This is a genomic window from Microvirga lotononidis (genome assembly GCF_034627025.1).
GTDB lineage: Bacteria > Pseudomonadota > Alphaproteobacteria > Rhizobiales > Beijerinckiaceae > Microvirga > Microvirga lotononidis.
In genome coordinates this window covers 4571277-4685575 of sequence record NZ_CP141048.1, presented here as the reverse complement: position 1 = coordinate 4685575, position 114299 = coordinate 4571277, and the positions used below count along the sequence as shown (strand labels likewise).

The 114299-nt window shown below is 63.9% G+C and carries 100 protein-coding genes and 2 riboswitches (2 of these 102 cut by a window edge); of the genes, 58 read left to right on the top strand and 42 right to left on the bottom strand.

Features of this window, described 5'->3' with window-relative positions; all coding sequences use genetic code 11:
- Nucleotides 1–620, bottom strand: partial view of a PAS domain-containing protein gene (locus U0023_RS22065; RefSeq protein ID WP_009493866.1) — the beginning only. It extends 2824 nt beyond the left edge of the window; only the first 620 of its 3444 coding nucleotides appear in the window; its start codon is at nucleotides 618–620; the stop codon falls past the left edge of the window.
- Nucleotides 621–1040: 420 nt separating this feature from the next.
- On the opposite strand from U0023_RS22065, the gene U0023_RS22060 reads away from it, so the two are divergent.
- A complete protein-coding gene (locus tag U0023_RS22060; protein WP_009493867.1) occupies nucleotides 1041–2798 on the top strand; it encodes an adenylate/guanylate cyclase domain-containing protein in 1758 nt (585 codons plus the stop codon).
- A gap of 93 nt (nucleotides 2799–2891) precedes the next feature.
- A complete protein-coding gene (locus tag U0023_RS22055; protein WP_009493868.1) occupies nucleotides 2892–4595 on the top strand; it encodes a Na/Pi cotransporter family protein in 1704 nt (567 codons plus the stop codon).
- A gap of 67 nt (nucleotides 4596–4662) precedes the next feature.
- Here U0023_RS22055 and U0023_RS22050 read toward each other — a convergent pair whose 3' ends face one another.
- Nucleotides 4663–5358: a CBS domain-containing protein gene (locus U0023_RS22050; protein ID WP_009493870.1), complete on the bottom strand. Its 696-nt coding sequence runs from the start codon at nucleotides 5356–5358 to the stop codon at nucleotides 4663–4665.
- Between the two features lie 515 nt (nucleotides 5359–5873).
- Here U0023_RS22050 and U0023_RS22045 point away from each other — a divergent pair.
- From U0023_RS22045 to U0023_RS22035, 3 genes are read left to right on the top strand one after another with little or no spacing between them, the layout of a single operon-like run.
- Nucleotides 5874–6443 (top strand): DUF1269 domain-containing protein, encoded by a 570-nt coding sequence (locus tag U0023_RS22045; RefSeq protein ID WP_009493871.1) that lies wholly within the window; start codon nucleotides 5874–5876, stop codon nucleotides 6441–6443.
- Nucleotides 6444–6474: 31 nt separating this feature from the next.
- A complete protein-coding gene (locus U0023_RS22040; protein WP_083861510.1) occupies nucleotides 6475–6774 on the top strand; it encodes a YXWGXW repeat-containing protein in 300 nt (99 codons plus the stop codon).
- A gap of 34 nt (nucleotides 6775–6808) precedes the next feature.
- Complete coding sequence (locus tag U0023_RS22035) at nucleotides 6809–7414, top strand: DUF308 domain-containing protein (protein ID WP_009493872.1); 606 nt, start codon at nucleotides 6809–6811, stop codon at nucleotides 7412–7414.
- A gap of 227 nt (nucleotides 7415–7641) precedes the next feature.
- Here the strand turns inward: U0023_RS22035 and U0023_RS22030 are convergent, their stop codons facing one another.
- Complete coding sequence (locus U0023_RS22030; protein WP_009493873.1) at nucleotides 7642–7785, bottom strand: hypothetical protein; 144 nt, start codon at nucleotides 7783–7785, stop codon at nucleotides 7642–7644.
- A 330-nt stretch (nucleotides 7786–8115) separates the two neighbouring features.
- On the opposite strand from U0023_RS22030, the gene U0023_RS22025 reads away from it, so the two are divergent.
- From U0023_RS22025 to U0023_RS22005, 5 genes are all read left to right on the top strand, one after another.
- Nucleotides 8116–8313, top strand: coding sequence for a hypothetical protein (locus U0023_RS22025; RefSeq protein ID WP_009493874.1), 198 nt, complete (start codon nucleotides 8116–8118; stop codon nucleotides 8311–8313).
- Nucleotides 8291–8692 (top strand): response regulator, encoded by a 402-nt coding sequence (locus U0023_RS22020; RefSeq protein ID WP_245273098.1) that lies wholly within the window; start codon nucleotides 8291–8293, stop codon nucleotides 8690–8692. The genes U0023_RS22025 and U0023_RS22020 overlap by 23 nt, the downstream gene beginning before the upstream one ends.
- A 454-nt stretch (nucleotides 8693–9146) precedes the next feature.
- The gene (locus U0023_RS22015; protein WP_322883765.1) at nucleotides 9147–9305 is read left to right on the top strand and encodes a hypothetical protein; all 159 of its coding nucleotides are present in this window, start codon (nucleotides 9147–9149) and stop codon (nucleotides 9303–9305) included.
- Entirely contained in the window at nucleotides 9302–10291 is a 990-nt protein-coding gene (locus tag U0023_RS22010) for a magnesium transporter CorA family protein (RefSeq protein ID WP_322883764.1), read from the top strand. The genes U0023_RS22015 and U0023_RS22010 overlap by 4 nt, the downstream gene beginning before the upstream one ends.
- Nucleotides 10292–10556: 265 nt before the next feature.
- Nucleotides 10557–11039: a nuclear transport factor 2 family protein gene (locus tag U0023_RS22005; protein WP_009493878.1), complete on the top strand. Its 483-nt coding sequence runs from the start codon at nucleotides 10557–10559 to the stop codon at nucleotides 11037–11039.
- 47 nt (nucleotides 11040–11086) lie between these two features.
- On the opposite strand, the gene U0023_RS22000 is transcribed toward U0023_RS22005, so the two are convergent.
- Genes U0023_RS22000 through U0023_RS21990 form a run of 3 tightly spaced genes read right to left on the bottom strand, consistent with a single transcriptional unit; the run spans nucleotide 11087 to nucleotide 14242 of the window.
- Nucleotides 11087–12199, bottom strand: coding sequence for an ABC transporter substrate-binding protein (locus U0023_RS22000; protein ID WP_009493879.1), 1113 nt, complete (start codon nucleotides 12197–12199; stop codon nucleotides 11087–11089).
- Entirely contained in the window at nucleotides 12196–13578 is a 1383-nt protein-coding gene (locus U0023_RS21995; protein WP_009493880.1) for a sensor histidine kinase, read from the bottom strand. Before U0023_RS21995 ends, U0023_RS22000 begins: the two co-directional genes overlap by 4 nt.
- Nucleotides 13565–14242: a response regulator transcription factor gene (locus U0023_RS21990; RefSeq protein ID WP_009493881.1), complete on the bottom strand. Its 678-nt coding sequence runs from the start codon at nucleotides 14240–14242 to the stop codon at nucleotides 13565–13567. The genes U0023_RS21995 and U0023_RS21990 overlap by 14 nt, the downstream gene beginning before the upstream one ends.
- Nucleotides 14243–14555: 313 nt before the next feature.
- Here U0023_RS21990 and U0023_RS21985 point away from each other — a divergent pair, with 313 nt between their 5' ends.
- The 3 genes from U0023_RS21985 (at nucleotide 14556) to U0023_RS21975 (ending at nucleotide 17759) form a co-directional block, all read left to right on the top strand.
- On the top strand, nucleotides 14556–15527 hold the full coding sequence (locus tag U0023_RS21985) for a Bug family tripartite tricarboxylate transporter substrate binding protein (protein ID WP_009493883.1): 972 nt from the start codon (nucleotides 14556–14558) through the stop codon (nucleotides 15525–15527).
- Nucleotides 15528–15775: 248 nt separating this feature from the next.
- Nucleotides 15776–16249: a tripartite tricarboxylate transporter TctB family protein gene (locus tag U0023_RS21980; protein WP_009490858.1), complete on the top strand. Its 474-nt coding sequence runs from the start codon at nucleotides 15776–15778 to the stop codon at nucleotides 16247–16249.
- 10 nt (nucleotides 16250–16259) lie between these two features.
- On the top strand, nucleotides 16260–17759 hold the full coding sequence (locus U0023_RS21975) for a tripartite tricarboxylate transporter permease (protein WP_009493884.1): 1500 nt from the start codon (nucleotides 16260–16262) through the stop codon (nucleotides 17757–17759).
- A gap of 207 nt (nucleotides 17760–17966) precedes the next feature.
- Here U0023_RS21975 and U0023_RS21970 read toward each other — a convergent pair whose 3' ends face one another.
- From U0023_RS21970 to U0023_RS21955, 4 genes are all read right to left on the bottom strand, one after another.
- A complete protein-coding gene (locus tag U0023_RS21970) occupies nucleotides 17967–18887 on the bottom strand; it encodes a Bug family tripartite tricarboxylate transporter substrate binding protein (protein ID WP_083861362.1) in 921 nt (306 codons plus the stop codon).
- A 97-nt stretch (nucleotides 18888–18984) separates the two neighbouring features.
- Nucleotides 18985–21675, bottom strand: coding sequence for an aconitate hydratase AcnA (gene acnA, locus U0023_RS21965; protein WP_052600504.1), 2691 nt, complete (start codon nucleotides 21673–21675; stop codon nucleotides 18985–18987).
- A gap of 233 nt (nucleotides 21676–21908) precedes the next feature.
- Nucleotides 21909–22796, bottom strand: coding sequence for a GntR family transcriptional regulator (locus U0023_RS21960; RefSeq protein WP_009490861.1), 888 nt, complete (start codon nucleotides 22794–22796; stop codon nucleotides 21909–21911).
- 304 nt (nucleotides 22797–23100) lie between these two features.
- Nucleotides 23101–23982, bottom strand: a complete 882-nt coding sequence (locus U0023_RS21955) for a LysR substrate-binding domain-containing protein (RefSeq protein WP_009490862.1) — start codon at nucleotides 23980–23982, stop codon at nucleotides 23101–23103.
- A 142-nt stretch (nucleotides 23983–24124) separates the two neighbouring features.
- On the opposite strand from U0023_RS21955, the gene U0023_RS21950 reads away from it, so the two are divergent.
- The 6 genes from U0023_RS21950 (at nucleotide 24125) to cax (ending at nucleotide 29789) form a co-directional block, all read left to right on the top strand.
- The gene (locus U0023_RS21950; RefSeq protein ID WP_009490863.1) at nucleotides 24125–24658 is read left to right on the top strand and encodes an aminotransferase class III-fold pyridoxal phosphate-dependent enzyme; all 534 of its coding nucleotides are present in this window, start codon (nucleotides 24125–24127) and stop codon (nucleotides 24656–24658) included.
- A gap of 424 nt (nucleotides 24659–25082) precedes the next feature.
- Complete coding sequence (locus tag U0023_RS21945; protein ID WP_009490864.1) at nucleotides 25083–25835, top strand: Crp/Fnr family transcriptional regulator; 753 nt, start codon at nucleotides 25083–25085, stop codon at nucleotides 25833–25835.
- A 50-nt stretch (nucleotides 25836–25885) separates the two neighbouring features.
- A complete protein-coding gene (locus tag U0023_RS21940) occupies nucleotides 25886–26119 on the top strand; it encodes a hypothetical protein (protein WP_195904175.1) in 234 nt (77 codons plus the stop codon).
- Between the two features lie 127 nt (nucleotides 26120–26246).
- Nucleotides 26247–26651, top strand: coding sequence for a cupredoxin domain-containing protein (locus tag U0023_RS21935; protein WP_009490866.1), 405 nt, complete (start codon nucleotides 26247–26249; stop codon nucleotides 26649–26651).
- Nucleotides 26652–27164: 513 nt separating this feature from the next.
- On the top strand, nucleotides 27165–28277 hold the full coding sequence (locus U0023_RS21930) for a TIGR03118 family protein (RefSeq protein WP_009490868.1): 1113 nt from the start codon (nucleotides 27165–27167) through the stop codon (nucleotides 28275–28277).
- A gap of 366 nt (nucleotides 28278–28643) precedes the next feature.
- A complete protein-coding gene (gene cax, locus U0023_RS21925; protein ID WP_210160995.1) occupies nucleotides 28644–29789 on the top strand; it encodes a calcium/proton exchanger in 1146 nt (381 codons plus the stop codon).
- A gap of 179 nt (nucleotides 29790–29968) precedes the next feature.
- Here the strand turns inward: cax and U0023_RS21920 are convergent, their stop codons facing one another.
- The 6 genes from U0023_RS21920 to U0023_RS21895 form a co-directional block, all read right to left on the bottom strand.
- A complete protein-coding gene (locus U0023_RS21920; protein ID WP_009490870.1) occupies nucleotides 29969–31813 on the bottom strand; it encodes a SulP family inorganic anion transporter in 1845 nt (614 codons plus the stop codon).
- Nucleotides 31814–31843: 30 nt separating this feature from the next.
- A complete protein-coding gene (gene ppk2, locus U0023_RS21915) occupies nucleotides 31844–32683 on the bottom strand; it encodes a polyphosphate kinase 2 (protein WP_009490871.1) in 840 nt (279 codons plus the stop codon).
- Between the two features lie 334 nt (nucleotides 32684–33017).
- Nucleotides 33018–33701, bottom strand: coding sequence for a L,D-transpeptidase (locus U0023_RS21910; RefSeq protein ID WP_009490872.1), 684 nt, complete (start codon nucleotides 33699–33701; stop codon nucleotides 33018–33020).
- 396 nt (nucleotides 33702–34097) lie between these two features.
- Nucleotides 34098–34186: riboswitch (glycine riboswitch) on the bottom strand.
- A gap of 112 nt (nucleotides 34187–34298) precedes the next feature.
- Nucleotides 34299–34946 (bottom strand): trimeric intracellular cation channel family protein, encoded by a 648-nt coding sequence (locus U0023_RS21905; RefSeq protein WP_009490873.1) that lies wholly within the window; start codon nucleotides 34944–34946, stop codon nucleotides 34299–34301.
- Nucleotides 34947–34976: 30 nt separating this feature from the next.
- Nucleotides 34977–36614, bottom strand: coding sequence for a peptidoglycan D,D-transpeptidase FtsI family protein (locus U0023_RS21900; RefSeq protein WP_009490874.1), 1638 nt, complete (start codon nucleotides 36612–36614; stop codon nucleotides 34977–34979).
- 18 nt (nucleotides 36615–36632) lie between these two features.
- Entirely contained in the window at nucleotides 36633–39047 is a 2415-nt protein-coding gene (locus U0023_RS21895; protein ID WP_009490875.1) for a penicillin-binding protein 1A, read from the bottom strand.
- A gap of 435 nt (nucleotides 39048–39482) precedes the next feature.
- A riboswitch (glycine riboswitch) is annotated at nucleotides 39483–39571 on the bottom strand.
- A gap of 401 nt (nucleotides 39572–39972) precedes the next feature.
- Here U0023_RS21895 and U0023_RS21890 point away from each other — a divergent pair.
- The 12 genes from U0023_RS21890 (at nucleotide 39973) to U0023_RS21835 (ending at nucleotide 51156) form a co-directional block, all read left to right on the top strand.
- A complete protein-coding gene (locus U0023_RS21890) occupies nucleotides 39973–40950 on the top strand; it encodes a phosphate acetyltransferase (protein WP_009490876.1) in 978 nt (325 codons plus the stop codon).
- A gap of 3 nt (nucleotides 40951–40953) precedes the next feature.
- Nucleotides 40954–42162 carry an acetate/propionate family kinase gene (locus U0023_RS21885; protein ID WP_009490877.1) on the top strand — a complete coding sequence of 403 codons (1209 nt, stop codon included), beginning with the start codon at nucleotides 40954–40956 and terminating at the stop codon, nucleotides 42160–42162.
- A gap of 17 nt (nucleotides 42163–42179) precedes the next feature.
- Nucleotides 42180–42692 (top strand): hypothetical protein, encoded by a 513-nt coding sequence (locus U0023_RS21880; protein WP_009490878.1) that lies wholly within the window; start codon nucleotides 42180–42182, stop codon nucleotides 42690–42692.
- Nucleotides 42693–42727: 35 nt separating this feature from the next.
- Nucleotides 42728–45148: a DUF3141 domain-containing protein gene (locus tag U0023_RS21875; RefSeq protein WP_009490879.1), complete on the top strand. Its 2421-nt coding sequence runs from the start codon at nucleotides 42728–42730 to the stop codon at nucleotides 45146–45148.
- On the top strand, nucleotides 45145–45951 hold the full coding sequence (gene fabI / locus U0023_RS21870) for an enoyl-ACP reductase FabI (protein ID WP_009490880.1): 807 nt from the start codon (nucleotides 45145–45147) through the stop codon (nucleotides 45949–45951). Before U0023_RS21875 ends, fabI begins: the two co-directional genes overlap by 4 nt.
- A gap of 249 nt (nucleotides 45952–46200) precedes the next feature.
- Nucleotides 46201–47301 carry an AI-2E family transporter gene (locus U0023_RS21865; protein WP_009490881.1) on the top strand — a complete coding sequence of 367 codons (1101 nt, stop codon included), beginning with the start codon at nucleotides 46201–46203 and terminating at the stop codon, nucleotides 47299–47301.
- Between the two features lie 10 nt (nucleotides 47302–47311).
- Nucleotides 47312–47959 carry a CoA transferase subunit A gene (locus U0023_RS21860; protein WP_009490882.1) on the top strand — a complete coding sequence of 216 codons (648 nt, stop codon included), beginning with the start codon at nucleotides 47312–47314 and terminating at the stop codon, nucleotides 47957–47959.
- Nucleotides 47960–47963: 4 nt separating this feature from the next.
- Nucleotides 47964–48665: a 3-oxoacid CoA-transferase subunit B gene (locus tag U0023_RS21855; RefSeq protein WP_009490883.1), complete on the top strand. Its 702-nt coding sequence runs from the start codon at nucleotides 47964–47966 to the stop codon at nucleotides 48663–48665.
- A complete protein-coding gene (locus tag U0023_RS21850) occupies nucleotides 48662–49132 on the top strand; it encodes a hypothetical protein (protein ID WP_009490884.1) in 471 nt (156 codons plus the stop codon). The genes U0023_RS21855 and U0023_RS21850 overlap by 4 nt, the downstream gene beginning before the upstream one ends.
- Nucleotides 49125–50360, top strand: a complete 1236-nt coding sequence (locus tag U0023_RS21845) for an HlyD family secretion protein (RefSeq protein WP_009490885.1) — start codon at nucleotides 49125–49127, stop codon at nucleotides 50358–50360. The genes U0023_RS21850 and U0023_RS21845 overlap by 8 nt, the downstream gene beginning before the upstream one ends.
- Nucleotides 50361–50383: 23 nt before the next feature.
- The gene (atpC, locus tag U0023_RS21840; protein WP_009490886.1) at nucleotides 50384–50785 is read left to right on the top strand and encodes an ATP synthase F1 subunit epsilon; all 402 of its coding nucleotides are present in this window, start codon (nucleotides 50384–50386) and stop codon (nucleotides 50783–50785) included.
- 29 nt (nucleotides 50786–50814) lie between these two features.
- A complete protein-coding gene (locus U0023_RS21835) occupies nucleotides 50815–51156 on the top strand; it encodes a phasin family protein (RefSeq protein WP_009490887.1) in 342 nt (113 codons plus the stop codon).
- 62 nt (nucleotides 51157–51218) lie between these two features.
- Here U0023_RS21835 and U0023_RS21830 read toward each other — a convergent pair whose 3' ends face one another.
- Nucleotides 51219–51545, bottom strand: a complete 327-nt coding sequence (locus tag U0023_RS21830) for a DUF1476 domain-containing protein (RefSeq protein WP_009490888.1) — start codon at nucleotides 51543–51545, stop codon at nucleotides 51219–51221.
- Nucleotides 51546–51753: 208 nt separating this feature from the next.
- Between U0023_RS21830 and U0023_RS21825 the strand changes: the two genes are divergently transcribed.
- On the top strand, nucleotides 51754–52080 hold the full coding sequence (locus U0023_RS21825) for an ATPase inhibitor subunit zeta (RefSeq protein WP_009490889.1): 327 nt from the start codon (nucleotides 51754–51756) through the stop codon (nucleotides 52078–52080).
- A 32-nt stretch (nucleotides 52081–52112) separates the two neighbouring features.
- Here the strand turns inward: U0023_RS21825 and U0023_RS21820 are convergent, their stop codons facing one another.
- The 5 genes from U0023_RS21820 to U0023_RS21800 all read right to left on the bottom strand — a co-directional run bounded on the left by U0023_RS21820 (nucleotide 52113) and on the right by U0023_RS21800 (nucleotide 55071).
- Nucleotides 52113–52646: a hypothetical protein gene (locus U0023_RS21820; protein ID WP_009490890.1), complete on the bottom strand. Its 534-nt coding sequence runs from the start codon at nucleotides 52644–52646 to the stop codon at nucleotides 52113–52115.
- 105 nt (nucleotides 52647–52751) lie between these two features.
- Nucleotides 52752–53510 carry a hypothetical protein gene (locus tag U0023_RS21815; protein WP_009490891.1) on the bottom strand — a complete coding sequence of 253 codons (759 nt, stop codon included), beginning with the start codon at nucleotides 53508–53510 and terminating at the stop codon, nucleotides 52752–52754.
- 19 nt (nucleotides 53511–53529) lie between these two features.
- Nucleotides 53530–54039, bottom strand: a complete 510-nt coding sequence (locus U0023_RS21810; protein ID WP_009490892.1) for a hypothetical protein — start codon at nucleotides 54037–54039, stop codon at nucleotides 53530–53532.
- Between the two features lie 121 nt (nucleotides 54040–54160).
- Nucleotides 54161–54748, bottom strand: a complete 588-nt coding sequence (locus U0023_RS21805) for an HdeD family acid-resistance protein (protein ID WP_009490893.1) — start codon at nucleotides 54746–54748, stop codon at nucleotides 54161–54163.
- A gap of 59 nt (nucleotides 54749–54807) precedes the next feature.
- Nucleotides 54808–55071, bottom strand: coding sequence for a hypothetical protein (locus U0023_RS21800; protein WP_009490894.1), 264 nt, complete (start codon nucleotides 55069–55071; stop codon nucleotides 54808–54810).
- Between the two features lie 499 nt (nucleotides 55072–55570).
- Between U0023_RS21800 and U0023_RS21795 the strand changes: the two genes are divergently transcribed.
- Together U0023_RS21795 and U0023_RS21790 are read left to right on the top strand one after the other, a co-directional pair.
- Nucleotides 55571–56131, top strand: coding sequence for a hypothetical protein (locus U0023_RS21795; protein ID WP_009490896.1), 561 nt, complete (start codon nucleotides 55571–55573; stop codon nucleotides 56129–56131).
- Between the two features lie 32 nt (nucleotides 56132–56163).
- The gene (locus U0023_RS21790) at nucleotides 56164–56517 is read left to right on the top strand and encodes a hypothetical protein (protein ID WP_009490897.1); all 354 of its coding nucleotides are present in this window, start codon (nucleotides 56164–56166) and stop codon (nucleotides 56515–56517) included.
- Nucleotides 56518–57243: 726 nt separating this feature from the next.
- Here U0023_RS21790 and U0023_RS21785 read toward each other — a convergent pair.
- Nucleotides 57244–58626, bottom strand: a complete 1383-nt coding sequence (locus U0023_RS21785) for an HTH domain-containing protein (RefSeq protein ID WP_009490898.1) — start codon at nucleotides 58624–58626, stop codon at nucleotides 57244–57246.
- A 341-nt stretch (nucleotides 58627–58967) separates the two neighbouring features.
- Here U0023_RS21785 and U0023_RS21780 point away from each other — a divergent pair, with 341 nt between their 5' ends.
- Both U0023_RS21780 and U0023_RS21775 read left to right on the top strand, forming a co-directional pair.
- Entirely contained in the window at nucleotides 58968–59315 is a 348-nt protein-coding gene (locus U0023_RS21780) for a hypothetical protein (RefSeq protein WP_009490899.1), read from the top strand.
- Between the two features lie 6 nt (nucleotides 59316–59321).
- Nucleotides 59322–59564: a hypothetical protein gene (locus U0023_RS21775; protein WP_009490900.1), complete on the top strand. Its 243-nt coding sequence runs from the start codon at nucleotides 59322–59324 to the stop codon at nucleotides 59562–59564.
- Here U0023_RS21775 and U0023_RS21770 read toward each other — a convergent pair.
- On the bottom strand, nucleotides 59561–61138 hold the full coding sequence (locus U0023_RS21770) for a winged helix-turn-helix domain-containing protein (protein ID WP_009490901.1): 1578 nt from the start codon (nucleotides 61136–61138) through the stop codon (nucleotides 59561–59563). The two genes, U0023_RS21775 and U0023_RS21770, sit on opposite strands and share 4 nt — an antisense overlap.
- 396 nt (nucleotides 61139–61534) lie before the next feature.
- Between U0023_RS21770 and U0023_RS21765 the strand changes: the two genes are divergently transcribed.
- The 4 genes from U0023_RS21765 to U0023_RS21750 all read left to right on the top strand — a co-directional run bounded on the left by U0023_RS21765 (nucleotide 61535) and on the right by U0023_RS21750 (nucleotide 65175).
- Entirely contained in the window at nucleotides 61535–62707 is a 1173-nt protein-coding gene (locus tag U0023_RS21765; RefSeq protein WP_009490902.1) for a patatin-like phospholipase family protein, read from the top strand.
- Nucleotides 62708–62787: 80 nt separating this feature from the next.
- Nucleotides 62788–63573, top strand: a complete 786-nt coding sequence (locus U0023_RS21760; RefSeq protein WP_009490903.1) for an acetoacetate decarboxylase — start codon at nucleotides 62788–62790, stop codon at nucleotides 63571–63573.
- Nucleotides 63557–64072: a response regulator gene (locus tag U0023_RS21755; protein WP_009490904.1), complete on the top strand. Its 516-nt coding sequence runs from the start codon at nucleotides 63557–63559 to the stop codon at nucleotides 64070–64072. Before U0023_RS21760 ends, U0023_RS21755 begins: the two co-directional genes overlap by 17 nt.
- 317 nt (nucleotides 64073–64389) lie before the next feature.
- Nucleotides 64390–65175: a 3-hydroxybutyrate dehydrogenase gene (locus U0023_RS21750; protein WP_009490905.1), complete on the top strand. Its 786-nt coding sequence runs from the start codon at nucleotides 64390–64392 to the stop codon at nucleotides 65173–65175.
- On the opposite strand, the gene U0023_RS21745 is transcribed toward U0023_RS21750, so the two are convergent.
- Nucleotides 65176–65820 carry a TetR/AcrR family transcriptional regulator gene (locus U0023_RS21745; protein WP_009490906.1) on the bottom strand — a complete coding sequence of 215 codons (645 nt, stop codon included), beginning with the start codon at nucleotides 65818–65820 and terminating at the stop codon, nucleotides 65176–65178.
- A gap of 236 nt (nucleotides 65821–66056) precedes the next feature.
- On the opposite strand from U0023_RS21745, the gene U0023_RS21740 reads away from it, so the two are divergent.
- From U0023_RS21740 to U0023_RS21725, 4 genes are all read left to right on the top strand, one after another.
- Nucleotides 66057–67163 carry an efflux RND transporter periplasmic adaptor subunit gene (locus tag U0023_RS21740; RefSeq protein WP_009490907.1) on the top strand — a complete coding sequence of 369 codons (1107 nt, stop codon included), beginning with the start codon at nucleotides 66057–66059 and terminating at the stop codon, nucleotides 67161–67163.
- Nucleotides 67160–68239 carry an efflux RND transporter periplasmic adaptor subunit gene (locus U0023_RS21735; RefSeq protein ID WP_009490908.1) on the top strand — a complete coding sequence of 360 codons (1080 nt, stop codon included), beginning with the start codon at nucleotides 67160–67162 and terminating at the stop codon, nucleotides 68237–68239. The genes U0023_RS21740 and U0023_RS21735 overlap by 4 nt, the downstream gene beginning before the upstream one ends.
- Nucleotides 68236–71343, top strand: coding sequence for an efflux RND transporter permease subunit (locus U0023_RS21730; protein WP_009490909.1), 3108 nt, complete (start codon nucleotides 68236–68238; stop codon nucleotides 71341–71343). The genes U0023_RS21735 and U0023_RS21730 overlap by 4 nt, the downstream gene beginning before the upstream one ends.
- A gap of 297 nt (nucleotides 71344–71640) precedes the next feature.
- Entirely contained in the window at nucleotides 71641–72135 is a 495-nt protein-coding gene (locus U0023_RS21725) for a hypothetical protein (protein ID WP_009490910.1), read from the top strand.
- Between the two features lie 261 nt (nucleotides 72136–72396).
- Here the strand turns inward: U0023_RS21725 and U0023_RS21720 are convergent, their stop codons facing one another.
- On the bottom strand, nucleotides 72397–73368 hold the full coding sequence (locus tag U0023_RS21720) for a zinc-binding dehydrogenase (RefSeq protein WP_009490912.1): 972 nt from the start codon (nucleotides 73366–73368) through the stop codon (nucleotides 72397–72399).
- Between the two features lie 339 nt (nucleotides 73369–73707).
- Between U0023_RS21720 and U0023_RS21715 the strand changes: the two genes are divergently transcribed.
- Nucleotides 73708–74148, top strand: a complete 441-nt coding sequence (locus U0023_RS21715) for a hypothetical protein (protein WP_009490913.1) — start codon at nucleotides 73708–73710, stop codon at nucleotides 74146–74148.
- Between the two features lie 129 nt (nucleotides 74149–74277).
- On the opposite strand, the gene U0023_RS21710 is transcribed toward U0023_RS21715, so the two are convergent.
- Entirely contained in the window at nucleotides 74278–75282 is a 1005-nt protein-coding gene (locus U0023_RS21710) for an AraC family transcriptional regulator (protein WP_009490914.1), read from the bottom strand.
- A gap of 258 nt (nucleotides 75283–75540) precedes the next feature.
- Here U0023_RS21710 and U0023_RS21705 point away from each other — a divergent pair, with 258 nt between their 5' ends.
- The 3 genes from U0023_RS21705 to U0023_RS21695 all read left to right on the top strand — a co-directional run bounded on the left by U0023_RS21705 (nucleotide 75541) and on the right by U0023_RS21695 (nucleotide 76725).
- Nucleotides 75541–75891: a hypothetical protein gene (locus U0023_RS21705; protein WP_154661004.1), complete on the top strand. Its 351-nt coding sequence runs from the start codon at nucleotides 75541–75543 to the stop codon at nucleotides 75889–75891.
- Nucleotides 75892–76056: 165 nt separating this feature from the next.
- Nucleotides 76057–76341 carry a DUF6894 family protein gene (locus U0023_RS21700; RefSeq protein ID WP_154661005.1) on the top strand — a complete coding sequence of 95 codons (285 nt, stop codon included), beginning with the start codon at nucleotides 76057–76059 and terminating at the stop codon, nucleotides 76339–76341.
- Nucleotides 76342–76356: 15 nt separating this feature from the next.
- Nucleotides 76357–76725 (top strand): hypothetical protein, encoded by a 369-nt coding sequence (locus U0023_RS21695; protein WP_009490917.1) that lies wholly within the window; start codon nucleotides 76357–76359, stop codon nucleotides 76723–76725.
- Between the two features lie 459 nt (nucleotides 76726–77184).
- Here the strand turns inward: U0023_RS21695 and U0023_RS21690 are convergent, their stop codons facing one another.
- The 4 genes from U0023_RS21690 to U0023_RS21680 are packed head-to-tail and all read right to left on the bottom strand — an operon-like array spanning nucleotide 77185 to nucleotide 84098.
- On the bottom strand, nucleotides 77185–77703 hold the full coding sequence (locus U0023_RS21690; protein ID WP_009490918.1) for an NADPH-dependent FMN reductase: 519 nt from the start codon (nucleotides 77701–77703) through the stop codon (nucleotides 77185–77187).
- Between the two features lie 10 nt (nucleotides 77704–77713).
- Nucleotides 77714–78169, bottom strand: coding sequence for an ASCH domain-containing protein (locus U0023_RS35580; RefSeq protein WP_154661006.1), 456 nt, complete (start codon nucleotides 78167–78169; stop codon nucleotides 77714–77716).
- The gene (locus U0023_RS21685) at nucleotides 78144–80336 is read right to left on the bottom strand and encodes a GNAT family N-acetyltransferase (protein ID WP_009490919.1); all 2193 of its coding nucleotides are present in this window, start codon (nucleotides 80334–80336) and stop codon (nucleotides 78144–78146) included. The genes U0023_RS35580 and U0023_RS21685 overlap by 26 nt, the downstream gene beginning before the upstream one ends.
- A 54-nt stretch (nucleotides 80337–80390) precedes the next feature.
- Nucleotides 80391–84098: a vitamin B12-dependent ribonucleotide reductase gene (locus U0023_RS21680; RefSeq protein WP_009490920.1), complete on the bottom strand. Its 3708-nt coding sequence runs from the start codon at nucleotides 84096–84098 to the stop codon at nucleotides 80391–80393.
- 1019 nt (nucleotides 84099–85117) lie between these two features.
- On the opposite strand from U0023_RS21680, the gene U0023_RS21675 reads away from it, so the two are divergent.
- Nucleotides 85118–87979, top strand: a complete 2862-nt coding sequence (locus U0023_RS21675) for a calcium-binding protein (protein ID WP_009490921.1) — start codon at nucleotides 85118–85120, stop codon at nucleotides 87977–87979.
- A gap of 224 nt (nucleotides 87980–88203) precedes the next feature.
- On the top strand, nucleotides 88204–88617 hold the full coding sequence (locus U0023_RS21670; protein WP_009490922.1) for an NADH:ubiquinone oxidoreductase subunit NDUFA12: 414 nt from the start codon (nucleotides 88204–88206) through the stop codon (nucleotides 88615–88617).
- Between the two features lie 163 nt (nucleotides 88618–88780).
- Here the strand turns inward: U0023_RS21670 and U0023_RS21665 are convergent, their stop codons facing one another.
- Complete coding sequence (locus tag U0023_RS21665; RefSeq protein ID WP_009490923.1) at nucleotides 88781–89398, bottom strand: hypothetical protein; 618 nt, start codon at nucleotides 89396–89398, stop codon at nucleotides 88781–88783.
- A 229-nt stretch (nucleotides 89399–89627) separates the two neighbouring features.
- Here U0023_RS21665 and U0023_RS21660 point away from each other — a divergent pair, with 229 nt between their 5' ends.
- Together U0023_RS21660 and U0023_RS21655 are read left to right on the top strand one after the other, a co-directional pair.
- Nucleotides 89628–89783, top strand: coding sequence for a DUF1127 domain-containing protein (locus tag U0023_RS21660; RefSeq protein WP_083861347.1), 156 nt, complete (start codon nucleotides 89628–89630; stop codon nucleotides 89781–89783).
- Nucleotides 89784–89959: 176 nt separating this feature from the next.
- Complete coding sequence (locus tag U0023_RS21655; protein WP_009490925.1) at nucleotides 89960–90952, top strand: bile acid:sodium symporter family protein; 993 nt, start codon at nucleotides 89960–89962, stop codon at nucleotides 90950–90952.
- A 49-nt stretch (nucleotides 90953–91001) separates the two neighbouring features.
- Here U0023_RS21655 and U0023_RS21650 read toward each other — a convergent pair whose 3' ends face one another.
- Nucleotides 91002–92000, bottom strand: coding sequence for an SDR family oxidoreductase (locus U0023_RS21650; protein WP_009490926.1), 999 nt, complete (start codon nucleotides 91998–92000; stop codon nucleotides 91002–91004).
- Nucleotides 92001–92236: 236 nt separating this feature from the next.
- On the opposite strand from U0023_RS21650, the gene U0023_RS21645 reads away from it, so the two are divergent.
- Complete coding sequence (locus tag U0023_RS21645) at nucleotides 92237–92851, top strand: DUF2155 domain-containing protein (RefSeq protein ID WP_009490927.1); 615 nt, start codon at nucleotides 92237–92239, stop codon at nucleotides 92849–92851.
- A gap of 106 nt (nucleotides 92852–92957) precedes the next feature.
- On the opposite strand, the gene aat is transcribed toward U0023_RS21645, so the two are convergent.
- The 5 genes from aat to U0023_RS21620 all read right to left on the bottom strand — a co-directional run bounded on the left by aat (nucleotide 92958) and on the right by U0023_RS21620 (nucleotide 97223).
- The gene (gene aat / locus U0023_RS21640; RefSeq protein WP_009490928.1) at nucleotides 92958–93632 is read right to left on the bottom strand and encodes a leucyl/phenylalanyl-tRNA--protein transferase; all 675 of its coding nucleotides are present in this window, start codon (nucleotides 93630–93632) and stop codon (nucleotides 92958–92960) included.
- Nucleotides 93633–93831: 199 nt separating this feature from the next.
- Entirely contained in the window at nucleotides 93832–95193 is a 1362-nt protein-coding gene (gene accC / locus U0023_RS21635) for an acetyl-CoA carboxylase biotin carboxylase subunit (protein WP_009490929.1), read from the bottom strand.
- An 8-nt stretch (nucleotides 95194–95201) separates the two neighbouring features.
- Nucleotides 95202–95681 (bottom strand): acetyl-CoA carboxylase biotin carboxyl carrier protein, encoded by a 480-nt coding sequence (gene accB / locus U0023_RS21630; protein ID WP_009490930.1) that lies wholly within the window; start codon nucleotides 95679–95681, stop codon nucleotides 95202–95204.
- A 26-nt stretch (nucleotides 95682–95707) separates the two neighbouring features.
- Nucleotides 95708–96175 carry a type II 3-dehydroquinate dehydratase gene (gene aroQ, locus U0023_RS21625; RefSeq protein ID WP_009490931.1) on the bottom strand — a complete coding sequence of 156 codons (468 nt, stop codon included), beginning with the start codon at nucleotides 96173–96175 and terminating at the stop codon, nucleotides 95708–95710.
- Between the two features lie 268 nt (nucleotides 96176–96443).
- A complete protein-coding gene (locus U0023_RS21620) occupies nucleotides 96444–97223 on the bottom strand; it encodes a DsbA family protein (RefSeq protein ID WP_009490932.1) in 780 nt (259 codons plus the stop codon).
- 261 nt (nucleotides 97224–97484) lie between these two features.
- Between U0023_RS21620 and U0023_RS21615 the strand changes: the two genes are divergently transcribed.
- Nucleotides 97485–98666, top strand: a complete 1182-nt coding sequence (locus U0023_RS21615; protein ID WP_009490933.1) for a pyridoxal phosphate-dependent aminotransferase — start codon at nucleotides 97485–97487, stop codon at nucleotides 98664–98666.
- Nucleotides 98667–98825: 159 nt separating this feature from the next.
- Here the strand turns inward: U0023_RS21615 and U0023_RS21610 are convergent, their stop codons facing one another.
- On the bottom strand, nucleotides 98826–101537 hold the full coding sequence (locus U0023_RS21610) for an Rne/Rng family ribonuclease (RefSeq protein WP_009490934.1): 2712 nt from the start codon (nucleotides 101535–101537) through the stop codon (nucleotides 98826–98828).
- Nucleotides 101538–102147: 610 nt separating this feature from the next.
- Between U0023_RS21610 and U0023_RS21605 the strand changes: the two genes are divergently transcribed.
- The 3 genes from U0023_RS21605 (at nucleotide 102148) to prfB (ending at nucleotide 107264) form a co-directional block, all read left to right on the top strand.
- Nucleotides 102148–103395, top strand: a complete 1248-nt coding sequence (locus U0023_RS21605; RefSeq protein ID WP_009490935.1) for an N-acetylmuramoyl-L-alanine amidase — start codon at nucleotides 102148–102150, stop codon at nucleotides 103393–103395.
- Nucleotides 103396–103505: 110 nt separating this feature from the next.
- Complete coding sequence (locus U0023_RS21600) at nucleotides 103506–105959, top strand: penicillin-binding protein 1A (protein ID WP_009490936.1); 2454 nt, start codon at nucleotides 103506–103508, stop codon at nucleotides 105957–105959.
- 176 nt (nucleotides 105960–106135) lie between these two features.
- A protein-coding gene (gene prfB, locus U0023_RS21595) for a peptide chain release factor 2 (RefSeq protein ID WP_154661007.1) occupies nucleotides 106136–107264 on the top strand; the annotation gives its coding sequence in 2 pieces (ribosomal slippage) (nucleotides 106136–106204 and nucleotides 106206–107264; 1128 coding nt in all).
- Between the two features lie 145 nt (nucleotides 107265–107409).
- Here the strand turns inward: prfB and U0023_RS21590 are convergent.
- Nucleotides 107410–108783, bottom strand: a complete 1374-nt coding sequence (locus U0023_RS21590; protein WP_009490938.1) for a matrixin family metalloprotease — start codon at nucleotides 108781–108783, stop codon at nucleotides 107410–107412.
- 83 nt (nucleotides 108784–108866) lie between these two features.
- Nucleotides 108867–109337 (bottom strand): thioredoxin-dependent thiol peroxidase, encoded by a 471-nt coding sequence (gene bcp / locus U0023_RS21585; protein WP_009490939.1) that lies wholly within the window; start codon nucleotides 109335–109337, stop codon nucleotides 108867–108869.
- A gap of 158 nt (nucleotides 109338–109495) precedes the next feature.
- Here bcp and U0023_RS21580 point away from each other — a divergent pair, with 158 nt between their 5' ends.
- Nucleotides 109496–112957, top strand: coding sequence for a YhdP family protein (locus U0023_RS21580; RefSeq protein ID WP_009490940.1), 3462 nt, complete (start codon nucleotides 109496–109498; stop codon nucleotides 112955–112957).
- Between the two features lie 231 nt (nucleotides 112958–113188).
- Here the strand turns inward: U0023_RS21580 and tyrS are convergent, their stop codons facing one another.
- Nucleotides 113189–114299, bottom strand: partial view of a tyrosine--tRNA ligase gene (gene tyrS / locus U0023_RS21575; RefSeq protein WP_009490942.1) — the 3' portion only. The gene runs 152 nt beyond the window's last position; only the last 1111 of its 1263 coding nucleotides appear in the window; its start codon lies off the right edge, out of view; the stop codon is at nucleotides 113189–113191.

The window sequence follows — 114299 nt, the reverse complement described above, 5'->3', positions numbered from 1 at the left end:
TAGGTCAGGCTGAAGGGAAGATCCTGAGGATTGGCCGCGAGGCCCGCCTGGGCGGCTTGCAGGACGGCCCTACGGCTGTCGGCGGCGGCGAGCCCGCTCGCCAGCACGCGCAGGGAGCCGAGCCGGCGCTCGCTGATGACGCGATCCGTGTCTTCCGAGACGGCGCAGAACACACCGCCGACGCCGCCGTCGTCGTCCAGCACGGGACTGTAGGAGAAGGTATGATAGGTCTCTTCCGGATAGCCGTGGCGTTCCAGGATCAGCAGAAGGGCGCGGTCGAACGTGGCCTCACCCTGCTCGTAGACCTTGCGTAGCCGGGGCTCGACATCGGGCCAGATCTCGGCCCAGAGCTCGCGTGTGGGCTTGGCTATGCCATCCGGGTGCTTCAGGCCGAGAGTCGGGCGGTAGGCATCGTTGTAGAGGAAGGCGATCTCCGGACCCCAGCCGAGCCACATCTCGAAGCGCGAGGTGAGAAGGATCCGGGTGGCCACCTTCAGGGCCTCGGGCCATTGCTCCGGTGGACCGAGAGGGGTTTGGGTCCAGTCCTTCGCCCGCATCAGCGCCGCCATCTCGCCATTGCCGACGAAGATTTCCGGTGTTCTGGACGTGGGGTGTGACAAGGATCCGGCCTCCAAGTTGCCAAGGCCGGGGTTTATAGGGTTGGGAGAGAGATCGTTCCAGATCAAATTGCAGAGCCCAGCTCGTCGAGTTGTCTATCACTACAACGTTGCAGCGCAGCGCCGCCGCAGCTTCGGCGTGCTCCCTTTGCCCATGATCGGACGGGCTGGTGCGGTAAGACCGTGTCCGCCCCTGACGAAGTCTGTCCCGGGCCCTCCGGCGGCGCACGCAGGACATCTGCTCCGTCAGTCAAGGTGTGATCCGACCTTCCTTTCGACTGCGACCTCTCTCGTGAAGCGTCGCCACATGACCGTCTCAGTGGTATCATCAACCGGCACGGTCGCGGCGTCGGACAGCCGGATCGTCGATGTCGCGTCAATCGCTTGGTCTTCATCCGGCGGATCTCCCGGGGAGAGACAGCCATGGCGACAGCAAGAGCGGAGCGGCGGCTGGCCGCGATCCTGGCCGCTGACGTCGTCGGCTATTCCCGCCTCGTCGAGCACGACGAGGCTGCGACATTGTCGGCCCTGAAGGCTCTGCGCCGCCAGGTGATCGATCCGCTCCTGGCCGAGCATCAGGGCCGTATTGTCAAGCTGATGGGCGATGGTGCGCTCGTGGAGTTCGGCTCGGTCGTCGATGCGGTCGCATGTGCGGTGGCCATCCAGAAGATCGTTGCCGAGAACCAGACCGATGCGCCGACGGAGCGACGCATCGTCTTCCGGATCGGAGTCAATCTCGGTGACGTGATCCACGAGGTGGACGGGGATCTCTACGGCGATGGCGTCAACATCGCGGCCCGCCTCCAGGCCTTGGCGGATCCAGGCGGCATTTGCATTTCCGGCACGGCGTACGATCACCTCCAGGGCAAGCTCGACTGCGAGTACGAGTATCTTGGTGAACGCGCGCTCAAGAACATGGAGCGACCGGTGCGACTGTACCGACCCGTTTGGGACGGTGCGACCGCACGAAGGGCATCGCCCAGGCTCGCACTTCCGGATCGACCATCCATCGCCGTGCTGCCGTTCAATGCCATGAGCACCGATCCGGATCAGGAGTTCTTCAGCGACGGCCTCACCGAGGACATCACCACGGCGCTGTCCAAGCTCAAGGGCTTCTTCGTGATCGCCCGCAACACGATGATCACCTACAAGGGAAAGCCCGTGGACGTGCGCGCCATCGGGCGCGAGCTAGGCATCCGCTATGTTCTCGAGGGGAGCGTCCGCAAGTCCGGCAACCGCGTCAGGGTGACCGCGCAGCTCATCGATACGGCCTCCGAAGCCCATCTCTGGGCCGAAAGGTACGACGGCGCCCTCGGCGACATCTTCGTCATTCAGGACGAAATCACCGCAAGCGTCGTCGGCCGCATCGGGCCGGAACTCCTGGCGGCGGAGCATGCCCGCGAAAGCCGCAAGCCGCATCATAGCCTCGATGCCTGGGAATGTGTCGTGCGGGCGGTGTTCCTGTGCTCCCAGTTGTCGGAGGAGAGCAGCCGAAGGATGCTTCCGCTGCTCGATCGGGCCATCGGACTGGCGCCCGACTATGCCCAGGCGCTCGCAATGAAAGGCTGGATTACGATGTGGCGCGCGTTCCAGGGATGGGAGGACATGGGATACGCCCTGGCACTCGCCGGAGATGTCGTTCAACAGGCCATCGCCGCCGACGACAAGGAACCGTGGGCTTACCTGGCCCAGGCGATGACGGCCTATGCGACGCGTGACGACGCCCTGGCGATGGCGGCGGTCAGCCAGGCTGTCGCGATCAACCCCAATTCGGCCTTCGCACATGGCCAGCTGGGCCTTGCGCATGTCAACGGAGGCCGTGCCGCAGACGCCATTCCCTGCATCGACTATGCCCTCAGACTGAGCCCGCGCGAGGCATTCCTCGGGGACTTTCAGTTCTACTACGCCAAGGCTTACTTCCAGGGCGCAAAGTACGAGCTTGGATTGAGTTATGCGCGGGAGGCGCATCGCTTGCGATCCGGTCACGCCCATCCGCTGATCATCGGCACGGCCTGTGCGGGATTTCTGGGCGACCAAGAGGCCGCCACGGACTTGCTCGGGCGGCTCAAGGCGCTCGTCCCCGACATCTCACAGGACGCGGTCGAAGCAACATCGGCTTTCGTCCGCGCCGAGGATCGGGCGCGCCTGATCGAGGGACTTGCCCGAGCCGGCCTGGATTGACGGGTCGGGGGCGCGTGACGCCAACGTCTAGGTTCGGCTAATGCTAGACCCCGGTGGGCTTCAAGGCCGAAGCGTTGGCGGGACTGGACGTGCATGTCGACAGCAATTGCCATTCTGGGTGGCGTCGGACTGTTCCTGCTTGGCATGACCGTCATGACCGATGGTCTGAAGGCGCTGGCGGGATCCTCTCTGCGCACCGTCCTCGCCAAGGCCGCGGCCACGCCGTTGTCGGGAGCCTTCTGGGGCGCGGTCGTGACGCTGCTCGTCCAGTCGTCGAGTGCGGTGACGATGACGACGATCGGCCTCGTCAGCGCCGGGCTTCTGACCTTTCCGCAGGGTCTCGGCCTCGTGTTCGGCGCCAATGTCGGCACGACGGGGACGGGCTGGCTCGTGGCGCTGATCGGTGTGCGGGTGTCGCTTTCGGCCTACGCGCTGCCCATGATCTTCGTTGGCGCGTTGGCCAAGTTGCTGGGTGGCCGGCGGATTGCGGCGGCGGGGGGCGCGTTCGCGGGCTTCGCGCTGGTGCTGTACGGGCTGACGACCCTCCAGCAAGGCATGGGCGGCCTGGCGGAGAGCCTTCATCCATCCGACCTGCCTGCGACGCTCGGTGCGCCGGGAGTTGGCTGGGGCGCCGGGATGGTCGGTCTCGTCACCCTGATCGTCGTCGGCTTGGCGATGACCGCGGTCATGCAATCTTCGACCGCCGCCATCGCCGTCACCATTTCGGCTTTCTACGCCGGGGCGGTGAGCCTGGAGCAGGGCGCAGCGCTGATCGTCGGCCAGAATATCGGGACGGCGACGAGTTCCGCGCTGGCGGCCATCGGCGCCGGCACGACGGCCAAGCGCCTCGCTCTCGCCTATATCCTCTTCAAGGTGATCGCGGCGCTCATCGCCGTCGTCGTCTTTCCGTTCACGGCGGCGCTGATGAGAAACCTCGCCGCGTCGGTCGACGGGATGACGCTCCTTGCCGCCTACCACACGGCGTACAACGTCGTGGGCGTCGCGGTGCTGCTGCCGGCAACGCGGTGGTTCGCCCGGATCGTGGAGCGGCTTCTGCCCTCGGAGCAGACGGCGCTTGAGCGCGCGCTCGATCCGAGTGTGCTCGCGAGCCCGGTGACCGCCGTCGAGACTGCCCGGCGTGTCGTGGCGGACGTCCTCGCAGTGACTGCCGCCTCGGTGTCCGCTGCGCTCTCGGGCAGGGGCAGCCCCGCGGCACAGGCCGCCGTCGCCACGCTCGAAGAGGTGTGGAATTTCCTGTCCGAATTGAAGGAGCCGCCCGAAACGGAGGCCGAGCGGCTCCGCATGACGAGCACGCTGCATGCCCTCGACCACGCCTCGCGTCTCGCGGAGGTCGTGGCGGACGGCAGGCTTCCAGGGCCGGCGACCGGAGTCCCTCACGACGTTCGCGCCGCCGAATTGTGTGCACAGGCAATTGGCGCGGCACAGGCGGTCGGCCGGTCGATCACTTCGGAAGCCGCCCTCAGCGCGAAGGCCGCTCCCATCGGTTGGAACGTTTCGTCCGAGGTCGCCGCCGCGCTCGCCGAGGCAGAGGGCGCCGCGAGGGAACTCGATGCCCTGCAACGGGACCATCGCGCCGCGACCCTCGCCTTGGTTGCGCCGGGAAAGCTGACCGCCGCGGAGGCCTTTGCGCGGATCGACGCCGTCCGGCGGCTCGACCGGATCGCGCATCATGCCTGGCGTGCGACGGCCCATCTCCTCGGTCGCGGCACGTGTGATGACGATCCGGGCTGGCTGCTCTCAATCAGTGAGGAGCGGAAGCGACAGGAACGAGGATGATCTCTCCCGAGATCGCGGCTTCCGGGACTGAGCAGCATCGGGGCATGCGATGCGGGAGGACGGACCCCTATCCCATCAGAATTCCCGAAGACGGTTCGAACCACCTCAACTGATCCACCACCTCCTTCACCCCGGGCACGTTCTCGGCCGCCACCTTGGCCGCTTCCCGCTCACGTTCGTCCAGGATGGCTCCGGTCAGGGTGACCACTCCATTCTCGACACGAACCCGAATGAACCTGCCGCCCCAGTTCTGCTTGTCCATCTCCTCCAGCACGGCCTTGTGAATCCGGTCGTCGGCGACGACCTCGGGAGAGACGGCCGACAGAGTCCGTGCGAGCGCGCGCAGGACGTCGGAGCGGGCCACGATCCCGACCACCTTGCCATTGTCGATCACCGGCAGCCGCTTGATCCGGTGACGGTCCATGGCCGTGACGATCTCCTCGATCGGCGCATCCCGACGCGTCGTCACGGGATCCGTCGACATCACCTGCTCGACCTTGCGGCCGTGGCTACGTACGTATTCATCGGCCAGTTTGCCGGAACCGATGAGGAACTCCAGCCATGAGGGTCGCTTGCGTTCGGTGCCGAGCTCCCCTCTGCGCAGGAGATCGCCTTCGCTGAGCATTCCGACCAGCGTGCCGTCCCGCATCGTGACCGGAAGGCCGCTGATCCGATCAGCCAGCATGAGCTTCGCGGCTTCGGCGATGGTGGTGGACGGCTCTACGCTGATCACCGGTGCGGTCATGACATCTTCAACAATCACGCGTCCCTCCCGTGGTGAGTGAGGTCGACACCTTCGCGCTCGGGCAGGGCCAAGCCCTCTCTCCGATCGGGCCAGTCTACTCCCGCTCAAGACATCCCGCAGCTCCCTTGTCGGACGACAATGCGACAGGACGCCAGGAGGAGCGTAGGTAATCCAGATAACGACACCGCATCGGACGCACGCAAACCTCGGGTACGGCCGAACGACCGGCTGCTAAGGCATCCGTCCGGTGCTCGATGCTGGCCCGCCCTGTGAGGCGGGCAGTCGGATTTCCGCCATCATGCGGCGGTTAAATTATCGGGAAAGCCTCGGAACATTCGGTGGAGGCCCGCTCGGGGATGGCTCCGCTCTCGCGCCGCGAGCAGGAGCCTGGGACAGACAGTGTCCGGCCGTTCGAGCGCAACGCCAGGGTCTCCCCATCGATCTCGGGGTTTGATGATGGCCCCGCAGCCTGCGGCCGACATCTGCGTAGCTTACCGGCAACGGGTCGCGCTGCTTCCAGAGGAGGTCAATCGATGGCTGAGCTGGTCGTGGTCGGTTTCCATAACCCGACCGATGCGGATCGTGTTCTCACCGAACTGACGCGGCTGCAAAAGGAATACCTGATCGAACTCGAGGATGCCGTCGTCGCGATCCGAAGTCAGGACGGCACGGTCCGCATCAAGCAGAGCGTCAACCTGGTAAGCCTCGGCGCGACGACGGGCGGTCTGCGGGGCGCCCTGTGGGGCAGTCTCATCGGTCTGCTCTTCCTCAATCCGCTCGCCGGCTTCGCCATTGGCGGTGCCGTGGGAGTCGGCTCGGGAGCCTTGTCCGGGAGCATGATCGACTACGGCATCAACGACGGCTTCATCAGGTCGATCGGCGAGACTCTCAAGCCCGAGACTTCGGCTCTGTTCCTGCTGATCCGCAAGTCGCAGCCGGAAAAGGTTCTCGCCGAGCTGGCGGGGTTCAAGGGACATGTGATCCGTTCCTCGCTGTCTCCCGAGCAGGAGGCGAAGCTCCAGGCCGCTCTGACTCGCGCGCACTCGCCGAGCCCGAGCGAGGGCGTCGAGGCTGTGGGCACGATGGCTGCACAACCGACATGATGGCTCAAGCCGTTCTGCAAAGGAAATCGATATGCTGACACGACGGTCCATTCTGAGCTTGTTCGTCGGCGCAACGGTGGCTGCTGCCGTCGGAACCGCGGCATCGACAGCGGTGGATGCCCAGTCCTGGACAGAACCTCGTCCGCCGCGACCAGGCCGTCCGGGAGGACCTCCTCCGCGGCGGCGTCCTCCGCCGCCGCACCCGCGCTTCGAGCGGCGGCCACGGCCGCGCCCGGGCTTCGTCTGGGTGCCGGGACGATGGGTCTGGAGTTCCCGCCGCGGACGCTGGGTCTGGGTGGACGGCCATTGGCGCCGCCGCCGGTTCCGGTAGCAGCACGGGATGCAGCGCTGCTGGAGGGCAGAGCATGAACGTCCACGATGCCGTGCCGGATTCTGCAGCGCCCAGCCTGAGGGAGCCCATGCCGCGGATTCGCCGGCTGTTGAGCGCCGTCATCATCGTGGGCGGGGTGATGGTCCTGGCCGATGCCGCGCTTGAGTCAGGTATCAGCACGACCTTCGTCGGGGCCGTCGTCACCGTCGTGGGTCTCTTCGAGATCATCCATGCCGTGTGGATGCGCGGCTGGGGCGGCCTCGGGTGGCAGACGCTGCTTGGCCTCCTGTATGTGGCCGTCGGCCTTGTCCTCGTCGTCGGAGCCGGTTCAGGCGGCATGATTTCGGCCTCAGGGATTGCAAGGTCTGCCCGGTCGGGCGAACTGCTGCTGACCTACGGGCTTGGGCTGCTGCTCGTCCTGTCCGGGATCGTGCGCGTCCTTTTGGGGTGGAGCCGCTGGCGGGATCGCGGCTGGATGATGATCCTGTCGGGCTCGTTCGGAGTCGTGGCGGGGCTCATCGTGGTGGCCGAGTTCCCGAAGATGGGACTCTGGCTGTTCGGTCTGGTGCTGGGGATCGATCTCATCCTGCACGGTGCGGCTTGGCTGGGTTTCCCGTACCAATGGGGAAGGGGGCCATAATCCGGCAAGCTTGGGGCAAAGAACTGAATTCGGGTCAGGCGCTGCGAGCCGTCGAATGCGGAACCTGTAGCTGTTTCAACTTGTGTGGTTTCAGCTCTCTTCTTGGCTTGGCCGCATGTTCGGCGATGAACCGGATCCACGTCGCCGAAAAGTGCTCTCACGACCCGGCCATGGAAATCCGAAGAACACCGCACGCTAAACCGGTTCTCACTTTTGCGTTCGATGCTTTAGGGCCGCCTACCGATCCACTTCGCGAATTTATCTCCGACGGCGCGAAGACCGAGGCCGAAGAACATGGCGCGGAATAAGAAGGCCAGGAACACAAGGATGGCTGCTCCAAGACCGAAGAGAATGTAGGTGGTATCTCTCATCAGCGGACTCCCTAAGCAGAGCCATAGGACTGCTCGCAGCTGGTCCTACCGGCGTTCTGGTTCTGCCGCTGGACCTGAGCATACCACTGCCCGGTCTCTCCGAAGAGGTCGTGGACGCATTTTGCCTCGAAAACCTTTGTCGTCTGCGGCTTTCGCGAATGTGCGCTCCTTCCCGGCAGGAAGGGAGAAACCGAACTTGGCCATTGCCGGACATGGCAATTCTGCTGCCAAGCTGAAACCCTTTGCGGCGCCAGGGATTCCTTTCCTTAACGTATGTTAGCTCGAACGCTGCAATCCCAGCAGCCTGTAACGAACCCTTGGAGAGAGCCTATGTCCCGCGACGCCTCAGGCGACGTGCGTCTGCCCCATGTCAACGATGTTCCAACTGATGTCGCCACCTTCATGATCGCGCGGGCGATTGCCGAGACCTACAGGGATGTGCTCTACGCACCCGTTCCCGCTCCCCTTATGGCCATCCTGCGGCAGATGGAGATCAGGGAGGCCCATGATGGACGCCCAGCATCCTGAACCGCATGTGGCCCTGATCGTCGAGGACGAGCCGTACGTCCGTGAACTCGCGGCTGCGCTGCTGGAAGAGACCGCACTCGATGTGGTGGAGGTCGAGACCGCAGAGGCTGCCCTGGACTACCTCAAGGAGCAGGGCAGCGAAGTCGCGCTGGTTTTCGCGGATGTCCGGCTGCCCGGTGAGATGGACGGCGTCCACCTCGCCAAGGCTGCCTGCACCCTGTGGCCCACGATCCGCATCGTACTCACCTCGGGAGACCCCAACGCCGCATCCGATGGGTTGCCGGAGGGCGTCACCTTCATTCCCAAGCCTTGGCGTGGTCTCGATGTCCTCGTCCAGGCGGAGAAGGCGGTTCAAGATCCTCTGCCACCCGTGGCATAGGCTCAACGGTGGCTCCCTCCAGCCAGGCAGGGCAGGGGCGTTGAACGCAAGCTCGATGGAAGACTACGACGGGCATCTTCGGCAGGATCAAGGACGCGCTCTTCGGATCCGCGATAAGAGTTGCTGAGACGGACATCGATAGCCTCGAAATGATCGTGACGACCGCCGTCTTCTTGGTGCTGCCCATTACCCTCGCCACGTATTCAGCCATTCTTTGAACGCCGTTCCTGCCTGAGGCCGAGCCGATTGTGCAATTCGGGTCGCGGCCACTCGCGGGTTGCAAAGGTCTCGATCACTTTCACGTCCGATGAATTTGTCCGGCTCTCCCCTGAACATCGTCGAGCGCGTGGCCGTCGACGGTTCCCGAAATATTTTATCTCCTCTCGACGGAATAGTCCGCCTGCCACTTTCGTTCAGCTCTCATGTCCGCGTGCAACCCAGGCAGGAAAGATCCATGGTTCGTGTTCAAAGCGTAGAGGAATCTCAAGGCGTTGCTCCACGCCCATCGGGCGTGGATGAAAGACCGTCCTTCAAGCGCGCCTCGATTCTGTTCGTTGCGTCCTTCGGCTCTTTGATTGGAACAAGCCTTTTGCTGGCCAGCATCGCGCCGTGATCCAGGCCTTTCTCTATAACGCCGACGGGCACGACCAGGAGGTCGAGCTCGACCAGCAATGTCTCGTCGGCCTCGACGAGCGAACGCTCCTGTGGGTGGATGCCGATGGCCGTGATCGCGGCGAGGTGGAGCATCTGGCCCGTCTCTTCGACCTGGATCGCGGCTCCGGCCGCGAACTCCTCAATCCACAGGAGGCTCCCTATCTCGACAATTACGGCGAGTACTTCCAGTTCGACGTCATAGGCCTCTCGCCTGGAGAGAACGGCAATGGCGACCGTGCCTTGACCAAGTGGCTTCCTGTCCACCTGGACTTCCTCGTCGGCCGGCGCTGGATCATCACCGTTCATGACGGTGAATTGCCCTTTCTTCAGGCATTCCGCGACCAAGGCAAAGGCGAAACGGTGATCGGTGCCCTGAGTCCGCCGGCGCTCGCGGCATCCCTGCTGGACTGGCACCTGAGCGCCTATTTCGAGGCCGTCAGCGAACTCGAGGAGTTTCTGGACCGGCTCGACGAAGCGATGCTGGCGCACTCGGCACGCCGCAGCCTGCTCGCCGGCGTGGTGGGAATGCGGCGCAAGGTTTCCCAGCTTCGCCACTTTCTGAACCAGCAGCGCCCCGTTTTCTATGGGCTCTCGCGTCCGGACTTTGCGCAGATCTTCGAGGCCGATGCGGCCGCGCATTACCAGTCGCTCGAACGGCGGTTCGAGCGGGCCGTGGACGCGGTCGACCACGCGCGCGAACTGGTGAATGGCTCATTCGAGCTGTTCACGACCCGCACGGCGGAGGCCACCAACGACCTCGTGCGCCGGCTGACTTTCGTAACGGTGATGCTGGGCGTGATCGGAGCGGTGGCGGGCGTGTTCGGCATGAACTTCGAGACGCCCTACACTCGGACGGGCGTCATCGGCTTCTGGGTTGTGATTGGTGCCTTGTGTGCCTTCATCGGCATTGCGGCCGGCCTGGCCCGTCGCAAAGGCTGGATCTGAAGGGCGGCACGCAGAAAGGTCGCTGACGAGCCAGCATGGGACACAGGTTCATCGGACCGCGAATGGCAGGGGGCTGACCTAATTCGGGCGTCTGCAAGAGCAGAGTCAAGCGGCCGTTTATTCGAACCGCTCTCCGGTGCACTTCGGTCCATTGCGGAGTCCCCACCGCTTCTTTCCCGAAATGGCTTTTGATGGCATGAGCAAGCTGTGACTGCATCAATGATGCCCGTGTCTACCGCTCCCATTTCCCGAAAGGACGATTGTCATGCAAGCCTTGGATCCCCTCGAACACATCGCCGTCAACGATGTGCTCTGCCGATTCTTCCTCGCCTTCGACGAGCGGAATTGGGCCGTCATGGAGACCTGCTTAGCGCGCGAGGTGTTCATCGATTACGCCTCATCGGGTCGCGAGCCGCCGACCACCATGAGCGGTGCCGAGTTCGTCCAGCGCCGGCGCGCTGCGGCGGACACCTTGGCCAAGCATCACAGCTTCTCCAACCTTCTCCTGACGAAAGAGCCAGAGGGCGTGCGGGGACGCTGCAACTACCTGATCCTGAGGTTCGACAGCGACTTCAAAGGGGAGGGGGAGGACTTCTACCATTCGTGCGGAGCGTACGAGTTCCGGTTCGGCCAAGCCGAAGGCGCATGGAAGATCACCAGCATCACGCAGAGAGCGCTGCGGAGCTGGGGCAACCGGCAACTGCATGGCGGCACGCGCAAGGCCGACGGGCAGCATACGAGGACCTGACCGCCGACCCAGCAGGAAATGCCGATAGGTTCGTGGAGGACAACGGCTCACCGTGTCGGCATGTCGACAAGCGAGCGGCTCCAGTCGGCGAAGAACCGTCTGCGCCTCTCGTCGTCCTGAACCGCGAGCAGGGCCGGGCCGATCGCGATCGGCCGGGCGATGCCTGCCCGCACGATTGAGGCTGCGCCCTCGATGCCGGCGGGAGCCTCTCCGGCAAAGCCGAAGAAGAAGGCCTCTCGCTGTGCCACGGCCTGGCCACGGTCGGACAGAAGGTAGTTCACGAAACGGGCTCCGGCGGCGGCATTGCCTGCCTTGATGGGGATCATCGCCCCCCGGCTGAGCACAAGGGTGTAATCCGCGGGCATGACCAGCCCGAGCTTGGCTCCGGCACGAACGCGGGCATAGGCATAGGACGCCAGCATGTTGTAGCCGATGAGGATGCGCCCGGCCTCGATCCCATCGAGGATCTCGCCGGTGCAGCAGCGCACGACCGTTTCGGCGCGTCCCAGGCTTTCGAGAAGCCGGCCATAGGTGGTGGTCGTCTGCTGCGAGTCGTTGAAGGCCAGCAGATAGCCGATGCCCGACTGGCGGATGTCATAGGTGCCGACACGGCCCTGGTAAGTGTCGGGCTTCAACCTCAGAAGATCGGCGAGCTCAAGGTGGGTTTTGGGGACATCCTCGGCGGGGACCCTGTCCTTGTTATAGACGAATACCACCGGCTCGAAGGTAAATCCGAACACCTCGTCCCGCCAGTTGGCCCAGCGTGGAACCATCTGGGTTTCCAGGGAACGGATACTGCCGGCACAGCCGTCATTGGCGAGCTTCACCAGTTGGTCGACGCCCGAGGACAGCAGCACGTCGCCCAAGACACGGCCCTCCTGACAGGCCTTCGATGCGGCAGCGAAGAGATCGTTCGTGACGTACTCCACGAACTCGATCCGGGTGTGGGGGTTCAGGAGCTGGAAGTCGCGGATCAGCGGCTCCATGGCCGGACGGTCGGTCGCGGCGTGGATCGACAGGACCTCCCGCTCGTCCTGCAAGGCGGGGAAGACCGGCGTCGGAACCCCTTGGGCAAGGCAGGTCAAAGGTTGGACAGCGGCCCAAAGCAGACAAAACCACTGCGTGAGGGGCCGACGTGGCGGTCTCTTCCGGCGGCTCATGATTTGGGTCCAATCCAGCTCGGCAGGCTCATGATGACGGTAAAGCCGTTCCCGTCCGCATGACGGAAGGTCAGGCCTCCGCCATGAGCGGCCAGCACGTCCGCGGCGATCGACAACCCGAGCCCGGATCCGCCCGGCGACGGTGCGCCGAACCGCTCCGTTACCTTCGGCCAAAGCTCAGGCGGAATGCCAGGGCCATCATCCTCCACCTCGATATCCACCGTCTGGGCTCCCCGGCGCACGCGAAGCGTGAGCTGCGTTGGGGCGCCGTGGCGAACCGCATTGTCCACCACGTTCTTCACGGCTTCCTTGAGGCTGATGGCATCTCCCTCGATCGTTATCGGAACCGGGGGCAGTTCCAGGGAGGTGAGCACATCGCGGTCCAGGGTTTCCGGCACCGCCTCGCGGATCGCGCGCCGGACGACCTCGACCACATCGAGCCTCTCCAAGGGAACGGCGCCCGCACGATGGTTCACCATGGCATGGCTGAGCAACTGGCCGGCCAGCCGGGACAGTTGGTCGACACGCTCCTGCACGCGGGCGAGGTGTTGCAGTCCCTGGGCCTCCATGGGCTGACGCGACAGGAGCTGAAGCTGCGCCTTCAGAGCCGTCAGGGGCGTGCGGATCTGGTGTGCGGCATCGGCGATGAACTGCTGCATCAGATCCATCCGGTCCTTCAGCCGCATGATGAACTCGTTCGTGGCGGACACGAACGGGCGCAGTTCACGGGGCGTGCTGACGGTGATCAGCGTCACGTCATGGGGGTCCCGGTCCCGAAGCGCCGCTCCTACGCGTCCGATCGGCCTGAGAGCATACCGGATCGCAAAGACGGCACCGCCGAGAGCCAGGCCGCTCATGACGATGATCAGCGCGACCGCACGCAAGGTCAGCTCTCGCGCCAAAGCCGTTCGCGCTTCGGTGGTCTGGGCCACCACCACATCAACCCGTCCTTGGACCGATGGATCGGAGAAGAAGCGGCCGATCTTCGTCACGCGGACATCGACCCCCTTGAACGTCCCGTCCCGGGCTTTCGGCCCGGACATGGCGGGGGCGTCGCTCTCCGGCGTCTCAAGATCGGGGTAGCCCGTCAACGTGCGCCCTCGAGGATCGACGATCTTGTAGAAGATCCGGTCGCGCTCCGAATTCGCCAACAGGTCGAAGACCGACACCGGCAATTCAACGGTCAACGCTCCTCCCTGCACGGTGAGCGCTTCCGCCATCTGGTAGGCGGCGCCAACCAGGAGGCGGTCATAGGCGTTGTTTGCGGCCGCACGGGCATAATACCAGGCTGCCGTCGTCAAGGCGGCTGCTCCCGCCATCAGCACCAGCGAGATGAGGACGATCAGGCGGGTGAACAGGGATGGTTCACGTCGGGCCATAGGGAACCATCTGATAGCCGAACCCTCGGACCGTCACGATCTCGGCTTGTGCGCCATGGAGCTTCTTGCGCAAGCGGCCGATGTAAAGCTCGACGGCGTTGAACGAAGGGGCTTCCTCGTCGAAGCCAAAGACCTGATCCAGCAGATCCTCCTTGCTGAAGACCCGGCCGGGGCGGGAGGCCAGGATCTCGAGCAGGGTCACTTCACGGCGGGTCAGGTGCACCTCGCGCTGGCCGACCCGCACGGCACGGGCCGACCTGTCGATGCAGATGTCGCCGCATTCGAGCAGGTTCGTGGCTTCGCCATGGCGCCGCCGCAGCAGGGCTCGGGCGCGGGCTTCCAGTTCGCGGAAGTCGAAGGGCTTCACCAGGTAGTCATCGGCGCCGATGTCGAGGGCGCCGACCCTGTCCTCGACCTCGGACCGGGCGGTGAGCATCAGGACCGGGGTCGTGCTGCCGACGGCTCGGAGGCGTTGCAGGATCGAGAAACCGCTCCTGCCCGGCAGCATCACGTCCAGGATGATCAGATCATACATGGTGTCATCGAGCGTGCCTGCAGCCGCATCCCCGTCCGTCTCCCAATCGACGACGTGACCGATCCGGGCGAAGTGCTCGACAATCGCCTCTCCGACGTCGCGGGTATCCTCAACCAGAAAGATGCGCATGCCTTCCGTCACCCCGGATGACAGGTGAATGACAGGTTCCGACCCTACGGTACTCCATAAGCTCGGGCCACACCGAACGTAAGACCAATAATGTAACAGGGAGAAACGATGAGGATGCGCATCCTCCTGGCACTTGCACGCGACTCGACCGAGGCTTCTCGGACGGGCATCCCGGCATCCGCCTGTGCGCAGCAGATCCCATTGCCCGGGTCCGGAAGCCGCGCGCTTCGGGCCGTTCCGAACATCATGCCCCTGTAAAGCAACAAGATTTTAGCTCCTCCACACCGGAGAGAGTTCCTATGGGAGACAGGAAATGTCCTTAGATCGCCGCAGTTTCAACAAAGCCCTCCTGGCCGCCGCCTCGGCCAGCCTTCTGCCCGCGTCGCCGACATGGGCGCAGCAGCTCAAGAGCGTCAAGGTCATCGCTCCGGCCGGACCCGGCGGCGGATACGATCAGCTCGCCCGCGCGGTGCAGGAAGTCCTGATGAGCGAAAAGCTCGTCACGAGCGTCCAGGTCCAGAACGTTCCAGGCGCCGGCGGCACCATCGGTCTGGCGCAGGTCATCAACTCCAAGGAGCGCGATCCGTCGCTGATGGTCGCCGGCTTCGGCCTTGTGGGCGCGCCGGTGATCAACAAATCCCCGGTGACCCTTGAGCAGACGCCCCCTATCGCCCGCCTCCAGGGCGAATATCAGCCGCTGTTCGTTGCCGCTGACTCGCCCGTCAAGAGCGTCACGGACCTGGTCAACAGGTTCAAGCAGGACCCAGGCTCTGTCACCTGGGGCGGATTCGCGCACGGCTCCCCTGACCATGTCCTGTGCGGCCTGGTCGTGAAGGCCTCCGGCGGCGACGTCAAGAAGATGAACTACATCCCGGTGGGAACCGGCGGCGAGATGCTGCCCCTGGTCATGAACGGCAAGATCACCGTCGCGACGGGCGGCCTCAACGAGGTCGCAGGCCAGTTCAAGGCGGGCAAGCTGAGACCGATCGGCATTTCGTCTCCGGAACGTCTGCCCGGCATCGATATCCCGACGTTCCGTGAGCAGGGCGTCGACGCCACACTGGTCAACTGGCGTGGCCTGATGGCCCCTCCCAATATCAGTGCCGAGGACAAGCAGGCGCTGGAAGCGGCGGTCGCCAAGCTGGTGCAGAGCCCGTCTTGGAAGAAGCTGCTTCAGGAACGGGAATGGGTCGATCTCTACATGCCCTCCGCGCCCTTCGGTGCCTTCATCAAGGAGGAGCAGGCCCGTATCACAGCGATCCTCAAGGAACTCGGTCTCGGCTAGAAATCGAGTGCGCACCGAACCCATCAGCAGCGTCTGGGGCGGTCGGCTTCGGCAGCGCTCCGGCTCGATGGGAAACGTTAGATACCCGCGGATTGACGCAGCAGGCGAGGGCACTCAGCGCGCCGTCTGCTGCGAAGACCAAATCACCGAAGATCAACTCCGCCGGACCCGGCAGTTGCTTCCTGGGCAGCATGAAGCCCTCTTGAAGCGCCGCGTCCACGACGATGTGTTTGCCTTTGAGACAATCCATGACCACACCCCTCTCTCGGCGTCCTGACGTGGCCGGCCTTGTCATTGCGCTCGTTCTTCTCGGCCTGGCCGGTCTTGTCTGGTGGGACATGACGAAGCTGCAGATCCTGTCGCCCTACGATCTCGGGCCCAAGGTCATGCCGATCGTCGTCGCGGTCGGCCTGACCTTGCTCGCCATCGGCAACGGCATCGGCGCCCTGCGCGGCGACCTGCCGGCGCGCGACAGCCTCGACTGGAAGCCGATCCTGCTCATCCTCGGCGGGCTCGCCTGCCTCATCGCCCTGGTCGCCGTCGGCGGCGGCTTCATGATCGGCACCGCGATCCTGTTCGCCACCACCTCGGCCGCCTTCGGCCGCCGGGCGTTCCTGACCGATCTTTTAATCGGCGCCGTGATCGCGGTCTTCATCTACCTGCTGTTCGGCAAGCTCCTGACCCTGTCCCTGCCGGCCGGGCCGCTCGAGCACCTGTTGTGAGACCCTGACCATGGAAGCCTTCACCTCCCTCGCCGGCGGCCTGGCCGTCGCCATCCAGCCGATGAACCTGCTGTTCGCGCTCATCGGCGTGCTGCTCGGCACCGCCGTCGGCGTGCTGCCCGGCATCGGCCCGGCGCTCACCGTGGCGCTGCTGCTGCCGATCACCTTCAAGCTCGATCCGGCCGGCTCGATCATCATGTTCGCCGGCATCTATTACGGCGGCATGTACGGCGGCTCGACCACCGCCATCCTGATCAACACGCCCGGCGAGAGCGCCTCGATGGCCACCGCCCTCGAGGGCAACCTGATGGCCAAGGCCGGCCGCGGCGGCCCGGCGCTGGCGACCTCGGCCATCGGCTCCTTCGTGGCCGGCACCATCGCGACCCTCGGGCTGACGCTGCTGGCCCCCTATCTCGTCGAGGTTGCCGTCAGCTTCGGGCCGGAGGACTACTTCGCCCTGATGTGCGTGGCCTTCGTGACCGTCTCGGCCACCTTCGGCGACTCGCCGGTGCGCGGCCTGACCAGCCTGTTCATCGGGCTGCTGCTCGGGCTGGTGGGCATCGACATCCTGTCCGGCCAGTCGCGCCTGAGCTTCGGCATTCCCGAGCTCTACGACAACGTCGAGGTCACGACCCTGGCCGTGGGCCTGTTCGCGGTCGGCGAGGCGCTCTACGTCGCCTCGCGCCGGCACATCCACGAGGAGAAGCTCGAGGCGGTGCGCGGCTCGCTGTGGATGACCAAGGAGGACTGGAAGCGCTCGTGGAAGCCGTGGCTGCGCGGCACGCTGTTCGGCTTCCCGATCGGCGCACTGCCGGCCGGCGGCGCGGAGATCCCGACCTTCCTGTCCTACGCGACCGAGAAGCGGCTGACCAAGTACCCGCAGGATTTCGGCCATGGCGCGATCGAGGGCGTGGCCGGGCCGGAGGCGGCCAACAACGCCTCGGCGGCCGGCACGCTCGTGCCGCTGCTGACGCTCGGCCTGCCGACCTCGGCGACGGCGGCGATGATGCTGGCCGGCTTCCAGCAATACGGCCTCAATCCCGGTCCGCTGCTGTTTGCCGAGCAGCCGGCCCTGGTGTGGGGCCTGATCGCCAGCCTGTTCATCGCCAACACCATGCTGCTGGTGCTGAACCTGCCGCTGGTCGGGCTGTGGGTGAAGCTGCTGGCGATCCCGCAGCCGTGGCTGTATGCCGGCATCCTGGTGTTTGCCACCATGGGCACGATCGCGGCCAATCCGTCGCCGGTGGAGCTGATCATGCTGACCGGGTTCGGGGTGCTCGGCTTCCTGATGCGCCGGTTCGACTTCCCGATCGCCCCGGTGGTGGTCGGCCTGATCCTGGGCCCGATCGCGGAAAGCCAGCTGCGCCGGGCGCTCTCGATCAGCCTGGGCGATCCGATGGTGCTGCTGCAGAGCCCGATCTCCGCCACGCTCCTCGGCATCGCCGTCATCGCCCTGATCCTGCCCTTCGTCCTCAAAGGCATGGGCCGCTTCAAAGCCGTCGAGGATTGACCCTCAAGCAACGACACCCAACAAAAATGGCCCGGACAAACCGGGCCTTTTCTAAAGAGGAGCCCGCCTTGCGGGCTTCCAAGAGCATCGTGCGGACCCAGAGGGCCCGTCAGCGAAAAGTAGATTCGGTTTTACGCTCAGAACGATGCTCTCATTAAAGAAGGAAGCATCGGACCCCAAAGTGGATGTCCGATGCTTCAGTTGATTTCAGGACTTCACGAGGCCGACCGATTTCAGGATATCGCCGACCCGGTTCTGCTCCTCCTTGATGAAGGCCTTGAACGGCTCTCCGGCGAGGTAGTAGTCCTCCCAGCCGCGTGCCTTGAGGATCTCGGCCCATTCCTTCGACTTCACGACCTTCTCGATGGTGTCGGTCAGCGTCTTGCGCTGCTCGGCCGTGATGTCGGGGCCGGCCATGACAGCGCGCCAGTTCACGATTTCGACGTCCATGCCCTGCTCCTTGAGGGTCGGGACGTCGACGCCGCTCACGCGCTGGCCGAACGAGATGGCAAGGGCCCGGAGCTTCCCGGCCTTGATCTGGCTCTCGAACTCGCCGTAGCCCGACACGCCCGCCGTGACCTTGCCGCCGAGCATCGCTGCGAGCGCCTCGCCGCCGCCCGAAAAGGCGATGTAGTTCACCTTGGCCGGATCGGAGCCGGAGGCTTTCGTGAACAGGGCCGCCAGCATGTGGTCGGCGCCACCCGCCGAGCCGCCAGCCCAGGTCACTTTGGCGGGATCGGCTTTCACGGCATCGGCCAGTTCCTTGACCGACTTGATCGGCGAGGTGGCGGGCACGACGATCACGAGCGGGTCGCCTGTCAGGCGTGCGACCGGGGTGACCTGATCTAGACTGACCGGCGACTTGTTGGTCAGGATCGCGCCCAGCATGGTGATGCCGTTGACCATGAGCTGGCTCGGATCGCCCTTGGCCGTGTTGACGAACTGAGCGAGCCCGATGGTGCCGCCCGCGCCGGTGACATTGACCACCTGCACGCTCTTGGCCGCTCCGGTCTGCGTCAGCACCTGCTGAAGCGAGCGGGCGGCGGCATCCCAGCCGCCGCCGGGCCCGGCCGGTGCGATGATCTTGAGTTCCTGCTGCGCGAAGGCGGATGACGCGACGAGCGTCATGGCCGCGAAGGCGGTGCCGCGGATCAGTCTGGTCAAGTGGCTCACGAGTTCCTCCCTTAGGGTTGCGTGAGATGGTGAGCGCCGCCCGGAGATTCGGTCAGCGTCCGGTAGTCGGCGATACCGCTCGCCGTATTCTTTCACCGGCTTCGGTGAATTCCGGATCCCGCGTCTCGCGGCTTGTGGCCTCCGCGTTGGTGACGCGATGAAGGATGAGGGGAATGATGCCGCCGCTGCGCAGGATCTCGATTTCGAGTCTGGTCTCGATGGCCGCGACGGCGACGAAGGTCTCATCCTCACCCGAGGCCCGGCGGATCGTGACGGGCACCGGGCAGCGCGGGCTGATCCCCGCGGGATCGGCATCGATCACGATGCTGTCGCCCGGACGGAGATGAAGTTGGGTCGGGTGCCGATCGCCCGGAAGACGCAAAGGCAGGACCCCCATGCCGATCAGGTTCGAGCGATGGATCCGTTCGAAGCTCGACGCCAGAACGGCGCGGGCGCCGAGCAGGGCAACCCCCTTGGCCGCCCAATCGCGGGACGAACCCATGCCGTATCGCTCGCCCGCCACCACCACGACCGAAGCGCCCTCGCTCGCGTATCGCTCGGCTGCACGGAAGAGCGGCAGATGCTCTCCCGAGCCCGCATGGATCGTGAAGCCCGGCGCAATCTGCGCATCGAGCAGATTACGAACATTCTTGTTGGTGAACAGGCCACGGATCATGGCCTCCCAGTTGCCGCGGCGCGACGCGAAGACATTCAGGTCACGGCGGTTCTCACCGCGCTCGACCAAGTACTCGGCGGCCTCGCCGGTCTGCGGGATTTGCCCGGCCGGGGAGATGTGGTCGGTCGTGATGTCATCGCCCAGAACGAGCAGTGGGTGGGCTGCATAGGTGCCGAGCAGCGTGCCCTTGCCGAAGCTCGCGAAGGGCGGCCGACGGATATAGGTCGAGCTTGGATCCCACGGGAACAGGGGCGTCGCGGGGGCATCGAGCATCCTCCACGTCTGGCTGGCTTCCGCCTCATCGTAGGAGGGGCCGTAATCGTCCGCATTCATGGCCAGAGCGAGAGCCGCATCGACCTCGTCGCCGGTCGGCCAGAGATCGGCGAGCCGGATCGCGCGGCCCGATGGAGTAATGCCGATTGGATCGGCGAGGATGTCGCGATTGACGTCGCCTGCGAGCGCGAAGGCCACCACGAGCGGCGGAGAGGCCAGGAAGCCGGCCTCGAGCTGCGGATGCACGCGGCCCGGAAAGTTGCGGTTGCCGGACAGCACGGCCACGGGAAGGATGCCGCGCTCCGCCATGGCCTGCTCGATCATTGCGGGCAGAGGGCCGGAGTTGCCGATGCAGGTGGTGCAGCCATAACCCACGATGCCGAAGCCGACCGCCTCCAGGTCCTCCAGCAGGCCCGCGCGACGCAGGTAACGCTCGGCCGTCGGCGAGCCGGGTGCGAGTGAGGTCTTTACCCATGCCGGCGGGGCGAGGCCGAAGGCGCGCGCCTTTCGGGCGAGGAGGCCCGCCGCGACCAGAAGCCTCGGATCGGACGTGTTGGTGCAGCTCGTGATCGCCGCGATGGCCACGGAGCCGTTGCCGGGCTGTTCGGTGGCTTCAGAGGCGGGACGTGACGCCAGCATCGGCGCAAGGGCCTCGACGGTTCTGCCCGCCGGGATGCGATCCTGCGGACGGCGTGGACCTGCGAGGCTGACCTCGACCTCGCCGAGAGCGATCTCGATTGTATCCGTGAAGCGGGGCGCAGCTTCAGGGTCGAACCAGAGGCCCTGGCGCCTGGCGTATTCCTCGACAAGGCGCACATGCTCCGCGGAGCGGCCCGTTTCCCGAAGATAGCGCAGAGTTTGGTCGTCGATGGGGAAGAAGCCGGAATTGGCGCCGAACTCCGGCGTCATGTTGGCGATGACCGCGCGGTCCCCGGCGGACAGCGTCGAGACGCCCTCGCCGAAGAACTCGACGAAGCGGTCTGCGAGATCGATGCGCCGCAGGCGTTCGGTGACTGTGAGCGCAAGGTCGGTTGCCAGAACGCCTTGGCGCAGGCGCCCGGTCAGACGCACGCCGACGATATCGGGCACGCGGATCATTGCCGGCATGCCGAAGAAGACGCTCTCCGCCTCGAGGCCGCCTACGCCCCAACCGAGCACGCCGATGCCGTTGATCATGGGCGTGTGGCTGTCGGTACCGATCAGGGTGTCGGGAACGACCCAGGACACGCCGTCCTGTTCGACAATGGTCACCACGGTCGCCAGGCGCTCGAGGTTGAGCGTGTGCATGATGCCGGTGCCGGGCGGATGGACGCGGAACTGGTCAAGGGTCCGCGTGGCCCATTTCATGAAGCGGTAACGCTCGGCGTTGCGTCCGTACTCGCGCTCCATGTTGCGGCGCAGGGCATCGGGCGAGCCGAACACGTCGACTCCAAGAGAATGGTCGGTGGACACGTCCACAGGCAGGACGGGATTGAGCCGGCGCGGATCGTAGCCCGCCTCCGCAAGCGAGGCGCGCATGCCCGCGATGTCCACCAGGGCTGGGCCGCAGGTGGTATCGTGCATCATGACGCGGCCGGGCAGGAAGGGGATCTCTTCCTGGCTGCGCCCATTGTCCAGCCAATTCAGGATCGCAGCTTTCGCCCGCGGGGCATCGTCCCCTGCGGTGCGCAGGGCATTCTCAAGCATGATGCGCAGGATGTGCGGCAGCCGGTCGAGGTCGCTGCCCGCCGACGCAGGAAGGTCGACGATGCGGTAGCAGCGTCCGGTGATCGTCATGTCGGCGGTTTGGGTCATGGCTCGCAGGGGCTTGATGGGGAACAGCGGGAGCCGAGCTATCGCCTCGCTCAGCGCACTCGCATGGCACAGGTCACGCATGGCCCGGTCCCTGGGTGTACGCTCTATCCAAACAAATTAAATAATATCATTATAAAATGCAATGTATACTATAGTCATAAAATGCAACGATGACTGGCCGCGAATCTGCCGGTCGCCTGCCATTCCAAATGGCAGGACCTGCCGTCCGGGATTCAGATCAGTTGCGGGCTCTTGATCGCGCTGGCGCCCAGGATGTGGACGCGCAGGAACTCGGCGGCCCTCTGCCGGTCACCGGCCTCAATCAAGTCGAGAATGTGGAGATGCTCTTGCGATTGCAGGGGCAGGCGGCTGCGGTTGACTGTGATCCGGTACTCGATCAGGCGCCGCAGGCGGTTCACGCGCCGGACTGCGTCGACGAAGAACTCGTTCTGCGAGCAACCGACGAGCATCTCGTGGAACTGCGAGTTCGCCTGGAAGAGGTGGGTGCGCGACATCCTCTCGAAGCCGCCGTCCAGGATGGCCTGCTGCTCCTCGCGGGCGGCATGGAACGCCTTCGGGTCGATCCGGAAGGAGGGAAGCAGCAGGGACTGCGACTCGATGGCGGCGCGGAACTGGTAAGCCTGCTCATAACCTGCCCGCGACGTCAGGCCGGCGCGGAATTCCCAGCCGTTACCTGGAAGCCGCTCGATCCAGCCTTCCTCCGCGATCCGGTGGAGGATCTTGAGCAGGCGGCTGCGCGGGATGCCATAGAGCCGCATCAATTCGTTCTCGCTGATACGGTCTGCCAGCTTGCGGGACAGGCGGTCCTCGGCGATCTGGAAATAGACTTCGTCCTCGGGCTCCTGGTCGGATAGGCTAGGCGAGTCCTCCTTGGAAAGTTCGCTGGCGTCCTTGGCCAGAAAATAGCCGCGATAAGGCTCGGATCGGACGATCTTCAACTCTTCCAGCCGCTTCAGGGCCGCGGCGATGGGGGCGCGGGACACCCGAAGCGCATCGGCCAGGGTCTGGGTCGGCAAATGGTGGCCGCGGGCCAGATTGTTCTCGCGGATGTGCTCGATGATGCGGACAGTCATCTGGGGCGAGAGACTGGGCCGGGACATTTTGGAACCTCGATCGGGCATGCTGCTGCGTGCTCCGGAATGTAGCCGCAGAGCGTTCCTTGTACAGCCCTGGCCTTCCGGTGGTTGATGTGCCGCTAAAATGTTACTCGCCTGCATAAAACTCAATATGCGAGTGTAGCGGCGGTAGAGGCTCAGGCCGACCCTCGGGACAGGTCATCCGTCTGCATATTCCGTTCGTGCCGTGCCTTAGGCCGCACCGTATGATAGCCCCCTCCCAGAGGCTCTATAGCAAAGCTTCGACTCGTCCTTGCTTCCATGGGCAAGGCCGGGGGAGCGCGCTCCATCAATTCAACATTGGTCGTCCTGATAAACCGATAGCGGCCAAGATGAATTCCCTGACCGCTCCATGCTGCGCGATATCCGGACGTGTCACAACGTATTCGGCAGCGCTGGCCTCGAGCCCATCAACTTCGATGCCCCGCAAGCGGGGATCTGATCCAACTTCCTGATTGAGAACGATGCCGAGCCCAATTCCGGCCGCGACCGCTTCCTTCATGGCTTCTCGGCTACCGAGGACCAAGCGAGGCCGAATGGTGATGCCGTGCCGGCGCAGTGCGCCTTCGAACAATTCGCGGGTCATTGACCCGATCTCACGCAAGATAAACGGTTCGTATGCAACCTCGGTCACGTCAACGCGAACTCGCTCCCACCAGGGATGCTGGTGGTGAACGAGTACGAGAACTTTCTGTTCGACGAGCCGCTCGCACATGAGGCCGGGTTCCGGCACGCCGAGCGTCACGATCGCTGTATCGACTCGATGCTGGGTGACCAACTCAAGGAGACGTCGCGAGTTGTCGAGGCGGATATCGAGCGTAATCCCTGGATACTGCTGGCTGAAGCGTTCGAGGACTGGCATCGCCACGTAAGGAGCGCATAAGCCGAGCGATAGATGGCCAACGGAAAGATTCCGCCCTTCACCAATGCGCCGATCTAGATCGTCGAGCATGAGGACGACTCGGCGGATATGCGGAAGCAGATCGAGCGCGCCCGGCGTGAGTTCGACTCCGGCCGCACTTCGGTGGAACAATCGGGTTCCGACCGCATCCTCCAGCGATTTGACGTTCTGAGTGACGGCCGACTGTGTAATCCCGAGTGCCTGTGCCGCCGAAGAGAAAGTGCGATGCTGTGCGATGGCATGAAAAGCGCTCAATTGAGAGAAATTCATTCCGGATCGATCGTGAAAATAAGGCGCGCTTCATTCGAGTGTCAAAAATTTTAGCGACACTAATAGCATACCCTGGGGCGGATCGGAATAGAGAGACACGCTGCGCAGGGGTGGAGTTTCGGAAAAGCCCCAGGAGACATCAATGTCTAACACCCTCTGGATCCGGCTCGGCCAAGTCGCGCTCGCAGGTGCCATGATGGTCTCGCTCGCAGCTACTGCATCTGCGGGCGAAGTTGTCATTTACAACGCGCCCGACAGCGTCAACTCTGCGTTGGTCGCGGCCTTCAAGGCTAAGCATCCCAATATCGATGTGAAGTTCGTCTCCGGATCGACCGGTCCGATTGCCGAGCGGGCCATTGCGGAGAAAAGCAAGGGGGAGCGCGTCATCGCACGAGTCGCGGAGATTGGCGCTCGCTTGCCTGTGATTAGGCGAGCTCGCGGCAAAGGCGCTCTCCTGGCGATCGAGTTCGATCCTGCCCGGTGCGGCCGCAAGCCCGGTCCCGATTTCGCACATGAGATTGTGTCCTGCGCTCTGGAGGAAGGTCTCTCGACCACTGCGAAGGATGCGGTCAGCTTCGGATTCTCACCACCATTAACCATATCGGACGAGGAGCTCGACGATGCGCTCGCTCGCGTCGAAGGCATTGCACTCAAGGTGGCGAGCCGGCACACATGAAGTGCCGGCCCTGATCTCGCCAGAGGACCTTCTACCCAGCCCCAGCCGGAAAGTCTCGTCCTTCACATGGATCGTCCCTCCAGTGGGTTTCACAGCACAGGTCGGACACTTATCAGATCCGAGAAGGGCAAAGGATGTTCCTTAGCGGAGTTGTCGCGGTGGGGCATTGCTTGGAACCCCTTTTCAGGGAATTGGGCGGGACAATATAATCCAGGTGAATGCGGTTTTGTTCCATGATCAGGGAAATTGTCTAATTTTTGATAGAATATCTTGGTCGCTCAGAAATAGTTTTATGAATATTAACATGGCTTAAAGTAAGGTGCTTACTTTTGTGATTGTCTGTATTTTATTATTGGCAATGGATCTTGGGCGCTGATGACTGAGAGAGACGTGTGCTCCCGCCTGAAACAGAAGGAGCGCCGTCATGCACGCTGCGTTCGAGAAAGAGTTCCACTACAGTCCGCTGATCCGCAAGCTCGACAGCATTTTCCCATTGTCCGCTGACGAACGCCAAGCTGTCCTCGACCTGCCGATGCAGATCGCGGCTCTCAAGGAGGATCAGGACATCGTGCGCGAAGGCGACCGCCCCGGCCGTTCATTCCAGATCCTGAGCGGTCTGACTTGTACTTACAAGATGACTGGCGACGGCAAGCGCCAGATCGTGGCGTTCGGCATTCCCGGCGACATGCCCGACATACAGTCGCTGCATCTGAAGGTGCTGGACCTCAGCGTGGCAACCCTGACCCCGTGCAGCGTCGGGTTCGTCCCGCATGACGCATTGTGGGATCTCTGCCTGCGCCATCCCCGGCTCTGCGCTGCCTTCTGGCGCGAGTCTCTCGTGGAGGCAGCGGCTTTTCGCGAGTGGGTCCTCAACGTCGGGCGGCGCGAAGCCTACCCCCGCATGGCGCATATCCTGTGTGAGCTGCTGGTGCGCCTGAGGGCGGTGGGACTCGCTGAGGATCATGTCTGCGATCTTCCGATTACTCAGGCGGAGTTCGCCGATGCACTGGGGATCACGACGGTGCATGTCAACCGGGTCCTCCAGCAGATGCGGCGCGAGGGTCTGATCGCGACCAAGGGCAGCCGTGTGGCCGTTCCTGATTGGGAATGGCTGAAGGCAGAAGGAGACTTCGACCCGACCTACCTCCATCTTCAGCATAGCGGAGCGGTTCAATGAGCCTTTCGCTTCAACCCGTGCGAGTGGCAACAGGCTGGGACGAGGAGGGCATGCTGGTCTATGGCGAACAAGAGCGCCTTCTGGCGGTATTGACCCATCTCAGCGCAGATAACGAGGTGGCTCCCGATCACTGGTATCTGGAGGCCGGCTTTGGGCTGGCCAGCGGGAAAGACCATCCGATCTTTGTCGATTTGGATGCTGCCCTCGCTTGGCTCCGCCAGTGCACCTCGCATCAGGCACCTCCAGGTCGCGGACGCCCGAAGGCCTTACATTCCCTAGGCTGACGGAAGCTGCGATGGGACCGAAGCCCACCGAAAGCCGGACAGCCTCGGCTTGAAGGCTATGCGGTCTTCATCGCGATAGACCCGCGGAAGTGCTATTCTATGGGCCTGCCAACAACGGGAGGTCTCCATGAGAACCGCGCTGATCATAGCGACCTTGGCGGTAACCTTCTGCGGGAACGCGTCTGCCGCAACGCGTCTGTCGGTAGGTACCCGGGTTCAGCCGGTCGATATCGTCCTGTCGGACTTTGCGTTCACGCCGCAGAACCTGCGCCTGCACCACGGACAGGTCTATCAGTTGCGCCTCATGAATCGGGGCTCAGGGGCGCACAATCTGGCTGCGCCGGAATTCTTCGCCGCCGCTCAGATCAACCCCGGTGATGGTGCCGCAGTCTCAGGGGGGCGGATCGAGGTCGGCAAGGGGGAAACTCGCACGGTGACACTCACGCCAGTCGCGGCAGGACGCTACGGCATGACCTGTACGCACTTTCTGCACGCCAGCTTCGGGATGACCGGAAGCATCACCGTCGACTGAGTCCGGTTTTATACTGATGAGGCAGCCTGTCCCGCTATCGGACGATGACTGGACGTGAGCCGAGGCGGTCGAACGGCAGAAGTATGTAAAATGAGCTGTCGCCATAAGGCTGGCGCGATCGATCCGTCTGCTGCGCGAGCGCGGGGTGCAATGGACATCGGCGTCGCTTGAGCGCTGCAGGTCTGTGGACCTAATTCTGCTCTAAGTCTCGGCACCTAGGATGGCCGCCCTGACAGGCACCATGCCCGTCCAAAGAAACAGAGGGAGAGATGCATGCGGCATGCTCCAACCCCTATCGTTGTCCCGGCACGATTGCCTTGATGGCTTGCACGGGATCGAGCCCACCAGCGGGTATCCATAAATTTCCGAATGCCGATGTCCAACCTTGGCGTCGGACATTGGTAACCTCGCCTCGCTGGATCCAATTCGCCCACTTCCGGGTAAGGCGGGCTCCAACGACCTCTGGCTTTGGTGTCGGGAGGTGGGGGCTTCTCTCAAGCCATGGAGGCATAGATGAATGCCTATTCCTACGATCCGCTCGGATCGGGTTCTCAATCCGCTCAACGTCCTGGGCAGCAGGAAAATTCCTATACCCAGACAAATCTTGTATCTGACGGTTTCTTGCCTGCTGCGCACACCGATCCGAATTTGATTAATCCATGGGGTGTTGCCAGCAGCGGAACCGGTCCATTCTGGGTTTCCGACAACGGGACCGGGGTCGCCACTGTCTACGATGGCAAGGGATTGCCGATCTCGATCGGTGGTCACCTATCGATTACGATTGCCGCACCTCCCGGGCAAACGGATCCATCTGCACCGACGGGCCAAGTCTTCAATTCCACGCACAAAGGATTCACCATCTCCAGCAACGGGCACACCGCGTCAGCCAATTTCCTGTTCGCGACGGAAGATGGGACCATCTCTGGATGGAACCCAAACGTAGATAGCGCCAGCTCCGTAATTGCCGTCGACAAGTCTGCATCCGGGGCTGTATTCAAGGGCTTGGCGATCGGAACAACCCGTGGCCATACATATCTGTATGCATCGGATTTTCATAATGGAGTCGTTGACGTCTTCAATAACCATTTTCAGCAGGTGAAGCACTTCACCGATGCGAACCTGCCGGATGGTTATGCGCCGTTCAACGTGCAGGCGCTCAACGGTCATTTGTTCGTGACTTTCGCTCTCCAGGATGCGGCCAAGAAGGACGACGTCGCCGGCCCGGGTCATGGTTATGTCGACGAGTTCGATTTCTCCGGACATCTTCTTCACAGGGTCGCCTCGCAGGGACCTCTCGACTCTCCCTGGGGCTTAGCCATCGCTCCTTCCGGGTTCGGAAAGTTCTCCCATGACCTTTTGGTTGGAAACTTCGGAGACGGGAGGATCAATGCCTATGATCCTCACGATTTCCATTTCCTCGGCACCGTGGACGGCCCCAGCGGCAATCAGGTCGTGATCGGCGATCTCTGGGCGCTTGTGCCCGGAAACCGCGGTCCGAACAGTGATCCGCACAGCATCTATTTCACCGCAGGCGTGCAGGACGAAGCGCATGGCCTGTTCGGGACGCTTACGGCTGCTCCCACGCAGACGCATCACCATGCAGGTGGAACGGATTTGCTAGTATGACCGGTCGGGCAAGAGGCTTGTCCCAGAACGTCTGAGTAAGGAGCTCGTCTCGAGCGCCGCAGCGCGGCCCTCAGCCTATACTCGTATTGGCGAAAGGCCGAAAGACTGCCTTGGGCGGTCCTTATCCAGATTTCGGCAACGGCGAGGGGGAGAGGGTGGTCAGACCCTCTCACCCTTCGGTGTGCATTGATCCGTGGCAGGCGTTCCGGGTCCAGTCGTTCCTGTCCTCTGACCATGGCTCCAAGGCCGCCCGAAGTTGGGAATGGCCCAAACAGTCAACGGATTGTCCCGGGCGATCAAGCATCGCACGCAAGTCGCGCTAGGGTTGATCCTTCACTCGACTTTCGCAGGAGCAAGGTTCAGGTGATGAGGGACAAAACTTATCCCGATGCTCACGTTATGGCCGAGGGCACCCTCCTCAAGCGGATCCCATTCCGGCCTTCGCTTTTGTGGCTCCTGGTTCTCGCGCCTATTGTGGTCATTCTCGAGCATCTCGGCAGCGTTCCTGCCGGCGTTATCTTTTTCTGTGCTGCCCTGGCCATTGTGCCATTTGCCAAACTCATCGTGCAGGGAACGGAACAGGTCGCCGCTTATACCGGAGCCACTGTGGGCGGCCTCCTTAACGCCACTTTTGGAAACCTGCCGGAGCTGATCATCGCCATGGCAGCCCTTCGGGCCGGTCTTCTGGAAATGGTGCGAGCTTCCCTCGTCGGTGCGCTCCTCGCCAACTTGCTGGTGGCGCTCGGCTTGTCTTTCCTGCTCGGCGGACTGCGCCATCATGGTCAGGACTACAATCCGAATGCTGTCCGCACCTATTCCTCGACGATGGTCCTGGCGTGGATCAGCCTGGCGCTGCCGAGTGCCTTCCATCGGGCCCTCGAGGACGAACCTCACTTGGGTGTCCATGACACCTTGGATCTTTTCGTCGCGTTAGTGCTGTTGGGATTGTATGCGCTTTTCCTGCTTTACGCCCTGAGAACCCATCCGGAAACATTTGCCGAGTTGAACGCACCGGCGCCGGATGAGGAAACTGAAGAGCATCCCAGTTTTGCCCGGGGCGTCGCGACGTTGCTGATCGCTTCCCTTGGCGCGGCTTGGATGAGCGAGATCCTGGTCGGCGCCGCCGAGCAAGCCGGTCGTGCACTGGGAATGTCGCAGATGTTTATGGGTGTGATCGTGCTTGCGCTCGTCGGCGGCGCGGCGGAGTGTGGCTCGGCGGTCGCCATGGGCCGGGCGAACCGTCCGGATCTCAGCATTGGAATCGCGTTGGGGAGTTGCGTCCAGATCGCCCTGTTCGTGGCCCCGGTCCTTGTCTTGGTCGCGCCGGCCATGGGACAGCCGCAGTTCCGGCTCGTGTTCTCACAGGCCGAGATGTGGATGCTGTTCGGGGCTGTGCTTCTCGGGGCGACCGTAACCACGACAGGCCAATCCACCTGGTTCAGAGGGGCGCAACTGCTCGCGCTCTACCTCATCATCGCCGCCATCCTGTACCTGCTTCCAGCTGCCGTATAGCGGAATACGGATCATGGGGAGCAAGATCCTTGTTGGCGACTGCACCGCATGCTCGAAGTGTGCTGTTTCGCGAATCTTCTGAGGCAACACCACTTAGTAATTTTGCTTTCGACGCATTCATCCCTCGGACGCGTCTATCAATTATTATTGCGCATTCCAGCGCGATTTCGGCGGGATGCTCAAGCCTCGCCATGTTGCCGGTGAAATCGCGAAACGGCGGCGTCGATTGTGGGGGAAAAACGCGTCTCGCCGAACCGATCGAACACGCCGAACCGCCGCAGCTTGTCCTTGACAGGGTCCTTGAGTTCGGCGAACCGGAGTTCGATGCCTTGCGCCAGCAGGGCCTCGTCAAGCTCCGTCAGCGCATCGGCCGCTGTCACATCAACGCTCGTGACGGGAGCGGCTGCGACAACCACACATCGGACTGGTGTGGGGGATTCCGCCACGGCAGCAAGCACGCGCTCGCGGAAAAGCTCCGCATTGGCAAAGAACAATGGCGCATCCCAGCGGAACAGGACCAAACCGGGGATCCGATGCGCTTCCGGATAGCGTGTGATGTCATGGTATCCCTCGACGCCGGCCGGACGCCCCAGGATGGCGGAATAGGGACGCCAACCGTCCCATAGGAACTCGATCACCGCGATCACGATCGCCAGGCCGATTCCAGGAATGGCGCCGAATACCGCAACTCCGGCAAAGCAGGCGATCGAGAGCCAGAACTCCCAGCGCTGGATCTGATAGATCCGTTTGAGGTCGGTTATTTCGAACAACCCTATGGCCGATGCGATGACAACTGCGGCCAAGGCGGCATTCGGCAGGTTCCGCAGAAGGTCAGGGGCCATCAGCAGCAGAAGGGCGATGGCGAGTGCGCCCACGATGCCGGTCAATTGCGTGCGTGCACCGGCGGCTTCAGCCACGGGCGTGCGCGAGCTGCTGCTGCTGATCGGGAAGCCCTGAAAAAAGCCGGTCGCGAGATTGGCCGCACCCAGCCCCACCATTTCCTGGTTGGGGTCCACGGCGGTATGCATCCGCGCGGCGTAGGCGCGCGAAAGCACGCTGGTATCGGCGAACGATACCATGGCCACGGCGCAGCCGCCGATCAGTACGGGAACAAGGTCGTCGAGTCTGATCCAGGGAAACGCGAAACTGGGGAGGCCTTGGGGCAGGGAGCCAAGGATTGATACATTGTGGCGGTCTGCGAGGTCGAACAGGCTGACGAGGAGCACAGCGCCGACAACGGCAACCAGGATACCGGGCACACGCCTGTTGCCCCGCAGCAGCAGGATGGTCGCCAGTGTCCCCAAGCCGATTGCAAGTGCCACCCAATTCGTTCGGCCGTCCAAGATGGCCCCGCCGATCGCCCACAGATCACGCAGCGGCCCTGTGCTTTCGACCGAGAAGCCGAAGAGTTTGGGGAGCTGGCTGATCAGGACGGTCAGTGCGATGCCGTTCATGTAGCCGTAGCGGATTGGCTTCGACAGGAGTTCGGTGACGAAGCCGAGTCGTGCGAGACCCGCGAGGATCAGAACCGTCCCTGATACGAGCGCCATCAGGCCACCCAGGGCAATGGCGCGCTGCGGATCTCCGCCGGACAGGGGGAGCACGATGCCGAGGATGACGGCTGCAAGAGCGGAGTCCGGGCCGAGGACGAGGATGCGGCTAGGGCCAAAGACCGCATAAGCCAACAGCGGGACGATCGTGGCGTAAAGGCCGCAGATGCCCGGGAGGCCGGATGCCACGGCATAGGCGATCCCGACTGGGACGAGCATCGTCGCCAAGACCAACCCGGCGACGATGTCATGTCCGAGCCATGAGGGTTCATACCGAAGAAGAGTTTTCAGTCCGGGCAGCCAGCGCAACCAGCTGGAATCATGGCTGATCCCGCGGACAACCGACACTCCTTCCGGATCGCCGTGGCTTCGAGCCGCATGCCCTTCCGTCGCTCTGCCTCCATGCTCGAACGGAACAGGCGCAGCCTCCTGCCGGCTCGAGGGGAGACGATCTGCTGGGGGAATGCCGACCATGGCCGCGTTCCGGTTTATGCGTCTTGACACTTAGTATCGCGTCGGAACGACGATCTTGGCCGGCAGACCATCCTCGGCGCGCTTTGGCCGCGGCTCGGCCTTCGGGACCTTCGGCAGGTCGAGCTTGATCCGCTTATATGGTATCTGGCTCAGCAGATGGGCAATCAGGTTGAGACGTGCGCGGCGCTTGTCGTCGGATGGCACGACGAACCAGGGAGCATGCGGCGTGTCGGTCGCGCGCAGCATATCCTGGTAGGCCAGCGTGTAATCCCACCAGCGACGCACCGACTCGGTGTCCATCGGACTGAGCTTCCAATGCTTGATCGGATCCTCGATCCGATCGGCGAACCGGCGGCGCTGCTCGTCCTGGCTCACATCGAGGAAGTACTTGAGCAGGATGATGCCGTTCTCGACGATCTCCCGCTCGAAAGGTGGCACGAGTCGCATGAAGCGTTCGTATTCATCGTCGGTGCAGAAGCCCATGACGCGCTCGACTCCGGCCCGGTTATACCAGGAGCGGTCGAACAGCACGATCTCGCCTGCGGCCGGGAACTGGGCAATGTAGCGCTGGATGTAGAGCTGGCTCTTCTCGCGCTCGGTCGGCGCCGGCAGAGCTATATGCCGAAACACCCGGGGGCTGACGCGCTGGGTGATGCGGCTGATCACCCCGCCCTTGCCGGCGGTGTCGCGGCCCTCGAAGATCACGATGATCCTCGCGCCCGTCGCCTTGACCCAGGTTTGGAGGCGGACGAGTTCGACCTGGAGCGTTCTCAGCTCGCTCTCGAACTCCTTCCGCTTCATGGGAGGCGCGGAATCCTTTCGTGGTTCGGACGGATCTCGTTTCGTCTTGATGGCATCCAATCGGCTCATGGCAGGTTCCTGTCGAGATCATTTCGCGCGACTGCGCCGAACTCCATCATCGCGCCGTCGGAGGCAAAGCCTCTCAATGTTGCCAGCTGCGCTTGGACAACCGGCAACTCCGCGCATCGCATGAGCTATCGTTGCTCCCGGAGGATCGATTTGCTTGATACTTTGGGACAAACCCTTGATCGGATAGGACAATGGACGGACCAGAGGCCTTAGTCCTTGCCATAAAGATTGGCTTGAAGGAGAACCGTGCCGCTGGCCAAGCATGCCTTGGGATCCACCACAGGCTCTAGAGGATGCGAGGACCCGCGCTTCGATGAGGGCATTGCTCGATCGATTAGCTGGATTGCTCGACGCCCATATCGGCCGTTCGCGTGTCGGGGAGAACGACGACCGGGCTGCTGACCGGAACGCGGCTGTAGAGGTCGAGGATGTCGGGATTGAGCATGCGGATACAGCCGCTCGACACCGCCTCGCCGATGGTGTGGGGCTCGGTGGTGCCGTGAATCCGGTACAAGGTATCTCGGCCGTTCTGGAAGAGATAGAGCGCCCGTGGCCCCAAGGGGTTGTTGGGGCCCGGAGGCATCCCGTTCGCCCAGGGCCTGTTACGCTCGGGATCGCGCTTGATCATTGCAGCGGTGGGTGTCCAGCGGGGCCACTCCGCCTTGCGGCCCACTTCCGCCCGCCCAGCCCACTTCATGCCCTCGGCTCCCACGCCGATGCCGTAGCGGATCGCGCGTCCGTTCTCCCGTACGAGGTACAGGTAGCGATTGGCCGTATCGACCACGATGGTACCGGGGCGCTCCGAGGTGTTGTAAGCGACCTCCTGTCTGAGGAACTGCGGGTCAACGGACGAAATATCAGTGGCAGGAAGCGGAAACTTCTCGTCCGGCCGTGGTCCGTACATAGCGACGTAGGTCGGATGCGGCGACTTGAGATCCGCATTCTGAGGCGTCTGTGTGGAGATGCAACCCGCGAGTGCCGAAGCAAGCATCGTCATACCGATCACCTTGGCACGCATGGATGGAAGTCGACGGAGGAGAAGACGGAAAGAAGTCATGAGGATGGGTTGCTTTTTTGAATAAGAGCTGAGGGGATGAGACACAGAAGCCCGCGGCCGCCGTTGCGCTGAATAAATCCTGGGCAGCGCGCATGCGCAGTCACACCAGCGCGGAGCCGGCGTCGTGCGGCAGCGGATCAGGCGGCGATAATTGGCGCCGGTTTACAGAGGATGTCGTTGGCGAAAGTCCGCAGATGAATCGGCAGGATAGGCATTCTTCAGGCTCCAAAAGGGCTCCGCACGCAGATCGCAAGCGAGCCCCCTCTGTCATTGGCCTGAGAGCTTCATCGCAGCCAGGGAACCGGCGACGACTTACACCGTGGGCGGGAGCGCGATGCTCCGCTTTTCAGAGTGTTTCACCAACAAGCGGTTCTTGGTGCCTGAGAGTTTCCGGGGCGGTTGCTCCTTCGGCGGCCAGCACGCTGGCTCTCTCCCGCTTGCAGTGCCCCGCACATTAAAACAGTTTGAGGCAGAATTGTGAGATTTCAAACGAGGCATCTCGAAGGGCACAGCCTGTTGCGAAAGGGGCACAGGTTACATGCTCCGTCACGGGTCAGATCAACTGCGATTGATCTCATCCCGCGTGCGTCCGGGCCGAGGCCGGTAGCGCGGAAGAGACCAGTTCCACCGCAGCGCCGCCGCTCGGATCGTGAATGCAGCCAGGAAGCCGCTGGCGAGCGAGAACTCACGCGAAATGCCGACCGAGACCCCGGTCACGAAGATCGTCGCCCCGCCCAGCGCCGCCGACACATAGATCTCGCGGCTGAGTATGACCGGGCTCTCGCCACCTAGGATATCCCTGACGATGCCACCGAAGGTGGCCGTGATGACACCCATGGCGACAGCGACGATGACACCTGCGTCCGCCAGCAGCGCCTTCTCGGCCCCGGTCACCGCGAATAAAGCCATGCCGACTGCGTCGCACCACAGCAGGAGCTTGAGCCGCGACTGTGGAACATGGGCGAGAAAGAACACAGTGGAGGATACGAGCACACAAGTGATCAGGTAGGCCGGCTCCCGTACCCAGAAGACAGGAAGCGCGTTGATCAGTGTATCCCGGATCGTTCCGCCGCCGATCCCGGTGGCAGTGCCGAGGAGCACGAAGCCAACCAGATCCATCTGCTTGCGCGAGGCAACCAGCGCTCCGGTGGTGGCGAAGACGATGATCCCGAACCAGTCGAGCAAGGCGGTGAAGGTGTCGAACATCAGTCAGAAATCCATCATGAGATTCCGGGATCAGTTTGCCAAAGTGGTCCAGGACGGAATGCCTAGCAAGGGCAGGGCTTCGCCCATGACGCGCCGGGTTACTGGAACGGCGTTCCATCCCGACGTGCGAAAACCAAAGGTTTCCGGCAGACCGCTCGGTTCATCAAGGATCGTCAGGAACAGGTAACGCGGCGAGTCGATAGGGGCGACCCCGACGAAGAACGTCATGACTTTCTCCTTGGAGTAGACACCGCCGACCACCTTCTCGGATGTTCCTGTCTTACCGCCGATCCGGATGGGATCAAGCGCCGCCCGGCGAGCCGATCCGGCCTCGACATTCAGGCGCATCAGGTCGCGCAAGATCGCAGCGGTTTCAGGCTTGACAACGCCTTGGGCGCGCAGGCGCTCGCCGAGCCCGCGTTCGGCCAGGAAGGTAGGAGTGATCACATTCCCGCCGTTTACCAATGCAGCCAAGGCCATGGCCCCCTGAAGTGGCGTGACTGCGATGCCGTGGCCGAAGGCAACCGTCGCGGTCGTAACGTTGCTCCACCGCGACGGTACGATTGGAGTGGAACTCTCCGAGAGTTCCGTTTTGATCCTGTCGTATTGTCCCAGCACCTTCAAGAAGGACTGGATCCTGGGCGCGCCGATGGCCAGCGCCATTTGGCCCATGGCGATGTTCGACGAGTAGATGAAGCTCTCGGGCAGGGTCAGGACCCGCCTCTTGCCACGAAAATCATCGATGCTGGCGCCGCCGATGGAAAGCGGTCGGCTGGCATCGAAGGTGGAATCGAGCGTGAACAGCCCGGTGTCCAATGCGAGCGCGGTCGTCAGGGCCTTGTAGATCGAACCCATTTCATAGCGGCCGACCTGCATCCGATTGATGCGGTCCGGATGCAGCGCCAGCCCCGGATCATTCGGATCGAAGTCGGGTAACGACACAAGGGCGATGATCTCTCCATTGGTGACGTCGAGGACGAGGCCTGCCGCCCCGATAGCGTCGTAGGTCCGAAGTGCGGAGCGAAGGTGCTCTGCGTAGATGTGCTGGATGCGGAGATCGATGCTGAGCCGGACGCTCGGGCTGGTAACGTCCCCCATTGCCTTGGTGGATTCAGGTTCATGTGCACTCGAAGTGGCGTCGATCCATGTCTCGATGCCGGCCACGCCCCGGTTGTCGATGTCGACAGCCCCAAGAACATGAGCTGCGGCAGCCCCGTTGGGGTAAACACGTGTCGGTTCCCGCCGGAGGTGAATTCCGGCTAAGCCGAGCGACCAGACCCGGTCTGCGACGGAAGGCGCGATCGAGCGCCTGATCCATGCGAAACCCGATCCCGACATAAGCTTGCGGCGCAGCTCCCCCGGATCGATGTCATTGAACACCTCGGTCAGTCCTTCCACCGCCTCGTCAATGTCGATGATCCGCCGCGGTTCGGCGTAGACGGAGAAGAGGTCGAGGTCCTTGGCAAGAACGATGCCGTTGCGGTCGATGATTTCGGGCCTCACCTGCGCGATTGGGTTCGGGGAGACCGCGCGCGGCTCATATGGTTCGAGACCAAGGGTGACGAGCTGCACGGCAATCATGGAAAACAGGGCAGTGAACCCATAAGTCGCCAGCCGGATACGGCCGGGAGCGCGGTCGATCGCGAGCCTGAACGGAGAACCTGCCATCGCTTTACCCGACGCGCATCATTGGAGGTGGATGAAGCCGGGAGGGGTGTGGGCCTCCCAGGCCGAGATGCCGGTCGGCAGCTCGTCGGCAACGGCTGGAGGCTCAGCCACCGGCGGCTCCGTGCCCGGCTTGAACGCCTCAAGAATTGCATTGCGAGTGGCGGTGCGCTTGCCAGTGTAAGGATCGACCGGGATCAGTTTGATCCCAGACGGAACACGAAAGGCGGTGTGGGGCTTGCCTGCGAGCGCCTGCTCGAGGAACGCTCGGGCAATGGGTGCTGCATATCCGGAGCCGTAGGCGGACTTCCCCATCGAGCGGGGCCGATCAGATCCTAGGAAAACGCCAACGGCGAGTTCCGGCGTGGAGCCGACGAACCACAAATCCCTAGCATCGTTGGTCGTGCCGGTCTTTCCCGCGAGCGGCCTGTCGAAGCCTGAGAATACACGCGGCAACGTGCGCTCGACGACGCCCTGGAGGAGGGAGGTCACCTGATAGGCGGTGAGCGGATCGATCACCTGTTCTGTCTTGTCATTTGGATTAGGAGCCGGCTGGTTGCTCCAGGGGCGTATGGAGCAGCCGGAGCATGACCGCTGGTCATGCCGGAAAATCGTGGTCCCATGCCGGTCCTGAATGTGCTCGATGAGGGTCGGTCGGATGTAACGGCCACCATTGACGAGCATCGCGTAGGCCGTCGTCATCCGCAGCACCGTGGTTTCACCGGCGCCCAGCGCCATCGAAAGCAGCGGCGGCAGATCGTCTTGGACGCCCAAGCGGCGCGCATAGTCGGCGATGAGCGGCATGCCGATGTCACGTGCGAGCCTGACTGTCATTACGTTCTTGGAACGCTCGAGCCCCATGCGAAGCGTGGACGGGCCGTCGTAGCGCCCGTTGTGGTTGACCGGGGACCATGGGGCCTGTCCAGCACCCTGCGTAATGGACAAAGGCGCATCGAGAACGAGGCTCGAAGGCGTGTAACCGTTGTCCAAGGCTGCCGCATAGACGATCGCTTTGAAGGTCGAGCCTGGTTGGCGCCAAGCCTGGGTGGCACGGTTGAACTCGTTCTGACGAAACGAGAAGCCGCCCACCATGGCGCGGATGCGCCCCGTGTCGGGCTCCAGCGCGACCAAGGCTCCGGAGATTTCGGGGATCTGCCTCAAGCGGTACTCGTTCGAAGCTTTCCTGAAGGGCTCGACATGAACGATGTCGCCGACGCGTAGAACGTCGCCCATGCGGCTTTTTCCCGTCCAGCGTATCCCTTGGCCCGTAATCCGCCCTATAAAGCGCGGGGCCTCGATCTCACCGGCAGCATCCCTGTCCGGTCGCAGACCTATACGAGCGCTCTTCGCGTCGACCGAGAGAACGACAGCCTGTCGCCAGGGGCGGATGTCCTCGAATGTCGGCAGCTCAGCAAGCTTCAGGCCCCAATCTCCTTCCACCGAGGGAAGTCGGACGGCTGTTCCGCGCCAGCCCCGGGTCTCGTCGAAGCTGACCAAGCCATCCACAAGACTCTTACGGGCTGCAGCCTGCATCTTCGGGTCGAGCGTCGTTCGAACGGACATCCCGCCCTCATAGAGGGCCGCTTCACCGTAGCGGTTCGCGAGTTCACGCCGGACCTCCTCGGCGAAGTAGTCTGCGTGAGTTTCATGGGGCGATACTGTGCGCGGATTGACGACGAGCGCCTCTTCCATTGCCACATCAGCCTCGTCTTGCCCGATATAGCCGTTGGCAGCCATACGCTCCAAAACCCAATTGCGGCGGTTCATTGCCGCCTCGGGCCGGCGGAGCGGATGGTAGTTGTTCGGTCCCTTCGGAAGGGCGGCGAGATAGGCGATCTCCGCCAGGCTCAATTCATGGACGGATTTGTCGAAGTACCCCAACGCAGCCGCAGCAATCCCGTAGTGTCCCATGCCGAAATAGATCTCGTTCAGGTAGAGTTCGAGAATACGGTCCTTGGTGAATGTCTCCTCGATCCGGAAGGCGAGCAGGATTTCCTTGAGTTTGCGGCTGTAGGTCTGCTCGCGTGACAGGAGGATGTTCTTGGCGACCTGCTGTGTAATCGTCGATGCTCCTTGCGGCCGACCTGCGTTGCTCGCGAGATTGGCGAGCAGTGCACGACCGATGCCCATGAGATCGATCCCGTTGTGCTCGTAAAAATGTCTGTCTTCCGCCGACAGGAAGGCGGCGGTGATCCGCCGCGGCATGGCTGCCAGGGGCAGGTACAGTCGGTTCTCGCGCGCATATTCGGCGATTATTCTTCCGTCGGCGGCATGCAGGCGCGTCGTCATCGCGGGTTCATAGCGCGCGAGCTCTGCGTGGTCGGGCAGATCGGAAGAGAGGTGCCATAGGACGAATCCGACGGCCAGCGCGACGCTGACCATGGCGAGTGAGGCCAAGGCTGCGGCAAAGCCGATGAAGCGGAGAACGAAGCGCATCGCGAGCCCCGAGGTTTTGAGCGAGTTCCAGCGCTGTCACGAAGACTCGCGCACGATGATGAAAGGAGGCGTTGAGAACCTTCCCGCGCGCGACCGCGTGCGGATTCCGAGCGATCGGGCAGCCGCGTTCACGCAGCACGCGATGCGTGCCGTCGAGATGATAAATCGGCGCGAGTGAGAAAGCTTAGCGCGTCAGCAGCGCAGATGCGCCAGCATTTGACGCATTGGATGCCTTAACGAATGTCTCGGCGGATGCGACGTGTCGTGGATTGTGGGTGCTGGGGAGGGCATTTGTCAGGCTCCGTCATGGGCCGCTGTCGATGCTACGGCGGGAGCCCCCTCTGTCATTGGCCTGAGAGCTTCATCGCAGCCAGGGGAGCCGGCGGCGACTTTCACCATGGGCGGGAGCAAGATGCTCCACTTTTCAGAGTGTCAGACAATGAAGCGGTCCTTGGTGCCTGAGAGTTTCCGGGGCAGTTGCTCCTTCGGCGGCCAGCGGACTGGCTCTCTCCCGCTCATTGCTAAGGTCAATTCGCCTTTGTTTGTGGCGGAACTGTGTCATCGTCCGCCTCAAACCGCTCTACCGAGCGCCAAGATGACGGACGCATCTACCGGCTGACCGATGAAATACGATCGGTGTTGCGGAAGTTGTGGCACCTCTGCCCCTCACGAGCCGAACTTCCGAGGGACGTCGACCAGCTTGCGAAATGTCAAAGCGGTCGTCGAAGAAGGCGGTAGCAATCCAGTCACCACCTTCGCCGCGAGGCGATACGGCCTCGTCCCAAATTGTCAAAACATTGGCTCAACGGGTCAAGCAGACGACCCCGCGAGGTCCAAATTAAGCAATGTCGGTATGTCGGCGATTGCGTGGGCACTGGTAGCCACTCCGGCGGCTGGTCATAGGACAACGGGATCAGAGGCGACTATGACGGTTGTGACATCAACTCAGAGTTCCACTCAGCCAACGCGCCAGCACCTGAAATACGACCGGCTGGTGGCAACGGCGCAGTCCCTGCAGAAGCTGAAGGTTGCGGTGGCGCATCCCTGCGATGCTGCCTCGTTGGGTGCCGTGTTCGAGGCGGTCGAGCTCGGCCTGATCGATCCGATTCTCGTCGGGCCGCAGGCCAAGATCACGGGCACCGCACAGGCTTTAGGCAAGTCGGTCGCCACGATGCGCATCGTCGATGCTCCGCATAGCCATGCAGCGGCCGAGAGAGCTGTGGACATCGTCAGGGCCGGCGAGGCAGAGGCGCTGATGAAGGGCAGTCTGCATACGGACGAGCTCATGGGCGCGGTGGTTCGCCGCGAGGGCGGCCTGCGGACCGCACGCCGGATCAGCCATTGCTTCGTGATGGATGTCCCCTATCACGAGACGGCCCTCATCATCACGGACGCGGCGGTCAACATCGCGCCGACGCTGGAGGACAAGGTCCACATCGTCCAGAATGCCATCGATCTGGCCCGGGCGATGCGGGTCGATCCAGTCCGGGTAGCAATCCTTTCGGCGATGGAGACGGTCAACCCGAAGGTGCCCTCGACCATCGAGGCCGCGGCCCTGTGCAAGATGGCCGACCGCGGGCAGATTACAGGTGCCATCCTGGACGGCCCCCTGGCGCTCGACAACGCCATCGATCTCGGCGCGGCGAAGATCAAGAAGATCCAGTCGCCCGTCGCCGGGCAGGCGAACGTGCTGGTCGTACCCGATCTCGAAGCCGGCAACATGCTTGCCAAGAGCCTGACCTTCCTGGCCGACGCGGACGCTGCCGGCATCGTGCTCGGGGCACGGGTCCCGGTCATCCTCACCAGCAGGGCGGACTCGACGATCACGCGCCTGGCTTCCTGTGCCGTGGCTTCGCTCGTGGCCGATGTGCAGCGCAAGCAACTCGCCGTCCCGGAGGTGTGAGCCATGATGCCCGTCCTCATCGTTCTCAACGCCGGCTCCTCGAGCCTCAAGTTCCAGGTGTATGACACGCCCGACGGCGCTGACCCTCGCGTCGCATTCAAAGGATTGTTCGAGGGGCTGGGAGGATCGGCACGTTTCGTCGTCAAGGACGCCAGCGGTCAGCTCCTGGACGAGATGACGTGGAGCTCCGGTGACCGGCTCGGCCACGAGGAGGCGCTGATGCATCTCATCGCATGGCTGCGGCAGCATCAGGAGGGGCGCAGGCTCGCGGCTATCGGGCACCGGGTCGTCCATGGCGGCGAAACCTTCTCCGGCCCAGTCGTCGTTGACGAAGCCGTGGTTGAGATTTTGGAAACGCTGGTGCCGCTGGCCCCCCTGCATCAACCCCATAACCTGGAGCCGATCCGGATCGTCCGTCGGCGCTTGCCGGGGTTGCCGCAAGTCGCCTGCTTCGATACTGCTTTCCATCAAGCACAGCCCGAAATCGCCAGGATGTTCGCCCTCCCGCGCGAGATGCGCGAGCGCGGTGTGCGTCGCTACGGCTTTCACGGGCTGTCCTACGACTACATTTCATCCGTGCTCAAGGATTACGATCCAAGTCTCGCGGAGGGGAGGGTGGTCGTCGCGCATCTCGGGAACGGTGCGAGTCTCTGTGCACTCCACAAGGGTGCGAGCATCGCCACCACGATGGGCTTCTCGGCCCTCGACGGCCTTCCTATGGGAACGCGCTGCGGAGCCGTCGATCCAGGGGTTGTATTCTACATGCTCCGAGAGATGAATCTTAGCCCGGATGAGGCAGAGCGCATGCTCTACACGAAGTCCGGCCTTCTCGGAGTGTCCGGCTTGTCGAACGACATGCGGGTGCTGCGGGCGAACGCAGAAACCAATCCAGATGCCAAGCGCGCCATCGACCTTTTTGTATACCGCATCACCCGGGAAGTCGGGTCACTCGTGGCGGCGCTTGGCGGGCTCGATGGCCTCGTCTTCACCGGCGGCATCGGCGAGAACGACGTAGCAACCCGATCTGAGGTGCTGGCCGGCCTTGCGTGGGCGGGCTTCGTGCTCGACGAAGCCGCCAATCGTTCCGGCAGGCCGCGTATTTCCGGCGGATCCGGACCGGCCGCGTGGATCATCCCGACCAATGAAGAACTGGTGATCGCCCGGCAAACGCGCAGCGTGCTTGGCACGGCGCAAGCCAAACTTGCATCCTGACCACGGAGATTGATGCCATGGAAACCGTGAAGACGAAGGCGGATGTGTCCAGCGCCGAGCAGGAGCTTGGGGATGAGACGTTCATGTCGGCGGGCGATCTGCGGAACTACATGACCGAGATGCAGATGGCGAAGGCCACCAAGTCGGTCGAGGGCATGGACCGTGCCGAGAAGGCACGCCAGGACTTAGTCAAGCGCCTGTCCGAGCCGCTCACCCTGACGCCTGAGGCGTTGCGGGACATCCTCCAGCCGCTGAAGGCGAAGCTGCGCGCGGCGGCAGAGCGCGGGCAGACCGAGCTGATGGTCATGCGCTTTCCCAACGCCCTGTGCACCGACCATGGCCGGGCGATCAACAACGCGGATCCGGCTTGGCCCGAAACCCTGATCGGACGCCCGCGGCAGGCTTACGAACTCTGGCGCGACCAACTCCGTCCTGCGGGGTTCCGGCTGAGTGCCCTGATCATCGAATGGCCGGGTGGCTTGCCGGGTGATGTCGGCTTTTTCCTTAAATGGGGCGACACCAAGAACTGAACGCCTCGGCAGTAACCTTCGGCGGGACAAGTGCCATGCAGCAAGTCGAATCCAGTAGCGACGAACGACATGACGGCAGGCCGGAGCTTGTGGTGGAGCTTGGCCGGGCGCAAGCCAAGGTCGCGCAGGTCTATCACGAGCGCTGCGCGACCGCATTCGAACGCTACTTCGACGCCGTGAGAGCTGCCACCGAGCCTTGGAGGGACGGGGCGGCTCGCTCGGGATCGCCCCTCGACCTGTGGCGGGATGCCAGTGCCTATTGGCTCGACGCGACTCAGCGCTCCGTTCTGTTTTGGGACACCCTGCGCCAGCGCGGCAACAATTGGATCGAGCATGAGAAAGCTGGAAAGCCGCCTCTGCTCGCTTTCGAATGGGAGATCGTTGCGGATGCCCGCTCGTTCGAACGGCCCGTGAACTATGCTCTGGTGAGCATCGTCCCGCCGGCTGGCGTCAGGACTGATCCGAACCGCCGTCCCTTCGTCATCATCGACCCGCGCGCTGGCCACGGGCCCGGCATCGGCGGGTTCAAGGAGGCTTCGCAGGTCGGCGTAGCGCTCAAGGCCGGACACCCTGTCTACTTCGTGATCTTCTTCCCCGAGCCAATGCCCGGCCAGACCCTCGCGGACGTCTCCCGCGCAGAAGCGGAATTCCTTCGCATCGTCGGAGAACGTCATCCCAAGACGCGCAAGCCCGTCCTGTTCGGCAACTGCCAAGGAGGCTGGGCCTCCATGCTGGTCGGCGCCGTCGAGCCGGACCTCGTCGGCCCGATCGTGATCAACGGCGCGCCCATGTCGTACTGGGCCGGTAACGATGGCGAGAACCCGATGCGTTACGCGGGCGGGCTTCTCGGCGGCCTCTGGCCGGCTCTTCTCGCCAGCGACCTTGGTGCCGGGAAATTCGATGGCGCTTCCTTGGTCGAGAATTTCGAGTACCTCAACCCTGCCAATACCTATTTCGACAAATATTATACGCTCTTCTCGAAGATCGACACCGAGCCCGAGCGCTTCCTGGAGTTCGAGCGCTGGTGGGGCGGATTCTTCCTCATGAACCGGCAGGAGATCAAATGGATCGTCGAGAATCTGTTCGTCGGAAACAACCTGGCTGACGGCGATGCCGAGTGGTCCGAGGGGCGCGCGTTCGATCTTCGGTCGATCAGGTCGCCCATCATCCTGTTCGCATCATTGGGCGACAATATCACGCCTCCGCAGCAGGCCTTCAACTGGGTAGCTGACCTGTATCCGACCACCGAGGCTCTCAAGGCCAATGGACAGGTCATCGTCGGTCTGATGCACAAGAGTGTAGGTCATCTCGGTATCTTCGTCTCCGGGGCAGTCGCCAAGAAGGAATACACCCACATCGTAGACCTGATCGATTATATCGAGCACCTGCCGCCGGGGCTGTACGGCATGCAGATCGAGGATCAGAAGTCGCCAGATGGTAGCCTGCACTACGATGTGACGCTGACGGAGATGCGCGTCGAAGACTTGCAAGCGCTGCAGAAATACGGCCGTAAGGACGAAATGCCGTTCGAGGCAGTCGAGAAAACCTCGGAGATGCTCGCCGCCGCTTATGAGACCTTCGTTCATCCCTTTCTTGCACCGACGGTCACACCTGCGGCAGCCGGCATTGCCAGGGCGTTCAATCCTCAAAGGTTTCAGCGGTGGGCCGTGTCCGATCTCAATCCCTTCTTCTGGCCACTGAAGGGTGCCGCGGATATTGCCAAGGCAAACCGGGCGCCTCGCGACAATGAGGGGCCTGCAGCAAGGATGGAGCGCTCTAGCGCCGCCATGGTCTCCGCCTCATGGGATCTCTTTCGCGATCTGCGCGATGCGGCGGTCGAGAATACGTTCTTCCGCATCTATGGTCCTGCCGGCATGGGAATGGCCGCAGAAGATAAGGGTACCGTCGCGGAGGAGCCGACCGATGTCCGCAATGCTCCCTTCGTGAAGGAGGCGCTGGCGCGCATCGAAGAAGGGGATCGAACGGAAGCCATGGTCCGTGCCGCCCTTCTGCTGATGAAGGCCGGTACCGGCCGGCGGCGGCTCTCGGCTATGAAGCGAGCGAGAGAACTCGTCGGCCAGGATGTCGGATTGCTCGACATGCCGACCGAGACGGCCCGCGAAATCATTCGCGAGCAGTCCTACATCGTCGATTTCGAGCCGGTGAAGGCGCTTCTGGCGCTTCCCAAGCTCCTGCGGACATCGGTCGATCGGCGCATGCTGCTCGACATGCTCGGCCATGTCGAGGGTCGGATCGAAGCCAATGCCAAGCAAGTCGCTCTGCTCGGCGAGATCCGACACCTTCTGGCCGAGGATCCGAGCCAAGGCAGGACCAAGGCTGAGCCGATCACTTTGACGCTGGTGGAACGCGAGGAAGACGAACACCCTGGGATCGAAGTAAGGCAGGGATCGTCCCGTCGCGCGAGCGGCAAGAGACGCACGAGGGAAAATCCATGAACGATCGACCCGATGAACTAATCAGATCTGCCATCCAATCGAAGATTCTGCGTGGTAAACGGGCTCTGGTCCTCGGAATCGCCAACGAGCATTCGATTGCCTATGGCTGTGCCCGGGTCTTCCGTGACCTCGGCGCGGATCTTGCCGTCACCTACCTGAACGAGAAGGCGAGACCCTATGTCGAGCCTCTCGCCAGGGAACTCGGGGCATCCATCTTTGCGCCCTGCGATGTGGCTCAGTCAGGGCAGCTGGAATCCGTCTTCGAGCAGATCCGCACAACGTGGGGCAGCCTCGACATCGCGCTGCATTCCATCGCCTTCGCGCCGAAGAATGACCTCCAGGGCCGATTGGTCGACAGCTCGGACGAGGGTTTCAAGGTGGCGATGGATATCTCATGCCACTCCTTCATTCGGATGGCGCGGCTTGCGGAGCCGCTGATGTCCGAAGGCGGCACCCTGTTGGCCATGAGCTATCACGGGGCTGAGAAGGTCGTCCCGAACTACAACCTCATGGGGCCTGTAAAGGCGGCGCTGGAGAGCGCCGTCAGGTACCTCGCTTATGAGCTGGGCCAGAGGCACATCCGCGTGCATGCTGTCTCGCCCGGCCCCTTGAAAACACGGGCTGCCTCCGGCCTGAAGGATTTCGACGTCCTTCTTACCGAGGCCGTCGAACGTGCGCCTATTGGCGAACTGGTCGATATCGAGGATGTCGGCCTCACCGCAGCCTATCTGACGACGCCGTTCGCCAGAAGACTGACCGGAACGACCACTTATGTCGACGGCGGACTCAGCATCATGGCTTGACCCCGCCCTGTGCGTGAGCATGCGGTCGAAACAGGAGGAAGTACGAATGGCCGCCATTCTCCGGTGCTTGAAATGGGCCGCAGGCTCCACAGCGCCAGCGCTCCCATTCCTTCCCAAGGAGGAAGGACCAATGGGCGCTTGCGAGAGGCACTCGGCGACGGGGCGGAGATTGCGCGAAATGGACCGGCCGAACCGGGCGCTCCGTCGAACCCGTACCGGTTGCTGAGATCGTCACGCCGGGAGGAAAAGGTGCGCACTCTGGACCCGCAGGATGCGATGGACAACGGAGAGCGGAGCGCCGCTGCCGAGGCATCCTATGTCGAGAAGGCGCTCGGGCTCGTGCTCCTTCTGGTTCTGGTCATCGGCTGCATCTACACCCTGGCACCGTTCCTGAAAGCCATCTTCCTCGCCGTCGCGCTGTGCGTGTCGACATGGTCCCTGTTTCGGAAGGTCGCCAGACGGTTGGGGCGGCGCACGACGGCTGCTGCCCTGCTCATGACCCTGATGATCGCCGGCCTGCTCGTGCTCCCGCTTCTTGCGCTGGGTGCGAACCTGACCGACGACGTCGCCCGGCTCACCGCCGCCGTCCGATCCGCCATCGACCAAGGGCTGCCGCCACCCGACTGGCTCGGGCGCATCCCCCTGGTCGGTCGTGAGATCGAGACGGTCTGGCTCGAGGCATCCCAACAGGGCAAGGGGCTTGGGCCGGCATTGTCGCCCTATGCCGTCCCGCTGCGGGATTGGGCGTTGCGCCAAGGCGGTACGCTCCTCTCGGGCACCTTCCAGGTGGCCTTCGGCATCCTGCTGGCCTTCTTCTTCTACCGCGACGGCGCCTATGTGGAGCGCCGTGTCCAATGGGCCATGGCGCGCCTCGGCGGCTGGCGGGCGCGCCATGTGCTGAAGACGGCAGGCGCCACCATCAAGAGCGTCGTCAACGGAGTTCTCGGCACGGCGCTCATTCAGGGCATTCTGCTCGGCTTCAGCTTCTGGCTCGCGAGCGTGCCCGGCGCCATTCTGCTCGGGGCCGTGGGGGTAATCATCACGCTTGTGCCCATGGGTCTCCTGCTGCTCTGGCTGCCGGCGGGCCTGTGGCTGATGTCTGAGGGACATACCGGGTGGGCAATATTCGTGATGGCCTGGAACGGGCTTTTGGTCGGAAGTCTCGACAACGTGCTGCGACCGTACCTGATCAGCCGCGGTGTCCGGATGCCGATGGTGATGATCTTTCTGGGCGTGCTCGGCGGGCTGCTGGCCTTCGGGATCATCGGCGTCTTCCTCGGACCCGTCCTCCTTGCCGTCGCCTACACCCTTTTTCAGGACTGGGGCCGCACCGGTGACGCTGCGCCTTAAGGAGGACGGGATGAGAACCATCAAACTGCAGGATGCCGTTGCACTGATCCCGGCGGGCGCGATCCTGATGGTGGGCGGCTTCATGGGCGTTGGAACGCCCGAGCCCTTGATCGACGAACTCGTACGGCAGCAGAAATCCGATCTGACGGTTATTGCCAATGACACGGCGGCACCGGGTATCGGCATCGGCAAGCTGATCACGGCCAAGCTCCTGCGCCGGGTGATCGTGAGCCATATCGGCCTCAATCCCGAAACGCAGCAGCAGATGCTGGCCGGGGAGCTGCAGGTGGATCTCGTTCCGCAGGGCACCCTCGCCGAGCGCATTCGTGCCGGTGGTTTCGGGCTGGGCGGCATCCTGACCGCGACCGGCATCGGCACCATTGCAGAGGAGGGGAAGCAGAGGTTGACGGTCGATGGCCGCGATTACCTGCTGGAGCCCGCCCTGCGCGCCGACTTCGCCCTCGTGCATGCCTTCATTGCCGACTACCTGGGCAATCTCCAATACGCACTGACGGCGCGCAACTTCAATCCGCTGATGGCGATGGCCGCCGACACCGTCGTCGTGCAGGCGGAGAACATCGTCCCCGTCGGCGTCGTCGCGCCTGACCATGTCATGACGCCCGCTCCGGTGGTAGACTACCTCATTGCGAAAGGCTGAGGCCATGGATGCGCAAACCCTTATCGCTCGACGTATCGCGCAGGAGTTGCGGGACGGGATGTTGGTCAACCTGGGCATTGGCATCCCGACCCTAGTGGCGAACTTCGTGCCCAAGGGAATCCATGTCTACTTCCAGTCCGAGAACGGCCTCATCGGTACAGGTCCGGTGCCGGAGCCCGGCATGGTTCTTCCATGGCTCACCGACGCAGGCGGAAAGCCCGTGACCGCCCTGCCGGGAGCGTCCGCCTTCGACAGCGCCATGTCCTTCGGCCTGATCCGCGGCGGGCATCTCGACATCACGGTTCTCGGTGGTCTTCAGGTCGACCGGCGTGGTCTTCTCGCCAACTGGATGGTTCCGGGCAAGATGGTGCCGGGGATGGGCGGAGCCATGGATCTCGTGGCCGGAGCCAAACGCGTCATCGTCGCCATGCAGCATACGGCTAAGGGGCGCCCGAAGATCGTGCGGGAATGCTCGTTGCCGCTCACCTCGAGCCGGCCGGTCGATCTCGTCGTGACGGAACTTGCGGTTATCGGCTTTCCCGAAGGGCGCGCCACACTTCTCGAGACGCAGGATGGCGTCACGGTGGACGAGGTCGTCGCAGCAACCGAGGCCGATCTCGCAATTTCTCCGGAGCTCAAGAGCCCGATACCCCCGGCGGATGCGCCGGGGCCTGTTTCCCTGCCGCCCGTTGGAGAGGCTATATGACTGCAACGATAAATCCTGCCGCGCCTCATCATCTGCCGATCTTCATCACTGCGCCTGGTGGGACCGACGTCCTCATGGTGGTCGTAGCGATATTTCTGGTGCTCGTCGTTCTGGCCGTGGGACTTCTCTTCCTGCGGCTGCATACCCTGCCTGAGCGCATGGCGCACAAGTCCAAGAAGATCCAGTTCGAGTTCGTTGCCGTGTTGGGTCTCCTGGCCCTGTTCACGCACGTACATCTCTTTTGGGTGGCAGGGTTGCTGCTCGCCCTGATCGATATTCCGGACTTCGGGGGCACCCTCAACAGGATGGCGGGATCGCTCGAGAAAATTGCCGGCATTCCGCCCGGCAAGGGCGCGGACGATGTGCCGGACGAGGGTGCGCCTGTCGTTGCGCAGAGCGAGAACGTCGTGGAAGTGCCGCCGACCGTCACGCCTTATCGCCTTCCGAAGGAGCAATCCCATGCTTGAGCTTCTTCTTTGCTCCATGCTGACGATCCTCCCGGATTATCTCTACCGCCGGTACGCCCAGGGCAAGCGGCTCGGGAAGGAGATCACGCTCTATTCGGTGTGGTTCGAATTACGGTGGGGCATCGTTACTTGTCTGATGCTCACCATCGGGCTGATCACGGTCGTCTTCTACAACCATCCGTCCACCACGAATGCGACGGCATATTTCCGCACCATTCCGATCCTGCCCGAGACCAACGGGCGTGTCGCCCAGGTCTATATCGAAGGCGTGAGCGGTCCGGTCAAACAGGGCGCTCCGATCTTCCGGCTCGACAGCTCCAAGCAGGAGGCCGCCGCAGAAACGGCTCGACGCAGGATTGCCGAGACCGATGCAGCCATGGTGGTGGCGCAGGCCGACCTCCTGGCCGCCGATGGCAAGATCCAGGAGGCCAAGAGCGCCTATCAGCAGGCGGTTGACGAGCTGGCGACCAAGCAGGAGATCTACCGGCGCAATCCGGGCGCCGTGGCTACACGCGATATTGAGAAGCTGCAGGTAGCCGTGCAGGGCCGCCAGGGCAGTATAGACGCCGCCAACGCTGCCAAGCAGCAGGCGGAGGCGCAGCTCTCCACGCTGCTCCCTGCTCAGAAGGCCAGCGCCGAGGCCGAGTTGGCCCAGGATGAAGTCGACCTGTCGAAGACCGTCATCCGGGCCGGTGTGGACGGGCGCGTGGAGCAGTTCACGCTTCGGGTTGGCGACATCGTCAACCCGCTCATGCGACCGGCCGGGGTGCTCATTCCGGCGGGCGCCGGACGCGGGAGCCTGCAGGCGGGCTTCGGGCAGGTCGAGTCCCAGGCGCTGGCGATCGGCATGGTTGCCGAGGCCACCTGTGCGTCCAAACCCTGGACGGTAATCCCGATGGTGGTGACCGGCGTGCAGGACTTCATCGCCGCCGGACAGATCCGCAGTGGCGAGCAGCTGATCGACGCGCAACAGGTGACGCGTCCGGGAACGGTCCTGGCCTTTCTCGAGCCGCTCTACGAGGGAGGGTTCGACGGCATCACCCCGGGCAGCAGCTGCATCGTCAATGCTTATTCCAGCCACCATGAGGAAATCATCGCCCCCGAGACCGGCATGGTTCGGCGGACCGTCCTTCATGCGGTGGATGCAGTTGGGCTGGTGCATGCGATGATCCTGCGCATTCAGACGCTGTTGTATCCGATCCAAACCCTCGTGTTCGGCGGGCACTGAGGATACCATCTGGGAGCAGCGCCATGGCCACTCTGCTTTTCGAGCTGATATCGCCGGAGCGCGTTCTGTTCTCAGGCGATGTGCGCGCGGTCATGCTGCCGGCGACGGAAGGCGACATGACCGTCATGCCCGGACATGAACCGACCATCGTGATGCTCAATCCCGGCATCGTCGCGCTGACCGACGCCCAAGGGCATGGACATCGCGCCTTTGTCCGGAGTGGCTTCGTCGAGATCACCAATTCCGGCGTCTCGGTCCTGGCAGAGCGCGTGCTGCCGCCGGAGGAGCTCACGCGAGACCGGCTCGACGAAGAGATTTTGCGTTTCGAGACGATGCGTGACGCGTTGCGTGACGAAAAGGCGCGCCGAGAGGCGGAATTCGCCATCAGCCGCCTGGAGCAGGTGAAGACAACCCTTTCCTTCTGAGGAAAGAATCCAGTCAAGGAGGATGATCCATGACCACGGTGCAGAAGAGATCAGGAATGTCGGAGACATTGCGCAGTGGAACCGGGATTGCTTTGCCCGATACCGGCGGTCGGGCCCTAGCAAATGTCACGGAAGCGTGGTTTGCCGCAAGCGCCGAATGTCAGCGCGAAATGATCGGCTTCGTTTCCATGCGGCTGGAGAAGGACGGGGAGGTCGCCCGTGAGATGATGGCCAGCAAGAGCCTGACGGATGTTGCGGCCATCCAGTCGCGCTGGATGGAGGAAACCCTGCGCGATTACAACAACGAAATGGGCAAGCTGATGACCATCTGCACCAAGTCGGTCAATGGCGGAGCCGGTGCAAAGGGGTAGAGGCTTCCACGCCCTGTGCGCCTGCCCGACGGACCTTGGCCGCATCAGGCAGGCGCGCCCGCTCACCATGTACTGGACCGGACCTGAGTGACGGCCACTGCCATCAGCTCCGCCATTTTCTGGCGGATCTGTTCTTCGGAAAGGTTGACACCGCCGGCTTCGAAGTCGACCCGAAGCTTCTCGACGAGACCTGCGTCGACAACCTGCGCCACCAGACTGCGACCGACTTCGTTGACGTAATCGTCGGCTTTCTGGCCTTTAAGGCCGAGCTGGGTGGCGGCCCATTGCCCAAGGAGCCTGTTGCGCCGCGCCAGTGCGCGAAACCGAGCTTCCTCGTCATGGGCGAACATCTGCTCGAAGGCCCGCTCGCGATCTTCGAAAAGCGTCATGGGGCACCTCCAGGCTCATCATGGCTGAAAGATCGAGAGGCCATCATACACGAGAACGTGGCTCCCTTGGGTATGGCTCGCGTTGGATCGCGCTCAATCCTGCGCGAGCGCTCGGAGCTCCTGCAGGGGCAGTCATGGTCGAAGTCAGATGGGTGATTAAGACGCTCGACGAACCGGAGCGCGTAAGGCCACTGGTGGAGAAGCACGTATGACCGATCCAAAGGCCGCCCAAAGAACCATCCTCCGCAACAAGCTCCTCGGCAGATGGGCTGCCGAGAGACTGGGCATCTCGGGACGAGATGCCGACATCTACTCGGACGCGCTCGCGAGGGACGCGGTCGACCCAGAGCGAAGCGACGTGTTCCGCAAAATTCGCCAGGACTTCGACGCCGCGGGCGTGATCCAGTCCGACGAGCAGATCCGGCAGGTCATGACCGAGCTCATGGTCAAGGCCGGGAACCTGATGCCGACGAAACAGGGAGACAACCTTGATGCCGCGGCGGTGGCTCTCGCGCGCAATCTCATGTCGCGATAGGGGCTGTTGACATATACGCCGCCGCAGGACTCTCACCCCTCGTCGATGATTTTCAGGCGCCCGCGCTTGATGAACAGAAGGCGATGCAATTCCGGCTCGCCGACGACCGCGCAGAGCTCTCGGAAGCCGAAGAAGGGCAGCAGGGCGACGAACAGGAGCAATGTCGTCGTCACGATGCCGAATGGAGTGCCGCCGCCGACGTCGGACAGGCTCTCGGCCAGGGTCTTGCTGCGGAAATCTCCCATGAGAAGACCTTCGAGAATCTCGCAGGCCGCCAGCAGACCCGAGTAGATCGCCGCCTTGAAGACCATGCCATAGATCAGCGGCTCCCGCTCGTAGCGCTCGCCCACCTTCAGCTCCTCCGCCACGAACAGGATCTTCGCCAGCACGAGCGCATTCACGATGGCGAAGCTCTGCCGGTAGGGGAGGCCGCTTTCCTCCAGGATCAGCGACTTGTGCAGGGAGGAAATGGCCAGCAGGCCCCAGAAATAGAGAAAGATTACGCCGAAGCGTTTGAGGCCGCCGATCGCCTTCTGCCTGCGGGTGAGAGGCGCTGCATCGGACATCGTGCCTCTCCTTCGTTCGAGGAGGTCAACCTGACGCATCATGCGGAATGGGCCGGAGAGCCGATCTCCGGCCCATCCACGCCGCGCCGCCCTCAGGCGTGCGGGTCAGGCCGCTTCGCGCTTCTCGCGCAGGAGGTGAGCAAGAAGCATGCGGCGTGCACGCCGGCGACGCAGGATCTGGCTGCCGATCAGGAGGCGCATCAGCCGACGTTCGTCATCGCCGTGCTCACCCTCGTCCTCTTCGCCGAAGCCTTCGTCCTCGCCGCGCTTCTCGCGCATGAGGTGGGCGAGAAGCATGCGGCGGACGCGCCGGCGCCTCAGGATCGCGCTGCCGATCAGGAGGCGCAGGATGCGGCGTTCTTCTTCGCCGCCTTCCTCCACGCCGGTCTCGTCCTCATCGTCCTCCTCGCCGTAGCCTTCGTCCTCTCCGCGCCTTTCACGCAGGAGATGGGCGAGGAGTACACGGCGCATGCGCCTGCGCCGCAGCAGGCGGCTGGCGATCAGCAGGCGCAGGATGCGGCGTTCCTCGTCCCCACCTTCCTCGCCTTCGTCGCCCTCGTCCTCTTCGCCGAAATCCTCATGCTCGCCGCGTCTTTCACGCAGGAGATGGGCCAGCAGCAGGCGGCGCATGCGCCGACGCCTCACGGCCCGGGCCGCGAGCGGGAGCCTCAGGATGCGGCCCCTCTCGCCTTCCTCGCCTTCCTCCTCGTCGCCGAAATCCTCCTCGCCGGCATCCTCGTCTTCGTCCTCGCGTCCCTCCCGCAGGAGATGGGCGAGCAACAGGCGACGCATCCGCTGGCGCTTCAGCATGCGGCTGCCGATCAGGACGCGCGCAAGCTCATCATCACGAGCGTTCAAGGCCATGATTGTCTCCTTTGTTTGATCAGGTTGCTTCAGGGGCGGCGCGTTCCGGGCCCGCCTCCGTCGGCCGTCCCTCGGGGGCCTTGGAGCGGGACTTGAGGCTGTGATGGATCAGCGTTTCGACGATGGCCCGATCCAGCACGTCACGCCGCATCAGGCGCGCAGCCGGGCTTTCATCGATCAGCGGCTTCAGCAGGATGCGGCGAAGGTCGGCATCCGCCTTGGGTTCCTTGGCTTCGTCGGGCTCGTCCTCTCCGCCCAGCACGCAGGCGATCCCGGCCTCGAAGGCTTGCTCGAGCAGTTCTTCCAGCCCGGCATGGCCATTGTCCTTGGCCAAGGTAGCCTTCTCGTCCTTCGAGAGCTCATGGCGCGCGCCGGTGGCGTCGATGCCCTCGATCTGGATGATCGCGCCGGTCTTCGCATCCAGAGTCACGGCGAAACGATCCGGCCGGGTGGTCTGGTCCGACGCGGCAGGGGCGCCGTGCCTGCGGCCTTTGCGCGGTGGACCGGCGGACTTGTCGATGTGGTTCATGTGGAGTTCCTCCTGCGAATGTCCTCATCGCCCCGACCCATGAATCCTGCCCCCTCGCATCCGGACATCGGAGCCCTGCCTCGAGCGGGCCGGGCTCCGGCATGTCCTCTGCAGGATCCCGTCAGGTCCGATTCCGATGCCTCAGGGCCAGTCCCATGCCGATCCAGCCGGCGCCGGCGAAGAGCATGTCGATTCCGAGGAAGATGCCGAGCGCGAACAGGCTCGAAACGGGCCAATGGGCCAGGATGATGCCGCCCACCAGAAGGGTGACGACGCCCGACAGCGCGACCCAGACCCAGGGTGTGCCCTGCGTCATTTGCATCGACAGGAAGATGCGCAGGCAACCGGATACGATCAAGGCGATGCCCAGCATGAGCGTCAGGACGCTGGCGGCCAGGAGCGGATTGCGGAAGGTCACGATACCGGCGACCACATAGAGCGCGCCGAGCAGCGCCCAGAGGAAGAACTTGCCCCAGCTCTTCACGCTGAACGCATTGACGATCTCGGCGATGCCGCTCACCAGCATCATGGCACCGACGATCGCGACCGAGGCGACGGTCGCCAGGACGACGCTGCCGAGGGCGATGAGGCCGGCGATCACGAAGACGACGCCGAGCGCTACGATCCATCCCCATTTGACGCGCAGCGGCTCGAGCCCTTGATCCATGCGGCCCGGAAGGGGAGTTCCGATATTGGCGGTGTTGGACATGAGAAAACCTCCTCACAAAACGGTGTCTGTCGATGAGTTCGGACGGCCGCGCTCAGCGGTCAGCAGCCGTCGCAGATGCCGCGCTCGACCAGGTTGTCGATCTGGCGATCCATGCGGTCCATCTCGCCTGTGGCGACCGAGTCGATCGACGAGAAGTCGTTCCGCGGTTCGCTGAAGACGTCCCGCTCAAGGTCGCGCTGAGACGGAATCCTGATCTCTCCGGAGCTGGTGAACGGGCCGTTTCGATGCTGCGACCACGCGGGCGCTGACGCGATCAGAATGCCGAGCAGCAACGTGGTGGACGCAGCGATGGCAACCTTCATGACATTGCTCCTTGGAACCTTGAGCTTCATGGGTTCCTTGTTGTGCCCTTAAGGACACCGAAGAAACCACGTCGCGCCGCATGCTGCTTGATCGAGCGGGACAATGACTGAACATTTTGCGACAGCAGTGCCGTGTGCCGTACCCAAAGGACACTGCTCCGTCCCGTTCTCGGATGGGGTGCCCATAAGAGGCAGCTGATTACCGCTTTTGCTCAGTGGCGCCATGCATCCGAACGAGCGCTCAGACGCAAAGAAGCCACCTTGGACGGTACAATGGACGGGCTGATGAACGTGGTGCCCTGGATGGTTCTGATCTCGAGGCCGAAGCGTCCCGGCACGCGCGCCTCGACACCGGCCCTCAGGGTGAAGCTTGCAGGGTGAAGCTTGCGTTCCCGCGCCGCATCCTCCTTCGTGTTTTTCGAGACGCAGGGAGATACGCAGGACAGCGCGGATGTGCGTTCGAGTCGAAGCTGTTTTGGTTCGAATCTGGAGAAGCATCATGACCCGATGGCCTGTTCTGGCGATGGCGGCGTTCACCTTCGTCGCCTCGCCCTCTCTCATCCTCGCCGCGGCCACCCCGGCGGCGGCCCAGGAGAACGATTGGGACAACGGCGAGACCGGCATGAGCGACGGCCGTCTGCGTGATTTCCTGCGAAGCTGGTTGCAGGATCGCGCCGACCGGCGCGACATGCTGCTGGATCTGGTCCAGGAGCGGCGCGACCAGCGTGACGAGCTCATGGACATGCTGCAGGAGCGCAGCGATCGCCGCGGCGAGGTCGCGGAGTTCCTAAGGGATCATCCGTGGCTGCGGGACCGCCTGCGGGAACGGATGGCCTCGCGCTGGAACGACGAGGACGGCGGCGGAGCCTTGCGGGATCGCCTGCGTGACCGCCTCGCCTCCCGTTGGAACGACGAGGGAGACGGCGGCCCCTTGCGCGGTCGCCTGAGGGAGCGTCTCGCCGAGCGGATGAGCGGGGACTGCTACATCCTCACCCGCAGCCTCAGGAATCAGGACGGAAGCCTTCTGGTCCTGGTGCGCAGGCGCGTCTGCCGGGATTAGTGCGTGCTGGATTCAACCGATAGGAGGAGTGAATGAAGAAGGCCCTTCTCGTGGCCGCGGGGCTGATGCTGGTTGCCCTGCCTGCCTTCAGCCAGAGTTCGGACGATTCCGGCGACCGCGGCTCTTCCTACGGTCGGCAGGATCGCGACCTCGAGGATCTCCTGCGTGGCCTCGACGGTCCCATGTCGGGGCGCGCCTCATCGCAGCGGGGCGCAGGCTTCCTGCTGCGCTCCGGGGACACGACCCTGGCGGTCCGGTGCGATCCACGCGACAGCATGAGGTCCTGCGTCGATGCGGCCACGACCCTGATGGACCGGGCCCGCAGCGCGATCCCGCCGGGAGGCGGTTCAGGCGGGACTCCTCCCGGAACGCCTCCGTCCAGATGATCGGTACGCCGCCCCGGGCTTCCGGAACGGCTGATCCTTGTCTGAGCGTCGGGCAGGGAGCTCATCTGAGAGTCCCTCTGCCGTCGTGCGCGGCCTCGTGCCGCGGATGACAGCCTCGCCGTCACGGCTAGGAACACCCCGCCACGTCATCATAGGGCTTGTCCCGGTGATCCCGATGGACTGATGCGCCGAGCCTCACGGGATCGGGATGGCCGGGACAGGCCCGGCCATGACAGGGTGGGTGCCTGGTGATGGTTTCCTGTCAAAGAGCAGCACCTTGGGGCCCGCAGCTTGCGCTGCGAGCCTGTCAGGGTTCGAGGGTGGCGCGGCGGGCAGCCCGGCTCGCTTGTGAGTGTAAGATGGAAGAGCCGAACTGCTCGTCCCGCACGGTTCTTTTAGGCGTTTCGACTTGGACCAGCACAGGGCTGCCAAGGGCCTCCCGTCGCAGGTGTGCGAGACCTGCGGCAGGACCGTTCCCCACCCCACAACTGCGACGCCTCGCGAGCGCGCCCCTCGTCAGGCGGGGATGGGTAACGATATAGCCAAGGTTCATCCCCCTGTCAAGAACAAAGTGAGAACATAACATCACGCGCTCACACCCTCACCCGTCATGGCCGGGACACGTGCCGGCCATGACGGCGGAGGAATGCCACCGGGGTCATTCCCAACCGATCTGCCCGGCACAGGTGCGGTCACCGCCCGCCCGCCCGCGCGGGTGGGGCGGCGTCACGCGGCCTTCCAAGCCTGCTGCGCGGACAGCTTCTCGGCCTGCTCGTCCGCACGCGTCGCGGCCGGGCGGGTGACATGGTTCGCGATATAGGCTTCGAAGGCGCGGCGCTTTTCGATCATGCCCGTCGTCATGCCCCATTGCAGATGGCTCGCGAGCAGGACGTCGGCGGCGGTGAAGCGGTCTCCGGCCACATAGGTCCGGTCCTGAAGCCAGGCGTCGAGGGTATCCAGCACACGCCCATAGGAGCCGTAGCCGAAGCGGGCTTCCATGTCGGGCGAGGGGTTCCAGCCGAGGACGTGGTTGGAGGCGGCGGGCTCGAGGCAGCCGGCCGTGAAGAAGAGCCAGCGGTAATAGTCGCCGCGATGCTCCGGCGCAGGCGCGAGGCACGCCTCGGGGAAGGCATCGGCCAGATAGGCGCAGATCGCAGCGGCCTCCGTGACGATCGCGTTGCCGTGCCTGATCGCCGGCACCTTGCCCATCGGGTTGATGGCGAGGTATTCCGGCGCCTTCATCGTGGTCCCGTATTCCAGCACCTTGATGGTGTAGGGGCAGCCGATCTCCTCCAGCATCCAGTGCACGATGCCGCCGCGCGATTGCGGATTGGTGTAGAGGACGAGGTCTGCGCTCTTGGTATCCGTGCTCATGGGGATCTCCCTGGTGTCGTGTGAACGGGAGATGGAATAGCGCACGCCACTGTCAGATTCTGGCAGCAGCGTGTTCCGCCATTCCTTCATGAGCTGCCGGCGTGGCCGGGGCAGGCGCTCGGGCAGGATCTCCGCCGCCTCGATCCGGTCGGCGCGGAAATGCCGGAAGCCGCCGCGCAGCTCGCACCAGGCCGCCAGCACACGGGTCGATTCGAAGAAGCCGAGCGACACGGGCCACACAACCCGCGCGGTGCTCGCGCCCTTCTCGTCGGTATAGGCAAGAGACAGCTTGCGGCTCTCGTTCAGCGCCCGCCGCAGGAGCGCGAGATCGACCGCCTGCGGCCGCTCCCAGCCGTGGCCGACGATCATCGCGTCGTCCTCCATGCGCTCGCGCAGCTCGGCGGGCAGGACCGCGGCGACTTTGGCCATCACGTTGCGGGCTGCCTGTCCCATATCGGCATCGGTGCGCCGCCCGACCCATTGCAGGCCGAGCGACAGCGCCTCGATCTCCTGGGCGGAGAACATCAGGGGCGGCAGCAGGAAGCCGGGCTTGAGCACATAGCCGAGCCCCGGCTCGCCTTCGATCTGTGCGCCCATGCCCTGGAGCGAGCCGATGTCGCGATAGAGCGTGCGCAGCGAAATCCCGGCCTCCCGGGCCAGCACCGCGCCGCTGACGGGGCGGCGGTGGCGGCGGAGGATTTGCAGCAGGTCGAAGAGGCGTTCGGCGCGGGACATGGGGCGAGCTTAACACGACATCCTGCCAGGTTGTGACAGCAGGAGCGCGATGCCCTGTGGGCGAGGGGGAATGCCTCGGCCGCGAGCCCATTGACCCCGCACCCCTGTTGCGTGTTACCTCGTCACCGGAGCCGGACGCATCCGGTTCTGGGGCGTGAGAACCCCTCGTAAAGCGGCCGGCATCGGCCGTCATTCGATGCCTTCCCAACCTTACGGTCGGGGAGGCGCTGTCGCATGTCCAGGGCGAAAGCCTAAAGGGCAGCGCGGTCGACTTTGCGCGGCTTCTCAACTCCCCGGCCACCAGGGCTCCTGGTGGTCGCTTCAATCAGGGAGTTGCAGCGATGGACCAGCCTTATTCCGCATGGGCCGATTGGCTCTCGAAGTTCCACACCTGGCCCGAATTCATCCAAGCGCTCTGGCTCGTCGCCGTTCCCGTCACTGCGCTCGGCGTCACATGGCTGCTGATGCGCGGCTTGCGCGAACTGTTCGGCTCCTCGCGCGGCGCGTGGCGCGCTCACGGTGAGTGGCGCGGCCACCTGATCTACGGCGTCTACCAGGACCCGCAGGGCCGCTGGATGGTCTACTGGCATGACCGCCAGCCGCAGGAAGTCGGCCGGACCAACCCGCCGCCCGAACTCATCGGACGCGGCTCGGTGGTGCAGGGCGTGTTCCGCCGGCCGGAGGGGTGAGGGGGGATGACACCCTCCACCGTCATGGCAGGACTTGTTCCGGCCACCCACGTCTTAAACCCGCAGCGTCGAAAAGGCGTGGATACCCGCGACAAGCGCGGGCATGACGTCGGAGGAAGCTCGGCAAATCAGTATCGTCGCGCCATGCGAAAGAGCGGCAGGGTCCGCGCCGGGTGGAGCATCGGTACGATCCCGCAGATCCAGCTGGGGCTCCGACGTGTCAGGCTCCCCGAACCGGTCGCCATCTAAACAGGCCCCTGCGGCAGCCCGGCTCGTCCGAGCGTCTCGATGTAGGTTCGCAGCACCGGTTCGCTGACATGAGGCATCCGGTCAGGGAGGCTGGCGACCGTTGCGTCCGGCTCGATCTTCAGGATCTCGTCCACGATCAGTCGGGCTCTATCCATCTCGCCCGTTCCCACCAGTGCGACTGCGAGGCTGCGGAGTGCGAGAGCAAAGCGGCGGTTCTGGTCCACGGCCTGCTCCGCCCATCGGACCGCCTCCGCGTATTTCCCTTCGACGATGTACGTGAATGCCATCCCGGTCAGCGCGACCCATGGCGTCGGCGGCGTGGGATTGAGACGCCTGGACTCTTCGATCAACGCACGGCCCGCCGCGGGATTTCCCGTCGCGGCCTCGACCCAGCCCGCCAGCGCCATCGCGATGTCGGAGTTCCGGTTGATGCTCAGCGAGCGCCGGAACAGCTCCCGTGAGCGGGGCCCGTCCTTGGCCAGCACCCAGATCGCGAATGCTGCCATCCACAGCACGCTGGGGTCGTTGGGCGCGAGGGCGATCGCGTCCCACGCCAGACTCGCGCCCCTGGAGCTTGGCTCCTCCGACGATCCGGCCCAACCCTGGAATTGGCACAGGCCGCGATAGCATGCCGATGCGGCCATGGCCTGGGCGTAAGCGGGTTCGCATTCCAGGGCCTTGTCGAAGCATTGCAAGGCCTCGGTCGCGGCTTCGGCATTGTATGCGTTGATCAGCGAGAGACCTCGAAGATAAAGATCGTAGGCATCCAGGCTCTGCGGCGGCCGACGGCGAACTCGATCGGCCTCGTTGAACAGCAGCTTCGGTTCGATGGCCGCGACCACGCTCGCGGTGATCCGGTCCTGGAGCTCGAACACATCCCGGAGGTCCCCGTCGTAGCGCTCGGCCCACAGATGGACCCCGGATCGTGCATCGATGAGCTGGGCCGTGATACGAAGTCGTCCATTGCCGCGGCGGACGCTGCCTTCCAGCACGTAGCCCGCGCCGAGCTCATGCCCGATCGTCCGAACGTCCACCGGTCGTCCCTTGAAGGCGAACGAGGAGTTTCGGGCCACGACGCCCAACCCGGTGCATTGCGCCAATCCGGTGATGATCTCCTCGGTCGTCCCGTCCGCGAAGGAGTCGTCCTCCTGTCCTCCGCTCATGTTGGTGAACGGCAGCACGGCGATCGACGGGACCTTGGCGGGAGAGTCGGAGGAGGCCTGCAGGACCTCCGGCTCGGGTTCTGCCTCGAGTGTCCGATCCTGCACATCCCGCACATCGCCGACGAAGCGGACACCCCTGCGCGGTAGCGTCCGGATCAGGCGCTGGCGGGTGCCGTCGTCGCCGATCGCCGCGCGCGCGGCATTGATCCGGCTGCTGAGCGTCGACTCGGACACGATGCGGCCGTGCCACACGGCCTCGAGCAGGTCATCCCTGCTGGCCACACGGTCCCTCGTGCGGATCAGGAACTCCAGGAGGTCGAACACCTGGGGTTCGAGTTCGATGAGGTCGTCGTTCCGGCGGAGCTCGCGCCGGTCGGGATCGAGCACGAAGTCGTCGAACAGGTAGCGCATGACGAGGCTCCTGCCGAAAGGGACACGCGAGCAGGTTATCAGCAGCGAGGCCCGGCAGAAACCATCCTCTCCGGGCCGCGAAACCGGGCCGCATCGCGCCATGCCGGCCCTGGAATGGCAACCGTCGGCGCACACCGCTGCCATTCATCCCGAAGCCCGGAGTGGTCGGCTGCCGGATCCGCGTTCTCGAATCGGCGCCAAAATCAAGCTCGTCTCAGGGAGAAATGGACGCCGTCTCAAAGCGCGCCACGGATCGTTCGGGCAGGTTCCCTCCGACCGCCGAGGGGGCTCCAAGGCCCCGGATCGCACGCACCGGCCGCCGTTCACCCGCATGGGAGGACCGGAGTGCTGCAATCCGCCCCGCCGATGGGGAGACGCGGCGAAGGAACACATGTCATGAACATACAAGTCCAGCCAGATCTCATGGTCGCCGCCCGGGACCTTCCGTTCGAGTGCGTGGCCCTGGTGCTGCAGGGCGGAGGGGCGCTCGGCGCCTACCAGGCCGGGGTCTACGAGGCCCTTGCCGAGGCCGGCATCCATCCCGACTGGGTCGCCGGCGTCTCCATCGGCGCCATCAATTCCGCGATCATCGCCGGGAACGAACCGACCGAGCGCGTCGCCAAGCTGCGCACGTTCTGGCAGGAGATCACGGCCAGTCCCGTGCTCAACTGGACCGCCGCCCTCCATGGGATCGCCCCCAAGGGCGACCTCGCGCGGGCCCTCTTCAACCAGATGAGCGCGACCTGCGCGCTCGTCAGCGGAGCCACGAGCTTCTTCGCCCCCCGCCTGCTTGCTCCCTGGCTGCACCCGGACGGTGCCCTCGAGGCGACGAGCTTCTACGAGACCAAGTACCTGAAGAGCACTTTGGAGCGGGTGGTCGATTTCGACCGGATCAATGCGGGCGGGATGCGCTTCAGCGTCGGCGCCGTGAACGTGCGCACAGGCAATTTCGTCTATTTCGACAACACGACGCACACGATCCGCCCCGAGCACGTGATGGCGAGCGGATCGCTGCCGCCCGGCTTCCCGGCGGTCGAGATCGACGGCGAGCACTACTGGGACGGCGGCCTGATCTCGAACACGCCTCTGGAATGGGTCGTCGATTCCGGCCCGCGCCAGGACACGCTCGCCTTCCAGGTCGATCTGTGGAGCGCCCACGGCGAACTGCCCGGCAACCTCGCCGAGGTCGCGACGCGGCACAAGGAAATCCAGTATTCCAGCCGGACCCGCGCCAGCACGGATCAGTTCAAGCGCGTGCAGCGCCTGCGCCACGCGCTCGCCAGCCTCCTGTCTCACCTGCCGGACGACCTGCGATCCACCGAGGAGGCGAAGCTCCTCAGCCCGGAGGCGGACCGCAAGGCGTACAGCATCATCCAGATGATCTACCGGTCGCGACACTACGAAGGCCATTCGAAGGATTACGAGTTTTCGCGCCTGTCCATGGAGGAGCACTGGCGCGCCGGCTACCACGATGCGGTGCGCACCTTGCGCCATCCCGAGGTCCTGCAGCGGCCCGACGGTCAGGAAGGGGTCCGCACGTTCGATCTCGTGAAGGACGGGCGGGAGTAGCGCCCGAAGAAAGTGAAATCGGCACGCGGGCGGGCCTCCGGCCGTGGCGCCCGCTCCATCAAGCACAGGACATTCCAGTCATGCACGAAGATACCGTCAGGACCAGGGCATTCGCCATGCCCCTGACCAGCCCGGCCTATCCGATCGGACCCTATCGCTTCAGCGACAGGGAGTACCTGATCGTCACCTACCGCACCGACCCGAGGAGGCTGCGCGAACTCGTTCCCGAGCCGCTCCAGGTCGACGAGCCGCTGGTGAAGTTCGAGTTCATCCGCATGCCGGACTCGACCGGTTTCGGCGACTACACCGAATGCGGGCAAGTCATTCCCGTCTCGTTTCGCGGCCGCAAGGGCAGCTACAGCCATTGCATGTTTCTCAACGACCACCCGCCCATCGCGGCCGGGCGCGAGCTGTGGGGTTTTCCTAAGAAGCTCGCGAACCCCACCCTGCGCACGGAGGTCGATACCCTGGTCGGCACGCTCGACTACGGTCCGGTTCGGGTCGCGACCGCCACGATGGGATACAAGCACGGATCCGTGGATGCCGCCGCCGTCAAGGCCTCGCTCGCGGAACCGAACTTCCTTCTCAAGATCATACCGCATGTGGATGGTACGCCGCGCATCTGCGAGCTCGTCGAGTATCACCTGGAGGACGTGGCGCTGAAGGGGGCTTGGACCGGCCCGGCGTCCCTGAACCTCTGGTCCCACGCGCTTGCGCCGGTTGCGGAGCTTCCGATCCTCGAGGTCGTCTCGGCCACTCATCTCGTGGCGGACCTGACGCTCGGGCTCGGCAGGGTCGTTCATGACTACCTGGCGCCGTCGGAGCACGTCCATCGGAAGGAGAAGCGCTATGAATTCCTGGGATGAGGATTGCCCCGGCGCGAACGCGGCCAGCCGTTCCGCTCCCTGCCCGCGTCTCGGGCGCATGAGCCCTCGGCGCGCTCCAAAGGGCATCGCGAGCATGGCAACGCCGCAACGTATCCTCATCGCGGACGACAACCCGATCATGCGGGAGACGCTCGCGCAGTGGCTGCGCGCCCAAGCCCACGACGTCATCACGGCGAGTAGGGGAGAAAGCGCCCTCGCGGCCTTGCGCGACTGGAGCCGACCCGTGGGCTGGCTGTACACGCGTGCGGTCCTGCCCGGCCTGGTCGACGGATGGATTCTCGCCGATCAGTATCACGACCTGCACGAGAACAGGCCCGTGATCCTGGCCGGCGCGGAGCAGAGGATTTCATCGCGTGGCGATCGTGTCCTGATGCGGCCGACGCCGGCCGCAATATTCAATGCCCTTCGCCTGGTCCTGACGGCCGCCGAGACGACGAGCGTCACGCCCAATGGCGCCGAGGCGAGCCGAGCGGCCTGAGGCCGGATCGCGGATGCAGGACGGCTCGCGAGAGGGCCGACGCGTTCTGAAAGCCATGTCATGACAGGCAACGCAGTGTCTTTTGTCCTGGGGATTGTCGCCCCGCTCGCATTGGTCTCGTGGGTGTTGCTCTTTCACTGACCAGGACCTGCTCGTCCGTCGCCGGGATCCGAAGGATGGGCGAAGCGAGCGCACGCGGACAACGGCTCAACGCCGGTTTCCCAACGGAGCCGCGCCCGACGGTCGAGGATCGCAGGATGATTTCTTCCCGAGACGGGCGCGATTGAACGATTTGACAGAGCAGCAAGGAGATTTCAGTGACTCTTCATTCCAAGACGGCGGTCGTGACGGGCTCGACCAGCGGCATCGGGCTGGCCATCGCCCGCGCGCTCGCCCAGGCCGGCGCCAACGTGGTCCTCAACGGCTTCGGCGATGCGGACGCCATCGAGACGGAGCGGGCCGGCATCGAGCGCGAGTTCGGCGTCAAGGCGCTCCATTCGCCGGCCGACATGGCGAAGCCGGCCGAGATCGAGGCGATGATCCGCCTGGCCGAGCGGAGCTTCGGCGGGGTCGACATCCTGGTCAACAACGCGGGCATCCAGTTCGTCTCGCCGGTGGAGAATTTTCCGGTCGAGAAGTGGGACCAGATCCTCGCCATCAACCTGTCGTCCGCCTTCCACGCGATCCGGGCCGCGGTGCCGGGCATGAAGGCGCGCAAATGGGGCCGCATCGTCAACACGGCCTCGGCCCATTCGCTGGTCGCCTCGCCGTTCAAGTCGGCCTATGTGGCGGCCAAGCACGGCATCGCCGGCTTGACCAAGACGGTGGCCCTGGAGGTGGCGGCCGACGGCATCACGGTCAACTGCATCAGCCCCGGCTATGTCTGGACGCCGCTGGTCGAGAAGCAGATCCCCGACACCATGAAGGCGCGTAACATGACCAAGGAGCAGGTCATCAACGACGTGTTCCTGGAGGCGCAGCCCACCAAGCAGTTCGTCACCGTCGATCAGGTGGCGGCGCTCGCCGTCTTCCTGTGCTCGGACGCGGCCAGCCAGATGACCGGCGCGAACATCGCGATGGATGGCGGCTGGACCGCGGTTTGATCACGTCGTCCCCTGGGTCGACCGATTTGCCCTGTTGGGCACGACTTCCATGACGGGTTCGGATGCGCCAAGGGCCCGGAGCACGGCGTGAAGCGTTTTGCATGCCAGGTCCGGAGTGGCCCGTCGTTCGAGACTGCCGCGCACGACCTGTAGCCAGATGCCCATCACGATGTCGGTCGCGAGTTCCACCTCCCGCACGCTCAGGCGGCCCTGGTCGATGGCCTCGGTGAGATCGGCCTTGAGATGGGCGCGAATGCCGCGAGCGAATTCCGTGGGGGCCTGCGCGCTCTGGACCACGAGCCGAGCCCAGATCGGGTCCGAAACCGCCTTCTCCAGGAACTGCGTGAAGGCGAAGGACAGGCGCGCGATGGGGTCGGATAGTTCGAGCCTGGCGGCGGTCAACAGGTCGTCGAAGGTCTCCCCAAGCTTTGCGCCCACTGCGGCGGCCAGTTCGTCGATGCTCTGGAAATGATAGTAGAACGTTCCCTTTGCGACGCCTGCCGCCTCCACGATCGCATCCACCGTGAGCGCCTCGGGCGGTCGCTCCGCGAGAAGCATCGTGCCCGCTTCCAGGATCTGCGCCCGGGTCCTGGCACGCTTCTCTCGACCAATCTCTGCCCTGCGGGCCGCGTCAATCTTCGCCATGCGGGATCCTCATTACACGATTCTTCAAATCTCATATTGACTATATAGTCGATTTGACGTAAAAGTTCAAATCGAGAGTAGGGCAGAGTGCTGCTTCTGCTCGGAAGCCCCATCGGCCATGCGGATGGGAGGCGCCAATAAACCTGGCACACGAACAGTTCCTGATTGCCTGAGCCTTCTTCGAGGGCGGGGCCCGTGAGTTCGAAACTTCGTACCCTGGACAACCGAGTGGACCGATGACTTCCTGCACCCTTGCAGATACGCGCCGCCTTGCTCCGGCAGGCCTGGCGCTCATGAGCGCCCTGAGTCTCACGGCCTGCCAACAGGAGGCGAGCCGGCCGCCCAGCCTCCCGACCATGGTGCAGGTCGAGGCCGTCTCCTTGAGCGACTATGCGCCAACGGTTCGGCTCACCGGCGAGATCCGCGCCAAGGTCGAGAGCGACCTGTCCTTCCGGGTGGCCGGCCGGGTCAGCGAGCGTCTCGTCGATGTCGGTGACCATGTCGCGGCCGACCAGATTCTGGCCACGCTCGACCCGCAGCAGCAACAGGCGACCGTGACGGCCGCCGAGGCCGCCGTCCAGGCGGCCCGGGCCGTGCTCCGCGAGGCAACCTCGACATACGAGCGTCAGAAGGCTCTCCTCATCCAGGGCTTCACGACCAAGCGGGACCACGATCAGGCTCAAGAAGCCTACCGGACGGCGCAGGCCGCCCTCGATACCGCAAACGCCCAGCTCGGCACCGCCCGCGACCACCTGTCCGACACCGTCCTGCGGGCGGGCGTCGCCGGCGTCATCACGGCCCGCAAGGCTGAGACGGGGCAGGTCGTGCAGACGGCGCAGACCGTTTACTCGATCGCCCAGGATGGACCGCGCGACGCGGCGTTCCAGGTCCACGAGTCGATCTTCATCCACGAACCCGCCGAACCTTCCGTTGCGCTGACGCTTCTGTCCGATCCGACCGTGCGCGCGAAGGGCCGCGTGCGCCAGATCTCCCCGACGGTGGATCCGGCCACCGGCACCGTAAGGGTCAAGGTCGGTATCGAGAACCCGCCGGCTGCCATGACGCTCGGCGCCGCCGTGGTCGGGGAGGGGCATTTCCAGCCACGAAGGCTCGTGACGGTGCCGTTCGGCGCCCTGTCCAGCGAGAACGGGCGTCCGGCCGTGTGGACCGTCGACCCACGCACCAGGGCCGTGGCGCTGAAACCGATCGACATCGAAGGCTACGAGACCGGCAGAGTCATCGTGCGGCAAGGCCTCGAACCCGGCGAAGTCGTCGTGACCGCCGGGACGCAGTTCCTGCGTCCCCGGCAGGTCGTCGCGTTCGCCGAAGGAGCAAGCCTATGAAGCCGATCCTGATCTCTTCCATCGTCGTGAGCGCGGTCGGCCTGCTCGCCGCCTGCCAGGAGCAGAAGCACGCCGTGGCGCCGGCGCCTCGACCCGTCCTGTCCGTCGTCGTCACCCCGCAGGCCGGGCGGATCGCGGGCTTCGCCGGAACCGTCGAGCCCCGCTATAAGTCCGACCACGGTTTCCGGGTGCTCGGGCGCATCGTCAGCCGTGACGTCAATGTGGGCGACGTGGTCAGGAAGGACCAGCGGCTGGCCACGCTTGACCCTGTCGCCTACCAGCTTGCGGTGCGCTCGGCGCAGTCTGATCTCGCCAGCGCGACCGCCCGCCTCGAGAATGCCTCCGCGACCGAGACCCGCCAGCGCACGCTGCTCGAGCAGAAGATCGCCAACCAGGCCCAGTTCGACGCCGCCCGGCAGGCCCGCGAGACCGCGGAGGCGGGCGTCACCCGCGCCAGGGCGGATCTCGACAAGGCCGTGGAGCAACTCGGCTATACCGAACTCCGGGCCGACTTCGACGGCGTGATCACGGCCGCCGAGGTGGAACTCGGCGAGGTGGTCCAACCGGGGCAGACGGTCGTCACCGTGGCGCGCCCGGACATCAGGGAGGCGGTGATAGACCTGCCGGAGAACGTCGGGCAGGGCCTGCGACCGGGCGCCCGCTTCGAAATCGCGCTGCAACTGGATCCTTCGGTGAGGGCGGCCGGAACCGTGCGGGAGATCGCCCCGCAGGCGGATCCCGCCACCCGGACGCGGCGGATGCGGATCACTCTCGATGCTCCGCCGGAGAGTTTCCGGCTCGGAACGACGATCACGGCCACCGCCGTGACGCAGGCTCCTGCGGATATCGAGCTGCCGTCCTCGGCCCTGCTGGAGCAGGACGGCAGGACGATGGTCTGGACGGTCGATCCGGCGACCGGGACCGTATCGACCCAAGAGGTGACGGTCGCCGCACGGGACGGATCCTCCATTCGCATCCAGGACGGGATCGCGCCCGGCATGCGCGTGGTCACCGCCGGCGTGCACAGCCTGACCCCGAACCAGCCAGTCAAGATCGCCGACGAGGCCTTGCCATGAACCACCGCTTCAACCTGTCCGACTGGGCGCTCGAGCACCGCTCCCTCGTCTGGTACTTCATGATCGTCTCCGCCATCGCGGGCATCCTCGCCTACGTGACCCTCGGACGCGAGGAGGATCCGTCGTTCACCATCAAGACGATGGTGATCGCCGCCCAGTGGCCCGGCGCCACCGTCGAGGACACAGCCCGCCAGGTCACCGACCGGATCGAGAAGAAGCTCGAGGAACTCGACTCCCTCGACTACACCCGCAGCCAGACCACGCCGGGCCAGACCGTGATCTACGTCAACCTGAAGGACACGATCAAAAGCCGCGATGTGCCCGACGTCTGGGTGCGGGTCCGGAACATGGTCAACGACATCAGGCGGGAACTGCCACAGGGCGTCGTGGGGCCCTTCTTCAACGACGATTTCGGCGACGTGTACGGCAACGTCTATGCGTTCACCGCGGATGGCCTGACGCAGCGGCAGTTACGCGACTACGTCGAGGACGTGCGGGCCAAGGTGCTGACGGTGCCCAATGTCGGCAAGGTCAACTTGATCGGCGCCCAGGACGAGGTGATCTTCCTGGAGTTCTCGACGCGCGAGATCGCCGCCCTCGGAATCAGCCAGCAGGACGTCGTGCGCACGCTCCAGGCCCAGAACGCCATCACGCCCTCCGGCGTCATCCAGGCCGGGCCCGAGCGCATCAGCGTCCGTGTGACGGGGCAGTTCTCTTCGGAAGAGAGCCTGCGCAATCTCAACCTGCGCATCAACGACCGCTTCTTCCGCCTCAGCGACATCGCCACCATCAGCCGCGGCTACGTCGACCCGCCACAGGCGCTGTTCCGGTTCAACGGCCAGCCCGCGATCGGGCTCGCGATCGGTATGAAGACCGGCGCGAACCTGCTGGAATTCGGCAAGGCGCTGGAGGAGCAGATGGACAAGATCGTCGGCGAACTGCCCATCGGCGTCGGCGTGCACCTCGTGGCCGATCAGCCCGTCGTTGTCGAGGAGGCCGTCGGCGGCTTCACCAAGGCGCTGTTCGAGGCCGTGGCGATCGTGCTGGTGGTCAGCTTCGTCAGTCTCGGCATGCGGGCCGGTCTCGTAGTGGCGCTGTCGATTCCGCTCGTGCTCGCCATGACGTTCATGGTGATGCAGTATCTCGGCATCTCGTTGCAGCGGATCTCGCTCGGCGCGCTCATCATCGCGCTCGGCCTTCTGGTCGACGACGCCATGATCGCGGTCGAAATGATGGTGGCGCGGCTGGAGGCCGGCGACACCCTGCGCAAGGCCGCCACCGCCGTCTACACCTCGACCGCGTTCCCGATGCTCACCGGAACGCTCGTCACCGTCGCGAGCTTCATCCCGGTCGGCCTCAACAGCAGCAACGCGGGCGAGTACACGTTCACGCTGTTCGTGGTGATCGCAGTCTCCCTGCTGTTGTCGTGGATCGTCGCGGTGCTGTTCGCGCCCCTGCTCGGCGTGACGCTCCTGCCGAAGACGATGAAGAAGCATCACGACGAGCCGGGTCGTCTCGGGAGGATGTTCTCGCACGTGCTCGACGGCGTCATGCGCTGGCGCTGGGTGACCATCGGCGTGGCGGTCGCGCTGTTCGGCGCTTCGCTTTACGGATTGCGGTTCGTCGAGCAGCAGTTCTTCCCGTCTTCGGACCGTACCGAGCTCCTCGTCGACTTCACCCTGCCGCAGAACGCCTCGATCGCGGAGACGAAAGCGCAGATGGACCGCTTCGAAGCCAAGCTCGCGGGTGACCCCGACATCGATCACTGGTCGTCCTATGTCGGCCAGGGCGCCGTGCGGTTCATCCTCTCGTTCGATCCGCAGCCGGCGAACCCCAACTACGGCCAGATCGTCATCGTCACCAAGAGCATCGAGGCCCGTGAGCGCCTCCGGACCAGGATCAAGACCCTGGCCCGACAGGAATTCGCCGGCATGGACGTGTACGTGGACCTGCTGGCGCTGGGGCCGCCGGCCGGACGTCCGGTGCAGTACCGGATCAGCGGGCCCGACGTCCAGACCGTGCGGAAGCTGGCACAGCAGCTCGCGACGGTCGTGGGCGAGAATCCCCTGGTCACCGATATCGGCTTCAACTGGAACGAGCCCGCCCGCGTGGTGAAGGTGGACGTGCTCCAGGACAAGGCCCGCCAGCTCGGCGTCACCTCGCAGGACATCGCCGGCGCCCTCAACGGCATCGTGGGCGGAACGAGCATCACCCAGGTGCGCGACTCGATCTATCTGGTCGACGTGGTGGAGCGCGCGCTCTTTGCGGAGCGCCAGTCGATCGAGACGCTCCAGAACCTGCAATTGCCGGGCCGGAACGGCCAGTCCGTGCCGCTGGCGGCCGTCGCGACCTTCCATTACGAGCTCGAACAACCCGTGATCTGGCGCCGCACCCGGCTGCCGACTATCACGGTCCGGGGCAGCATCGCCGATGCGACCCAACCGGCCACGGTCGTTCGGCAGCTCGAGCCCAAGGTGCAGGAATTCGTCCGCACGCTCCCGGCCGGCTACCGGGTGGCGGTGGGCGGTCCCGTGGAGGAGAGCGCCAAGTCCCAAGGGCCGATCGCAGCGGTCGTCCCGCTCATGCTGTTCATCATGGCGACGATCCTGATGGTTCAGCTCCAGAGCTTCTCGCGGCTGTTCCTGGTGGTTGCGGTCGCGCCGCTCGGGCTGATCGGCGTGGTGGCCGCGATGCTGCCCAGCGGAGCTCCCTTGGGCTTCGTGGCCATCCTGGGCGTGCTGGCGCTGGTCGGCATCCTGATCCGCAACTCGGTGATCCTGGTCGTGCAGATCGAGGAGCACCGGCGGGAGGGCTGGGACGCGTGGGAGGCGGTGGTCGACGCCACCCTGCACCGGACGCGACCGATCCTGCTGACGGCGGCGGCGGCCAGCCTGGCGCTGATCCCGATCTCACGCGAGGTGTTCTGGGGCCCGATGGCCTACGCGATGATGGGTGGGATCATCGTGGGCACGCTGCTCACCCTGCTGTTCCTGCCGGCGCTGTACGTGGCCTGGTTCCGCATCAAGGCGCCCTCCCTCTCCAAGCCGGACGAGTCGGCCGCAGAGGCGATGCATGAACCCGAGAGGTTTCGTGAGCTGGCCTAAAGCATCGAACGCAAAAGTGGGAACCGGTTTTGCGTGGAAAGATGCGTCGGACCACAAGCATCGAATGCAAAAGTGAGAACCGGTTTTGCGCGGAGAAATGCGTCAAACCAGAAAAGGGGAGCATCGGATGCGAGTTCGATTCCACGTCCGATGCTCTAGACGGCGCTGACCGAATTGGCAGGCGTTCCGGACCGCGGTCCTGTCCCCCGCACGCGGCCCATGTGAATGCCTCCCAGGCCCCGGCGGCTCGCGGCCGCTGGGGCCACGCTCCCATCGCATGCGAAAAGGACAACGATCATGGACATCAACCCGCAGTGGATCACCCTGGTCTTCGCCAGCAACGCAATGATCGCCTCGGTTGCGGGCGCGTTGGTCAGCACGAGAAACGCGAAAATCGAGTTCAAGGCGAACGTGCTGTCGGTCAACCGCCAGAGGTGGATCGAGACGATGCGCGATCTCGTCGCGAGCCTCAATTCGCAGCTTCTGACCACGGCCGCGGTGCGCCACACCGTGGAGGAGCCCATCGGCACCGTCATCGCCCGGGATCCCGAGTTGTTCCGACGGGTGGAGAGCCTGCTCGGGACCGTGTCGAAGACCGAACTCATGTTGAACCCGCTGGAGAAGGATCATCAGCAGCTCAAGTCCTTGATGAACGATGCGGTCGAGCAGCTCCGGTCACCGTCGCCCGACGGGAGCATCGAGGAGCGCATCGACGTCATCAGCCGCGACATCATCAAGCTCTCGCAGGCAATTCTCAAACGCGAGTGGGTTCGGGTCAAACGGGGCGAGTAGGGACTCGGTGCGCGCGAGGACGACCGATCCGCCCGCACCTGACATGCGCTCCGAGTTTGCGGTTCTTCCGCAGCGCTGGATCGTGGAGCGCATCTGCGCCTCGCTCGCGCGCAATCGCCGCTCGGCCAAGACCGGGCGGGCCCGCCGACCGCCACAGTCACCTGGACTCATCCCGCGATGGGCGCTTGCCGCACAGGTGAAGCGGCTCGAAGCGGCGGGTGCCCATGATGCGCTCCCCATGCCTCACTCCTCCGAACTCGATCACCGCCCGCGTAGGACAACCTTGCCCTTGCGACCGGGTTCGTTGCTGGCGCGCACGGCGTCGGCGATCTGATCGAGCGGGAAGGTGGCGTCGACCGGGAGCGTGAGCGTGCCACCGGCGGCCGCGGCGAGGACTTCCTCGAGAAGACCGCCGATCACCTCGGGTGCGAGGCCCGGCTTGGCGCCCCAGAAACCTCGAATGGTGATCTGTTGGAAGATCATGACAGACGGGTCAATGCGGATCGGCTGGCCGCTCATGGCGCCGAAAATGACGATCTCGCCGCCGTCGGCCACCAAGCGCGCCAGTTGTGCGGGGCCATCCCCGCCGACGGAGTCCAGCCCGGCGCTGATTGGTCCATCGCCGACAAGATCGCGGGCGCGCGCTTCCCAGCCGGGCTGCTCGGTCGACACGACGTTGGTGATACCGGCCGCCGCTAGCTCGGCGACCGCCGCGTCGCGCCGGACGAGTCCGAGCACGTTGATGCCCTTCTCCCCGCCGAAGCGCGACAGAAGCCGTCCGACCGCCCCATTGGCACTGTTCTGCACGAGCCAGTCGCCGCGCTGAAGGCCAAGGGCCGCCAGCACCATCTTGGCGCTGAGCGGCATGGCGATGAGCTGGCAAGCGGTCTCGTCGTCGATGCCATCGGGCACGGGGCGTGCACGCCGGGCATCGACCAGGTAGTGATCAGCCCAGGTCTGCTGGCCACCACCGATCACGCGCTGTCCGACCTGGAGGTTCTCGACCCCGTCCCCGAGTTCCTCCACCACGCCGAGCGCCTCCGTGCCGCCGATTGCCGGCAGCGGCGGCTTGATGCCATATGTGCCGGCAACGGTCATCAGGTCATGATTGTGGATGGGGGACAGGACCATCCTCACCAGCGCCTGCCCCGGCCCGGGCACGGGCCGCTCACGCTCGGCAAGGGTCAATACCTGGGCCGGATCGCCGAAACGTTCGAATACGACGCTGCGCATGAGCAACTTCCTCGTCTGAAGAAGTTCGTCAACTAGGTTGCGTTGGCCCGAGAACAAGATTTGCCCCCTCCGGCCGTGGGCCGAACTCCCGTTTTGGACACGGACTTTGGAGGTTCCGGCTGGACAAGCCTTTGCTGCACTGGACTGGTGCCGCCCGTCCGATCCAGCAGCTGGCCGTGGCCGCATGTGCCTGTACCTGGATCCGGTCGTTTCCGGTTCGGCTTAGCGGAAAAGGTCAAGCGGACGTCCCCTGCGGTCAAGCACGTCGCTCCGATTCACCTATCCTTCTGCTTCGTGTGAGTGCCCTGCGTTCCATCCGATGACGGCAAGGAGGATCCGATGCGCTTTCCTGTGAACTCTTCGACACGACTGATGCTTGTGGCGGGCGCCGCCCTGTTCTCGACCGTGGCGGTCGCACAGCCGCTGACGTTCAGGGTCAATCCGGCCACGGGAGGCGGAACCAGCTATCCGGACCTGGGTTATGCCGTGAACCCGGCGGATCTCCCGGCCGGCGTGACACCGGTGGGCTACACCCAGGATGGCTGGCTGAAGATGCCTGCCGACAACCTTCATTACGTCGGGCCACGCTATGCCGAGCCCAGCGGCGTCAAGCTCCGGCACGGGAGCCCGGTCCCGGACTGGATCGACACCGGCGCCATGCAGAGCGTGTCGGTTCCTGGCCTTTCGCCGGGGGTGCGGTACGTCTACTTCATCTCGCCCGACCAGAAGATCGTCGTGGTGGATCCACAGTCCCGCCGGGTCATGCGCGTGATGCGGTGAGCCCCGAGGCCTGTTGGCGTGCACAGTGATCCGCGCCTCGGGTCTGCTCGGCCGAAGGCGGGTCGGTCCGACTCCCGACCCGCCTTGTAGAAGCCCCGGCATCGGGCAGCTCACCTGCCAACCCGTCAGTCACGGCGGGGCTGCCGTCGCGTCGCCGTGATGCCGTGTCCGCATCTCCGTCGGTGTCATCCCGGTCCATCGCCTGAAGGAGTTCGTGAAGGCACTGGCTTCCTGATAGCCGAGCAGCCAGGCAATGCGCGAGATCGGTAGGCCGGGATCCTTGAGGTAGTGCTGCGCCATGTCCCTTCGGACCCTCTCCAGGACATCGGTGAAGGTCAGATTCTCCTCCGCCAGGTGCCGCGCCAGCGTCCGCCGGCTCATCCCGAGGCTGCGCGCGACCTCGTCCACCCGGGCCCGGCCGTGCGGGAGCAGGGGAGCGATCGCGTTCTCGACGCGAGCCTGGAGCGGTCCTGCCGGCCGCACGCGCCGGACCAGGGCCTCCTCGCAGTGGCGGACCAGCATCTTGTTCAGATAGGGGTCCGCATTCTCCAGCCGAAGCCGGGGCGCGCCGCGTGCGAACGCGATCTCGTCCGTTCCGGCTCCGAACGCAATCGGGCACTCGAGGTAGTCTTCGATGGCATTCGAGACGGCACAGCGGGGATGGATCATGGCGATCCGGACAGGTCTGAGATCAGAGCCCGTCAGATGACGGCAGATCCGCACGATCGCCGTGATCCAGAACTCCATCTGATGTCGGTCCGCGTGCCGCGGGACGCCGACATAGCTGACGCGGATACCCGCCCGGCTGTCCGGCATGCGGCTCAGCACAATGCTCTCATTGGCGATGACGCTGTAGCGCTCGGACCGGGCCAGGGCATCGCCGAGCGTGTCGGATGAGGCGAGCACGTAGTAGAGCAGCGCGACCTGCCGGAGTTCGAACTCCCGGGCGAGATGGAACCCGAGCAGGTCGTCCCGGAGCGCATCCGCGGCGAGATTGAGGAACGCGAGTTGCGCGTCGGCGGCCATTTCGGTCTCGGCGTCGTCAACCTGCGCGGAGGTGATCCCCGCCTGATGGAGGAGGGGGGCGGGATCGGAGCCGACCCCGGCGAGGCGGGCGGCTGCAAGCCGAGCCATGACCCCGCCGGCGCTGGGCGGTACCCCGCTGTGGGTTCTCCTGGATTGCGGCGTGTTCCCCTGGTGGGCTTCCATTCACCGATCGTACACCGGCGGCCCGATCCAACAAGGGTTTGTCCCATGAGGGCGATCCATTCGGGCACGGGATCGGATATGAACACGGCCATCGACATCCCGGTGACGAGGGGCTGGAGCGCGCCGCCCCGCTGCGATGGTCCGTTGAGGCCGCCGGATGTCATTAACCCGATGGAGAGTGCAATGCCGCATTCGCGTGCCATGCCTGCGGGCCAGGCAGCGTATCCCGAGTTGTGTCCCGACTACATCGAGCAGAAGATCATTCGCGCCTACGTCCAGCTCGCCGTCGGGCCGGACGAGGGGGAAGCATCCCGGACCGTGAGGCTTGGCCGTTTCGGCGCCATCGAGATCTGTCTGACCGAAGAGTATGGGGCCGAGACGAGGGGCCTGCCGCCGTTTTGGCTGGAGGTCCGCGCACAGGGGACCGGCGGGGCCATCGATCGCATCGGCTGCCATGAATTCGATGAGGACGAAATCGCTGCCGCCGTCGCGTTCGTGCAGCAAGCCGACCGCCGGCTGCGGGTCCTGCACTGACGGTTGGCACAATCCGTTATGCCCATGGCCCAACACAGCAAGACCGGTGGACCCGTTCCCGGTATGACCCTGCGGATCGGCTCGTAGGGGTTGTTGCGTACCGGCGCCGAATCCGCCCGCCTGCCAGATGGCTCCCGCCGAGAAGAGCACCGGCGGGCGGGCGGATTGTCTCTCCCCTTCAAGTCCTGGTCACCTATGCCGCGCTTCTACCTCGACCTGTTCCTCGGTTCTCAATCCAACCTCGACGAAGAGGGGCATGAGATCGGCAGCCTCCGGGCTGTCGAGATCGAGGCCCTGCGCACGGCGGGGGAACTCGCGCGGGATCGATTGTTCACGATGCGCGAGGCAAATGCGGAGGACATTCGGGTCGAAGTGAAGGATGAGCATCGACGGCCCATTCTTACGGTGACGATCTCCATTCGGGTCGATCGGTCCGGACAGCGTTCGTAGTCGTGCGGCGACACCATGAGAGCGACAGTCGGACATCCAGGTTCCGTCTCATGGGCCGATTGGCTCTCGAAGTTCCACACCTGGCCCGAATTCATCCAGGCCCTCTGGCTCGTCAGCGTGCCCGTGACCCTCATCGGCATCACATGGCTGATGATGCGGGGATTGCGCGACTTCGTCCCTGGACGCTCCCGCCGCGAATGGCGCGGCCACGGCGAACGGCGCGGCCATCTGATCTACGGCGTGTACCAGGACCCGCAGGGCGGCTGGATGGTCTATCGGCACGGCCGCGAACCCGAGGCGGTGGATTGGGAAAACCCGCCGCCGGAGCTGATCGGGCGCGGATCGGTGGTCCAGGGCGTGTTCCGCAGGCCGGAGGGGGCGTGATGGGCCGGATGTCAAAGAGCCAGCGCCTTCAGGCCCAGGGCCGTTGAGCCCTGAGCTTGATGGTGGATCGAGGGTGGCGCGTCGTGCGGCCCGGCTCGATTGTCTATGGAATGCTAGGAGCCGAACCGCTCTTCGCGCACGGTACTTTTAGGCGTTTAGACTTGGACGAGCACAAGGCTGCCAAGGGCCTCCCGCCGACAAGCTTGCGAGGCCTGCCGCGGGACCGTGCCGGTTCCCTTCTTTGCGACGCCTCGCGAAAGCGCCCCTCGTCGGAACCGATCTGTGCAACGATATAGCTTGCACTCCGAGGTCTGTCAAGAACAAAAGAAGAACATTCTCGCTATGACACGGCCCTCGACGTCATGGCCGGACTTGTTCCGGCCACCCACGTCTTTGACCGACTGCGCAGAAAAAGGCGTGGAAACCCGCGACGAGCGCGGGCATGACGATGGAGGTTAGTCAGAAGGCGCGAGGCTCTGTGCAGGCTCGGACGAAGGCCTGCAATCCCACCCGCAGGGCTTCGACGATCTCCGGTTCGTCGGCGCTTCTGTTGCGCAGTTCGATGGCCACATCCGCCTCGTGCACGAGGCGCGCCGACATGGTGGCGAGAACTTCGCGCAAGGCCGCTTGTGCATGCGTGGAGCGGGGCGACGTGTTGATGAGCATCACCGGCTTTCCCGGAAAATCCGGCATGCCAACGAGCCAGTCGAGCGCGTTCTTGAACGAGCCTGGAATGCCGTGGGCATATTCGGGACAGGCGATCACCACCCCATCCACCGCCGCCACCTGCCGGCGCAGCTCCGCGACGATCTCCGGCAACGCACTCATCTCCACGTCAGTGTTGAAGTGGGGCAGGGCGCCGATGCTTTCATAGAGCCTGATCGCGACACTCTCCGGCGCGAGCTTTTGCAGTGCGCGCAGAGCCATGGTGTTGAGCGAGGCGGCACGCAGGCTGCCGGAGAGAGCGAGGAGGTGCATTGCCGCAAGTTCATTTCAAGCCCAACGGCTGTATAAGTTTACGAAGGCGTATGGCGTCCGAATTTGCAATCTTTGAAATTACCTGTGGTGGGTGAAAGCCAACTTTCCACTTTCGAAGCCTCTCGATGCCGACATGCCTAACCCTTTTAACAGCACGAAGTTTGATGCAGACAGCTTCTGTAGTGCCTTCAAAGTAACGATCGAACTCATCGCGATCTATAGCCGAGTGTTGCGAGTAGGTGTTCCAAATTTCTTCTGGCGTGTCGCGAATAATGGAAGCGATTATTGCGGAGCCAACAACAGCCTTAACGGGCACAGTTGCGTATATCCATAGTAGGGTCCCCGCTTCCAAATTCGGAATCCGCCGTCGAAGCTCAACCTTCTTCGATCCTGCAAGGATTGCTTCCGCAAACCTTGGGTGAATTGAAATTATCGCTTCCTTAGGATTTGGCACAGGACCAGCCATAATTGAGTATAGATTCAATCTGATCGCTTGAAATTGATACAGCAGAAACGAGATTCGCTCTTCCAATAGCGTCAAATTTCTTCAGCATTTCGAAGCTGACCGGGTTGGGAAATCTCATGATGTTGTCGAATGTGGTAAGAAGGACATCTTCGCTTGCTGAGAATTTGTCCAAATCATCAACAACTAGCCTCTGGTCAGATTTTGGATCTATTTGTGATTTCGAGATAACAACAGAGTTTGTGATCCTAGCGATTGCTACAGCTGCGCCTCGTCCGTTCGAGGTGCGTTTAGACTCATAGAAGATGATAGGAGCACCCGCCGACATTAGTCTCGCGGCTCTTGGTGAGTTGACGTAGCCTCGTCGCGAGCGGAAAGCAGCCTGCCGATTAAGGATGAAATCGAACTTGGCCTGGATTGCGGTTCCGAGAAGCTCATCCGCATATTCGCGAGCGATTGGAACGATGACACCGTTGCGCCCGCGCCAAACTATCAGAGTTGGGCTGAGAAAATCCTCTAGCGCTTGAGCAGTGATTTTGCTCAAGCGGCCATTTAATGATTTTATTGGAATTTCGACACCGCTGGATAAAGCGTCAAAATCATGTGGAAGCACAATGCCAGCGCGACGTCTGACCTGTTGGGCCGTTGCATTCCATGTGTCTGCTGTAATTGGTTTTCCTACGGCAATCTTAGAGAACGTTGGTGCGTTGTAAGCGCGATGAAAGCCGCGCAATCTTGCTGCCTGGTTTACAATCGATTGCCCTGGTAGATGAGCCAATTCAATTACTGCGTTTGCCCCCTCGCATGCAGAGCGTATTAAGAAATCTATCAAATAATCTGCAAATAACTCAGCATCATGAATCTCATTGCGCACATGAATGAGCATTCGGGCGACTGGATCAACTCGTTTTGCAATGGCTAAGATGCCTACTGCAACAACTCGTCCTTCACATCGTATTGCATGCTGGTGAAGCATCGTATTGACAGATGCAGGATCAGTGAACTCACTAGATAGTGGCTTGTCCACGTTGACATCAGACAAATATCTACAGAGTTCCGATCTTGTTATGGGTCCTAGGTCAAAACCATTTCCCTGAAGTTTTATCGCGGATTGTGCTGAAGCCTCGTTGGGGATTAGGTCTAGAACCTCATCTATAGTCGCGATGTCGATATCAAAGGTCTCAAGTAGTTCGTTGCGGGCATTTAATATAGATCCATCCCGAGTAACGAATGCAGATGCCCTCGATAAAGCAGCATGAGCCAGATGCTTCACATCACTTTTGGCTTGCTCGGTTCCAAGGCCCTTTGCATTAGGCTTCTTGAATACAACGTCATATAATTTTACTGCCAGCGCCTCCAGTTCTTTTCTATCGCATTTTGGGAGGCGCGGAAGCTGGAGGGCCATCTGCAAGATCGGGTCTGCCGTTAGATTGCTTGATGTATTTCGCAGTTCGGTGACGAATTCCTCAGCAACAGCCAGCTTAATTGTATGCGCCAATGCGGCGCCGAATAGCTGACGAGCATTTTCAGAATGGCTGCGATCCCGTACCAGATCAAAGTAAACGTTCAGGTCGAAAGCAAAAACGGGATCGACTGAGGCGCGGCGGCGGCTAAGATCGATTTGAAATTCAGAGTGGGGTGTGGCGAGTGTGAGTAAGTTGTCAGATTCAAGCGTCCGTGAATGAATAATAATGGTTCGCCCGCGGGATTTTCCTCCGGCTCGTTGACGTATCGGCTCAAAACCATTTCTAGCATAGAAGTTTAGTGCGTGCGTCAGGTTTGAAGCAACATCTGCCCGAATTGAGACGAAGCCAACGCGCTCCAACTCCGAGACCAGTGCTTTCATTAAAGCAGATGCTGCGCCTTTTCCTCTAAAGGGTGGCGTGGCAGCGATTTGTTGAATCTTCGCGTTTGGGAATACGCCACTATGAAGAAGGTAGCCTGCGAAAGTCCTATCGCCATCAGAATCAACCAAAGCAGCAATAAGTCGCCGCCTCTCGATTGCATCTTCAAAAGCACCGCTTGGAATAAACCCTAAGGCATCATTCTTTTCAGAGTCCGCTAGGGCTTGAATCTCTGGTAGCAAATTGAGCAGTGCCTTCGTGTCTTGCTCGATAATGTAGTGAACACGAGACACCGTCGCCCCCGATCGATGATCATTTTTGCTCATTACTCAAAGAACGATCGCCTCGGAGGAGACTAGTCTCCTCCGAGGCAAAATAGATTACGAGCACCCAGTCGTGCTGCCGCAGGTATCGCACTTCAAGCAGGTCCCGTTCCGCACCAACGTGAAGTTCGCGCATTCGGGGCAGGATTCGCCGACATAGCCCTTCATCTTGGCCTCGGCGCGCCGGTCGGCGACCGAGGGGGCGGGGGCTGCGAAGGCGAGCTTGGACATCTCGGCTTCGCCGACCTTTTCCTCCACCTCGACGGCGGGCTGGGCGAGTTCGCCCTTCAACGCATTCGCGCCAACCGTGAGGCCGCCGGTACGCTGAACAATGCCGGTGGCGCTGCCACCGCCGCCGGGGATCAGCATGAGGCGGTCGACGGAGCCGCGGGTGAAGCCGCGGGACACGATGGCCGTGGCGGGCGCGGGCTCCGGCGCCTTCGACTGGGCTTCGCCCTGGCCGATGGTGGTGGGGCCTGCTTCCGACGGGTCCACATGGGCGAGGTCGTTGCGGGAGAGATACGACACCGCGAGCTCGCGGAACACGTAGTCGAGGATCGAGGTCGCGGACTTGATGCGCTCGTTGCCCTGGACGAAGCCGGCCGGCTCGAAGCGCGTGAAGGTGAAGGCCTCCACGTATTCCTCCAGCGGCACGCCGTATTGCAGGCCGAGCGAGATCGCGATGGCGAAGTTGTTCATCATGGCCCGGAAGGCGGCGCCTTCCTTGTGCATGTCGATGAAGATCTCGCCGAGGCGTCCATCGTCGTACTCGCCCGTGCGCAGGTACACCTTGTGGCCGCCGACGACGGCTTTCTGGGTGTAGCCCTTGCGGCGGTCGGGCATCTTCTCGCGGTCGCGCAGGGCCACCACGCGCTCGACGATCTTCTCCACGATCTTCTCCGACACGTGCGCGGCTTTTGCCGCGGCCGGCAGCGCGGCCACATGCTCGGCGGCGTCCTCCGCGTCCTCGTCCTCATCGGCGATGAGGGCCGAGTTCAGCGGCTGCGAGAGCTTGGAGCCGTCGCGGTAGAGGGCGTTCGCCTTCAGCGCCAGCTTCCAGGAGAGCATGTAGGCGTTCTTGCAATCCTCGACGGTGGCGTCGTTGGGCATGTTGATGGTCTTGGAGATCGCGCCCGAGATGAAGGGCTGCGACGCCGCCATCATGCGGATGTGGCTCTCCACCGAGAGATAGCGCTTGCCGATCTTGCCGCAGGGATTGGCGCAATCGAACACCGCGTAATGCTCGGTCTTCAGGTGCGGCGCGCCTTCCAGCGTCATCGCTCCGCAGATGTGGATGTTCGCGGCCTCGATGTCGGCCTTTGAGAAGCCGAGGAAGGAGAGCAGGTCGAAGGATGGATCGTTGAGCTTGTCCGCCGGCACCTTCAGCGTGCCGGTGAGGAAGTCCTCGCCGAGCGTCCAGCGGTTGAAGACGAACTTGATGTCGAAGGCCGATTTCAGGCCCTTCTCCACCGCGTCGATCTTCTCGTCCGTAAAACCCTTCGTCCGGAGCGAGCCGGGATTGATGGCGGGCGCTTGGCGCATGGAGCCGTGGCCGACCGCATAGGCCTCGATCTCGGCGATCTCGGATTCGCGATAGCCCAGCGTCCGCAGCGCGTCGGGCACGGCCCGGTTGATGATCTTGAAGTAGCCGCCGCCGGCGAGCTTCTTGAACTTCACGAGCGCGAAGTCGGGCTCGATGCCGGTGGTGTCGCAATCCATCACGAGGCCGATCGTGCCCGTCGGCGCGATGACGGTGGCCTGCGCGTTGCGGTAGCCGTTCGTCTCGCCGAGTTCCAGGGCGCGGTCCCAGGCGGCCTTCGCATGGGCGACGAGATCGGCATCCGGGCAGGAGGCGTGATCGAGCGGGACCGGGTTGACGGCGAGGCCCTCATAGCCCTCCGCCTGTCCATGCGCCGCGCGGCGATGGTTGCGGATCACGCGCAGCATGTGCTTCGCGTTGGCCTTGTAGTTCGGGAACGGCCCGAGCTCGCCCGCCATCTCGGCGGAGGTTGCATAGGACACGCCGGTCATGATCGCCGTGATCGCGCCGCCGAGGGCACGGCCCGCGTCGGAGTCGTAAGGAAGGCCCATGGTCATGAGCAGGCCGCCGATATTGGCGAAGCCGAGGCCGAGCGTGCGGTACTCGTAGGAGAGCTGCGCGATCTCCTTCGACGGGAACTGCGCCATCATGACCGAGATTTCGAGCACGATCGTCCACAGGCGGCAGGCATGCTCGAACGAACCGGCGTCGAACCTGTGGTTCTGGCGGTCGAAGAACTGGAGCAGGTTGGCGGAAGCGAGATTGCACGCCGTGTCGTCCAGGAACATGTATTCCGAGCACGGGTTCGACGCCCGGATGCGGCCACCGGCGGGGCTGGTGTGCCAGTCGTTCATGGTGGTGTTGAAGTGCAGGCCCGGATCGGCCGACGCCCAGGCGGCATGGCCGATCTGCTCCCACAGGTCGCGGGCCTTCAGGGTCTTCAGGACCTTGCCGTCCTTGCGGGCCTTGAGGTGCCAATCCGCGTCGTTCTCCACTGCGCGCAAAAAGTCGTCGGTGAGCGAGACGGAGTTGTTGGAGTTCTGGCCGGAGACCGTGAGATAGGCGTCCGAATCCCAATCGGTGTCGTAGATCGGGAAGTCGATGTCGGTGTAGCCCTGGCGCGCGAACTGGATGACGCGCTTGATGTAGTTGTCCGGGATCATGACCCGGCGGGCCAGCTTGATTTCCTTCTTCAGGGCCGGGTTCTTCTCCGGATCGAAGCAGGCATCGCCCTCGGCCTCGCAGTTGACGCAGGCCTTCATGATGGCCTTCAGGTGCTTGTTGCCGAGCTTGGAGCCGGTCACGAGCGCGGCGACCTTCTGCTCCTCCTTCACCTTCCAGTCGATGTAGCTCTCGATGTCCGGGTGATCGACGTCGACCACCACCATCTTGGCCGCGCGGCGCGTGGTGCCGCCCGACTTGATCGCGCCTGCCGCGCGGTCGCCGATCTTGAGGAAGCTCATGAGGCCGGACGAGCGGCCGCCGCCGGAGAGCTTTTCACCCTCGCCGCGCAGCTTCGAGAAGTTGGAGCCGGTGCCGGAGCCGTACTTGAACAGGCGCGCTTCGCGCACCCACAGGTCCATGATGCCACCCTCGTTCACCAGGTCGTCCTCGACGCCCTGGATGAAGCAGGCATGCGGCTGCGGATGCTCGTAGGCCGACTTGGACTTCGTCAGCTTGCCGGTCTTGTAGTCCACGTAATAGTGGCCCTGGCCGGGGCCGTCGATGCCGTAGGCCCAGTGCAGGCCGGTGTTGAACCATTGCGGCGAGTTGGGGGCGACCATCTGGTTGGCGAGCATGAAGCGCAGCTCGTCGTAGAAGGCCTGCGCATCCTCCTCGGTGGAGAAATAGCCGCCCTTCCAGCCCCAATAGGTCCAGCAGCCCGCGAGGCGGTCGAAGACCTGCTTGGAGGAAATCTCGGAGCCGAAGCGCTGGTCTTCCGGCAGGGAGGCAAGCGCCGCCTCGTCGGCCACGGAGCGCCACAGCCAGGACGGAACGTCGTTCTCTTCCACCTTCTTCAGGCGGGCCGGAACGCCAGCCTTGCGGAAATACTTCTGGGCCAGAACGTCGGACGCCACCTGGCTCCAGGTCTCAGGCACCTCGATGTTCTCGAGCCTGAAGACGACCGAGCCGTCCGGATTGCGGATCTCGCTCGTCGCGAGCCGGAAGGCGAGGGAGGAATAAGGCGATTGGCCGGTTTGCGTATAACGCCGCTCGATCCGCATAGTCATTTTCCCAAGTATGGAGACAAAAGGTCTCCTGGCCGCGATTTTGCCCCGCAGCTCATCAGCCCAAATTTATTGTTCGACGCCCCAACGACCCGTTTTGCGGACCGCCACACGTAACACGCCCGAGTTACGGGCCTCCTCCAGACGCCACGCACCGCGCGGCAATTCACTGCCACGGAGCTCTGACGCTTACTCTGGGGAGGTTCCGGCCGCCCTTTTTAGGTCGGCCGCCGGTCTCTGATCGGTACCCCGGCAAGCTAGTCGTGTTGCGAGCCTTACGTCAAGAACTTGTGTCGCGGCTCGTGGTTCCAACTATATATAGTGGAAGAATGTTAAGAATGTGGAAAACTAGCTAAGCCTTGGAGACTCCTCTGAGAATCCTTTCAGGGATTCCACAGCGCTCGAAATGTGCCGGCTCAGCACCGGCACGAAATCCAACGAGATGTTGTGCCGGCGCATCAATCGGCAGCGTCCGGGCGCCGGCTTTCAAAAGGCCTGCCGAATACCTCGAAATGGCTAGAATGCGGGAGTTTTCGGGGACGACGGCGGCAGGACGCGGGATTCGAGAATCAGTCGCGGGTTTTTGCACGGCGAAGACTGGGCGTGTCAGCGCGCTTGAGTCGTCCCTTTCCTCTTCACGCTAAAGAATCGCCCGCCTGATAAGGCCCCTCAAAGCCCTGCCGTGTTCATTTTAGGCGCATTGACGGTCTGGCTCCAGGCAGGCCCGACTCTTGATCCGAGGAAATGGGTGGGCTTCCGGTCGAGATTCTTCGCTTAATGCTTCAGCCGTCTCGTCGGCGCGGAGCGGCTTCCGGTGGGCATGATGTTCCTGCGCCCAAGCCCGTTGCAGGAGCGCCATCAAAGCCGAGCGCTCTGCGGCCACGAGCAGAGTCGCACAACCAAGGAAACATATAAGACAAACGATAGAATTAGCGGTTGTAAAATAAATGCCATGTTATATAAGAAAATATAGCAACAAAGTTTCGTACATAGACAATGGTTCGGGGGGCGGCTGAATGACTTACTCTTTGGAGCAAGCCTATCTGGAGTTCATGAAAAATTACGGTGGGTCTGTGTCTATCACCTATGGTGGTTCGCAGGCGGCTTGGGGTGCGGACCAGGAGGTGGGAAGTGGTGTCGTCTGGGGATCGATCGAGCTGCATGAGGTCAAGCATACGGAAGGTGCTACAGGCGAAGGTGAAGACAATACCGTTGAAGAATTGCCCGAAGAGGGATCGTTTGATGACCTGACCAGAACATTCTCTGACGACGACGGCGTAATCTATAAATTTTACCCTGACGGAACGAGAGCTATAATTAAAAACGGAGTAACTTATAAGCTTTATCCGGACGGCACGCTAACTATCAGAGAGCGGTCTTATACTCGTGACGAAAACAATAACCTCGTCGATCAGGGCTATAAGATGTACGTTTATCCACCTAAGGTCTACCCGGATCGTAAATACAGCTTGGGTGATTCCGAACTATATGAATACTTGGACCCTGTATTACCTATCTTCAATTCTCCTGTCTTTAAAATCATCAGAACCAGCCTCCCGGACGAAAACCACTCGTCTTTCACGATCGTTCCGCTGACGGCGTCCAATACATCTGGCAACGACTTCATCGTCGGGAGCGGCCTGCTCAACGGCGGTGCCGGCGACGATACGCTGATCGGCGGCGCGGGCAGGGACACGCTGGACGGCGGTTCTGGTTTTGATATTGCGTCGTATGCGGCGGCGAAAGCGGGCGTGACGGTGAGCCTGGGCGTGGGGAATGACGCCCAGGACGTGCTGATCGGCATAGAGGGCCTGTCGGGTTCGGCCTTCGACGACGTGCTCAGCGATGTGCAATTGGGCGACAACGCCGCCAACGCGCTCTACGGCCAAGACGGCAACGACCGCCTGTCGGCTCATGACGGCGCCGATACGCTCGACGGCGGAACCGGCGACGATACGCTCACCGGCGGTCAGGGCGCCGACTCGCTTGTGGGTGGGGCAGGCTTCGACGAGGCGTCCTACACCTGGTCCTATTCGTCGGTGGAGGTCAGCCTGGCCGCCGGCACCGGCACGGCTGGCGATGCGGCGGGGGACATGCTCGTCGGCATCGAAGCCTTAACCGGTTCGCTTTACGGCGCGGACCACCTGACCGGCGATGGCAATGCCAATCGTCTCTCGGGCCTTGGGGGGAACGATACGCTTGAAGGCGGAGGCGGCGCCGACACGCTGATCGGCGGCGACGGTTTGGACATGGCCTCCTACGAGCATGCCGCCTCCGGAGTCGTCGTCAGCCTGATGACCGGCGGCACGGGCGGCGAGGCGTCGGGCGATACCTTCAATGGCGTCGAAGCCTTGTCCGGTTCGGCCTATGGCGATCAACTCTCGGGCGACGGCGGGGCCAACGTTCTCAGCGGCAATGGCGGCGACGACACGCTTGAGGGCGGTCTGGGAGCCGACACGCTGATCGGCGGCGACGGCTTCGACGTGGCGTCCTATGCAAGCGCGACTTCGGGTGTCGTGGCGAGCCTGATGGTCGGTGGCGCGGGCGGCGAGGCGTCGGGCGACACCTTCAGCGGTATCGAAGCTCTGTCTGGCTCGATCTTTAGCGATCACCTCACGGGCGATGCAGGAGCCAACGTTCTCAGTGGCGATGGCGGCAACGATACGCTTCGGGGCGGCTTGGGAGCCGACACGCTGAACGGCGGGAATGGATTCGACGTGGCATCATACGAGACGGCTACGTCGGGTGTCACAGTCAACCTGTCCAGCGGCGGCAGCCGTGGCGAGGCGTCGGGTGACAAGTTCGAGGGGATCGAGGCGGTCATTGGCTCCGCCTATGACGATCAGCTCACCGGCGACGGCGGCGCCAACACGCTGTGGGGACGGTCGGACAACGATGTCCTCTCCGGTGGCGACGGCAATGACATGCTGGAGGGGGGCGACGGCGACGATGTTCTCATCGGTGACGCAGGCTTTGATACTCTCAATGGCGGCTCGGGCATCGATACCGCATCCTACGCCAGTGCCTCGCGTGGCGTGGTGGCGAACCTGCAGTCAGGCTGGGGCAGCGGCGGCGAAGCTGACGGCGATCGCTTCAGCGGCATCGAGAACCTGACGGGTTCCGCGTACAACGATCAGCTCGCGGGGGATGCCGGAGCCAACCGTCTCGACGGCAATAACGGCCATGACGTCCTGAGGGGCGGGGCCGGCTTCGACACCCTGGACGGCGGGGCGGGAGACGATGTGCTCACCGGCGGCAGCGGCGCAGATCTTCTTATCGGCGGTTCGGGGTTTGACGTGGCCGATTATGGCGACGCATCCTTCGGGGTAGTGGCGAGCCTGGCGGAGGCGTTCCTCAACACGGGGGATGCGGCGGGTGACAGCTACGCCGCGATCGAGGGCTTGAGCGGCTCGGCTTATGCCGATCGGCTCAGTGGCGACGAGGGGGGCAACCGCCTGTCGGGCGGCGCGGGCAATGACACGCTGGCGGGCGGCGCGGGCAACGACACGCTGGCGGGCGGCGCGGGTAGCGATGTGTTCGTGTTCGACACGGCTCTCAGCAGCTCGTACAACGTCGACCGGCTTCAAGACTTCGATTGCTTTGAAGATCGCATCGAACTCGACGTGGCGATCTTCACGGCGCTGGCGCCGGGATCGCTTGGGCTGGATGCTTTCGGGTATGGCAGCGTGGCGGCGACGGAGGAACAGCGGATCATCTATAACAGCGCCACGGGCGAGCTGTTCTACGATGCGGACGGGACCGGCCGTCAGGCGCAGATCAAGTTCGCAGTTTTGGGCGCGGGAGTAGGCTTGACCGCCTGGAACTTCACAGTGACAGGATTCGTCCCGCCCGCGGGCGGCGGGGACGAGTGGTTCTAAAAAGGCTGAGCCTCAAACAGAGGGCGGCGGTAATGCCGCCCTTTCTTGTGGCAATAGGAAGCACAAAAGGCCTCTCGGGGAGCTTTTGTCTCAGAATTACATAAAAAGTCGATAGGGGAGGTGTTCCCGCTTTTCGTGGGCTTCGAACGGCCATCTTTGCGCTCGACTTCTTTAAACGCAGACGCCATATTCCGCCCAACTTTGGCTCCCCCTAGGCAGCAGCGATGAAACAGTTTTGGACCCAATTCTTCACCTGGTGGAACGGACAGACCATCGGCACCCGGTACTTCACCTGGCGCAAGGGGCAGTTCGTGGGTGAGGACGAATTCGGAAACCGCTACTACCGCTATACGCAGCCCCAGGCCATCGACTCGAACGTGGGCGCCGAGCGCCGCTGGGTCGTCTATAACGGCTATGCCGATGCCTCGAAGGTGCCGCCCGGCTGGCGCGCCTGGCTGTGCCATAACGGCGACGTGGCTCCGAGCGAGGAAAACTACAAGCCGCATTCCTGGGAGAGGGCCTACGTGCCCAACATGACCGGCACCGCACAGGCCTACCGTCCGCAGGGCTCGAGCCTGTCTCTCGGGCAGCGTCCCGCCGCGACGGGTGACTACGTTCCCTGGACGCCGGGAGAGTAAGGCGGGCCAAGCCTGTCTTCGATACCTCTCATGTCATGGCCGGCCCTGTGCCGGCCATGCCCGTCTGTGAAGCTCCGCGCCACTCGCATGGAGATCACCGGAACGAGGCCGGTGATGATGCAAGGCCATTTCTCAATAGGTCCGAACACTGCTGGGATTGAAATCAGCCTTTCGGATGGAAATACGATTGCCGCCGCATGACCGCTTCGGAGAAGAGGCCGAATGCCTGGATCACGTGGCCCTGCGGGACCTCGATGCCGCGCGCCACGCCTGAGCCCTTCAGTACGCCGCCTCGCTCATCCGGATCGGATTCGCGATAGGTTCCGCCATCTCCCAATGTGCAGTTCTGGCAACGGATGGAGCCGAGGATCTGGGCTCCCCGTCCGACCCAATTCGACAGGGTGAGCGATCCGCTGCCGAGAAGCCGGGCTCCGTTCCCGATGGCGATGGTATCACCAGGACCGGCTTTGATCGTGAAGCCGCCTTCCTCTCCGATCTCCGCACCGGTGCCGATCGTGACCGCCCCACCCGATGAAACGATACGGGTCCCGGGAAAAAGGTTCGTCCCACGGCCGATGGCGATGCGGCTTTCCGAAGAAGCCTGGAGGATGACGTTGGGCCAGAGCACCACGTCCTCCTCCAGGCGAACATGGGGCGAGACCAGCACGGAACCGGGATCCGGCAACAGGACGCCGCGCTCGCCGAGCGTGGCCGTTTCCTCCACCGACAGGAATTCCAGGCGCCGGCGTGCCTCGTCGCTTCGTCGATCCGCTTCGTTCATGTGAGTGCGTTCCCCATCGATCTGCCCTCGAAGCTTAACGGATCGGTCCCGGACTCAAAGGCCCATTCTGGGGGCAGGTGCGGGCCCGGACGCTTTCAGCGTTATGCCGTCAGGGCATAACGGACCTCAGTTCTTATGGCTCCTCAAGGCGGGAGCGCATCCGTATATCCGCACCGCAACAAGAGCAAAGATAACCGGTCACGAGGCCGGTCCACTGCTGGGGCTTTACATGTTCGTTTCCTATATCCTTTCGAAGGTTCGCAACTACCATCTGTATCGCAAGACCGTCCGCGAGCTGGCGCAGCTCTCCGACCGTGATCTGGCCGATCTCGGCATCGCCCGCTACGACATTTCCCGGGTCGCCCGCGAGGCGACCTTCGCGTAAACGGCACGACAGCGATTCTCGCAGCGATCGCCCGCCCTTGGCGGGCTTTCGCTTTTCAAGGGGTCTCTTCAGCCAAGCTGACGCAGCGGGGGCGGAGATGAACAGGTTCCCGGAGCTTCAGGCATAGGGCAGGGCACGAAACGTCGGCTGGGACGTCAACCATAACGAAGGTCACCATGGCTTCTCTCATCAAACGGGAATGGTACACGATCGCCATCTTCGGGATGGTCGTTCTTGCGTCGATCCTTCCCATCGGCGGCGAGCCGGCGGAAGTGTTCTCGGTCGCGACCAATCTGGCGATCGCGCTGCTGTTCTTTCTCCACGGCGCGCGCCTGTCACGCGATGTGGTGATCGCCGGCATGACCCATTGGCGGCTGCACCTCTTCGTTTTGGTCACCACCTTCGTGGTCTTTCCGATACTCGGCCTCATCGTTCTGGCCGTGCCGAACCTGATGACCCCGGCGCTGGCCACCGGAATCCTGTTCCTGTGCGTTCTCCCCTCGACCGTTCAGTCGTCGATCGCCTTCACGTCGATCGCGGAGGGCAACGTGCCGGCAGCCATCTGCTCGGCTTCCGCCTCGAACATCCTCGGCATGTTCCTGACCCCACTTCTCGTGGGGCTCCTGTTCCATACGAAAGGGGGCGGGGGCTTCTCTCTCGGGGCGCTCGAGGGCATCCTGCTGCAGCTTCTCGCTCCCTTCATCCTCGGTCAGGTGCTCCAGCCCTTTCTCGGCCGATGGCTCAGCCGGCACAGGACGCTCACGCAGTTCGTCGACCGCGGCTCCATCCTGATGGTCGTCTACGGCGCCTTCAGTGAGGCCGTCATCGGGGGGCTCTGGCACAAGCTCTCGGCCGAGGACCTCGTCGCCGTCGTCGTGATCGACATCGTGCTGCTGGTCGCCGTGCTGTGCTTCACGTTCTATGTCAGCGGCTGGTTCGGCTTCAATCGCGCGGACCGGATCACCATCACCTTCTGCGGCTCCAAGAAGAGCCTCGCGTCAGGCGCCCCGATGGCGAACGTGATCTTCGCCGGACAGGACGTGGGCTCCATCGTGCTGCCGCTCATGATCTTCCACCAGATCCAGCTTATGACCTGCGCGGTCCTGGCGCGGCGCTTCGCGAGCAGCGCGAAGGCGGCCGCCGCGCCGGAGAATGCCAAGACGGTCTAGTTGCGGAAAGGCCCTCGCCTCACCTGGAGGCGGTGCGAGGGCAAGGAATTTACGGCTGGCCGCTGCCTCCGGCCGCCCCGTAGACCTGCCCCGTCGCATAGCTCGCATCGGCCGCAGCAAGCTGGACATAGATCGAGGCGAGCTCTGCCGGCTGGCCGGGACGGCCCATGGGGGTGTCGCCGCCGAACTGCTGCAGCTTCTCCTGGGTCGCGCCGCCGCTGACCTGAAGCGGCGTCCAGATCGGCCCCGGAGCGACTCCGTTGACGCGGATTCCCTTCGGGCCGAGCTGCTTCGCCATGGACTTGGTGAAGTTCATCATCGCCGCCTTGGTCATGGCGTAATCGACCAGGTTCTCCGAAGGATCATAGGCCTGTTCCGACGTCGTCTGGATGATCGCGGAGCCCGGGGTCAGGTGCGGCAGAGCCGCCTTGGTCAGCCAGAACATGGCATAGATGTTGGTCTTGAAGGTCGCGTCGAAGTCTTCGGACGTGATGTCGAGCAGCGCTTGCCGCTGCTGCTGGCGGGCGGCGTTGTTGACCAGGATATCGAGGCCTCCGAGCTGCTGCACGGCATCGGCCACGATGCGGGTGCACAGGGCCTCGTCGCGGATGTCGCCTGGAAGGGCCACGGCGATCCGGCCCTCCTTCTTGATCAGGTCGATGACCTCCCGCGCGTCCGGCTCCTCGTCCGGGTGATAGCTGATGGCCACGTCGGCGCCCTCGCGAGCGAAGGCGATGGCGGCGGCCCGGCCCATGCCGGAATCGCCGCCCGTGATCAGGGCCTTCCGGCCACGCAGCCGCCCGGATCCCTTGTAGCTCGTCTCGCCGTGGTCGGGGCGGGGATCCATCTTGCCGGCAAGGCCTGGCCAGGGCTGCGACTGCGACCGGAACGGTGGCTTGGGATACTTGGTCGTCGGATCGTCCTTGGCCACACCGCCGCTCGCGGCCGTCTGAGCCGAAGCCGGGCTCGCCGCCGCCGAAGCGAGACCGGCTGCCGCTGCACCCATCATGCCCCGCCGTGAGATCCCGTTGCCGTCGCTCATGTCCATGTTCCAGCCCTCTGTGATCGATAGAGGCCGGTTAACCTGCGGCGGGACCGGAGGTTCAGAAAATTGTTTGACGTTGTCGTGAAGGGGAATATCCAGGGTTCCCGCCGATCTGGCAGGACTTTTCCCGCTTGCCCTTTTTCCATCATGGTTCGCGTGTTATCGCGTTGCCGGGATAAGGGGTACGACCGGGCAGACCGGACAAGAACCGCCAAATCGGACCTGGCTTGGATGATATGATGAAACTCGGATGGACGCGGGCGGCTCTCGTGCTCGCAGGGGTAATCGGCGCAGCGGGCGCCGCTCAGGCGGACCGGATCAAGAATCCCACGGCCGTCTTTTCGGGACTCGACAAGATCACCGGGCGCATCGTTTCGTTCGAGGTCGGAATCGACGAAACCGTCCAGTTCGGCGCCCTGCAGATGACGCCCAGGGTCTGCTTCACCAAGCCTCCGACGGAGGCGCCCAACACCACCTCGTTCATCGAGGTGGACGAGCCCGGCCCCGAGGGCCAGAACAAGCGCGTCTTCTCCGGCTGGCTCTTTGCCGCGAGCCCGGGCCTGCACGGGCTCGAGCACCCGGTCTACGATATCTGGCTCGTTGATTGCAAAGGCGGCACGGAGGTCATCTCGGAGCCCAAGGAGATGCCCGAAGAGCTCCCGCCGATCCAGGATTCCGCCCGTGCGCCGAGCGATGCCGGACGGCCGGGCGACATCATGGCGCCGACCGGCGGCGCCACGGCCCCGCGCCCGCCGGCCGTCCAGACGGCTCCCTTGCGCCAGCCGGAGCCCCAACCAAGGCAGCCGGTGAGGCGCCAGGCCCCTGCCGCGCCGATCATCAATACGGATCGCTAAACCATCGACCGCAAAATTGGGAACCGGTTTTGCGTGGAAAGATGCAAACGAACAAACGATGAGAACATCGGACGTGAGTTCGATTCCACGCCCGATGCTCTGGATCTTACTCGGCTTGTAGAACAGCGAGGGCCTCCTCGCCGCTGACGATCGTGCCGGGCGGCCAGCAATCCCAATCGGCGCCGTGCTCCATGGCGTTGCGCAGCATCTGCTTATAGCTGCGCCTGGGAACCTCGATTGCGCCGAACTGCGCCAGATGCGAGGTCACGAACTGGGTATCCAGAAGCGAGAACCCGCCCCGGCGCAGGCGCGCCACCAGATGTACCAGAGCGATCTTCGAGGCATCCCGTTCCGTGTGGAACATGCTCTCGCCGAAGAAGGCCCCGTTGAGCCGCACACCATAGAGACCGCCGACGAGGCGGTCGTCCCGGTAGACCTCCACCGTGTGGCAGTAGCCCGCATCGAAGAGTTCGCCGTAGAGTTCGCGAATGCGCCGGCTGATCCAGGTCTTCTCCCGATCCACTCCGGGAGCGGCGCAGCCGGCGATGACCCCGTCGAAATCCCGATCGATCCGGATCTCGAACTGGTCCGAGCGGACGGTGCGCGCCAGACGTTTGGAAATGTGGAAGGAATCGAGGGGGATGATGCCCCGCTCGCGCGGCTCGACCCAGAAGAGGGACGGATCGTCCGCATCTTCCGCCATGGGAAAGATGCCGGCCGCATAGGCTTTCAGCAGAATGTCGGGGGTGATTTCGGTCGCGTGGTCAGACGCATGGCTCATGGTGCGCTTTGTACCAAGGAACGGCAATGCCGTCCATTTGCAGGCCCTCTCTGCAACGACAACGCCTCAGGGCGGCAACTTTCTCCGCATTGCGAACGGTCGACGGTCTTCCTCACGGAACACCGCCGAAAATGCAGGGCGTCACGCATGTCGTGTCGGGGCATGAGCAGCATTCCGCGCCGCTCATGCCAGCCGAGTTTTACGCCTGCTCGTCGCCCAGGCCACCGGTCTTCAGGAAATTCTCCAGCCAGTGGATGTCGTACTGGCCATTCTGGATGTCCGGGTTGCGCACTAGGGTGCGGAAGAGCGGCAGGGTGGTGTCGATCCCATCCACCACGAACTCGTCGAGGGCCCGGCGCAGGCGCATCAGGCACTCGTTGCGGGTGCGGCCATGGACGATGAGCTTGCCCACGAGGGAATCGTAATGGGGCGGGATGCGGTAGCCCTGGTAGGCGGCCGAGTCGACGCGCACGCCGAGGCCGCCCGGCGGGTGGAAGTAGCTGATCGTGCCGGGCGAGGGGCGGAAGGTCGAGGGATGCTCGGCATTCACGCGGCACTCGATGGCATGGCCTTCGATCTTGATGTCTTCCTGCCGTACCGAGAGCGGGTGGCCTGCCGCGACGCGGATCTGCTCGTTCACCAGGTCGATGCCGGTGATCATCTCGGTGACCGGGTGCTCCACCTGGATGCGAGTGTTCATCTCGATGAAGTAGAACTCGCCGTCCTCGTAGAGGAACTCGATGGTGCCGGCGCCGGCATATTGCAGGTCCTGCATGGCCTTGGCCACGACGCCGCCGATGCGCTCGCGCATCTCCAGGTTCAGGGCGGGCGAGGGCCCTTCCTCCCACACCTTCTGGTGACGGCGCTGCAGGGAGCAGTCGCGCTCGCCCAGATGGATGGCATTGCCCTTGCCGTCGCCGAGGACCTGGATCTCGATATGGCGCGGCTTCTCGAGATACTTCTCGATATAGACCGCATCGTCGCCGAAGGCGGCCTTGGCCTCGGTGCGGGCGGTCTGGAAGGCGTGAACGAGGTCGTCCTCGTTGCGCGCCACCTTCATGCCGCGCCCGCCGCCGCCGGCGGCCGCCTTGATGATGACCGGATAGCCGATCTCCTTGGCGACCTTCTTGGCCTCGGTCTCATCGTTGATCCCGCCTTCGGAGCCGGGGACGCAGGGGATGCCCAGACGCTTGGCGGTCCGCTTGGCTTCGATCTTGTCGCCCATGATGCGGATATGCTCCGCCTTCGGGCCGATGAAGGCGATGCGGTGATGCTCCAGCACCTCGGCGAAGCGGGCGTTCTCGGACAGGAAGCCATAGCCGGGATGGATGGCGTCCGCGCCGGTGATCTCGCAGGCGGCGATCAGGGCCGGGATGTTGAGGTAGCTGTCCCGGGCGGCCGGCGGACCGATGCACACGCTCTCGTCCGCGAGGCGCACGTGCATGGCGTCCGCGTCGGCGGTGGAGTGCACGGCCACGGTGGCGATGCCCAGCTCCTTCGCGGCGCGCAGGATTCGCAGGGCGATCTCGCCACGATTGGCAATGAGGATCTTATCGAACATGTCGTGCCTTACTCGATGACGAGGAGGGGTTCGCCGTATTCAACAGGAGTTCCGTCTTCGACATAGATGGCGGTCACGGTGCCGGCGCGGGGCGCCACGATCTCGTTGAAGGTCTTCATGGCTTCCACGAGCAGGACCTTGTCGCCGGCCTGGACCTTGGAGCCGATCTCGACGAAGGACTTGGCGTCCGGAGAGGGCTTGCGGTAGGCGGTGCCGACCATGGGCGAGAGCACCGCGCCCGGATGGGGCGCGCCGGGCTTGGCCGCGGCAGGAATCTCGGCGGCAGCCGGAGGCGGGGCCACCATCGGGGCGGGGGCGGCATAGGCTGCGGGAGCTGCGACCGGGACTGAGACCGCGGCCGTGATCGTGCGCGCCACGCGGATACGAAGGTCGCCCTTCTCCACTTCGATCTCGCTGAGGTCCGTGTCGGCGATCAAATTCGCCAGCTCACGGACGAGATCGGGATCGAAAGGGTTTTCCTTGGCCATGGGGCTTACCTCTACTTCCTGAGGAATTAGTGCTGGGAGGGCTTCGCCTGCCGCGCGCGCTCGGTCATCACATGGTGAACCGCTTCCAGGCCGAGCACGTAGCTCATGGGCCCGAAACCACAGATCACGCCGACGGACACGGGCGCTATGAGCGAGCGATGGCGGAAGCCCTCGCGGGCATGAACATTCGAAATGTGGATCTCGACCGTCGGAGCGCCGCTGCCGGAGATGGCATCGCGGAGCGCGATCGAGGTGTGGGTATAGGCGCCGGCATTGATGACGACGCCGGCTCCCTGGGCTCCTGCTTCCTGGATCCAGTCCACGAGCTGTCCCTCGTGGTTCGACTGGCGGAACATGATCGCCGCCCCCAGGGTCCCGGCCTTCTCGCGCACGAGCGTCTCGATGTCGTCCAGCGTGGTGTTGCCATAGACGTGAGGCTCTCTGCGGCCGAGCAGATTGAGATTGGGTCCGTTGAGGACGAAGACGGTGGTCATGGGATAAGGAGCGTTCCTTGCAGCCCCGTCGGGCGGAGCAGAAACGCCCTCTTAGCCAAAAGGCGAGCAGGGGGGAAGGGGAAAACCATGGCTTTCCCAAGCTTGGCGAGAGTTCCGCAACGTAATCCGGTCATTCTCAGGTTGCGGCGGGGCCTGTCCTGGCTATCCGATCGGGAAAGCGAGGCGGGTCCAGCCAAGCCATCATCGGCACGAGGCTGGCGATGGCGCGGCCGGAATAAGCCGATAAACCTACAGTGAGCTCGAAAGCCTAGCCGCAGCTGGCCTTGCCGCATTGGCGCACGTTGTCCACGAGCTGCTTCAAGGGCTCGAGGCCCACGGCCCCGGGAACGACGGTTTCGCCCACGATGAAGGCCGGCGTCCCGGTCAGGCTGAGCTTGTCGCCCAGCGCCATGTTCTCCTGGAGAGCGTTGCGGATTTCGGGGCTGTCGATGTCCTTCTGGAGACGGGTCATGTCGACGCCCAGCTCCTTGGCGACCGCCATCGCCCGCTCTCCGTTCACCCGGCCGCGGCTTTCGAGGACCTTGGTATGATAATCGAAGAGCTTCTGGCCCTGGAGCTGGTTCTTCACGGCCAGGGCCACACGGCTCGCCTCGACGGAATCGGGCCCGAGAACGGGGAAGTCCTTCAGGACGACCCGGAGCTTCGGGTCGCTCTTCATGAGCGTCTGGAGGTCGGACAGCGCCTTCTTGCAGTAACCGCAATTGTAATCGAAGAACTCCACCAGGGTGATGTCGCCGGAAGGATTGCCGACCACGTAGGAGTGGGACGCGTTCAGGAGCGACTGCTTCGTCTCCTTCACGGCGCCGGCCTGGGCGACCTGCTGGGCTTCCGCCTGTCGCTTCTCCAGCTCGGCGATCACCTCGGTCAGAACCTCCGGGTTCTTCAGGAGATAATCCTTCACGATCTCGCCGATGGCCTGCTTCTGCTGATCGTTGAAGACCGTGCCCTGCGCCATCGCGGCGGGTGCGATCGCCAGGGCGCCGAGCAGGGCAGTGGTCCGGGCGATGGTGAGAAGCGAAAAGCGCATATTCGGTCCTTTGTCGGAGTCCTTGACGCCCCTGTGTAGCAACGGTTCGAGGCGGAGTTGAGACCCTGTGTTCTACAGCGAGTTAGCGGGTTGTGCCCTGCGGCGTCAAATCACGGGTTCGTATCACGGCTCGAGACGAGGCAATGAGCGTTGCGATCGTCGGCGGTTAGGAGGGCGGCATCGCCTCCGGCGACCCGGAATGACGGCGTTGCGCCATGAACCGTCTTGAGACCGCCCCCGCAACGGGATACGAGCCTCCTCATGACCAAATCATCCGCCGATCTCCACTCGCCCCTCATCGCGCGCCGCATGGATCGCGTCGCGTCCTTCCTCGCCATGGACGTTCTGAGCGCGGCCGCGGCCAAGGAGCGGCGGGGCGACAGCGTCATCCACATGGAGGTCGGCCAGCCGTCCGCGCCGGCCCCGCGCGCCGCCCGGGAGGCCGCCAAGGCGGCGCTGGATCTGGGGCGCATCGGTTACACGGAGGCCCTCGGCATGGCGGCCCTGCGGGAGCGGATCGCGCGGCACTACCGCGACACCTATGGCGTGAGTATCGCGCCGGAGCGGGTCGTAGTGACGACCGGTTCGTCGGCCGGATTCGTCCTGGCTTTCCTCAGTCTCTTCGATCCAGGGCAGCGGGTGGCGATCACCGCGCCGGGCTATCCGGCCTATCGCAACATCCTGGAGGCGTTGGGCATAGAGCCGGTCACGATCCCGCTCGCCAAGGCCGACGGCTGGATCATGACCGCCCAGGCCATCGAGAAGGCCCATGCGGAAAAGCCCCTGCACGGCATCCTCGCCATGAGTCCGGCGAATCCCTCCGGCACCATGATCGGCCGCAAGGCCCTGGCCGAGCTGGGCGAGACCTGCCGCCGCCTCGGGCTCTGGTTCGTGTCCGACGAGATCTATCACGGTCTTACCTATGGTGAGGCCGCGTCCACGGCGCTCACCTCCGACGATGATGCGGTGGTGATCAACTCGTTCTCCAAATATTACTGCATGACCGGCTGGCGCATCGGCTGGATCGTGGTACCGGACCGTCTGGTCCGGCCCATCGAACGTCTGGCGCAGAACCTCTACATCTCGCCGCCCTACCTGTCCCAGGTGGCGGCGCTCGCCGCCTTCGACGCCGCGGAGGAGCTGGAGGCCGTGAAGGCTGCTTACGCCCGTAACCGCGCCTATCTCCTGGAGGAGCTGCCCAGGATCGGCATCAGCGAGATGCACCCGGTGGACGGCGCCTTCTACATCTATGCCGACATCGCCCGCTTCACGAACGATTCCATCGGCTTCTCCAGGCGCATGCTGGAGGAGGCGGGTGTCGCGGCCACGCCCGGGCTGGATTTCGACCCGATCGAAGGTTCGCACTACCTGCGCCTGTCCTTCGCCGGTTCGGAGAACGATTGCCGCGAGACCGTGGCGCGGTTGAAGGGGTGGTTGAGGTAGCACCGCTCCTGTCATCGCCGGCCTCGTGCCGGTGATCCCGATCCTAAGGGCGCGACGCTCTTCAAATCGAGATGGCCGGCACAAGGCCGGCCATGACGCGACGAACAAGTCCCTTCCAGCAAAATGCCCGGCTTCGAGCCGGGCATTTCATTTTGATCCTTAAGATCCGCTCAGGACCGACTTGGCCTTGGACCACCAGCCGGCGCGCTTCGGGCGCTCCGGGTCCGGCGGGGTCAGGACGACGGCGACCGGTTCCGGCTCGGGAGCGACGGGCGCCGGCGGAGGAACGGGGGCCTCGGCCACCGGGCGCTCCGGGGTGACGATCGGCTCGCTCTCGACGGTCGGCCGGGGCTCCGAGGTCTCGGAAACGGCTTCCGCAGGGGCAGCTTCCTCCGGAGCCGGTTGGGCCTGAACCTGGTCGGGGGCCACGAAACCCTCCTCAAGGGCGAATTCCTCGGTCGTCTCATCGCGGCCGCGTCCGCGTCCGCCGCGACGTCCGCGACGGCGGCGGCGTCCGCCACGGGATTCCTCGTCCGCCTCGCCGGCTTCGACGGGAGCAGCCTCTTCCCCGGACGCTTCGACCTCGGCTTCTTCCTCGTCGGTTTCGCTCTCGGCCTCGCCGGCTTCCGCGCCTTCCTCGCCCTGGGCCTCGCCTGCAAAGCCCTCGCGGTCGCGACCGCGACGGCGGCGACGGCGGCGACGACGGCGTCCACCGCCTTCGCCTTCCTCGCCGCGCTCTTCGCTGCCCTGAGCCTCCTCGGTGGCCTCCTCCTCAGTCTCGACCTCGATCTCCTCGACGGGCTCGTCGATGGCGATCGCATCGATCTGGATGCCGGTCGCGGCCGACTTGTGCTCGAGCTTGAGGGCGGGTTCGCCGCGCTCGATGGCGTAGGTCGTCGTGCCGTGGAGGCTGTCGTCGGCCACGATGGAGATCGCCACGCCGAAGCGGGTCTCCAGCTCGCGCAGGTGAATGCGCTTCTGGTTCAGGATGTAGAAGGCCGCCTCCATCCGGGTGCGGACGACGAGGTTGTAGCCTGAATTCTTGATGAGGGTTTCCTCGATCGAGCGCAGCACCTGCAGGGCCACCGACGGCGTCGAACGCACGAAGCCGGTGCCGGCGCAATGCGGGCAGGGGATCGAGGAGGATTCCAGCACGCCGGTGCGGATGCGCTGGCGCGACATTTCGAGAAGGCCGAAGGGCGAGATGCGACCCACCTGGATGCGGGCGCGGTCGTTCTTCAGGCACTCGTTGAGCTTCTTCTCGACCGCGCGGTTGTTGCGCTTCTCCTCCATGTCGATGAAGTCGATCACCACGAGGCCGGCGAGATCGCGCAGGCGGAGCTGGCGGGCGATTTCCTCAGCCGCTTCGAGGTTGGTGCGCAGCGCCGTGTCCTCGATGTTGTGCTCGCGGGTCGAACGACCAGAGTTCACGTCGATGGAAACGAGGGCTTCCGTCGGGTTGATGACGAGGTAGCCGCCCGATTTCAGGGTCACCACGTTCGAGAACATGGCGTCGAGCTGCGCCTCGACGCCGAATTTCGCGAAGAGAGGCTGCGGATCGCGGTAGGGCTGGACCAGCTTCGAATGGCTCGGCATGAGCATCCGCATGAAGTCCTTGGCCTCGCGGTACCCCTCCTCGCCGGCGACCATGACGTCGTCGATGTCCTTGTTGTAGAGGTCGCGGATCGCGCGCTTGATGAGGGAGCCTTCCTCATAGACGAGGGCGGGTGCCGCCGACTTCAGAGTCAGTTCGCGCACGCTCTCCCAGAGGCGCATCAGGTACTCGTAGTCGCGCTTGATCTCGGGCTTGGTGCGCGAGGCGCCGGCCGTGCGCAGGATGATGCCCATTCCCTCGGGCACCTCCAGCTCCTGGGCGATTTCCTTCAGGCGCTTGCGGTCGGCCGCGTTGGTGATCTTGCGGGAGATACCGCCGCCCCGGCCCGTGTTGGGCATGAGCACGGAATAGCGACCGGCCAGCGACAGGTAGGTGGTGAGCGCCGCGCCCTTGTTGCCGCGCTCTTCCTTCACGACCTGGACCAGCAGGATCTGGCGGCGCTTGATGACTTCCTGGATCTTGTACTGCTTGCGGGGCGTGCGCCGGCGCTGAGGCAGGTCCTCGATCGCGTCGTCTCCACCGAGCTGCTCGACGATCTCGTGCTCTTCCACGTCGTGATCGTCTTCGTCCTCGTCTTCTTCGTCCTCGTCGGCTTCCGTGTCGCCCTCGGGCGCCCGGGCATCGGCCTCCGCCGCAGGTTCATCGCCTTGGGCGGCCTCGTCACCCTCAGGGGCCTCCACGTGGGCCGAACCCTCGACCGCCTCGACGGCAGCCTCCTCGGCGCCTTCGTCGGGAGCCTGGCCGGCCATCACCAGGGGAACGGCATCCTGCGTGTCGGAGCCCGGAGCCTCGCCCTCTTCGCCGGCAGCCTCGGTATGGGCCGAACCCTCGACCGCCTCGAGGGCAGCCTCGGTTCCGGCTTCCGCTTCCGTCGAGACAACGGTCTCGTCGTTCTCGGCGCGACGCGGCGAAGACCGGCGGCGGCGACGGTTGCTGCGGCGCTCCTCCTCGCGCTCCTCCTCGGCCTGAGCTTCGGCTTCGGCTTCGAGCAGCGCCTGACGGTCGGCGACGGGAATTTGATAATAATCGGGATGGATTTCGCTGAATGCGAGGAACCCGTGGCGGTTTCCGCCGTATTCCACAAAGGCCGCCTGGAGCGACGGTTCGACCCGGGTGACCTTGGCGAGATAGATATTCCCGCGCAGCTGCTTCCGGTTAGCGGACTCGAAGTCGAATTCTTCGACCTTCTGACCACGTACCACCACGACCCGGGTTTCTTCCGGGTGTGAGGCATCGATGAGCATCTTGTTTGCCATGTTGAACTCTCGACATGGCGATCGAGGGCAGGACCTGAGGCAGGGGCCGCATTGTGGGCGGATGGCCGCGCCGCCAAGAGAGACGGCGGGCTGAAATTGCGTTCGGAGTGCTGTCGATCGCCATCATGCGCCGCGATGGGGCGCATTCTGGGTTGAATTGGGCCGGCTTTGAGCCGGAAAGGGTGAAGCCAGGGCGTGCGCGGGATGAGACGCGCGATTCGAACGGTGCAGAAACGAAGGTCAGAACTGACTTCGTGTGCGCAACCATTCGACACGGCCCTTTCGTACTAGATATCGATGAGCCGAAATCTCGGTCACCGGCGGGGGGCGACAAGCGTCGCCAAATGGTCCTGTCCGTGAGCCTGTCGAGGGTGACGGGTCTCCTGGAAGATCGGTCAAGCCAACCGTCTCCTCCGGATCCGCCGTCAGATTCGGCCATGCCGAACGGGATCAAGATCATTACAGAGCGATTGGGGCATTTGGCAAGATCCCGTGTCACTGTGCTATGAATGCAACAGAGTGTCAGTAATCCAGCGTGCGACGTGAGGTTCCGTTAACCAAGCGACGTCTATCAGTATAGGAAGGACGCTCGACACCTCAGCGGTCACCCATGCCCATTTTTCCCTTCATCCGCCTTGCCGGCGCATGCCTCGTGATGGCCCTCGTGACCTTCGGGAGCGATCATGCCCGTGCGGCCGGAGAGGGCGCCAAGACCGGCTCTCCCGCCATCGCGGCTGCCGTCACCGTCGAGTCGGAGGGGGCGAAAACTCGTTTTAAGGTTACCCTGTCCAAACCGGTGATGGCACAGGTCTCGCTCATGGAGCGCCCGGACCGGGTCATCATCGACCTGCCTGAGGTCGCCTTCCATCTCCCGCAGGAGGCCGGGCGCGGCAAGGAAGGACTCATCGCGTCCTACCGCTATGGTCTCTTCGCTCCGGGCCGCTCGCGGGTCGTCATGGAACTGACGCAGCCTGCCGTGGTCTCGGGCATGACGACCGCGCCCGATGCCACGGGCGCCGCGACGATCCTGACCATCGAGCTCTCCCGGACCGAGCGGGACGAGTTCCACAGGGCGGCGGTCGAGAATTCGGCGGCCACGAAGGAGGCTTCGGCGCCACCGGTCGCCCAGGATGCCAAGGATGCCCGTCCGGTCATCGTGATCGATCCGGGCCATGGCGGCATCGATCCCGGGGCGAACGCGTCCTCGGGGAACGTCTACGAGAAGGACCTGGTGCTGGCATTCGCCCAGCGGCTCAAGCGGAAGCTGGAGGAGAACGGGCGCTACAGGATCGTCATGACCCGCGACGAGGACGTGTTCGTCACTCTCGGCGACCGGGTTCGCGCCGCTCGTGGCGTCCAGGCCGATCTGTTCATCTCCATCCATGCGGATTCGATCTCCGGCGGCCAGGAGGTGAGGGGGCTGACGGTCTATACCGGCGCCGAACGGGCCTCGGACGCCGATTCTGCCCGCCTTGCCGACCGCGAAAACAAGGCCGACGCGGTGGCCGGGGTCGAATCGCGCGACATTCCCGACGACGTGTCCGACATCCTGATGGAGCTGACTTTGCGGGAAACGCGAAGCTTCTCCCACGGCTTCGCCAGCCGTCTCGTCGGCGAGTTCGATTCCGTCGCCCGGCTCAACAAGAACCCTCACCGGCAGGCCCGTTTCCAGGTGCTGCGGGCGCATGACGTCCCGTCCGTCCTGGTCGAACTCGGCTATCTGTCGAGCCAAAAAGACCTGGACCTGTTGATGTCCGAGGAATGGCGCGCCAAAATGGTCTCGGCCATGTCGGTCGCGGTGGATCGCTTTTTCGCCGCGCGGTTTGCCCGCAGGGGCGCTGCCGCAGTTTTACCATAGAGAGAGTGTGGATACCCCATAGCGGGGGCGCGATTCATCGGGTAACGAGGATGCGCGTTTCAAGATCTGCATAAACTGGCGCCCTGGGCGCCGTCATGGAATACCATCGGATGCGCTTCGTCCTACGATTTTTCGGCTTCCTCTTCAGCGTTGGAGCGATCTTCTTCCTGATCGGCGCCGTGGGGCTCGCCTATGGGTTCTGGTTCTATTCGAAGGACCTGCCGGATCACGCCCAGCTGGCCAATTACGAGCCGCCGGTGATGACCCGCATCCATGCGGCCGACGGGAGTCTGATCGCCGAATACGCCCGTGAGCGCCGCCTCTACGTGCCGATCCAGGCCGTGCCCAAGCTCGTAATCGGGGCATTCCTCTCGGCCGAGGACAAGAACTTCTACAAGCATGTCGGCGTCGATCCCGAGGGGTTGGTGCGCGCCGTCGTAGCCAATCTCCGCTCCGGCGGGTCGAGGGAGCAGGGCGCTTCGACCATCACCCAGCAGGTCGCCAAGAACTTCCTCGTCGGCAACGAGAGGAGCTACGAGCGCAAGATCCGCGAGGCGCTGATCGCCCTGCGCATGGAATCGACCTTCTCGAAGGACAAGATCCTCGAACTCTATCTCAACGAGATCTTCCTCGGCACCCTGACCCCGGGCCGCAACCTGCACGGCATCGCGGCCGCGGCGCTCGACTATTTCGGCAAATCCATCCACGAGCTGACCATCGCGGAAGCCGCCTACATCGCGGCCCTGCCCAAGGGGCCGAACAACTACCATCCCTTCCGTCAGCGCAAGGCCGCGACCGACCGCCGGAACTGGGTGATCGACCGCATGGCCGCCAACGGCTACATCTCGAAGGAGGACGCGGAGGCGGCCCAGAAGGAGCCCCTCAACGTCAAGCCGCGGGTCGTGTCCCCGAACAGCATCGCGTCCGGCTACTTCGCCGAGGGCGTGCGGCGCGACATCGCCGAGCGCTACGGCGAGGAGACCCTCTACGAGGGCGGCCTGCTCATCCGCTCGACCCTCGATCCCAAGATGCAGGCCATGGCCCGCAAGGCCCTGGTCGACGGCCTCGTGCGCTTCGACGAGGCGCGCGGCTGGCGCGGATCCCAGCAGAAGATCGACCTCGCGGGCCGGGAATGGGGCCAGGCCCTGGCGGAAGTGTCGTCCCTCGGCGACGTGCAGCCCTGGCGTCTGGCCGTCGTGCTGGAGGTGGCCGGTGGGCGCGCGAAGATCGGCCTGCAGCCGAAGCGCGAGGCGTCCGGGCAGGTCGGCAAGGATCGCGAGACCGGCCTCGTGACGGCCGACGGGGTGAAATGGACCCGCCGGCCCGTCGAGCGCGCCGTAGCCGTGGGCGATGTCGTCTACGTGGAGCCGCTGGCCGACAAGCAGGGCCAGTTCCGCCTGCGCCAGATCCCCGAGATTTCGGGCGCGATCGTGGCCATGGATCCCAACACGGGCCGCGTCCACGCCATGGTGGGCGGCTTCTCCTACGACCAGAGCGAGTTCAACCGGGCGGTCCAGGCCATGCGCCAGCCGGGTTCCTCGTTCAAGCCGATCGTCTACGCGACCGCGCTCGACAATGGCTATACGCCGTCGAACCAGATCATGGATTCGCCCTTCGTGCTCGACATGGGTCCCGGCCAGGCAGCCTGGGCGCCGTCCAACTACGACGGCAAGGCGGGCGGGCTGCGGACCCTGCGCTACGGCATCGAGCATTCCAAGAACCTGATGACCGTGCGTCTCGCCAACGAGGTCGGCATGCCGGCCATCTCGGAATATGCCCGTCGCTTCGGCGTCTATGACGACCTGCTGCCGCTCCTCTCCATGTCGCTCGGCGCCGGCGAGACTACGGTCATGCGCATGACGGCGGCTTATTCCATGTTCGCCAATGGCGGTCGCCGCATCAAGCCGACCCTGATCGACCAGATCCAGGACCGCAATGGCCGGACGCTCTACCGTCACGACGACCGCAAGTGCAACGGCTGCGATGCGGACAAGTGGGACGGCGGCGCGGCGCCCAAGCTGACCGAGACTCGCGAACAGGTCCTCGATCCGCTCACCGCCTACCAGATCACTTCGATCCTCGAAGGCGTGGTCCAGCGCGGCACGGCCCAGTCGGTCAAGGCCGTCGGCAAGCCGCTCGCCGGCAAGACCGGCACCACCAACGACGCCAAGGACGTGTGGTTCGTGGGCTTCTCGCCCGATCTCGCCGTCGGGGTGTTCCTCGGCTACGACCAGCCGAAATCCCTCGGCAACGCGGCGACGGCGGGCCAGTACGCAGCACCGGTCTTCCGCGACTTCATGCAGATGGCGCTCAAGGACAAGCCGGCGACCCCGTTCCGCGTGCCTGCGGGCATCAAGCTGATCCGGGTCAATTCCGCTACTGGCACCCGCGCGGGCGGCGAGGGCGGCGGCACGATCCTCGAAGCGTTCAAGCCGGGCCAGGCGCCGCCGGAATACGTGCCGCCGGAGCCTTCGGCGGAAGAGGTCCCGCAGGCCGAGTACGTTCCGGCTCCTCCGCCAGGGGGACAGCGGGCCGTGGGCGTGGGCCCGGGCGGATTGTACTGAGCGGCTCCGGCCCCATATAGAAATCGCCCATCACACTTGGAAAACGGATTGTCCGACGGCTGCGAAAGCAGCCGCCGGCGGTCCGCCGACTTGGGCGCCGGGCCTGAAAGTGCATTCCACTTTCGAACCCGATGCTCTAAGACGCCACCATCACAGGCACGGACAGCAAAGAAATCATGCGCGCCGAAATTCAACATCTCGTAGAAGAGACCAAGCAGTCAGTCGGGCTGCTGAGGAGGCATCTTTGACTGGGATACTGCCCAGCGACGCCTCGCGGAACTGAACGCCCAGGCCGAGGATCCCAACCTCTGGAACGATGCCGACGCCGCGCAGAAGATCATGCGCGAGCGCACGTCGCTGGAGGACCAGATCACGGCCGTGAAGCGCCTCGAGCAGGACCTCGAAGACGCCATCACGTTGATCGAACTCGGTGAGGCCGAAGAAGACGAGGCCACGATCCGGGAGGGTGAGGAGACGATCCGCGGCCTTCAGGCCGAGGCGGCGCGTCGCCAGGTCGAGACCCTTCTCTCGGGCGAGGCGGATGCCAACGACACCTATGTGGAAGTGCATTCGGGCGCCGGCGGCACCGAAAGCCAGGACTGGGCCAACATGCTCCAGCGCATGTATGCCCGCTGGGCCGAGCGTCGGAAGTACAAGGTCGAGCTGCTCGAAATCACCGACGGGGAAGAGGCCGGCATCAAGAGCGCCACGCTCCTGATCAAGGGCCTCAACGCCTATGGCTGGCTCAAGACCGAGTCGGGCGTGCACCGCCTCGTGCGCATCTCGCCCTACGATTCGAACGCCCGCCGCCATACGAGCTTCGCCTCGGTGTGGGTCTATCCGGTGGTGGACGACCGCATCAACATCGAGATCAAGGAATCCGACTGCCGCATCGACACGTTCCGCTCTTCGGGCGCCGGTGGCCAGCACGTGAACACCACCGACTCGGCCGTACGCATCACGCATATTCCGAGCGGCATCGTCGTGGCCTGCCAGCAGGAGCGCTCCCAGCACAAGAACCGGGCGACCGCCTGGAACATGCTGCGCGCCCGCCTCTACGAGGCGGAACTGAAGAAGCGCGAGGAGAAGGCCAATGCCGAGGCCGCCGCGAAGACGGATATCGGCTGGGGCCACCAGATCCGCTCCTACGTGCTGCAGCCCTACCAGATGGTGAAGGACCTGCGCACCGGCGCCCAGTCGACGAGCCCGCAGGACGTGCTCGATGGCGACCTGGACCCCTTCATGGAAGCCTCGCTCGCCCAACGCGTCTATGGCGGCGGTGCCGAGGTCGAGGACATCGATTAAAAGCAAAGGCCCGCTCGCTTCGAGCGGGCCTTTTTATCGGGGCGGTCAGTCCTAGAGCTGCCTTCCACTGTCGTGGGATCATCTCTCCTCACTGCTTGACCGCATTTTTTGGCGGTGAACCGGACCCGCTTCACCGAAAAATGCTCTAGACGACGATGAAGTCCGAGGCGCTGAGCTTCACCGCGCCCAGGAGCTTTGCAAAACGCACCGCAGCCAAGGGGCCGGTGCCGTCCGGGTCGTAGGAAAGGAATTGCTCTCCCGGATCGAAGATGATCCTGTTCGCCGGGTTCTCCGCGGACGCTCCCTTCACGAAGGCCGCCGCCTGCAGGAAGCCACTTGCGAGAGTGCTGAAGACCGCCGAGGAAAGGACGATCCGGTCTTCCTCCGTTTCGAATGCATCCGGATTCTGGTTGAAGTCCGTGATCGTGTCGGTGTCGTCGATTCCGGTGAACGGAACGTCGAAGACGAACTGGTCGCTGCCGTCCCCGCCTGTGAGGGTATCGTTCCCCAGCCCTCCATAGAGCGTGTCGTTGCTGTATCCGCCTTTCAGGACATCGCTGCCGGTGTCTCCGTACAGCAGATCATCGCTCAGCCCCCCGCTCAGGACGTCATTGCCCGCTCCGCCTTGCAGGATGTCGTCGCCGAAGCCGCCGCTCAAGGTGTCGTTGCCGGCTTCGCCGAACAGTCTGTCGTGGCCGTCCCCGCCGCTCAGGAAATCGTTGCCGACACCTCCAAAGAGCGTGTCGTCGCCCTCGAAACTGTAGATCCTGTCGTCACCGGATTGGCCCTTGATGACGTCCTTGACGGCGACGCCATAAATGACATCCGCTTTGCTCTTGCCGGTCTGGGTGAGGGTTTGCTTCGATGCGCTCCAGCTCCATTTCGCAACCTGACGCCCATCCTGCGAAGGGTTGCCGTACAGGGCACGGATCGCCTGAACGTCGAGGCTGCCTAGCCCCGCCGACTGCATACCAGGGTCGCCGCCCGTGTAGCTCATCACGGTGTAACTCACGTGATCGAGTTCCGACTTCAGCAATTGCTTGTTGTATTCCATCTTGTGGAAGGGATGCTTGAGCCCGAGGGCGTGGCCGATCTCATGAAGGAGGACATACAACGCGTAGGACGTGTTCCCCTTGAGGTTGGCTCGGGCTTCCGTGTTCAGATAAACATTGCCGCCGAGATACTTTCGAACGAGCCCTTCGTCGTCGAAGTTCTCCCGGCTCAGTTCCGGGAATTCGGCCCAAGCGGTGATTTCCTGCCAGGCCGGCTGCCACTGGAACTTCAATTCGGCTTCCTGGCCTTTGACCTCGATGAAGCGAATTCCGCTGGCGTCACCCCACATTTTCAGGGCTTTGCGGGCAAGCGCCTTGTCGGCGGCCCCGAATTTCGCCCAGCCCCAGGGGGCGAGGAAAGAAGCGGGATTGAAGGTATAGGTCAGGAAAACAGGGGTCTTGTTGGCCTTCCGGCCGGACAAATTGTTCCAGCTCTGGCCAGAGAGAATGGCTGTGTAGTCCGGCATAGAGAGCAAGCCTGCAGCGAGAAGACGAGACGATCAGGCAAACTGTATTACGTTTCTATCAAAAGCTGCAAGAGCTTGGCTGTTTACCCCACGAGAGCCTTCGCAGCCGTCAGAACCTCCTCTGCGTGGCCCTGCACCTTCACCTTGTTCCAGACCTGGGCGATGTTGCCCTCGCTGTCGATCAGCACCGTGGTCCGCTCGACGCCCATGTACTTGCGGCCATACATGCTCTTCTCGACCCACACGCCGTAGGCCTCCAGCATGGTCTTGGCCTCGTCGGACGCCAGGGAGAAATCGAGGCCGTACTTGGCGCGGAACTTGTCGTGGCTCTTCATCGGGTCCGGCGAGACGCCTACGATTTCGGTGTCGGCCGCGGCGAAATCCTTCCATAGCGCCTGGAAGTCCTTCGCCTCCATGGTGCAGCCGCTGGTGTCGTCCTTGGGGTAGAAATACAGCACGACCTTGCGACCCTTCAGGGTGTCGAGGCTGATCTCTCGACCATCTGTCGCAGGCAGGGAGAAGGCCGGGGCTTTGGTTCCGATGGTAAGAGGCATGAATCGCCTTCCTTTCGGCGGAATGTACTGTTTGGAAACCTCTGGTGTGCACGACTGACGGGAACGGTCGCGGGAGGCACCTGAGGCGGTTAAGGTCTCTTCTCTGATTCCCTCATAAGCGCCCAGGCGCAAGAACCGGATTGTCCAACGTCGCAAGAATGAAGCGTCCATATCGCACCACGTTGTCCCGGCAAGACCCGGTCAAACGGAGCCTACTCAAACGCGTTCTTCGTGGCACTCTCTATGTGAAGCTTGGCCTCGTCGTCTTCCTGGTGGTCGCGTTCGGCCTGCTCTACCTGCGTCTCTCCGCGGCTCCCATGAGCTTCGGGCGCCTGCCCGAGCGGGTTGCCGAAACCCTCGCGTCCCGGATCGGTCCCGGCTGGCAGGTGACCCTTCGAAACACCGCCATCGAATTGCATGACGGCTCACCGGCCCTGAGGGCGAACGGCCTCGACATCCGGGCGCCCGGCGGCGATCTCGTGCTGCAGGCTCCCTATGCGATCCTCAGCGTCAATCTCACGTCTCTCCTGACCGGCAACCTTCAGCCCAAGGCCATCACGGTCCGCGACATGCAATTGCGGGTCCTCGTGAACCGGGACGGCTCGCTCGCCTTCTCGCCCGTCCAGGCCGCCGAGGGGGAGACGGCCGCTTCGCCTCCGCCCGTCGCGCCGGAGCCGTCCAAGGAGGCCGCGGCATCCCTGGCGCGCGATGCCGATGGTCCTTCCCCCGTGTCGGGCGTCGTCGGGTCGCTGCTCGAGCTGATGGTCGGCCCCGGGAGTGTTCTCAACTCGCTCGGCCAAGCCGAGCTGACCAATGCGCGCCTCGTCTTCGTCGATGCGGACGGCCGGGAACGGGCGAGGTTCCAGCGTGTCGATGCCATCTTCGACTGGACGGAAAAGGGCGGACGGCACTTCGCCGCGACGGTGGAGGGGGATCAGGGCCCCTGGGAGCTGAACGGCGACGCCGTCGTGGAAGGCGACGGCGCCTACCGGGCCGGCGTGGTCGCAAGCGAAGTGCCGATCAAGGACATTCTCCTCCTCGCAGGTGCCTCCGAGCTGCCGGCGAGCACCGATATCGAATTCTCCGGCCGGTTCGACATCGCCTATGCGTCGGGCCGCGTCACCGAGATGAAGACTCGGCTCGAAAGCAATGCCGGGACATTCCAGATCGAGGACAAGGACACGTCGCCTTTCCCGGTCGAGCGCGCCACGATCGAGGCGCGGTGGAACGAAGCCGAGAAGGCTCTCGAGCTCCAGCAGCTCGACCTGAAGGGCGGCGATACGAAGCTGCAGCTCCAGGGACGTCTCGCGACGCACATCGCCGACAAGCCGTGGCGCTTGTCGCTCAGCGGCCGCGATCTCCAGTGGTCCGGCGCGACGGCGGGCGATCGCCCGCTTCAAGTGAGCGAGTTCGCCGCCGACCTGTCCGGGCCGGACGGGGTCACGATCAACAGCGTCACCCTGAAGGGTCCCGAGCTGTCGGCCCGCATCTCCGGTCTACTAGGGGCCTCCGCCGACCCGAAGGGCCTTCACCTGGACGTGCATGCCGACAAGACGAACATCCGCTCCGCCCTGCGCATCTGGCCCGAGGCCGTCGCCCCTCCCGTCCGGAGGTTTCTCGTCTCCAACCTGAAGGCGGGAATGCTGGACGCCATCGACCTCAAGGTGGCGATGAGCGGCGCTGACATCGCAAAGGCCGTTACGGGCGGCCCGACGCCGCCCGAGTCCCTGAAGATCGATTTCGCTATCTCCGATGGCACGCTCCATGTCGCCGACGGTCTGCCGCCGATCTCGGGCATGAACGTGAATGGACGCGTGACCGGCAAGGCGGTCGGCGTGCGCGCGTCGACCGGGTTGGTCCAGATGGCGGAAGGCCGCTCGCTGACGGCCTCCGACGGGGCTTTCATCCTGGACAATTACTGGGCCGACAAAGCGCTCGCCCGCATCGACTTCCGCCTCAGCGGCGGAGCCGACGGCTTGGGCGCTCTGCTGTTGGAGCCGCGCATCAAGGAAATCGCAGGCTTCAACATCGATCCCGCGACCATGAAGGGCAAGGCGGATATGCGTGTCGGCATCGGGCTGCCTGTCAACGACATTCCTGCCTTCCCCGACCTGCCCCTGAAGGTCAGCGGAACGGTCACCGATTTCGGCGTCGACAAGTTCTTCGGCAAGGACCGCCTCGAAGGCGCCAACCTCACGATCACTTACGACAAGGGCGAGCTTGCCCTCAAGGGCGACGGCAAGCTCGCCGGAAGCCAAGCCGCCATCGAGCTGCAGAAGAACAGGCAGGGTGGTCAGGCCAGCGTCGCGTTCTCCCTCGACGAGGCGGCCCGTGTCCGGCGAGGGCTCTCCTTCGGTTCCCAACTCACCGGAACGGTCGGGCTGAAGGCGAGCCTGCCTCTCGGCGCCTCCGCTCCGTCGAACATCCTCGTCGAGGCGGATCTCGCCAAGGCCGGCGTCGATCAGCTGATCCCCGGATGGGTAAAGCCGGTCGGGCGGCCGGGCAAGCTGACCTTCACCATGGTCGAGGGACCGACCAACGAGATTCGGGATCTCGTCCTCGAGAGCGGCGCAGTGCAGTTGAAGGGCAATGCGGTGCTCACGGGCGAGGGCGGCCTCGAGAAGGCCGAACTCTCGACGTTCAAACTCTCGCCGGGCGATGACATGCGCGCCCAGATCGAGCGCGCCAACAACGTCTACAAGGTCGCGATCCGAGGCAATGTGGGCGACGCCCGTCCCTTCCTGAAAGGCGGAGCCACGGGCTCCGCCGGGTCCGGCCGGAATGCGGCGGCTCAGAAGGACAGCAAGGATTTCGACCTCGACCTCAACCTGAACATCCTCACCGGATACAACGAGGAAGCGATCACCAATGCGGTGATCAAGGCCTCCATGCGCAAGGACAACCTGCGCCAGCTCGACATGAAGGGACGCCTCGGCGCGACCGACGTCATCGGGCGCACCATGCCGGATGCGGGTAACCAGGTGGTGATCCTCCAGGCGGAGGATGCCGGTGCGCTCCTGCGCTTCACCGACGTCTACCGGCGCATGTCCGGGGGCGATCTCATTCTTCAGCTCGCCACCGGCGACGGCCCACAGGCCGGGCACGTGATCCTGCGCTCGTTCGCCCTGGTCAACGAGCCGGCCCTACGCCGGATCATCCCGACCCAGACCCAGATCGTCGCCGGGCAGGACCGGGCCGGCAATCCGCAGACGGTCCGCGTGGACGTGAACGAGGTGCAATTCACCAAGGCGCGCTTCGAATTCACCCGCAATGCCGGTCGGCTCGACTTCAAGGACGCGGCCATCTGGGGCAACCAGATCGGGTTCACGCTTGGCGGTTTCATCGATTATGCCCGCGACCGGCTCGACATCGCCGGTACTTTCGTGCCGGCTTATGGCCTCAACAACGTGTTCGCCCAGGTGCCGCTCTTCGGGCCTCTTCTGGGTGGGGGGCAATACGAGGGATTGTTCGCGGTCAATTTCCGCCTGAACGGACAGGCAAGCTCGCCTTCCCTGACGGTCAATCCGCTTTCAGCCGTCGCACCCGGCTTCCTGCGCAAGCTTTTCGGCGTGGCAACGGAGCCTCAGACGGGATCGCTTCCGACCGTGCCGGAGCGTTGAGGGCATCCGTCGGATGACCCTCTTTGCCGTCACTGGGCTCGCTCCGATGATCCCATGAAGCGCTGATCGTCACTCCACCGGGATGGTTGCGTTGCTACGAGCCCGGTGATGACATGGTGGACGTCCGGGACGTGGCAGGCGAACCCGGAATCAGTCTCGCAGAGCAGATACGAGAAAGGCGCCGCAATCATCGCAGCGCCTTTTCCTTGTCTTCGATCCGATCCCGACCGCTCAGACGGCGCGGAGAAGGACGTGCTTCTTCTTGCCGAAGGACAGCTTGATCACGCCTTCGCTCGTCAGGTCGGACAGGCCCAGCGTGGCGCGCTCGTCCGAAACCGTCTCGTCATTGACCTTCAGGCCGCCGCTCTTCACCTGGCGACGGGCTTCGCTCGACGAGGGCACGAGCTTCGCATAATCCGGCCCGAAGGCCGTCAGCACGCCGAGGCCTTCCTGCAGGATGCCGGACTGTACCTCGACGGTCGGCAGGCTCTCGGCCAGCGCGCCCTGCTCGAAGGTCTTCTGGGCGGTCTCGGCGGCGAGCAGCGCGGCCTCGCGGCCATGGAGGAGGGCCGTGGCTTCCGTTGCGAGAATCTTCTTCGCCTCATTGATCTCCGCGCCCTGGAGGGCGGAGAGCTTGGCGATCTCATCCATCGGCAGGATGGTGAAGAGCTTCAGGAAGCGGCCCACATCCGCATCCTCGGTGTTGCGCCAGAACTGCCAGTAATCGTAGGGGCTCAGCATGTCGGCGTTGAGCCAGACCGCCCCGGAGGCCGTCTTGCCCATCTTGGCGCCGGACGCCGTCGTCAGGAGCGGGCAGGTGACCGCGTAGAGCTGCGGCGTGCCGAGGCGGCGGCCGAGATCGATGCCGTTGACGATGTTGCCCCACTGGTCCGAGCCGCCCATCTGCAGCACGCAGCCGTAGCGCTTGTTGAGCTCCACGAAGTCGTAGGCCTGGAGGATCATGTAGTTGAATTCCAGGAACGACAGCTCGTGCTCCCGGTCGAGGCGCAGCTTCACGCTGTCGAAGGAGAGCATGCGGTTGACCGAGAAATGCCGGCCCACGTCGCGCAGGAAATCGATGTAGTTGAGCTTGGTCAGCCACTCGGCATTATCGACCATCATCGCGTCGGTCTTGCCGTCGCCGAAGGAAATGAAGCGCGAGAAGACGGTCCTGATGCTGTCCTTGTTGGCCTCGATCTGCTCGACGGTCAGGAGCTTGCGGCTCTCGTCCTTGCCCGAGGGGTCGCCTACTCTGGTCGTGCCCCCGCCCATGAGCGTGATCGGCCTGCCGGCGCCCGTCTTCTGGAGCCAGTGCAGCATCATGATGGAAAGCAGGTGGCCG

Bases quoted from the DNA above. Each gene is read 5' to 3' on its own strand.
- U0023_RS21975 (WP_009493884.1), top strand. From the start codon at position 16,260: ATGGAAGCCTTCACCTCCCTCGCCGGCGGCCTGGCCGTCGCCATCCAG.
- U0023_RS21855 (WP_009490883.1), top strand. From the start codon at position 47,964: ATGGATGCGCAAACCCTTATCGCTCGACGTATCGCGCAGGAGTTGCGG.
- U0023_RS21800 (WP_009490894.1), bottom strand. From the start codon at position 55,071: ATGAAGGTTGCCATCGCTGCGTCCACCACGTTGCTGCTCGGCATTCTG.
- U0023_RS21995 (WP_009493880.1), bottom strand. From the start codon at position 13,578: ATGGCCCGACGTGAACCATCCCTGTTCACCCGCCTGATCGTCCTCATC.
- U0023_RS21785 (WP_009490898.1), bottom strand. From the start codon at position 58,626: ATGTCCCGCGCCGAACGCCTCTTCGACCTGCTGCAAATCCTCCGCCGC.
- accC (WP_009490929.1), bottom strand. From the start codon at position 95,193: ATGTTCGATAAGATCCTCATTGCCAATCGTGGCGAGATCGCCCTGCGA.
- U0023_RS21795 (WP_009490896.1), top strand. From the start codon at position 55,571: ATGACCCGATGGCCTGTTCTGGCGATGGCGGCGTTCACCTTCGTCGCC.
- U0023_RS21670 (WP_009490922.1), top strand. From the start codon at position 88,204: ATGAAACAGTTTTGGACCCAATTCTTCACCTGGTGGAACGGACAGACC.
- U0023_RS21685 (WP_009490919.1), bottom strand. From the start codon at position 80,336: ATGAGCAAAAATGATCATCGATCGGGGGCGACGGTGTCTCGTGTTCAC.
- U0023_RS21695 (WP_009490917.1), top strand. From the start codon at position 76,357: ATGAGAGCGACAGTCGGACATCCAGGTTCCGTCTCATGGGCCGATTGG.
- U0023_RS22060 (WP_009493867.1), top strand. From the start codon at position 1,041: ATGGCGACAGCAAGAGCGGAGCGGCGGCTGGCCGCGATCCTGGCCGCT.
- U0023_RS22040 (WP_083861510.1), top strand. From the start codon at position 6,475: ATGCTGACACGACGGTCCATTCTGAGCTTGTTCGTCGGCGCAACGGTG.
- aat (WP_009490928.1), bottom strand. From the start codon at position 93,632: ATGAGCCATGCGTCTGACCACGCGACCGAAATCACCCCCGACATTCTG.
- U0023_RS21970 (WP_083861362.1), bottom strand. From the start codon at position 18,887: ATGACGCTCGTCGCGTCATCCGCCTTCGCGCAGCAGGAACTCAAGATC.
- U0023_RS21730 (WP_009490909.1), top strand. From the start codon at position 68,236: ATGAACCACCGCTTCAACCTGTCCGACTGGGCGCTCGAGCACCGCTCC.
- U0023_RS21780 (WP_009490899.1), top strand. From the start codon at position 58,968: ATGGACCAGCCTTATTCCGCATGGGCCGATTGGCTCTCGAAGTTCCAC.
- U0023_RS21880 (WP_009490878.1), top strand. From the start codon at position 42,180: ATGGAAACCGTGAAGACGAAGGCGGATGTGTCCAGCGCCGAGCAGGAG.
- U0023_RS21955 (WP_009490862.1), bottom strand. From the start codon at position 23,982: ATGAATTTCTCTCAATTGAGCGCTTTTCATGCCATCGCACAGCATCGC.
- U0023_RS21650 (WP_009490926.1), bottom strand. From the start codon at position 92,000: ATGGACATGAGCGACGGCAACGGGATCTCACGGCGGGGCATGATGGGT.
- U0023_RS22005 (WP_009493878.1), top strand. From the start codon at position 10,557: ATGCAAGCCTTGGATCCCCTCGAACACATCGCCGTCAACGATGTGCTC.
- U0023_RS21920 (WP_009490870.1), bottom strand. From the start codon at position 31,813: ATGGTCGGCATTCCCCCAGCAGATCGTCTCCCCTCGAGCCGGCAGGAG.
- U0023_RS21710 (WP_009490914.1), bottom strand. From the start codon at position 75,282: ATGGCTCGGCTTGCAGCCGCCCGCCTCGCCGGGGTCGGCTCCGATCCC.
- U0023_RS21765 (WP_009490902.1), top strand. From the start codon at position 61,535: ATGAACATACAAGTCCAGCCAGATCTCATGGTCGCCGCCCGGGACCTT.
- U0023_RS21590 (WP_009490938.1), bottom strand. From the start codon at position 108,783: ATGCCGGACTACACAGCCATTCTCTCTGGCCAGAGCTGGAACAATTTG.
- U0023_RS21845 (WP_009490885.1), top strand. From the start codon at position 49,125: ATGCTTGAGCTTCTTCTTTGCTCCATGCTGACGATCCTCCCGGATTAT.
- U0023_RS21805 (WP_009490893.1), bottom strand. From the start codon at position 54,748: ATGTCCAACACCGCCAATATCGGAACTCCCCTTCCGGGCCGCATGGAT.
- U0023_RS21645 (WP_009490927.1), top strand. From the start codon at position 92,237: ATGAAACTCGGATGGACGCGGGCGGCTCTCGTGCTCGCAGGGGTAATC.
- U0023_RS21940 (WP_195904175.1), top strand. From the start codon at position 25,886: ATGCTGGTCTATGGCGAACAAGAGCGCCTTCTGGCGGTATTGACCCAT.
- U0023_RS21830 (WP_009490888.1), bottom strand. From the start codon at position 51,545: ATGACGCTTTTCGAAGATCGCGAGCGGGCCTTCGAGCAGATGTTCGCC.
- U0023_RS21950 (WP_009490863.1), top strand. From the start codon at position 24,125: ATGTCTAACACCCTCTGGATCCGGCTCGGCCAAGTCGCGCTCGCAGGT.
- U0023_RS21890 (WP_009490876.1), top strand. From the start codon at position 39,973: ATGACGGTTGTGACATCAACTCAGAGTTCCACTCAGCCAACGCGCCAG.
- U0023_RS22000 (WP_009493879.1), bottom strand. From the start codon at position 12,199: ATGAGCCGCCGGAAGAGACCGCCACGTCGGCCCCTCACGCAGTGGTTT.
- U0023_RS21665 (WP_009490923.1), bottom strand. From the start codon at position 89,398: ATGAACGAAGCGGATCGACGAAGCGACGAGGCACGCCGGCGCCTGGAA.
- U0023_RS21930 (WP_009490868.1), top strand. From the start codon at position 27,165: ATGAATGCCTATTCCTACGATCCGCTCGGATCGGGTTCTCAATCCGCT.
- U0023_RS21790 (WP_009490897.1), top strand. From the start codon at position 56,164: ATGAAGAAGGCCCTTCTCGTGGCCGCGGGGCTGATGCTGGTTGCCCTG.
- accB (WP_009490930.1), bottom strand. From the start codon at position 95,681: ATGGCCAAGGAAAACCCTTTCGATCCCGATCTCGTCCGTGAGCTGGCG.
- U0023_RS21715 (WP_009490913.1), top strand. From the start codon at position 73,708: ATGCGCTTTCCTGTGAACTCTTCGACACGACTGATGCTTGTGGCGGGC.
- U0023_RS22015 (WP_322883765.1), top strand. From the start codon at position 9,147: ATGGTTCGTGTTCAAAGCGTAGAGGAATCTCAAGGCGTTGCTCCACGC.
- U0023_RS21615 (WP_009490933.1), top strand. From the start codon at position 97,485: ATGACCAAATCATCCGCCGATCTCCACTCGCCCCTCATCGCGCGCCGC.
- U0023_RS21990 (WP_009493881.1), bottom strand. From the start codon at position 14,242: ATGCGCATCTTTCTGGTTGAGGATACCCGCGACGTCGGAGAGGCGATT.
- U0023_RS21610 (WP_009490934.1), bottom strand. From the start codon at position 101,537: ATGGCAAACAAGATGCTCATCGATGCCTCACACCCGGAAGAAACCCGG.
- U0023_RS35580 (WP_154661006.1), bottom strand. From the start codon at position 78,169: ATGGCTGGTCCTGTGCCAAATCCTAAGGAAGCGATAATTTCAATTCAC.
- U0023_RS21600 (WP_009490936.1), top strand. From the start codon at position 103,506: ATGCGCTTCGTCCTACGATTTTTCGGCTTCCTCTTCAGCGTTGGAGCG.
- fabI (WP_009490880.1), top strand. From the start codon at position 45,145: ATGAACGATCGACCCGATGAACTAATCAGATCTGCCATCCAATCGAAG.
- cax (WP_210160995.1), top strand. From the start codon at position 28,644: ATGAGGGACAAAACTTATCCCGATGCTCACGTTATGGCCGAGGGCACC.
- U0023_RS21815 (WP_009490891.1), bottom strand. From the start codon at position 53,510: ATGGCCTTGAACGCTCGTGATGATGAGCTTGCGCGCGTCCTGATCGGC.
- U0023_RS21810 (WP_009490892.1), bottom strand. From the start codon at position 54,039: ATGAACCACATCGACAAGTCCGCCGGTCCACCGCGCAAAGGCCGCAGG.
- U0023_RS21660 (WP_083861347.1), top strand. From the start codon at position 89,628: ATGTTCGTTTCCTATATCCTTTCGAAGGTTCGCAACTACCATCTGTAT.
- U0023_RS21580 (WP_009490940.1), top strand. From the start codon at position 109,496: ATGAAGCGTCCATATCGCACCACGTTGTCCCGGCAAGACCCGGTCAAA.
- U0023_RS21910 (WP_009490872.1), bottom strand. From the start codon at position 33,701: ATGCGTGCCAAGGTGATCGGTATGACGATGCTTGCTTCGGCACTCGCG.
- U0023_RS21835 (WP_009490887.1), top strand. From the start codon at position 50,815: ATGACCACGGTGCAGAAGAGATCAGGAATGTCGGAGACATTGCGCAGT.
- U0023_RS21820 (WP_009490890.1), bottom strand. From the start codon at position 52,646: ATGTCCGATGCAGCGCCTCTCACCCGCAGGCAGAAGGCGATCGGCGGC.
- U0023_RS21760 (WP_009490903.1), top strand. From the start codon at position 62,788: ATGCACGAAGATACCGTCAGGACCAGGGCATTCGCCATGCCCCTGACC.
- U0023_RS21745 (WP_009490906.1), bottom strand. From the start codon at position 65,820: ATGGCGAAGATTGACGCGGCCCGCAGGGCAGAGATTGGTCGAGAGAAG.
- U0023_RS21860 (WP_009490882.1), top strand. From the start codon at position 47,312: ATGAGAACCATCAAACTGCAGGATGCCGTTGCACTGATCCCGGCGGGC.
- U0023_RS21895 (WP_009490875.1), bottom strand. From the start codon at position 39,047: ATGCGCTTCGTTCTCCGCTTCATCGGCTTTGCCGCAGCCTTGGCCTCA.
- U0023_RS21900 (WP_009490874.1), bottom strand. From the start codon at position 36,614: ATGGCAGGTTCTCCGTTCAGGCTCGCGATCGACCGCGCTCCCGGCCGT.
- U0023_RS21655 (WP_009490925.1), top strand. From the start codon at position 89,960: ATGGCTTCTCTCATCAAACGGGAATGGTACACGATCGCCATCTTCGGG.
- U0023_RS21885 (WP_009490877.1), top strand. From the start codon at position 40,954: ATGATGCCCGTCCTCATCGTTCTCAACGCCGGCTCCTCGAGCCTCAAG.
- U0023_RS21770 (WP_009490901.1), bottom strand. From the start codon at position 61,138: ATGCGCTACCTGTTCGACGACTTCGTGCTCGATCCCGACCGGCGCGAG.
- U0023_RS21690 (WP_009490918.1), bottom strand. From the start codon at position 77,703: ATGCACCTCCTCGCTCTCTCCGGCAGCCTGCGTGCCGCCTCGCTCAAC.
- U0023_RS21960 (WP_009490861.1), bottom strand. From the start codon at position 22,796: ATGTCCCGGCCCAGTCTCTCGCCCCAGATGACTGTCCGCATCATCGAG.
- U0023_RS21945 (WP_009490864.1), top strand. From the start codon at position 25,083: ATGCACGCTGCGTTCGAGAAAGAGTTCCACTACAGTCCGCTGATCCGC.
- U0023_RS22035 (WP_009493872.1), top strand. From the start codon at position 6,809: ATGAACGTCCACGATGCCGTGCCGGATTCTGCAGCGCCCAGCCTGAGG.
- U0023_RS22055 (WP_009493868.1), top strand. From the start codon at position 2,892: ATGTCGACAGCAATTGCCATTCTGGGTGGCGTCGGACTGTTCCTGCTT.
- U0023_RS21825 (WP_009490889.1), top strand. From the start codon at position 51,754: ATGACCGATCCAAAGGCCGCCCAAAGAACCATCCTCCGCAACAAGCTC.
- U0023_RS21735 (WP_009490908.1), top strand. From the start codon at position 67,160: ATGAAGCCGATCCTGATCTCTTCCATCGTCGTGAGCGCGGTCGGCCTG.
- U0023_RS21725 (WP_009490910.1), top strand. From the start codon at position 71,641: ATGGACATCAACCCGCAGTGGATCACCCTGGTCTTCGCCAGCAACGCA.
- bcp (WP_009490939.1), bottom strand. From the start codon at position 109,337: ATGCCTCTTACCATCGGAACCAAAGCCCCGGCCTTCTCCCTGCCTGCG.
- U0023_RS22025 (WP_009493874.1), top strand. From the start codon at position 8,116: ATGTCCCGCGACGCCTCAGGCGACGTGCGTCTGCCCCATGTCAACGAT.
- U0023_RS21605 (WP_009490935.1), top strand. From the start codon at position 102,148: ATGCCCATTTTTCCCTTCATCCGCCTTGCCGGCGCATGCCTCGTGATG.
- U0023_RS22045 (WP_009493871.1), top strand. From the start codon at position 5,874: ATGGCTGAGCTGGTCGTGGTCGGTTTCCATAACCCGACCGATGCGGAT.
- U0023_RS21850 (WP_009490884.1), top strand. From the start codon at position 48,662: ATGACTGCAACGATAAATCCTGCCGCGCCTCATCATCTGCCGATCTTC.
- U0023_RS21720 (WP_009490912.1), bottom strand. From the start codon at position 73,368: ATGCGCAGCGTCGTATTCGAACGTTTCGGCGATCCGGCCCAGGTATTG.
- U0023_RS21905 (WP_009490873.1), bottom strand. From the start codon at position 34,946: ATGTTCGACACCTTCACCGCCTTGCTCGACTGGTTCGGGATCATCGTC.
- U0023_RS21775 (WP_009490900.1), top strand. From the start codon at position 59,322: ATGACACCCTCCACCGTCATGGCAGGACTTGTTCCGGCCACCCACGTC.
- atpC (WP_009490886.1), top strand. From the start codon at position 50,384: ATGGCCACTCTGCTTTTCGAGCTGATATCGCCGGAGCGCGTTCTGTTC.
- U0023_RS21675 (WP_009490921.1), top strand. From the start codon at position 85,118: ATGACTTACTCTTTGGAGCAAGCCTATCTGGAGTTCATGAAAAATTAC.
- U0023_RS22030 (WP_009493873.1), bottom strand. From the start codon at position 7,785: ATGAGAGATACCACCTACATTCTCTTCGGTCTTGGAGCAGCCATCCTT.
- U0023_RS22020 (WP_245273098.1), top strand. From the start codon at position 8,291: ATGATGGACGCCCAGCATCCTGAACCGCATGTGGCCCTGATCGTCGAG.
- U0023_RS21740 (WP_009490907.1), top strand. From the start codon at position 66,057: ATGACTTCCTGCACCCTTGCAGATACGCGCCGCCTTGCTCCGGCAGGC.
- U0023_RS21620 (WP_009490932.1), bottom strand. From the start codon at position 97,223: ATGCGCTTTTCGCTTCTCACCATCGCCCGGACCACTGCCCTGCTCGGC.
- U0023_RS21680 (WP_009490920.1), bottom strand. From the start codon at position 84,098: ATGCGGATCGAGCGGCGTTATACGCAAACCGGCCAATCGCCTTATTCC.
- aroQ (WP_009490931.1), bottom strand. From the start codon at position 96,175: ATGACCACCGTCTTCGTCCTCAACGGACCCAATCTCAATCTGCTCGGC.
- U0023_RS21980 (WP_009490858.1), top strand. From the start codon at position 15,776: ATGACCACACCCCTCTCTCGGCGTCCTGACGTGGCCGGCCTTGTCATT.
- ppk2 (WP_009490871.1), bottom strand. From the start codon at position 32,683: ATGAGCCGATTGGATGCCATCAAGACGAAACGAGATCCGTCCGAACCA.
- acnA (WP_052600504.1), bottom strand. From the start codon at position 21,675: ATGACCCAAACCGCCGACATGACGATCACCGGACGCTGCTACCGCATC.
- U0023_RS21875 (WP_009490879.1), top strand. From the start codon at position 42,728: ATGCAGCAAGTCGAATCCAGTAGCGACGAACGACATGACGGCAGGCCG.
- U0023_RS21755 (WP_009490904.1), top strand. From the start codon at position 63,557: ATGAATTCCTGGGATGAGGATTGCCCCGGCGCGAACGCGGCCAGCCGT.
- U0023_RS21935 (WP_009490866.1), top strand. From the start codon at position 26,247: ATGAGAACCGCGCTGATCATAGCGACCTTGGCGGTAACCTTCTGCGGG.
- U0023_RS21705 (WP_154661004.1), top strand. From the start codon at position 75,541: ATGCCGCATTCGCGTGCCATGCCTGCGGGCCAGGCAGCGTATCCCGAG.
- U0023_RS21985 (WP_009493883.1), top strand. From the start codon at position 14,556: ATGTCCTTAGATCGCCGCAGTTTCAACAAAGCCCTCCTGGCCGCCGCC.